Raw genomic sequence first — 115,343 nt, 5'->3', positions numbered from 1 at the left:
GAATGGCAGGATTTTATATTTTGTAAAAGGTTTTAAATATGTCGAAGAAAAATGGTCAGGTTAAGTGGTTCAATGAAAGCAAAGGTTTTGGTTTTATTGAGCAGGCTGATGGCGGTAAGGATGTATTCGTACATTTCTCTGCAATCGCAACCGATGGTTTCAAAACTCTGGCCGAAGGCCAGCGTGTAGAATACACCATTCAGGATAGCCCGCGCGGTCCTGCTGCTGCTAACGTTATTGCACTCTGATAAGAGACAAACGTGATGATATGAAACAACGTTAATCGCTAATCATATCAGCAGAGTAAAACCCGCCGGATGGCGGGTTTTACATACCTGAAAAGGTAAATACGGCGTTTATAAGACGTCATGAAAGTTGTAAAAGTAGTCGTTAAAACTAATTCGCTCATTAGAGGTTTTTTATAAAAAAATAACTTAGCAATGGGCAAACGCATCCGAACAATAATAAAAAAGTGTGTTCATGGATGCCCAAAAGAAAGGATAGAAATTATGATGTTAAAAATGGGTTTAGTTAAATGGTATAATCAGGCTAAAGGCTACGGTTTTATTTGTCCGCTTGATGGTTCTTCTGAAATTTATGTTCAGCGTACTTCCATCGCCAATACAGGGAATAAATCTCTGAGTGCCGGTCAGAAGGTGGAGTTCACCACTTACCGCAGCGTAACACATGGCCCTTCCGCGGCTGATGTTATTGCTTTCTGAGTCCGGTTTTGTTGTTCACCGTTGAGTTGAATTTTACGCTCCGGTAAAAATATGCTATCGGTATCCACAGTTAAATTGCTGCCACGGATACCGATATGTCTCACCCGGTTATATCTCTTGCTTCAGCCCGCACCCTGCACCTATCTGCGCAAAATCTTCTTAAACCAGTGACCCGAAAGCCTGTTGCTGCGGATGTCGTTCAGGCGATCCGTGATATGGGATTGCTGCAAATTGACACGATAAGCGTGGTTGCGCGCAGTCCTTATCTGGTGTTGTTCAGCCGCTTAGGTAATTACGACCCTCAATGGCTGGAACAAGCCCTCCCGGCAGGAAAAATATTCGAGTATTGGGCACATGAGGCCTGTTTTATTCCCAGTGAAGATTACGGACTCCTGCGCCACCGGATGCTCAATCCTCAGGGGATGGGGTGGAAATTTTCTCAGACCTGGTTTGATGAACATCAGACGGATATTGAGGCACTGCTGGGACACATTGCTGAAAATGGCCCTGTGCGTTCGGCCGATTTCAGTACAGATAAAAAGTCTGCCAGCGGCTGGTGGGACTGGAAGCCTCATAAAAAGCACCTGGAAACATTGTTTACTTCCGGGAAACTGATGGTGTCTGAACGGCGTAATTTCCACCGGGTTTACGACCTTGCTGAACGGGTGATGCCTGGCTGGGACGATGCGAGCCAGACTCTTGAACAGTCTGCAGCGGAATATCAGATGCTGCGGCGCTCGGCGCAATATCTTGGCATCTTTAGACCGGAATGGCTGGCGGACTATTATCGCCTCAGGCGGGTTAATACCAAGGCTGTGATTGCACAATTACTGATGGATGAGGAAATTACACCGGTCGAAGTGGCCGGGCTTGAAGATATTTACTATGTCCACCGGAAACAGTTTCCCCTTCTGCAACAAGCCACTGAATCACGGATCGGTTCAACGGTCACCACGCTGCTTTCACCTTTTGATCCCGTGGTATGGGATCGTAAACGCGCCTCAATGTTGTTTAATTTTGGATACCGGATCGAATGCTATACGCCGGAAGCAAAACGCCAGTACGGCTATTTCACGCTACCCATACTGCAGCGGGGTGAACTGATTGGTCGGGTGGATGCAAAAATGCATCGCAAAGAAAAACTACTGGAAGTGAAAAGCCTCCATCTCGAGCCCGATGTGACGATGTCTTCACGACGTGCAAAAGATATACACGGAGCAATCAGCCGGTTTGCACAGTGGCAGGGAGCTGAAAAAGTCAAAACCGTGAAAGTACCTGAAACGTTAACGGTGTTTTGGGAAAGAGACTGGCAGATTTAATGTCACAAAATGAAACGGCTGCATCAGGCAGCCGTTATTTCACGATGATTGCAGGTGGCATCCAGCTTAGTGGCTGAAGTTAGCGAACATTGCGATGATTTTGTTAATGGTTTTCATTTTTAGTGCTCATATTGAAGGTGTTTAGTGTGACATGCATCACAAAAAAAATTGTACTCCCACGAAATCGGCAGCGCAATGCTCCTCAGGAGATATTTTTTATTTACAGAAATGTAACTTCTTTGAAGTCGTATCGGAGGATGAGTGAGGATTAACGCGGGGTGCGGCGTTATGTTATTCTCCTGAACCGCTATGTTGTGTTTCCAATGCTTTTTTACGTTACACCTTGCTGAAAATGCGGTGTATTCGCCTCCGGGAGGAATTTATGGACCACCGTTTGCTTGAAATCGTTGCGTGCCCTGTATGTAACGGGAAGCTTTACTTTAATAAAGAGTCGCAGGAATTAGTGTGTAAGGCAGACAGCCTGGCTTATCCCGTGCGTGAGGGTATCCCTGTTTTATTAGAAAACGAGGCCCGCCCGCTTTCTGTTGATGAGACACACCCATGAGTTTTGTTGCTATTATCCCAGCCCGCTTCGGGTCAAGCCGTTTGCCGGGGAAGCCGTTGGCCGATATCAACGGTAAACCTATGGTTGTGCATGTGATGGAACGTGCACGGGAGTCGGGTGCTAAACGTGTAATTGTTGCGACAGACCATCCTGACGTTGTGGCGGCGGTTGAAGCTGCGGGTGGTGAAGTTTGTCTTACCCGACCTGATCATCAGTCAGGCACTGAGCGTCTGGCAGAAGTCATCGATTTATGTCAGTTTTCCGATGATGAAATTATCGTTAATGTTCAGGGCGACGAGCCGCTGATCCCGCCTGTTATCATCCGTCAGGTGGCTGATAATCTGGCAAACAGTGAAGCAGGAATGGCAACACTGGCAGTGCCAATTGAAACAGCGGAAGAAGCGTTTAACCCGAATGCGGTCAAAGTGGTTCGGGATGCCAAAGGTTACGCCATGTATTTTTCCCGCGCTACAATTCCGTGGGAACGTGAACGTTTTGCCGTGTCGAAAGAAACGGTTGGTGATGTCTTCCTTCGTCACATCGGTATTTATGCATACCGTGCTGGTTTCATTCGCCAGTATGTGAAGTGGGAACCGACTAAACTTGAGCACATCGAATTACTCGAACAACTCCGGGTGCTGTGGTACGGTGAAAAAATCCACGTTGATGTAGCGAAGGCCATTCCTTCTGTGGGTGTCGATACCGCTGAGGATCTGGAACGTGTGCGCGTGATTTTGGGGCATAAAAATTCCTGACCACACAGAGTATAAAAAGTCATAAAAGCGGAATGTTCCGGCATTCCGTTTTGTCATCACTGTTCTCTTTTCGTTTTGCGCACTGCCTTCCTGTTTCTGCCCCGACTATCCGGTTTTTGTTTGATCTGAAACGGGGTAATCCTTTCCTGAAACTTTCATCATAAACGTTAATTTATTCGTCACTGCGAACACGTTATGGAACAGCTAAAAGCCGAATTGAGTATTGTGCTGGGCGAGCGTTTATCCCGCCTCGAATGTGTCAGTGAGCAGCCTTATGCCCATCTTTTTTCCCTTTATGATGAGCAGGGTTACGCGATGCCATTGATGGCGAAGAGTTTTACTTGTCAGGGAATTGCCGGGCAGGAGGCTTATAAATTATCAATGCTGGCGCGGGAGGGCGTGGTGAGGGTGCCGACGGTTTATGGCATGGTCACCACGCATCAGAAACCATATCAGGAAATATTGCTGATTGAACGTCTGCGCGGCGTATCGGCGGAAGCGCCAACACGCACCCCTGATCGCTGGCAAATCTTGCAGGAGCAAATTGTCGAGGTGATGCTGGCGTGGCACCGGATTGACAGCCACGGTTGCGTCGGTTCTGTTGACAGCACGCAGGAAAATCGCTGGGAAAACTGGTACCCGCAGCGGGTGGAGGTGTTGTGGGCAACGTTATCGAATTTACAGGCATCCGAACTCACACCTGAAGATCGCACGCTGCTTTTCCGTTCCCGTGCCTGCATTCCTAAGCTATTTGAAGAGTTCGACGATACACCGGTACTGGTACACGGCAATCTCTCGTTGCGCAGCATGCTCAAAGATCCTCGCAGCGATCAACTGCTGGCAATGATTAATCCCGGCACCGTGTTATGGGCGCCGAGGGAGTTTGATCTTTTCAGGTTGTGGGAAAAAGGCATGAGCGAGCAATTGCTGTTCAGTTATCTGCAAAAAGCACCTGTTTCAGAAACATTCCTCGCACGGCGCTGGTTGTATCTGGTGTGGGAATCAGTCGCGCATCTGATTCATACCGGTAAGCTTGATCGCCGGCAATTCGATTATGCACGGCAACAATTGTTGCCGTGGCTTAACTGAGTTACTTCGCTGCGGGTGCCGGCAGCGTCATCCATTGCCATGCGCGCCCCAGCGTTTCATACCATGCCCGCTCGCTGTGAGACAAGAACAGTGCCTGAGGCAACGCTTTTTCCCACGGATTGAGCGGGGAATCTATCGCAAGCTGATTCGCCGGTGCCGGAATAGGGTTCAGTCCCAGTTGCCGGAAGAAAATGATTGCCCGCGGCAGATGGTTTGCCGACGTCACCAGCACAAACGGCTGCTCTCCCAGCATTTCTTTAACCTGCAAAGCTTCCTGATGTGTATCCCGTGGCCTGTCGAGCAGAATAATATCGCTCTCCGGCACCCCTAAACTCTCCGCAACTTTCCCGGCGACCGCAGCACTGCTCATCGGGTTGGTCATGGCCCGAGCACCGGTGAAGATCATTTTTGAACCGGGATTTGCCCGGTAAATGCGGATCCCTTCGGCCACGCGAGGAAGGCTGTTATTGATGAGATTAGAACTCGGTGCCCACGCCGGGTTATAGGTATAACCGCCGCCCAGTACGACAACATATTTTACCGGCACATTGCCACTGGCCTGGTAAGTGGGGTAAACCGATTCAATAGGACGCAGCAGGTTATCCGCAACAGGTTGCAAGCTGAGCAGCAACAGAAGCAGCCAACTCAGTGAAAAAAACACTTTTCCGGTTTTTTGCCAGCGGGTCATCCACAGCAACACCAGTGCAATCGCCATGAAGAGCAGAATAAATGGCAGAGGTAATAACAGGCCCCCCAGCGTCTTTTTTAGGATAAATAACATCAGAAACCGATCCTTTTGGGTGAAAAAACGACATCCGGGCGTGAATCCGCGTCAGGATGATTTATTCTATGCCAGCCTGTGCCAAAATAGCACTTCACCCGGTATCACCGCTCAGCCATCATTAACAAATTGTTTTTAGAAACAGGGTTCATTTCATGCAGGATCGTAATTTCGACGATATGGCCGAGAAGTTTTCGCGCAATATCTACGGCACAACAAAGGGACGTATCCGTCAGGCTGTGCTGGGTCAGGATCTGCATGATTTACTACAGACTTTGCCTCAGAGGCCACTGCGCATCCTTGATGCGGGCGGCGGTGAAGGACAAATGGCCTGTGAACTGGCAGCTTTAGGACATAAGGTCTTGTTGTGTGATCTCTCCGGTGAGATGATCCGCCGCGCCGAGGCGGCTGCGCTGGAAAAAGGTGTGAGCGACAACATGCAATTTGTACAATGTCCGGCTCAGCATATCGCCGAACATTTGGAACAGCCGGTTGATCTGATATTGTTCCATGCGGTCATCGAATGGCTGGCCGAACCTCAACAGGCTCTGGCCGCACTGGTCAATTGTCTGACCCCCGGTGGCGCAATATCACTGATGTTTTACAATATCCACGGTCTGGTCATGCGGCACATGATCCTTGGCAATTTTGCTCATGTTGAAGCGGGTGTGCCAAAAATCAAAAAAAGCTCCCTGTTACCCGATCACCCGCTGGAACCCGCACAGGTTTACCAGTGGCTGGAAGAACTTGGGATGCAGATCAGCGGCAAGACCGGTGTTAGAGTGTTCCACGATTATTTGCGAAACAGACAACAACATAAACAGGATTTTGATGAGCTTCTGGCGCTGGAACAGCGTTATTGTCGTCAGGAACCTTTTGTTAGTTTGGGACGTTACATCCACGTGATGGCGCACAAACCCATTCTGAAGGACGAATTATGAGTGAATTTTCCCAGACTGTACCCGAACTGGTCGCCTGGGCACGCAAAAATGATTTCTCAATTTCGCTGCCAACGGAGCGGCTGGCTTTTCTTCTGGCAATCGCCACATTAAACAGCGAGCGCCTTGATGGAGAAATGAGTGAGGGTGAACTGGTCGACGCGTTTCGTCATGTCAGCAAGGGATTTGAGCAGACAAATGAAACCATCACCGTACGTGCCAATAACGCCATCAATGACATAGTGCGTCAGCGTTTGCTCAACCGTTTTGTCAGTGAACTGGCCGACGGTAATGCCATTTATCGCCTGACGCCTTTGGCGATCGGCATTTCAGATTATTACATCCGCCAGCGAGAGTTCTCAACGTTGCGGTTGTCTATGCAGTTGTCGATCGTTGCTCAGGAACTCAAGCGTGCAGCCGATGCAGCCGAAGAGGGCGGTGATGATTTTCACTGGCATCGCAATGTTTACGCGCCACTTAAATACTCAGTAGCTGAAATTTTTGACAGCATCGACATGACCCAGCGGATCATGGACGAGCAGCAGCAGGGCGTGAAAGACGACATTGCCGCGTTGCTCAATAAAGACTGGCGTGCGGCAATTTCCAGTTGTGAAATCCTCCTGTCAGAAACTTCCGGCACGCTGCGTGAATTGCAGGATACGCTCGAGGCGGCCGGTAACCTGTTGCAGGCGCATCTTATGCGTATTCAGGATGCCACGATGGTCGAACTCGATTTGAGCTTTGTCGACAAACTGGTTTTCGACCTGCAGAACAAACTCGACCGCATTACCAGTTGGGGCCAGCAGGCTATTGACCTGTGGATTGGCTATGACCGGCATGTGCATAAATTTATCCGTACTGCCATCGACATGGATAAAAACCGGGTGTTCGCCCAGCGTCTGCGCCAGTCGGTTCAGAACTATTTTGATCAGCCATGGACGCTGACCTTCGCCAATGCTGACCGTCTGCTGGATATGCGCGATGAAGAACTGGCCTTGCGCAGCGAGGAAGTGACCGGCGAACTTCCGCCAGATCTTGAGTTTGAAGAATTTAACGAAATCCGCGAACAACTTGCGGCATTGATTGAACAGGCATTACAGGTTTATCAGCAACAAAAAACGCCGCTCAATCTGGGCATGGTAATGCGCGAATATCTTAAACAGTATCCGCGTGCCCGACATTTTGATGTCGCGCGAATTGTGGTCGACCAGGCTGTGCGCCTTGGTGTGGCTGAAGCAGATTTTTCAGGATTGCATGCCGAATGGCAGGCAATCAATGATTACGGAGCCAAGGTGCAGGCCCATGTCATCGACAAATATTGAACACATAATGCCAGCTAAGCTGGCGCAGGCACTGGCGAACTCAGTGTTTCCTGCTCTCGACAGCCAACTGCGTTCTGGCCGTCATATCGGTATTGATGAGCTGGATAACCACGCTTTCCTGATGGACTATCAGGAAGAAATGGAACTCTTTTACAGCCGCTACAACGTGGAGTTAATCCGGGCACCAGAAGGTTTCTTCTACCTGCGCCCGCGCTCCACCACGCTTATCCCGCGCTCCGTACTTTCTGAGCTGGATATGATGGTGGGTAAAATCCTTTGCTATCTGTATCTCAGCCCGGAACGTCTGGCGCATGAGGGGATTTTTACCCAGCAGGAACTGTATGACGAATTACTGAGCCTGGCGGATGAAAGCAAATTACTTAAATACGTCAACCAACGTTCAACCGGCTCAGATTTGGATCGCCAGAAATTGCAGGACAAAGTCCGCACGTCCCTGAACCGACTACGCCGGCTGGGCATGGTGTATTTCATGGGGGTTGATAGCAGCAAATTCCGTATCACTGAAGCGGTATTCCGGTTTGGTGCGGATGTCCGCAGCGGCGATGACGCGCGCGAAGCACAACTGCGGATGATCCGCGACGGTGAAGCAATGCCGGTCGACAGCGCGCTGTCACTGAATGACGAAAGTGAGGACGGCGAATCGCTGGCAGTGCAGCAAGGGCATGAGAGCGCAGAGGATGAACAGGAATGATTGAACGCGGTAAATTTCGCTCACTGACGCTGGTTAACTGGAACGGGTTCTTTGCCCGTACTTTTGACCTCGACTCACTGGTCACCACGCTTTCCGGCGGTAACGGGGCCGGTAAATCCACCACGATGGCGGCTTTCGTCACGGCGCTGATCCCCGATCTGACGTTGCTGCATTTCCGTAACACCACCGAAGCGGGCGCAACTTCCGGTTCGCGTGATAAAGGCCTGCACGGTAAATTGCGTGCGGGTGTCTGTTACTCGGTTCTGGATGTGGTGAACTCCCGTCACCAGCGTATTGTCGTGGGGGTTCGTCTGCAGCAGGTCGCCGGTCGTGACCGTAAAGTCGACATCAAACCTTTCACGATTCAGGGCTTGCCGGTTGCGGTCAATCCGACGGAAATGCTGACTGAAACGGTCGGCGAGCGTCAGGCTCGTGTGCTGTCTTTGCAGGAACTGAAAGATCGCGTGGAAGCGATGGAAGGCGTGCAGTTCAAGCAGTTCAACTCGATTACCGATTACCATGCCCTGATGTTTGATCTGGGTGTTATTCCACGTCGTTTGCGATCGGCATCCGACCGTAGCAAGTTCTATCGTCTGATTGAAGCCTCGCTTTATGGCGGTATTTCCAGTGCCATCACCCGTTCCCTGCGCGACTATTTGTTGCCGGAAAACAGTGGCGTGCGGAAAGCCTTCCAGGATATGGAAGCGGCGCTGCGTGAAAACCGTATGACGCTGGAAGCTATCCGCGTTACTCAGTCTGACCGCGACCTGTTTAAACACCTGATTTCTGAAGCGACGTCTTACGTGGCTGCAGATTATATGCGTCACGCCAATGAACGCCGTATTCATCTCGATGGTGCGCTGGTACTGCGTAATGATTTGTTCACCAGCCGCAAACAGTTGTCCGGCGAGCAATACCGTCATGTCGAAATGGCACGTGAACTGGCTGAGCAAAGTGGTGCGCAAAGCGATTTAGAAACCGATTATCAGGCTGCCAGCGATCATCTGAGTCTGGTTCAGACGGCGATGCGTCAACAGGAAAAAATCGAGCGTTATGAAAGTGATCTCGAAGAGCTGACGTACCGTCTGGAAGAACAGAACGAAGTGGTGGCCGAAGCCAGCGAGCTGCACGCCGAACATGAAGCGCGCGCTGAAGCCGCTGAACTGGAAGTGGATGAGCTGAAAAGCCAGCTGGCCGATTACCAGCAGGCGCTGGATGTTCAGCAGACCCGTGCGATTCAGTATCAGCAGGCGTTGCAGGCCATTGAGCGTGCGCGCGACTTGTGCCAGATCCCCGATCTGAGCATTCAGAACAGTGAAGAATGGCTGGAAACTTTCCAGAGTAAAGAGCAGGAAGCGACTGAAATCCTGCTGATGCTGGAACAGAAGATGAGCGTCGCTTCTGCCGCCCATAATCAGTTTGAAACGGCTTACCAGCTGGTGGTAAAAATCGCCGGTGAAGTGAGCCGCAGTGAGGCCTGGCAAACGGCGCGTGAATTACTGCGCGACTGGTCTTCACAACAGCATCAGGCCGAACGTGTCGAACCGCTGCGCATGCGCTTGTCAGAACTTGAAGGCCGCCTGCGTGAACAGCAGGATGCCGAACGTCAGTTGCAGGAATTCTGCAAGCGTACGGGTCAGGATGTGCATCCCGAAGATCTGGACGAAATGCAGCGTGAGCTGGAAGTACAGATCGAAGAATTACAGGGTGTTGTGTCGCAGGCAGGTGAGCGTCGCATGGAAATGCGTCAGGAACTTGAACGTGTTCAGTCGCGCATTCGCGAACTGACCGCCCGTGCACCCGTCTGGCTGGCCGCGCAGGAAGCACTTAGCCAGTTAAGCGAGCAAAGTAAGGAACCGCTGGAAAGCAGCCAGCAGGTGACCGAATACATGCAGCAGTTGCTGGAAACGGAACGCGAAACGACGGTTGAGCGTGATGAAGTGGCAGCCCGCAAACGTCGTATTGAAGGGCAGATAACCCGCCTCAGCCAGCCAAGTGGTGCGGAAGATTCCCGCATGATCGCGCTTGCAGAACGCTTCGGTGGCGTGTTGTTGTCGGAAATTTATGATGACGTCACCATCGACGATGCGCCTTACTTCTCTGCATTGTATGGTCCGTCCCGCCACGCGATTGTGGTGCCTGATTTATCCCTGATCCGCGATCAGCTGGATGGGTTGGATGATTGCCCCGAAGACCTCTATCTTATCGAAGGGGATCCACAATCATTTGATGACAATGTCTTTGAAGTAGAAGAAATGCAGGGCGCGGTACTGGTCAAAACGGGTGATCGCCAGTGGCGTTATTCTCACTTCCCACAGGTGCCATTGTTTGGCCGTGCGGCGCGTGAGAACCGTCTGGAAACCTTGCATAAAGAACGCGAAAACCTGTCAGAGCGTTACGCGACATTGTCGTTTGACGTGCAGAAAATTCAGCGTGCACATCAGGCATTTAGTCGTTTCATCGGCAGTCATTTAGCTGTGGCGTTTGACGCCGACCCGGAAGCTGAAATCCGCACTCTGAGCGGGCGTCGTGGCGAACTGGAACGCGCTATCAATGCGCATGAAGGCCAGAATCAGCAACAGCGTCAGCAATACGAGCAGGCGAAAGACGCTATCGGCATGCTTAATAAATTGCAGCCACGTGTCGGCTTGCTGTGTGACGAAACGCTGATTGATCGCGTTGAAGAAATCCGCGAAGAAATGGAAGAGGCACTGGATTCCGCCCGTTTCATTCAGCAACACGGTGTTTCACTGAGCAAGCTGGAACCGCTGGTATCGGTGCTGCAAAGCGACCCGGAACAGCATGAGCAACTGAAAGAAGATTACGCACAGGCGCAGCATGCACAGCGTCTGGCGAAGCAACAGGCATTCGCTCTGACGGAAGTGGTTCAGCGCCGTGCTCACTTCAGCTATACCGACTCCGCCGGCATGCTGAATGAAAACAGTGATCTGAATGACAAACTGCGTCAGCGTCTGGAACATGCGGAAGCGGAACGTACGCGTGCCCGTGAACAAATGCGTCAGCATCAGACACAACTGACGCAGTACAGTCAGGTTCTGGCCTCGCTGAAAAGTTCGTTCGATGCCAAACGCGATATGCTCAAAGAACTTAGCCAGGAATTGCAGGATATCGGTGTTCAGGCTGATGCAAATGCTGAAGCACGTGCTAAAACCCGCCGTGACGAACTGCACACCGCGCTCAGCACCAACCGGGCACGCTGTAATCAGCTCGAAAAACAAATCACCTTCTGCGAAGCAGAAATGGATAACCTGCAGAAGAAATTGCGCAAACTTGAGCGTGATTATCATCAGAGCCGCGAACAGGTAGTGACCTCGAAAGCGGGCTGGTGTGCGGTGATGCGTCTGGTGAAAGACAATGGCGTTGAACGCCGTTTGCACCGCCGTGAGCTGGCGTATATGGATGGCGACGAACTGCGTTCCATGTCGGATAAATCCCTTGGCGCGCTGCGTCTGGCAGTCTCTGATAACGAACATCTGCGTGATGTACTGCGTCTGTCCGAAGATCCAAAACGTCCTGAACGTAAAATCCAGTTCTACATTGCTGTATACCAGCATCTGCGCGAACGTATCCGTCAGGATATTATTCGTACCGATGACCCGGTTGAAGCGATTGAACAGATGGAAATTGAACTGGGCCGTCTGACCGAAGAACTGACTGCCCGCGAGCAGCAACTGGCCATCAGTTCGAAAAGTGTGGCGAATATCATCCGTAAAACCATTCAGCGCGAACAGAACCGTATCCGCCAGCTGAACCAGGGCCTGCAGGCTGTGGCCTTTGGTCAGGTGAAAAGTGTGCGTTTGAACGTGAATGTACGCGAAGCGCACGCGGGACTGCTGGATGTGCTGTCTGAACAGCAGGAACAGCATCAGGATCTCTTCAGCAGTAACCGTCTGACCTTCTCGGAAGCGCTGGCGAAACTCTATCAGCGTCTGAACCCGCAAATTGATATGGGTCAGCGCACACCGCAAACTATTGGTGAAGAACTGCTGGATTACCGCAACTATCTCGAAATGGAAGTGGAAGTGAACCGTGGTTCTGACGGCTGGTTACGCGCAGAAAGCGGGGCGCTGTCAACGGGTGAAGCGATCGGTACCGGTATGTCGATTCTGGTGATGGTGGTTCAGAGCTGGGAAGACGAATCGAGCCGTATGCGCGGGAAGGATATTTCGCCTTGTCGTCTGCTGTTCCTTGATGAAGCCGCACGTCTGGATGCTAAATCTATCGCCACGCTGTTCGAGCTTTGCGACCGTCTGGAAATGCAGCTGATTATTGCGGCACCGGAAAACATCAGCCCTGAAAAAGGCACGACCTATAAACTGGTACGTAAAGTGTTCGGCAATAATGAACATGTACACGTGGTCGGTTTGCGTGGATTCGCACCTGAACTTCCGGCACTGGTCAATACGGAAGCTGACGTTTCCTGAGTGTTTTCAGATAAATAAGATGTCTGATTTTTAAAAGCCCCGGCCTGAGCGCCGGGGCTTTTTATTGAAATTGCATCCATTTCACTTATATTTCTTTAAAAAGTTGTGGTGAACTAAATAGTTTGTAAGCCAACGCTAAGGTGCTGCGCAATTTATAGACGAATGCCTGAAAACAGCACATAAACACGTAAGGGAAGACTTTATTTAAACTGACAGCTGGCTTAGAGTCTTTACGTTACACGCGGGCTCTATTTCATTGAGTTCCTACGCAAAAAAAGAATTCTCTTTATATACTTATTCCAAGAGCTGTTGGCTCAATTTTGGGGATGAGATTGAGCACCTTATCGGGAGGCAAGGGAAGATGTTAATGAATCAAAGGTCTCTCAGGTTTTTAGTCGCCAGCTGTCTGCTGGCGAGCGGTCTCTCGCCGTGGTTTGCTGCATGGGCTACCGTGCCCGCGCTGCCATTAGGAAAAACCACGCTATCAAGCGTACAGAGCATGAGCCATTTGCAGGCAGAGTTATTGCCAAGGGGCATCAGGCCGTTGTATCTGTCATCTCTGTCATCGCTTTATGCTGCAAATCATATGCAGCCCATGTGGAATGATCGCGAAACAGTTCAGTTATTCCAGCAGCAACTCGCCGAGCTGGCCATATCGGGGATCCAGCCTCAGTTCACGCAATGGGTGAAATGGCTGACGGATCCGCAAGTTACCGGCATGGCCCGTGATGTGGTGTTGTCAGATGCAATGCTGGGCTATTTGCAGTTTACGAGCAGCGTGGAAGCCAATGGAAATAAGTGGTTATACAGCGCCACACCGTACAAAATGACGACGCCGTCGCTGACTGTGATTAATCAGTGGCAACTGGCTGTGCGTCAGGGCAATACGTCACACTATTTGTCGACTCTCGCACCACAGCACCCTTATTACACCAAAATGCATGATGCATTGAAAATCATGCTGACGGACAATCGACCATGGCCCGTGATGACAGGATCAGCCAGTTTGCGTCCGGACCAGATCAGTGACGATGTCCCGGCCTTGCGGGAGATCCTGACCCGAACCGGTATGATGGTCGCCTCGCCTGAAGAGAATAAGGTGGCTAAACCGACAGATGAAACTATCGCCCCGAACACGCCGGGAAGCGCGGCAAATGACGATCTGTCTGTTGATGAAACCGCTGATAAGGCCCAGCAATCGACCCCGGCTGTCAGCCCTTCCGCAACATCAGTACAAGATGTCCTGCCAACGGTTCAGTCGACAGAAGTGCCAGCGACACCCGCGCCAGTAGCTGTCGCTGATAATCAGTACACACCGGATTTAGTGGAAGCTGTTAAGCGTTTTCAAAAATGGCAGGGGCTGGAAGCGGACGGTATTATTGGCGGACGTACCCGTCAGTGGCTGAATGCCTCTCCGCAATTGCGTGCTACCTTGCTGGCGCTGAATATTCAGCGTCTGCGCATTCTTCCAGGCAATGTGAACACCGGAATCATGGTGAACATTCCAAACTATCAGCTCACCTATTATCTCAATGGCAATGAAGTGTTGTCGTCACGGGTAATTGTCGGTCGTCCAAGCCGTAAAACGCCGTTAATGAGCAGTGCATTGAATAATGTGGTGGTCAATCCACCGTGGAATGTGCCCACAACGTTAGTGCGTGAAGATATCGTGCCTAAAGCCATGAACAATCCCGGTTACTTCCAGCAACATGGCTATCAGGTATTGTCTGGCTGGAGTAACGATGCTGAAATCATCGATCCTTCAATGATCGACTGGGCAATGATATCACCCAACCATTTCCCCTATCGCATCCGTCAGGCGCCGGGCGTAAGTAATTCCCTGGGACGGTATAAATTTAATATGCCGAGTTCTGATGCCATTTATCTGCATGACACGCCAAACCATAACTTGTTCAGCAAAGACATTCGTGCGCTGAGTTCTGGCTGTGTGAGGGTGAATAAGGCTTCTGAATTAGCCAATATGCTGTTACAGGATGCAGGCTGGAATGACACGCGAATATCTTCTGCATTGCAGGGCGGCAATACTACGTATGTGGCAATACGCCATCATATACCGGTAAAACTGTTTTATCTGACGGCGTGGGTCGCGGATGACGGTAAGCCGCAATTCAGAACAGATATTTACAATTATGATTCAACGGTGAGATCCGGTGCACAAATTCTGCCTCAGGCGGAAATTTTGCTTCAATAAATGCAGTAAAACTAATCTGATAAGGGTCAGAGTATTTGGCCATCGAACGAGCGTGAGCCACTGGCACGCTCGTTTTGCTTATATGGGTTCCCTTGACTCGCAGAAAATTGGCAGTTAAGGTTCAAAACGGCTCAGATCAGAGCTTATTTTTGACTCTCTTACCGGATAGTAAACTGTTCATGAATGAAATCGACAAACATCGCCGTAAATGGCTGGCATTAGGCAGTGCCGCTATGGGGATTGCATTACTTCCAGGTCGTGCATTCGCCACTCTTTCCACACCTCGCCCGCGTATTTTAGTCGTTAACAATATCAATACCGGCGAAACCCTCAAAACCGAGTTTTTTGATGGAAAGCGTTACAACAAGGATGAGTTGGCCCGGTTGAATCATCTGTTCAGGGACTATCGTGCGGAAAAAGTAAAATCTATCGATCCCGCGTTGTTCGATCACCTCTATCGTTTGCAGGTGATGCTTGGCGGAACGAATAAACCAGTCCAGCTGATTTCGGGTTACCGCTCACTGGCGACAAACAACAGCATGCGTGAACCCGGAAGCGGGGTAGCGAAGCACAGCTATCACACGCTTGGGCAGGCAATGGATTTCCACATTCAGGGCATTGAACTGAGCAATATCCGTAAAGCAGCATTAAAAATGCGGATGGGTGGTGTAGGATATTATCCACGAAGTAACTTTGTGCACATCGATACCGGTCCCGCACGGACCTGGTGATGTGTGTAATTAATGGCCTGCCGGAATGTGCAGGCCATTTTGTGGAGCTCTATGAAAACCCATCTTATTACCGTCACGGCGTTCAGCCAAAACTGCTCACTGATTTGGTGTGCTAAAACCAATCAGGCCGCCATTGTTGATCCGGGCGGTGAAGCCGCCAGGATCATCCAGGAAGTTTCTGCCAAAGGTGTATTGGTTACGCAAATTTTGCTGACTCACGGACATCTTGATCACGTGGGTGCCGCAGCAGAACTGGCTGCGCACTATCAGGTACCGGTTATCGGGCCACAAAAAGAAGATGAATTCCTGCTGGATGCGTTACCGACCCAAAGCCAGATGTTTGGCCTCGACCATTGTGACCCGCTGACGCCGGATACCTGGCTGGAAGAAGGGGATTCAGTGAGTGTTGGTGAAGAAATCTTATCCGTGTTGCATTGTCCAGGCCATACGCCGGGGCATATTGTCTTCATCAATGATAAAGCGCGAATTGCCGTTTCTGGTGATGTGATTTTCAAGGGTGGCGTAGGCCGCAGTGATTTCCCGCGTGGTGACCATCAGGCGCTGATTCATTCCATCAAAACGAAATTATTACCGCTCGGCGATGACATGGTCTTTATTCCCGGTCATGGCCCGATGTCAGACTTTGGTTATGAGCGTAAAACGAACCCGTTCCTGCAGGATGAAATGCCGGTCTGGTAATTACGTTTGCTGTTTATCAGCAAAAAACAAAAAGCCCGTCAGGATACCTGACGGGCTTTTTTAATTGAGCAACACTGCTTATCTTTTACAGTACGGCGACGATGGCTTCACACAGCGGTGCCATATTTTCGAGCGTGATGCCGGCAACGTTGATACGGCCGGAGTTCACCGCGTACACGCCGAATTCATCACGTAAACGCAATACCTGATCTTTGGTCAGGCCGCTGAAAGAGAACATCCCGTTCTGGTTAATAATAAAGCTGAAATCCTGTTGAGCGCCTTTTTCCTGCAAGGTGCTGACGAATAGCTGGCGCATACGATGGATACGCAGGCGCATATCGCTTAGTTCCTGCTCCCACAGCGTGCGCAAAGCTTCGTTACCCAGTATGGTGGCTACAACCGCAGCACCGTGTGACGGCGGGTTGGAGTAGTTTGCACGGATAACCGATTTCATTTGGCTGAAAGCGCGACCGGCAGTTTCTTCATCGGCTGCGACTAACGTACAAGCACCTACGCGTTCATTGTATAAGCCGAAGTTCTTCGAGTAAGAACTGGCGACCAGCAATTCCTTATGTTTTGCCACGAACAGGCGCAGACCCGCCGCATCTTCTTCCAGACCTTTTGCAAAGCCCTGATAGGCGAAGTCGAACAACGGTAACCAGCCGTTGCTCACCGACAATTCTGCCAGCTGTGCCCATTGTTCTTCCGTAGGATCGATACCGGTTGGATTGTGACAGCAGCCATGGAACAGCACCACGTCGCCTGCTTTCGCTTCGCTCAGGCTTTTCAGCATGCCATCGAAATCAAGGCTGTGATTTGCGGCGTCATAGTAATTGTATTCCACAACTTCCAGACCGGAAGCAGAGAACACACCTTTATGGTTCGGCCAGCTCGGATTACTGACCCACACGCGTCTGGCGCTGGTTTGCGTAGCGATGAAATCTGCTGCGATACGCAGAGCGCCAGTGCCGCCCGGAGTCTGTGCGGTGCGTGCCCGTTTATCAGCAATAACCGTGCTGTCTTTGCCAAACAGCAGTTCCTGTGTACAACGGGCAAAATCAGGCAACCCGTCGATACTCAGATAGGTTTTAGTGGTTTCATTTTCCAACAGGAACTGTTCGGCTTTTTTCACGCTGGCCAGAACCGGCGTTTTACCTGTTTCGTCTTTATAAACACCAATCCCCAGATTGATTTTATTAGAGCGGTCGTCAGCGCGGAAAAGATCGGTAAGACCCAGGATAGGGTCAGCAGGTGCTGCAGTGATTTTTTCAAACATGTCGGAAAATTCCATAGCCTGATATTACGAAAGAGGCCATCAGGGTAACGCCAGCGCCCCCTTTTGCCAACCGTTTGCGGCAAAAAGAAAACAGAGTTGTGAGAAGGCGTGGGAGATTAAAATATTTTATAGGCGAGGGTGGAAAAGCGGTCTTTTCAAGACTCAGAAATGCATAAGGCAGAGCCGAAGCTCTGCCTTGATATCCACTTTGATGCGCCCGTAAGCGCATCGTTAAGTGATATTAGAACTGGTATTGCAGACCAACACCCACGATGTCGTCAGTGCTGCGACCCGCTGCTTTGGTGTAGCTGTTGTCGTCCAGCAGGTTGATTTTGTAGTCAACATAGGTAGACATGTTTTTGTTGAAGTAGTAGTAAGTACCAACTTCTACATATTTAACCAAGTCAGCATCGCCGCCAGCGTAGGTAGAACCGTTGTTGGTGAAACCGTTCAGGCTCTTACCTTTAGACTGCAGGTATGCGATAGATGGGCGCAGACCGAAATCGAACTGGTACTGAGCAACAACTTCGAAGTTCTGAGTTTTGTTAGCAATTGCATCCGGGTTACCGTAATCGGTGGTGTTACGTGATTCACCGTAGAAGGTTGCCAGGTACAGGTTGTTAGCGTCGTATTTAGCGCCGAATGCGTATGCGTCAGCTTTGTCGCCAGTGCCGTCTTGTTTCTGAGTAACAGTACGGTTAGAAGAGAAGTAAGCACCAGTGATGCTAACACCTGAGTTGCCGATAGCGTAAGCGGCAGAAGTACCCCAGCCGTCGCCATTGGAATCAACTGCGCCACGGCTGTCACGACCTTCGTCGTTTTTGCCCTGGTACTGTACAGCGAAGCTCAGGCCATCAACCAGACCGAAGAAGTTGCTGTTACGGTAAGTTGCCATGCCATTACCACGACCAATCATGAAGTTGTCGTTGTTCTGGTACATGGTGTCATCGCCATAGATTGGCAATTGGTCGGTGTAGGACATTACGTCGTAGATTACGCCGTAGTTACGACCGTAGTCGAAAGAACCTGCATCACCGAATTTCAGACCTGCGAAGCCCAGACGAGTTTTGTTGCCTTCGTCGCCAGCGCTTTCTGCATGGTTAGCCTGAACGTTGTATTCCCACTGGCCGTAACCGGTCAGTTGGTCATTAATTTGAGTTTCGCCTTTGAAGCCGAAACGGACATAGGTCTGGTCGCCATCGTCGCCAGCATTGTCAGAGAAGGTGTGACGTGCGTCAACTTTACCGTACAGATCCAGTTTGTTGCCATCTTTGTTATAGATCTCAGCTGCATTAGCTGCACCAGCAACTAACAGAGCAGGGATTACCACTGCAAGAATATTGCGCTTCATCATTATTATTACCCTCATTGGTTTTATTTGGACACCTGCCACTGCCTAAATAATTCTTTACGGAACTATTTACGAAAGTTTGGTGTCTCCTGTGTCTGAACGCACTATTCCATCCGTGGTGAGCTTAATCCACAGCGAAAATGCTACTAAATTACTAAATATGTTTCAGCGGGAAAGAATGTATTTCAAAATGTGTATTTTACGGAACTTTGTGACAGGGATCTATCTTTGAAAATGACTAAGGCCAGCAAAGCTGGCCTTAGTTTTGTAACTATTATGTTAATTAAAAATAGTTTAATTAATTAGAAGGTTGCACTACGTGGTGTACGTGGGAACGGGATCACGTCACGAACGTTTTGAACACCGGTTACATAGGCGACTAAACGTTCAAAGCCAAGGCCGAAGCCTGAATGCGGGACTGTGCCGTAACGACGAAGATCGCGATACCACCAATAATCTTCTTTATTTAGCCCCATTTCAGCCATACGGGCGTCCAGTACGTCCAGACGTTCCTCACGCTGAGAGCCACCGATAATCTCACCAATGCCCGGTGCCAGAACATCCATTGCCGCGACGGTTTTACCATCGTCATTCATACGCATGTAGAAGGCTTTGATATCTTTCGGATAGTTTTTAACCACCACCGGCGCTTTGAAATGCTGTTCCGCGAGATAACGTTCATGCTCAGAAGAAAGGTCGACACCCCATGAAACCGGGTTTTCGAATTTCTGATCACAATTCATTAATATTTCTACTGCATCGGTGTAGTCTACCTGGGCGAAATCGGATGTTACAAATCGCTCAAGGCGTGCAACAGCATCTTTGTCTACACGGTCAGCAAAAAAGGCCATATCGTCTGCGCGTTCGTCTAAAACGGCTTTGAAAACATATTTAAGCATGTTTTCAGCCAGCGCTGCGATGTCATCCAGTGTCGCAAATGCGACTTCCGGTTCTACCATCCAGAATTCCGCAAGGTGACGGCTGGTGTTGGAATTCTCTGCACGGAAAGTCGGACCGAAGGTGTAAACCTTGGACAGCGCACAGGCATACGTTTCGCCGTTCAGCTGGCCGGAAACCGTCAGGAACGCTTCTTTGCCGAAGAAATCTTCGCTGAAGTCGATTTCGCCTTTGTCTGTACGCGGCAGATTTTGCAGATCCAGTGTCGATACGCGGAACATCTCACCGGCGCCTTCTGTATCGGAGGCAGTGATCAGCGGTGTGGACACCCAGAAATACCCGTTTTCATGATAGAAACGGTGAATGGCCTGAGAGAGGGTGTTGCGCACACGGGCGACAGCACCAATCAGGTTGGTGCGCGGGCGAAGGTGAGCCACTTCACGCAGGTATTCGATGCTATGGCGTTTTGCCGCCATCGGATAAGTATCAGGGTCATCCACCCAGCCAACAACGTTGACGGTCGTTGCCTGCAGCTCAAAACTCTGGCCTTCGCCAGGTGAGGCGACAACAATACCGGTCACTTCTACTGAACAACCCGTCGTCAGACGCAATACGTCTTCCTGATAATTGGGCAGAGAATTATTGATGACGGCCTGTAAAGGATTAAAGCAGGAGCCGTCATAAACGGCGACGAATGAGATACCAGCTTTAGAATCTCTCCGGGTACGTACCCAACCGCGTACGGTGACTTCACTGTCAACCGCAGCACGGCCTTGCAGTACGTCGACTACAGGCACAACGCTCATAGATTTCTCTCTTTCTTTATATATGTTGACTAAGAAATATTGGACACCCTGTAAATAGGGATTTTGCTATGTTACTTAGGCTTTCTCAGGACACAAGCAGAAATCGTCGTCAGCGGCCAAGAATTGTGGCGCGAATGAAGAGAGTTGTGGGGAAATATTGAGAGAGTGAATAAAAGCCGAGCAGAATTAGATCGCAAGTATATAAAGGAAAGAAAATCTGAATGAAGCGCCGGATTGATTTCCGGCACTTTAGGGAGAGTCAGGACGCTTTTTTCACCAGCGGCAGATCGAAAGCTTTGCGCAGGGCTTTAACAAAAGCTTTGTCCTGGCAAATCGTTTTGCCTGGGCTGTCAGAGAGTTTCGCGACAGGTTTGCCATTGCACTGTACCAATTTAATGACAATATTCAGCGGCTTCACGCCCGGAATATTACATGTCAGACGCGTACCAATCCCGAATATCAGATTCACCCGTTGATGGAAATGGCGATACAGGTGTAACGCTTTGTCCAGATCCAGATTGTCGGAAAAGACCAGCGTTTTGGTCATCGGGTCGATATCCAGCGCATGATAATGCGTTATCGCTTTCTCACCCCATTCAAACGGATCCCCGGAATCATGACGCAGTCCCTGATAGGCATTGGCGAATTTGCTGCCGAAATCACGCAGGAAAGCATCCATCGTAATGCAGTCAGTGAGAGCGATCCCCAGTTGATCCGGGTATTCGTCCAGCCAGGCCTGCAACGCCGCGCGCTGGCTGTTAGCCAGAACCGGGCTGATTTGCTGATGTGCCTGGAACCATTCGTGGGCTTGCGTGCCGACCGGTGCCAGCTGCAATTTATGCGCTAAATCGTAGTTACTGGTGCCGACCAGATAAGGGAATTCATTTTTCAGTGTGCTGACGATGGCTTCCTGAACTTCACCGGAGAAGCGGCGACGGGTACCGAAATCCATCAGACGGAAGGCGCCGAGATCGATATCTGCGGCCTGTTCTTTAAAACTGGCGAGATTTTTACGCAGGTGCTCCACGGCCATTTGCGCCGTCACTTGTGGAGAACGCTGGCGATGGACAACTTCACTGATGACCGCGAGCAGCGGCACTTCCCACATAATCACTTCACGCCACGGGCCCTCGATGCGCACATGCAAATGTCCGTTGCGATCGGAAACCATTACATGTTCAGGATTGTAGCGGAAGGTTTTTAGCCAGTTCAGGTAATCCTGCGTGAAGAACGGCAGCCCGGAAAGGTAGGTGAACTCGTCGTCCGTCAGCGCCAGTTGACTCATCATCTGGATTTGCTGGCGGACCTCGCTGGCGTATTCGCCCAGCAGTTCATCACCACGGCAACGGAACTCTGCCACGACGCTGATGTTGTGGTAGCGATGGTAGACTGCTTGCTGCATATGAAGCTTGTAGGCATCGGTATCTAACAGCGAAGTCAAAATCGGGGAGGCGTATGGAGTCATAGCGCGTTTACAGCATCCTCGTCAGAAACTGAGTGTTTGAACACAAACAACCGTTCCGTAAAAAAAACGTTCTGGATAAAACAGCAAAGTCTGTGAAGTATACCGTATTATCCCGTCAAAGAACCCTCATCACATCATAATTGTCGGGGAATGGTCGAGGTCTAAATGTGCTTAAATGTAGGAAATATGGGCAAGCTGGCGATTTTCCGGCGTAAAAAAAGCACGAATTGATTACATAAATTTAATCAATCTGACATTAAGAAAGAAAAAACCGGGGCGATTAAACCCCGGTTTTCTTATGTTCATTTCGCTACGTTTGTTCACGATAGTAAACGAAATGATGTTTTTGAGAGTGATTCAGGTTTTTTTTGCCCCAAATACCGATCACCCGTATCACGACCAGTATGCTGAATACCATGAAGCCATACGACAAGCTGTCCGTGACGGTTGTGTTTTTGCCGGATGCGCCAAAACCGCTGTTTTACAGAAATTTCTGTGTTTTGGTTGAAAGGTGCGCATACGCACTCACAAACTGGCAACAATCTGGGATTTCCTGATGCCTGTGGTAGAGTTTAAAGATAAAAAGTATGAAGGTCGTCCGGTGTGCTGTGCAGCGATTCGCTGACTTGCAAAACCTGCTTCATCAATCAATATCGCCATCACTACTAACAACCAACACGTCAAAAGGTTTTTTATGACTCAACTGCCACAAGCCAAGTTCCGCCACGATTATCGTGCGCCGGACTATACCATCACGGACATTGACCTTAATTTCGAGCTTGATGCACAGAAGACCCTTGTGACTGCGGTCAGTCAGATTAAACGACAGGGCGCAGAGGGCGCGCCGCTGGTGCTCAACGGCGAAGATCTGACCCTTATTAGCCTGAAGGTTAACGGCCAGGACTGGCCAAAATATCAGTTAAAAGAAGGCGCACTGGAAATTACCGGTGTGCCGGAAGCCTTTGAACTGGCGATTGTTAATGAAATTCATCCGGCAAAAAACACTGCGCTCGAAGGATTGTATCTTTCCGGTGAAGCGCTTTGTACGCAGTGTGAAGCCGAGGGTTTCCGCCACATTACGTATTATCTGGATCGTCCGGATGTGCTGGCGCGTTTCACGACCCGCATTGTGGCGGATAAAGCCCGCTATCCTTATTTGCTGTCAAACGGTAACCGTATTGATCAGGGTGAGCTGGAAGGCGGCAAACACTGGATCAAATGGCAGGACCCGTTCCCGAAACCTTGCTACCTGTTTGCGCTGGTCGCGGGTGATTTTGATGTGTTGCGCGATTCCTTCAAAACCCGTTCCGGCCGGGATGTAGCGCTCGAACTGTTTGTCGATCGTGGCAATCTGGATCGTGCAGGCTGGGCGATGGAATCCCTGAAACAGTCCATGAAATGGGACGAAACCCGTTTTAATCTGGAATACGACCTCGACATCTTTATGATTGTCGCCGTTGATTTCTTCAACATGGGCGCGATGGAGAACAAAGGCCTGAATGTCTTTAACTCCAAATACGTGCTGGCAAAAGCAGAAACCGCAACCGATAAAGATTACCTCGGTATCGAAGCGGTGATCGGCCATGAATACTTCCATAACTGGACCGGCAACCGCGTGACCTGCCGCGACTGGTTCCAGCTGAGCCTGAAAGAAGGCCTGACCGTATTCCGCGATCAGGAATTCAGCTCTGATCTGGGCTCGCGTTCAGTTAACCGCATCGATAACGTACGTGTCATGCGTGGTGCGCAGTTCTCTGAAGATGCCAGCCCGATGGCGCACCCGATCCGTCCGGAAAAAGTCATTGAAATGAACAACTTCTACACCCTGACGGTGTACGAGAAAGGTTCAGAAGTTATTCGCATGCTGCACACTTTGCTGGGGGAAGAGAAATTCCAGGCTGGCATGCAGCTGTATTTCGAGCGTCATGATGGCAGCGCGGCAACCTGTGACGATTTTGTACAGGCGATGGAAGATGCCTCAAACGTCGATCTTTCTCTGTTCCGCCGCTGGTATAGCCAGTCTGGTACACCAGTGCTGACCGTGCGCGACGACTATGACGTGGAAAAACAGCAATACACCCTGACTGTCAGCCAGAAAACCCCGCCGACGCCTGATCAGACTGAAAAGCTGCCACTGCATATCCCGCTGGATATTGAACTGTATGACCCGCAGGGCAATGTGATTGCGCTGAAACAACAGGGTCAGACGGTCAGTAACGTGCTGAACGTGACTGAAACTGAGCAGACGTTTGTGTTTGACGACGTGGAATATCCGCCGGTGCCTTCGTTACTACGTGAATTCTCCGCACCGGTGAAACTCGATTACAAATGGGGCGATCATCAGCTGACTTTCCTGATGAAGTACGCGCGTAATGATTTTGCCCGCTGGGATGCGGCACAAAGCCTGCTGGCAATTTACATCAAACTGAACGTAGCGCGTCATCAGCAGAAACAGCCATTGTCCCTGCCGTTGCATGTGGCAGATGCGTTCCGCGCGGTATTGCTGGATGAGAACATTGATCCGGCGCTGGCGTCGCAGATTCTGACTCTGCCGTCTGAAAATGAAATTGCTGAACTGTTCGATATTATCGGTCCTGAAGCGATCAGCGCTGTTCACGATGCGATCACCCGTTGTCTGGCAACCGAAATGGCGGATGAATTCCTGGCGGTTTACAACGCTAACCGTCTGCCTGCATACCGTGTCGTGCATGAAGATATCGGTAAACGTTCGCTGCGTAACACCTGCCTGCATTATCTGGCCTTTGCCGATGTGACGCTGGCCGATCAACTTGTCAGAGCGCAGTTTGAGCAGGCTGATAACATGACGGATTCTCTGGCGGCGATGTCTGCGGCGGTTTCTGCGCAACTGCCTTGCCGTGAATCCCTGATGGCGGCTTACGATGAGCGCTGGCATCACGACGGTCTGGTGATGGATAAATGGTTTATCCAGCAGGCGACCAGCCCGGCGGCCGATGTATTGCAGAAAGTCCGCTCACTGCTGAACCACCGTTCATTCAGCATGGGCAACCCGAACCGGGTCCGTTCATTAATCGGTGCTTTTGCGTCTGCAAATCCTTCTGCATTCCATGCCGCAGATGGCAGCGGTTATCAGTTCCTGACTGAAATGCTCACCGATCTTAACACCCGTAACCCGCAGGTAGCGGCGCGTATGATCGAGCCACTGATCCGCCTTAAACGCTATGACCAGAACCGTCAGGCGCTGATGCGTCAGGCGCTGCAACAGCTGAAAGGGCTGGAAAATCTGTCCGGTGATTTGTTCGAGAAAATTACCAAAGCGTTAGATGCGTAATCGCAATTAACCGCAAAGCAAAAGGGCGATGGAAACATCGCCCTTTTTTCGTTTTGTATTCGCTCAACATAGAGATCAGTTTTGCGCGCGTTTTGCTTCCTGCGCCACCGTGTGTGGAGGCTGTGGCGTCAGCACGCGTTCCAGCACTTCGGCTTCCAGCTCCGCCAGTCGCGCAGAACCTTTACGACGCGGACGTGGCAAATCAACCGTTAAATCCATGCCAATCTGCCCCTGATCGATAAGGATCACACGGTCAGCGACGGTCACCGCTTCACTGACATCGTGCGTCACCAGCAGCACGGTGAAATCATGCTGATGCCACAAACGCTCGATCAGGCTTTGCATCTCGATGCGCGTCAGGGCATCGAGTGCGCCCAGCGGTTCATCCAGTAACAGCAGGCGAGGGCGGTGGATTAATGCACGCGCCAGTGCCACGCGCTGTTTCTGTCCGCCGGATAATGCTGACGGCCAGTCGTCGGCACGATCTGCCAGCCCGACTTCTTCCAGTGCAGCTTGTGCGGCTTCACGCCACTGGCCTTTCAGGCCCAATCCCACGTTATCAATCACCTTTTTCCACGGCAGCAGGCGGTCATCCTGAAACATGAGGCGCGTATCTTCGCGCACCTGACTCAGCGGTGCGCTGGCGCTGAGCAGTTCGCCCTGAGTGGTTTTTTCCAGCCCGGCCAGCAAACGCAGCAGGGTACTTTTGCCACAACCGCTGCGCCCGACGACGGCTACAAACTGGCCGGGCGGAATGCGCAGATTGATATCGTTCAGCACGGCGCGGTTACCGTATTTTTTGGTGATGCCGGACAGTGTCACCGGCGTGCCTTGCGGAATACGTGCGGGGGCGTTCATGCGGCATCTCCTTGTTTTTTCTGATATGCAGGGTGCCAGCGCAGCCAGACACTTTCCAGCAGGCGGGCAAGGACATCGGCCAGTTTGCCAAGAATGGCGTAAAGCATGATGGCGACAACCACGACGTCAGTTTGTAAAAACTCGCGGGCATTCATCGCCAGATAACCAATCCCGGAGTTGGCGGAAATGGTTTCGGCCACAATCAACGTCAGCCACATGAACCCCAGCGCAAATCGTACGCCGACCATAATTGATGGCAACGCGCCCGGTAATACCACCTGAATAAACAGCGGGAAACCGGAAAGCCCGTAACTGCGCGACATTTCAAGCAGACCGCGGTCGATATTGCGGATGCCGTGGTAAGTGTTGAGATAAATCGGGAACAACGTTCCCAGCGCCACCAGGAAGATCTTGGCGGATTCATCAATGCCGAACCACAGGATCACCAGTGGGATCAGCGCCAGATGCGGAATGTTTCGTAGCATTTGCAGAGAACTGTCGAGCAGACGTTCGCCCCAGCGGGAAAGCCCGGTAATAAAGCCGAGAAGCAAGCCGAGACTGCCGCCGATAGCGAAACCAATCAGAGCGCGGAAGGTACTGATTTTCAGGTTCTGCCACAGCTCGCCACTCTTCGCCAGTGTCCAGAAGGCTTCCACCACTGCGCTGGGAGCGGGCAGAATGCGGTTGGATAACCAGCCCGCTTCGACAGCCAGCTGCCAGCCACCGATCAGAACCACCGGCACTACCCAGGGAGCAGCGCGGTTCAGCCAGCGTTGTGTCGTTGTCATCGGTATTCTCCTCAGTGCTGACTGGCGGTGCGTTTGGTCGCAAAGTCATGAGCGACCAGCTCGCCACGCGGCAAAATGGCTTTCTTCACAGTATTGTCATCTTCCGGTTTTGCCAGTTCCAGATGCGGGAACAGCAGTTCGCTGACGCGGTACGCTTCTTCCAGATGCGGATAACCGGAGAAAATAAAGGTATCGATGCCCAGATCAGCATATTCCTGCATACGTGCGGCGACGGTCGGGCCATCGCCCACCAGCGCCGTCCCGGCTCCGGTACGTACCAGACCAATGCCGGCCCAGAGATTCGGGCTGATTTCCAGCTTGTTGCGGTCGCCGCCGTGCAATGCCGCCATACGATGCTGGCCGACAGAGTCGGTTTTAGCGAAAGCTGCCTGCGCGCGTTGAATAGTTTCATCATCCACGTTGGCGATAAGTTTGTCGGCAGCACGCCAGGCTTCCTCGTTGGTTTCACGCACAATCACGTGCAGACGAATGCCGAAACGCACGGTGCGGCCTTGTGCGGCAGCTTTGGCACGCACCTGTTCAATTTTCTCTTTCACTAACGCCGGAGGTTCGCCCCAGGTCAGATAAAGTTCCACCTGCTCGGCGGCGAGATCCTGCGCTTCGTCGGAAGAACCACCGAAATACAGCGGCGGGCGGGGGTATTGAACCGGTGGATGCATCAGGCTCGCGCCTTTGACCTGAATGTGTTTGCCTTCGTAATCGACGGTTTCACCTTCCAGAACACGACGCCAGATACGCGTAAATTCCGCCGACGCTTCATAACGTTCTTTATGATTGAGGTGTAAACCTTCAGCCGCCAGTTCAGCCGGATCGCCACCGGTCACCAGATTAAACAGTGCACGACCGCCGGAAAGCCGGTCGAGTGTTGCCGCCTGACGGGCTGCCAGTGTCGGAGAAATAATGCCGGGACGCAGCGCCACCAGGAATTTGAGACGTTGCGTGACAGAAATCAGGGAAGCCGCTACCAGCCATGAGTCCTCGCATGAACGACCCGTTGGCAGTAGCACGCCGCCAAAACCTAAACGGTCAGCCGCTTGCGCGATCTGCTGAAGATAGCCGTGATCGACCACGCGGGCACCTTCTTCTGTGCCTAAATAGCGGCCGTCGCCGTGGGTAGGTAAAAACCAGAATACGTTCAGACTCATCGTTGTGTTCCTCTCAAAGTGTGCGATTCGTTACCGCTCAGCGGCGGCTAAATGGATGTTCAGTTAGCTTGTACGGCTGGTTTCCAGATGCGGTCTTTAATTTCAACCGGCTTTGGCAAAATATGGTTCTGATAGAACAAATCGGCGGTTTGCTGCTGGCGCTTTTCTGTTTCTGCACTGACCGGCGTGATAGGCATATCCGGCAGATGATCCAGATAAGAGGCGACCACTTTTTCCGGTAACCCCATCGACTGAGAAAGCAGTTTGATACTTTGCTCACGGTCAGTTTTGGTCAGCGCATTCGCCTGCGTTAACACTTCCAGAACCTGACTGATGAACTGAGGATTGGCCTCGGTGTATTTTTTCGGTGCCAGATAGAAGGAGCCCGTCTGGTGGAGCGTCGAGCCGTCGGTCAGAACCCGCACATCCCCCTGAACTTGCGCGGCCGAATAATACGGATCCCAGATAGCCCAGGCATCCACATCATGTTGCTGGAATGCGGCCCGTGCATCGGCAGGGGTCAGATAGACCGGCTGGATATCGCTGAATTTCAGGCCCGCCTGTTGCAGGGCACGCAACAGCAGGTTGTGCGAACTGGAGCCTTTCTGGAAAGCGACTTTATGGCCTTTGAGATCTGCGACGGTTTTGATCGGACTGTTGCTGTCGACCAGAATCACTTCTGCTTTCGGTTTCGGGGGTTCAGAGCCGATATACAACAAATCTGCCCCCGCTGCCTGCGCGAACAACGGCGGCAAATCACCGGTACCGCCCAGATCAATACTTCCGACGTTCAGCGCTTCAAGAATTTGCGGCCCGGCAGGGAATTCTACCCAGCTTATTTTTGTATCCGGGAAACGTTTTTCCAGTAACTGGTGTGATTTCGCCAGCACCAGTCCGACAGATCCTTTCTGATAGGCAATACGTAATTGCGCCGGATCCTTTTCCTGAGCCGTTGCGGTGCCGCTCAGAAAAAGGCTGGTCAGCAGGCTGGCCACAACCGGGATACGGCGTAATAAAGAGAAAGAAGCAGGCATGATTAATTCCTTTTAAAGTCAGACACGCAGTGCTTGCGCAGAAAGGGATGCAACAGACGGAAGCTGCGGACGGCGGCGGCTCAGCGCCAGGTAGAAGTTTTCCAGAGATTCGATCAGACGCTCTTCCAGTGCGGGGGCCAGCTTCGCAGGGAACGTCTGATAATCGGTGATCTGGCTGTCATCTGCGAAAACGCCCTGCAAAACTTCCTGTGCTTTCAGCGAGGCGAGTACCGGTTTTAGGGCGTAATCGACGGCCAGCATATGCCCGATAGATCCGGCTGTAGCCAGTGGCAACACCACTTTATGGTCGAGCGCGCGTTCTGGCAGTAAATCGAGCAGGGTTTTCAGTGCGCCGGAAAAAGACGCTTTATACACTGGTGTGGCGACGATCAGGCCATCAGCACTCGCCAGTTCAGCATTCAGTTGCTTGAGTTGCGGGCTGCCAAAATTAGCGAAAAGCAGATCGTCTGCTGAAAAATCCTGAATATTGTAGGTAAAGACTTCAACGCCACGGCTCGCCAGCCACTGGTGGCTGAGTGCCAGCAGGGAAGAGGAGCGGGAGGGTTGTCGCGGACTGCCTGCCAGAGTCACTACACGCATTTGCTTATTCCTTATAACAATTTGTTATAGAACTATCATTTTTCTTAACGAAGTGAGGTAAACCTAGCAGGCAGAGGCGGCGCAGCGGAAATCTCAATTTTGGCTATGGAAAGTTTCAAAACAGATAAAGCACGTGTCGGGTGTGCTGCGGGGCGATGGGGGGAAAGGAAATAAAAGTGAATTAAAGGTAACAAAAAGGTAATCGTTTGCGCAGCGAAGCAATTATTTGGCCAATATGCCGGTTATCATTTCCAATTGTCCGGCGCTTAGTCAATAATACCGCCCCGTCTAGCCACCGGGAATCCAGGAGTCTCCATGTATTATCCTCTTGTCAGGAAAGCACTGTTTCAGCTCGATCCAGAGCGCGCCCACGAGTTAACCTTTCGTCAGTTGAGCCGCATTTCCGGCACCCCGTTTGAATTCCTGATCCGCCAGTCAGTGCCGACCAAACCGGTAAACTGCATGGGATTATCCTTTAAGAACCCTTTGGGACTGGCCGCAGGCCTGGATAAAGACGGCGAATGTATTGATGCGCTGGGGGCAATGGGCTTTGGATTTATTGAAGTCGGTACTGTGACCCCGCGTGCGCAGGCCGGTAATGATAAGCCGCGTTTATTCCGTATTGTGGAAGCTGAAGGCCTGATTAACCGCATGGGTTTCAATAACCATGGCGTGGATAATCTGGTGAATAATGTCAAAAAATCACATTTTGGCGGCATTCTGGGGATTAATATTGGCAAGAATAAAGATACGCCTGTTGAGCACGGCGCAGACGATTATCTGACCTGTATGGAAAAGGTATATCCGTACGCCGGTTATATCGCGGTGAATATTTCATCACCTAACACGCCGGGATTACGTTCACTGCAATACGGTGAAGCGCTGGATGATTTGCTGGCAGCGATTAAGAATAAGCAGCTTGAGTTACAGCAACGCCATCAGAAATATGTGCCTGTTGTGGTGAAGATCGCACCGGATCTTTCTGAGGAAGAATTGATCCAAATAGCCGACAGTTTAGTGCGCCATAATATGGATGGCGTGATTGCGACGAATACCACACTCGATCGTAAACTGGTTCAGGGGCTGAATTATTGCGAACAGGTTGGTGGTCTGAGCGGGCGCCCGTTGCAGCTGCGCAGCACAGAAATTATCCGTATGCTCTCTCATGAATTACAAGGGCGTCTGCCGGTTATTGGTGTTGGCGGTATTGATTCATTAACGGCGGCCCGTGAGAAAATGGCCGCAGGCGCTTCCTTAATTCAAATCTATTCCGGCTTTATCTTTAAAGGTCCGGGTCTGATCAAAGATATTGTTACCCATATCTAATATTTTTCATCCTGAAGACGAGTCAGGGGTTTATTTATTAACCCGGCTCGTCTATATTTTGTCCACTGACCGTAATTCAGGCTCAGGATTTGTCTGATATCGTTTCGTTACTGAAAAATCTATTCTTACAGATTAGCCGGTAATGAAGTCAGGCAGAGGGCATGAGGGTAAACAGGATGACGAAATGAAAATTAAACCAGATGATAATTGGCGTTGGTATTTTGATACAGAACATGACCGGCTTATGCTGGACCTCGCCAATGGCATGATTTTCCGTTCCCGTTTTCCCGCCAAAATGTTAACTCCTGATGCTTTCGGAAATATGTCATTTTGTGTCGATGATGCGGCGCTGTATTTTGATTTTGAAGAACAGTGCAAACATATTCGTCTCGCAGCTGAACAACGCGCTGAATTAGTTCTGAACGCCTTAGTCGCTTATCGTTTTTTAAAACCGCTGATGCCGAAGAGCTGGCATTTCAGTCAGCAGATGCGTCCTTTCCAGCCTGCTAATGGTCAGCTTGCTCAGGTGCAGGTGATGGAAAGCGGTGAACAGGCGACATTACTGGTGGTGGAATCCGGTGATAATGCCAGTCTGTGCCTGCTGGCGCAGGAACGGCTGACGGTCGCAGGGCGCGGCATGGTGCTGGGGGATGCTATTAAAGTGATGCATGACCGGCTAATGCCAGCAGCATTCCGCGTTGACAGGGATGATGTTTACGATCAGGCAGTTTAGTTTCCTGCCTGATCCTCATTAAATACACCTCTAGCCGAGCACGATATCCGTAGCCGGAATACAACTACACGCTAATATCGTTCCATCTTTTCCCACTGCACTCTCTTTCAGCGGTGCCACTTTTCCTTCTTTCAATGTCATCCTGCACGCGCCACAAATTCCTGCACGACAGGAATAGGGGATACGTAATCCCTGCAATTCCAGCTGCTCGAGCAAAATCTGCTGATTGTTGCCGGTAAACTGCGTTCCCTGGTAATTAATGCTGACGTCCTGCGCGGTGCTTTTTGGCGCTTCCACATTTTCAATGATATCGCCCGCGCAGTAAGGCCGTGGTGGCCTGGTTGCCAGCACCTGAACGCTGTCGCCTGCGCGGATCACGCCGCTGTTGCGGGCAATCATGTTCTGACCGAAATCGACATCGCCGTCGCTGGCGGTACGATAGCCCTGTAATGTTTTCAACGGTTCGCCACGCGGATGTTTGCGACCTTTTTCGATACTGACTGTGGTAAAAATACAGCGGCTGCAAGGTTTCACCAGATCGAAAATCACTTCTCCGATGCGGATCGTCTGCCAGCTGTCTTCGGCATAGGCTTGTGCGCCGCTGACCACGATGTTCGGCCTGAATTGCTCAATCCTGACACCGCCCGGACAGCGGCGCTGTAAATCCTGCATTGAGGCTTCATTGATCAGCAGATACGGGAATCCGTCAGCAAACGACAGCGGCACTTCCGGATGTTTTTTTACCCGGCGCGTCGGCTCATCGCCAACCCAGCGCAGTTGAACGTCACGCTTTAAATAGCCACTTAACCAGCGATTTACGGGTTCCGGCGCGATGAGTGAGGTAAACTGATTGCCCCAGACTTCCGTCGGCGAGTGAACGCCTGCGAAATCACGAAATTTGACTGTGATGCTTTCGCCTTCGGGCGCGGAGATCATCAGACCATCGGGCAGCAAAACCGGCGTGAACAGAACGAGGTTCGGATACTGGCGGGCTGTAATGAACATGCCTTGCGGATCGGTAATCATGAACTGGCGATCGAACGCCAGGCCGGTTGCTGTCACCAGCGAGTATGAAACCTGCAGGCCGCGCATGGATTTGACCGGGTGAACAAATAAACGTGAAAGAATGGGCACTGAAGACTGCCTCTCAGAGTGTAAAGTCTTAAGAAGAACCAGAGACTTTATGACAAGAGGCGGGGATTAGCTATAATGCGCAACAATTTTATTTTTGGTGATATGTCGATATGAACTCTTTGTTTGCCAGCACGGCGCGTGGACTGGAAGAACTGTTAAAAAGCGAACTGGAAACGCTGGGTGCGCAAGCCTGTAAAGTTGTGCAGGGAGGGGTGCATTTTGAAGGTGACGATCGCCTGCTGTACCGCAGCTTATTGTGGAGCCGTCTGGCTTCGCGCATCCTGTTGCCGCTGAACGAATTCAAAGTTCACAGCGATCTGGATCTTTATCTTGGCGTGATGGCGATCGACTGGCCGGCCGTTTTTGGCGTGGAAAAAACCTTCGCTGTGCATTTCAGCGGCCTGAATGACGAAATCCGTAACAGCCAGTACGGTGCACTGAAAGTGAAAGACGCCATCGTCGACAGCTTTACCCGCAAAATGGACGAACGCCCGAATGTGGCGAAACAGCAGCCCGACATCCGCGTAAACGTCTTCCTGCAACGTGATACCGCCAGCGTCGCGCTGGATCTCAGCGGCGAAGGCCTGCATCAGCGCGGCTACCGCGATCTGACCGGTCAGGCGCCGCTGAAAGAAAACCTGGCAGCAGCGATTGTAATGCGCTCCGGCTGGCAGGCGGGCACACCGATGGTCGATCCGATGTGTGGTTCCGGGACATTGCTGATTGAAGCGGCAATGATCGCTGCCGATCGCGCGCCGGGCTTACATCGTCAGCACTGGGGCTTTACCGGCTGGAATAAATTTGACGCTGAACTGTGGCGCGAACTGACCGCAGAAGCGCAGGTTCGTACCCGCCGTGCGGTGCAGGAAACCACTTCCCGTTTCTTCGGTTCTGATATCGACCGTCGCGTGATTGAGATGGCGCGTGCGAACGCCCGTCGCGCTGGTGTTGCGGAACTGATCAGCTTTGAAGCCTCAGAAGTTGGGAAACTGGTGAATCCGCTGCCGGAAGGCCCGGTGGGTACGGTCATCAGCAACCCGCCATACGGCGAGCGTCTGGAAAGCGAACCGGCATTGATTGCGCTGCATAACATGCTCGGCCGCATTATGAAGACCAAATTTGGTGGCTGGCAGTTGTCGCTGTTCAGTGCGTCACCGGAATTGCTGAGCTGCCTGCAACTGCGTGCTGAGCGCCAGTTCAAAGCTAAAAACGGCCCGCTGGAATGTGTGCAGAAAAACTATCAGCTGGCAGAAAACCCGACGGGTGCGGCCGGTACGCAAATGGCGGAAGATTACGCTAACCGCCTGCGTAAAAACGTCAAAAAACTGGAAAAATGGGCCAAACAGCAGGGCATTGAATGCTATCGCCTGTATGATGCCGATTTGCCGGATTATAACGTTGCGGTTGACCGCTATGGCAGCAAAGTGGTGGTGCAGGAATATGCGCCGCCAAAAACGGTTGATGCACAAAAAGCCCGTCAGCGCTTGTTTGACGTGATAAACGCCACCCTGTCTGTACTGGATATTTCATCCAGCCAGTTGATCCTGAAAACCCGTGAGCGCCAGAAAGGCACCAGTCAGTACGAGAAACTGGCGCAGAAAGGTGAGTTCCTGCTGGTTGAGGAATTCAACGCTAAACTGTGGGTTAACCTGACGGATTATCTCGATACCGGCTTGTTCCTTGATCACCGCATCGCCCGCAAAATGCTGGGTGAAATGAGCAAAGGTAAAGACTTCCTTAACCTGTTTGCTTACACCGGTACCGCCAGTGTTCATGCTGGCCTGGGCGGCGCGCGCAGCACGACCACGGTAGATATGTCCCGCACATATCTGGAATGGGCGGAAAAGAACCTGCGTGCCAACGATCTGACCGGCCGCCAGCATCGACTTATCCAGGCGGATTGCCTGTCTTATCTGGGCATGTGTGACGAACAGTTTGATGTGATCTTTATCGATCCACCGACGTTCTCCAACTCGAAACGTATGGCCGAAAGTTTTGACGTACAGCGTGATCATCTGGCTCTGATGAAAGATCTGAAACGCATTTTACGTCGCAACGGCACCATTATGTTCTCCAACAACAAGCGCGGTTTCCAGATGGATCTCGACGGACTGAGTAAACTGGGGCTGAGCGCGAAAGAAATCACCAGCCAAACCCTGTCACAGGATTTCGCCCGTAATCGTCAGATTCATAACTGCTGGCTGCTGTCCCATGCCGGCGAGGAAAAATAAAGTTTATGTCGTTAATTAGTATGTCAGGTGCCTGGCTGTCATTCAGTGACTCGCCGCTGTTGGATAACACCGAATTACACATCGAGCCGAATGAGCGTGTCTGTCTGGTTGGCCGTAACGGTGCCGGTAAATCGACGCTGATGAAGATCCTGAACCGCGAAGTGCCGCTCGATGACGGGCGTATCGTGTATGAGCAGGATTTGATTGTTGCGCGTCTGCAACAGGATCCGCCGCGCAATGTCGAAGGTACGGTGTTTGATTTCGTATCAGAAGGCGTGTTCGAGCAGGCTGAACATCTGAAGGCGTATCACGCCATTTCGCATCTGGTTGAAACCGACCCGAGCGAAAAGAACATGAACAAACTGGCTCAGGTGATGGAGATCCTCGATCATCAGGGCCTGTGGCAGCTCGACAGCCGTATCAACGAAGTATTGCTGAAACTGGGTCTGGATGCAGATACAGAGCTGAAATCCCTGTCCGGCGGCTGGCTGCGTAAAGCGGCGCTGGGCCGTGCTCTGGTCAGCGCGCCGCATATTCTGCTGCTCGATGAACCGACGAACCATCTGGATATCGAAAGTATCGCGTGGCTGGAAGACTTCCTGAAGGAATTCCAGGGCAGCATTATCTTCATTTCCCATGACCGTTCTTTCATCCGCAATATGGCGACGCGCATTGTCGATCTTGATCGCGGCAAACTGGTGTCTTATCCAGGTAATTACGAAGCCTATCTGCTGGCAAAAGAAGAAGCCTTACGCGTTGAAGAACTGCAGAACGCCGAGTTTGATAAAAAACTGGCGCAGGAAGAAGTGTGGATCCGTCAGGGTATCAAAGCCCGCCGTACCCGCAACGAAGGCCGCGTACGCGCTCTGAAAGCCCTGCGTAAAGAGCGTTCCGATCGCCGGGAAGTGATGGGCACCGCCAAAATGCAGGTGGTCGAAGCCGCGAGTTCAGGCAAGATTGTCTTTGAAATGGAAGACGTTTATTACAGCATTGCCGGAAAACAACTGGTGAGCAACTTCTCTGCGCAAGTCATGCGTGGTGATAAAATTGCGCTGATTGGCCCGAACGGTTGTGGTAAAACGACGTTGCTGAAACTGATGTTAAGTAAGATTCAGGCAGACAGCGGCCGTGTTCACTGTGGTACTAAACTGGAAGTGGCGTACTTCGACCAGCACCGTGCTGAGCTGGATCCTGAACGTACGGTGATGGATAACCTGGCCGAAGGTAAGCAGGAAGTGATGGTCAATGGCCGTGCACGCCATGTACTGGGCTACCTGCAGGACTTCCTGTTCCATCCGAAGCGCGCCATGACACCGGTAAAAGCGCTGTCAGGTGGCGAGCGTAACCGTCTTCTGCTGGCAAAATTATTCCTGCGCCCAAGCAACCTGTTGATCCTCGATGAACCGACCAACGACCTGGATGTGGAAACTCTTGAACTCCTGGAAGAGATGATCGACAGCTATCAGGGCACGGTACTGCTGGTGAGCCATGATCGTGAATTCGTTGATAACTCGGCAACCGAATGCTGGATTTATGAAGGCGATGGCGTGATCAACAGCTATGTCGGTGGTTACCATGATGCACAGCATCAGCGCCGCAACCAGAAGCCAATCCGTCAGGCGGTGACCACGGAAAATAAACCCGCTGCACAACCTAAAGCAGAACCGGCCAAACGCACCGCGAATAAGCTCAGCTATAATCAGCAACGTGAGCTGGAACAATTGCCTTCGCAAATCAGCACTCTGGAAGAAAAAATCAGTGCCTTGCAACAGCAAATGAGCGATGCGAATTTCTTCACCCTTCCTCATGAAGAAACTCAGCAAGTGCTCACCGCTTTCGCTGCCGCAGAGCTTGAGTTAGAGCAGGCGTTTGAACGTTGGGAAGCGCTGGAAGCGCAGAAGAACGCTTAACACTGCCTCATGATTGGCAACCGGATAAAGGGAAGGCCGGTTGCCGATATTCGTAGTCTTTCCGCTGTTGAGGAGTCGATAGTGTGTTCTGACGCCCATGATCATGACCCGCACATATTATGTCCCCAATGCGATATGCTGGTGGCAATACCCGGCCTGCACATCGGGCAAAAAGCGGTGTGTCCCCGTTGCCACACTACGCTAACCTCCCGCTGGAATGAGCCTCGAAGACGTCCTGTCGGTTATGCCATCAGCGCGTTGTTCATGCTGTTGCTGGCCAATCTCTTTCCTTTCGTCAATATGAATGTTGCCGGGCTGAGCAGCGAAGTCACGCTGGTGCAAATCCCTCAGGTTCTGGTTTCAGAAGACTATGCCAGCATGGCGTCGTTATTCATGATCGTGGTGCAACTGCTCCCGGCCATTTGCATGCTGTCCATTATCATCCTCTGCCAGAGTTTCAATATTCCCGTTCGCTGGAAAGTTGTCATTGCCCGGACCTTATTCCAACTGAAAGCCTGGTGTATGGTCGAGATTTTCCTTGCCGGGGTACTGGTCAGTTTCGTGAAACTCATGGCTTATGGCGACGTGGGCGTGGGCAGCAGTTTTTATCCCTATGTCCTGTTTTGCCTTCTGCAATTGCGTGCCTTTCAGTGCACGGACCGTCTTTGGATATGGCAGCACATCGAACCTGCTCCGGCGGTAGATCAGCCACTGCGCATGGGAGAAAGCGGTCTGCGTCAGGGTCTGCGATCCTGTCATTGCTGCATGGCAATTTTACCGGTTGATCAGAAAGAATGTGGCCGTTGCAAAACCCATGGTCATGCACGGCGTAAAAATAGTCTGCAATGGACAATGGCTCTGCTGGTGACCTCCGTTCTGCTGTATATCCCGGCAAATCTGTTGCCTATCATGATCACTCAGGTACTGGGTAATCCGATACCGTCTACGATTATGGCCGGGGTGGCGCTGTTATGGAGCGAAGGTTCCTATCCCGTGGCTCTGGTTATTTTGATCGCCAGTATTATGGTGCCGACGCTCAAAATGATCGCTATTGGCTGGCTATGCTGGGATGCGAACTCTAATAAAGAGATCGACAGGGAACGATTACATGTCATTTACGAGGTGGTTGAGTTCGTTGGCCGCTGGTCAATGATCGACGTGTTTGTTATTGCGGTACTGGCGGCGCTGGTGAGAATGGGGCAACTGATGAGTATTTATCCGGATATTGGCGCGCTGCTGTTCGCCGGCGTAGTTATCCTCACCATGTTTGCCGCAACGACATTTGACCCAAGGCTCATTTGGGATCGTGCTGGAATGAAGTCTACAAAGGAGCCACAAGATGGCGGGAAATAACATGGCAGAGCATGACGGAACTGCCAAAGTAGAGAAAATTAAACGCTGGTCGCCAGTGTGGATCGTACCGATCGTCACTGCGCTGATTGGCGCGTGGATCCTGTTTTATCACTACAGCCATCAGGGCCCGGAAGTCACGCTGATCACTACCACCGCTGAGGGCATCGAAGGTGGCAAAACCACCATCAAAAGCCGTAACGTCGATGTCGGTAAAGTAGAGTCCGTTACGCTTAGCGATGATTTACAACAAGTTATCATCAAAGCACGACTGAACACCGGCATGGAAAAAATGCTGCGCGGGGACTCTGTTTTTTGGGTAGTGAAACCGCAAATCGGACGTGAAGGCATCTCCGGTCTGGGCACATTATTGTCTGGCGCTTATATTCAGCTGCAGCCGGGTAACAAGGGGGGAGAAAAATCAGAATATAAACTGGATGACTCCCCCCCGCTGGCGTCACCTGATGCGAAAGGGATCCGCGTGAGTCTGGAAAGTGAGCGTTCCGGTCAGCTGAGTCCAGGCGACCCTGTGTTGTTCCGGGGTTTCCAGGTCGGTACGGTGGAAACCAGTCACTTTGATCCGAAAGCACGTAACATCAAATACCAGCTTTTCATCCGTGCGCCTTACGACACACTGGTGACTGACAACGTGCGTTTCTGGAAAGACAGCGGCGTGAACTTCGATATGTCTGCCGCCGGTATGCGTGTCGAAATGGGGTCACTGACCACGTTATTTAGTGGTGGTGTCAGCTTTGATATTCCGAATGGCTGGACGCAGGGCAACGAAGCCAAAAATGGTGACAGTTATAGGCTCTTTGATGATCAGAAAAGCATTCAGGAATCGCTGTATACCCGTCACACGGATTACGTGATGTTCTTCTCGGATTCTATTCGCGGTCTGCAACCTGGCGCACCTGTTGAATTCCGTGGTATTCGTCTGGGTACTGTGGCCGAAGTGCCTTATCCGATGAATGTGGTGAAACAGCAGATGTCGGACGATTATCGCATTCCTGTGCTGATCCGCATTGAACCCGATCGCTTCGTTCAACTGTTGGGCAGTAATTTCAATATTGAAGATCATATCCGTGACGGTATTGCTCAGGGTCTGCGTGCTTCGATGAAATCCGCCAACCTGTTAACAGGGGCGATGTATATCGATCTGGATTTCTATCCGAATGAGAAACCGTGGAAAGGGCCGCTGGAAATCGGCGGGCATAAATTGTTGCCGACGGTGAGTGGAGGCTTTGCACAGATTCAGCAAAAACTGATGACAACCCTCGATAAGATCAACAATCTGCCAATCGAACCGATGATGCGCGAAGCGACAAGTACGCTGGCTGAAAGTCAGAGGACGATGAAGTCAACGCAGAAAACGATTGAGTCTCTGAACGCGATTGTCAGCAGTAAAGAGATGAAAAATCTGCCTCAGGATATGCAGCAGACGCTGATTCAGTTGAACCGCAGCCTGAAAGGCTTCCAGCCTGGTTCGCCGGCGTACGGCAATCTGGTCGGCGATATGCAGAGTCTGGATAAAACCCTGCGTGAGCTGCAACCGGTATTGAAAACGCTGAATCAGAAAAGTAACGCACTGATTTTCGCTGCCCCAGGGCAAGATGATCCTCAGCCGAAGAAGGCCAAATAATGATGAAATGGATACCTGTCGTCTTAGCATTATTCCTGACTGCCTGTAGCAGCAGTGATCAGAAAACCTACTACCAGTTGCCTGTGCTGAGCAGCACCGTAACAACAGGTAGCGTGATGTCTGCAGGTGCCGTACAGCGGCATCTGTGGGTTGAGCGGGTGAGTGTTGCTGATTATCTGGCAGGGTCAGGGCTGGTATATCAGACCAATGATGTGCAGTACACGCTGACCCAGAATAATCTCTGGGCCAGTCCGTTGGATCAGCAACTACAGCAAGCACTGGTCACCTATTTACGCCGGGACTTGCCGGGCTCGCTGGTTTCCACTCAGGCGGCGAATACCGACGATCAGGATGTGCTGAACGTTAATGTCACCGGTTTCCATGGCCGCTATGACGGTATTGTGATCGTCAGTGGCAGCTGGAGCCTGACACGCAACGGGCAGATGATTCAGCGTGATTTCACCCTGAATCTCAAGCAAAACGAAGATGGCTATGACGCGCTGGTCAGAACGTTGGCTACCGGCTGGCAGCAAGAAGTGGGCCAGATTGCTGCGCAGATAAGATGACGTTTTTTTAAGCTTAATATTTTTTAAGTTAAAGATAAAAAATCCCGGTTTCTGACCTGACAGACACCGGGATTTTTTTATGGGGATCAGCCAGATGAGGGATTAACTGGCGCGATTATTTTGTGCACAATCCAATAATATAGCTCACGAATGTGACATTGGCGTGAATTTTGCGCATTGACCTCTCCTCATATTGCAGCTATTTGTTAGATGTGGACGCAGAAGCGGGCCACTGTTTTCTTTCCACCTGACCTGAATAATGAGGGATACAAGGCATGAAGAGACAAAAACGCGATCGCCTGGAACGGGCACAATCACGTGGATATCAAGCAGGTATTGGCGGACGCTCAAAAGAGATTTGTCCGTACCAATCATTAGATGCCCGATCACACTGGCTCGGGGGTTGGCGACAAGCCATGGAGGACAGGGCTGTTACCGCTTAAGCGGCTACCCTGTCAGAATAAGGAACAACCTCCGCTATGCGCGGAGGTTTTTGTTTGCAGGGCAGAGTGCCCGTACAGCAGACATAAAAAAGGTGAACCCGGAGGCTCACCCTTTTTCAGACGTCGTGCAGGGCTTTATCAGAAAGCCGCAGCGTCTTTGAACAGACCCACTTTCAGATCAGTGGCGGTGTAAATTACCACACCATCAACCAGCACTTCACCATCAGCAACGCCCATGATCAGTTTACGGTTGATCACGCGTTTGAAGTTCAGACGGTAGGTGACCAGCTTCGCGGTTGGCAGAACCTGACCAGTGAATTTCACTTCACCTACACCCAGTGCGCGGCCTTTGCCTTCGCCACCGAGCCAGCCCAGATAGAAGCCCACTAACTGCCACATGGCATCCAGACCCAGACAACCAGGCATTACCGGATCGCCAATAAAGTGACAACCAAAGAACCACAGATCAGGGTTGATATCTAATTCAGCTTCAACATAGCCTTTGCCATGGGTGCCGCCGTCTTCTTGCATCTTTACGATACGATCCATCATCAGCATATTGCCTGATGGTAACGGAGGGCCACCAGCGCCGAACAGTTCACTGCGGCCAGAAGCTACGAGGTCTTCTTTCGTATAGGAATCGCGTTTATCTACCATGTTCTATGTAAGCCTTATTTTAATGAAGGGCGAAGTTTAGCGAACAGCTGTAAGCTGAACAACTCCGATCAGCTGCGATTGAACCAGTTCAACCAGCGAAGAGGCCACGGATAACGCGGGCTGCCTTGCGATGTCGCCAGCGCAATACGCTGCTGAATTAATCCCAGCAGACTCGGACGCTCTTCTTCAGCTTCTTCTTCGTTTGTGTAAATCAATCCGGTCAGGATAGGCAGCGCTTCGGCTGCGTTATCAACTGCCCATAAATGAAACTGGCCTTCGCGAACGGCGTCCAGAACCTGCGGATGCAGGCACAGGTTGCGCACGTTGCTGGTTGGCAGAATGACCCCTTGTTTACCGGTCAAACCGCGACGTTGACAAACTTCGAAGAAACCTTCGATTTTCTCGTTTACGCCACCAATAGGTTGCACATTCCCAAACTGATCGACAGAGCCGGTGACCGCAATTTGCTGGTTGATCGGCTGCATCGACAACGCACTGATCAGTGCGCAGAGTTCAGCAAGTGAAGCGCTGTCGCCGTCCACTTCTCCGTAAGACTGCTCAAATACAATCGAGGCGGAAAAGGGCAGAGGCTGGTCGAGTTCTAACTCGGAAATCAGAAAGGCCTGCATAATCATCATGCCTTTGGCATGCAGATTACCACCTAACTCGGCTTTACGTTCGACGTCGGTAAATTCGCCGTCGCCGGCATGTACGACACAACTAATTCGGGAAGGTTCACCCAACGCTCGCGGATGCCCCGGATATTCCAGTACAGACAGGCCATTAATCTGCCCGACAACTTCGCCTTCTGTTTCAATGCGAATTTGTCCAAGTTCGATTTCATCCTGCATACGCTCCTGGAGATAACTCTCACGCCATGCACGTGCACCGGATGCCGCTTCAAGAGACTTAACGCTCAGCAACTCGTCTTCATTATAGAGTGCAGCTTCGCTAAGTTGGGTGTTAAGCCATACCGGATCGAGTGTCAGACTGCCCTGATCGGTGCTGTGACGAATGGCCATTTTTAGAAACTCGGGCCATGCATCAGCGGCCAGGCGTGGGATCTCAAGCTCATCAGCCAGCGTATTGACATAACCACACCAGGTTTCCATATCGCTTTCTTCCGTCAGCGGCAGGTCGGCTTCAAATTCACCATAAATGGAAGAATCCACCAACTCTGGCTCCATATCACTGAGGTCACCAAGCGATAAGCGGTCACCGACCAGAATCAGGCGAATATCCAAAGGCATCGGAGGGACTGTCACAGGTAAAGGTGTCGTCTCATCTGGTGAGACCCAATGATATTGACCTTCGGTGATCATCTGTTTCAGACGCAACCACATCAGAGGCTGCGCGATGAGGGTACGGATGGAAAGTACCAGCACACCGCCATTCACCTGGTGTACCAATCCCGGTTCCAGCTGGATCTGGTCTTTGTAAATGCGCACACACCCGAACAGCTGTTCAGGTTCAACCCATTCACGATACTGGCAGGTCGATTTCGCCGCGAATGCATCTTCCGCTGTCTTCGCCGCCAGCAGCGTTACCTTATTGCCTTCAATATGGTAACGGTTACCCGTGACTTCCGCCGGTTCAGGTAGTAAGTCGCTGACCACCTGCTTAATGCGTGACAAGTATTCGCGATTTTCCTGCGCCTTGAGCGTCATAAAACGCACACGTGAGCGGGGATGACAAAACAGCGTTAAACCATTTTCCAGCCGGGGCTGAATTCCTGCAAAATCGACAGGGGCTAACTGGGCAGCCGTTGCAAAGATTGCCTCGTAAGGCGCGGAGTCGGGCAGTAAAAGCTGCCAGTCAAGTCGGTTATTGGTCAATGTGTTAGCTGTTTTCTATAAAGAGGGAAAGTGCGATTATACAAGAATAAATCCGGCTGCATACAATGAGAGTCGTAGCGGAATTGGTCTTAGTGCACATTGCTGTACAGGTGGGCAAAAAACAACCAAAATAAGCGGTTTTATTTGGGGTGAAAATTGAATTAAAGCTGTTATGCTTAGTAAAGTTACGTGGTCACCGAAGAGTTCACGATGAAATATCAGCAACTGGAAAATCTCGAAAGTGGTTGGAAATGGAAGTATCTGGTGAAAAAACACCGGGAAGGTGAGCGGATCACCCGCCATTTGGAAAACAGCGCTGCCCAGGAATCCGTGAATCAACTTCTCAACCTGGAAAACGAGCCGGTCAAAGTGTCAGACTGGATTGTTAATAATATGAATCCGGCGCTGGAAAATCGTCTTAAGCAAACGATTCGTGCACGCCGTAAGCGTCACTTCAATGCAGAGCATCAGCACACTCGCAAAAAATCTATCGATTTAGAATTTCTGGTCTGGCAGCGTTTAGCGGGATTGGCACAAAGGCGTGGTGTCACGCTTTCTGACACAATCATTCAGCTGCTTGAAGATGCCGAGCGTAAAGAGAAATACGCGAATCAGATGTCTTCATTGAAAGAAGATTTAGAACAAATACTCGGCAAGAAAGATATTGGATAGATTTGCTTTCGCGTCTCAGGGAGTCAGCTATTTGCTCTGACCGAAGGCATAAAAAAAACCCCGCCATGGCGGGGTTTTTAGTATCTGTAGCAAAAGCTAAAGCGTGTTATTAAGCCTGTGGCTGAGTAACAGTATCTTTGTAGCCTTTAACTTCGATTTCTACACGACGGTCTGGTGCCAGGCAGTCGATCAGAGCAGCACGGCCTTTAACGGAGTCACAGGTAGAACCGGTAACTGGGTTAGATTTACCCTGGCCTTGTGCAGAGATCTTGTTAGCAGGGATACCTTTAGATACCAGGTAATCTACTACGCTCTGAGCACGTTGCTCAGACAGTTTCTGGTTGTATTGTTCTGAACCGATACGGTCGGTGTAACCCAGAACGATAACAGAACCGTCTTTAGGATCGATAGAGCTCAACTGGCTGTACAGCTGATCCAGAGCCTGTTGGCCTTCTGGTTTCAGAGTCGCTTTGTTGAAGTTGAAGAGAACGTCAGATTTCAGAGTGAATTTCTTAGTCTCTACAACTGGAGCTGGAGCTGGTGCTGGAGCAACAACTGGAGCAGCTGCTTCATCTTGACCGAAACGGTAAGAAACACCTACAGACAGCATTGCGTTATCAGGACGTGCACCAACGGTAGCCGCGTCACCAATGTTGTTAACCCACTGGTAATCCAGACGGGTAGCCCAGTTTTTGGTTACTGCGTATTCAACACCAACTGCTGCCAGTGGAGAAACACCAGTGTCATGATCACTTACGCGACCATTAGCACCGTTGTTGAAGTTACCTTTAGCATCTGCACGCCAAACCATACCACCCAGACGGGTGTACAGGTCCAGATCGTCAGTCAGCGGGTAGCTCAGTTTAGCAGCCAGCTGAACGCCTTGTGCTTTGAACGCGCCGTTATTTACGCTGCCTTTGTAAGGCATACGGCCAAGCCAGTCATATCCCATTTCAAAGCCCAGGTATTGGTTCGCTTGGTAACCCAAGAACGCACCTGCACCCAGTTGGCTTTCGTGGGTAGGGCCGTTGCCGATACCGTTGTAAGCGTTTGCGAAACCAGTGTCATGGTATTGGGACCAGCCCAATTTACCACCGGTATACCAGGTGTTATCTTTAGGGGCGGCTTGCGCTACGGTAGCGAAACCTGCCAGTGCCACTGCTAATGCGATAGCTGTCTTTTTCATTTTGCGCCTCGTTATCATCCAAATAGGCAATTGAGCTTTAAGCTTTTTAAGCCCTTGGTTAAAATCCTTACGCCAAGATTATTGCTTCATTTCAGAACTTGCCACTTTACGTTGGCATTATCGAGCAACCTTGGCGTTGTAAAGTCTACAACGTGGCGCGAAACTTACAAGCTTGATGTGTTAACACCGTGGAAAAAAAGGGAAAAACGGACACATTTCTTAACGGCTTTGGCAATTTGCTGACAAAATCTGGCACTAATCTGCATTCAGGAAGCCCGTTTTTACTGGCTTGCAGGCATTATTCAGCACAAATCACTAAGTTCCGCATTATTTTCATAGGAAGATTCCTATTTTGAACTAATGGTATACGGAAGAGTGAATTTTTACTGTGGAATGATGTCCACAAGCTGAATTCTGTTCATTTGTCGGTCTCATTATGAAGCCGTAAGCACCACCCTGGCGTGCTGCAATTTGCAATCTTTCCCTCTCAGTATCACTCAAATCCGGAAGCCATCCCAACACGACACTGTAGTTACCCGTCTGCAAGGCTTTCTCCATCGCATCTACCGTCGACATCGCCGTAATTTGATTAACTTGCACCATCTTATCCACCGGCAGACCTGACTGAGATAACCAATGACGGCTCAGTTTTTGTTGAGGTGTGAGCCACAACAACCACCGAGACTGCATACCCAGGTGTTGCAGTAAGGGCAGTAATAACTGCGCAAAATCAGGTTGGCTCGCACTATAGACGAACTCAGTGATCAGACCATTATTCAAGGATGCAGACGTATTTACCTGTGACGGAGTGACGGGCAAAGCAAGCTGACTAAAATGATGATTTGTATGGTATTGAGTTCGCATAATGATGTACTCCAGTGAGTTACTGTATGTATGTACAGTACTCTGGCGGTGAGCAAAGATCAACCCAATTTTTCCAAGATATCTCGCAAATTTTGAAGGCAACAGGCTGTAACGGCATTTTATGTTTGTTGGAGTTCATAAGATTGCGTATTTTGCTTTTAGCTGTTTTGGTAACTCAAAGTGGAAGCAAGGGATTAACGTGAAAAGGATAACGCAATGATAAACAAATCAAAAAAACGAGTGCTTGAGTGTCTGGAGATTTTTGCCCCGTTGGGCAATATTCGTTCCCGCACCCAATTTGGGGGGATGAGCTTGTCCGCTGACCGCGTCATGTTCGCCCTGGTTTCTGATGGTGAACTCTATTTGCGAGCGACCGGAGAAACCGAAACTCATTTTCGCCGCAAAAAGATGGAGAGGCTGACCTATCGCAAGCGAGGCATGGATGTGCAGTTGCGTTATTTCAAAGTGAGTGCCCGGCAATGGAGTGATCACCAGGCACTGTGCGAGCTGGGCAGATTATCGTTGCAAGGGATGTTGCGGGATATAGAGCTGAAAAAAAACAACGAAGCGGTCCGATTGAAAGATTTACCCAATCTCTCGCTGGCGCTCGAAAGGATGCTCTGGCAAGTCGGCATTGAGAACTCGGGGGACTTGCGGTTACAGGGTGCCTGCCATACCTACCTCAAACTGTGTGCCATTAAAAAAAAGAATTTAGGGATTAATTTACTGATGGCACTCGAAGGGGCAATTTTGGGCTTCCATGAAGCCGCTTTGCCGATGGAATCCAGAGAGTCATTAACTCACTGGTTTAACCATCACCAAGAGCAGCTATCAACGGTTGTGCACTAAGTTTGCGTAAGTTATCTGCAATTAGAGCCGATTTTGTGCCGGCAGGATCTTAGTATTAAGACTGGTGAGCTCAGGCAAATGAGCCACCAGTAATCCAATTTGCTGAAGCACGAGCTGCTCTTTACTGTCGATATCCGTTGTACGCATCTGAATACGTGCAGTGAGTTCACCGAGCGCGTGTTGGATGCGTTCTGCTTCAGAAGGCAGATGATGCAAAGCGCCGTCAACGCAGCATGCTGCATCATCCAGCAACCTCAGGGTTTCGGCATCATTGAGTTTTTCGCGATGGGCACCCAGCGCTGAAATGTAGCTCAGCATTGTATGATTGAGGCATAACAGGCGAAACGCCGCTTCGAGTGTCGACGGTTCGTTATTTCTCTCAGAGCTCATGTTCGACACCACGGACGCCAGTTCGGCATCGCAATTATGCGCATCGCGGCGGGCCAGACGGTACTCGAGACTGTTGTCTTTCCCCTGATGGTACTGCACCAGAATAGCATCAAGATAACGGCAATTAGCATCGAACGTTTTTCTGACCACCTTATCAAGTTGCCTGAATTTCCAGTCGGGCCATATAAAGGTCACTGCCGCCCAGGCGATACCACAACCAATCAGCGTATCGATTACTCTCGGGATAGCGACTTCAAATCCTTCGCCTAACAAATTGAAGCATAACAACACCAGAAGGGTGATGAACATTGTGGCCTGCGCGTATTGCACTGTGCGGAACGCAAAGAACAATAACCCGCTGATGACGATCAGAATCATTTGTCCGTCAACGGACGGAACGAAATACAAGATAGGGATCCCGAGAGCAATACCGGCGAGTGTTCCGATTATCCTCAGAGCTAACCTCCGGCGGGTCGCACTGTAGTTTGGTTGACAGACAAAAAGACTGGTGAGCAAGATCCAATAGCCGTGATTTAAGCCGCTGACCTGAATGAAAACGTAGCCTACAAAGAGCACGACAGACATACGAATTGCATGACGGAACAACACCGATTGCGGCGTAAAATGGCGGGAAATGCGCAGCCAGATATCATCAAGGCCAGTCAGACGGTCTTCCGCAAACGGGCTTTTGCCGGTCTGATTTTCCGGCAGAGACTGCTCCGACTCGATATTTGCCAGTTGCGCGTCAATCGCATGCAGATTGCGTAAAAGATGGCGTAACGCCTGTAATGTCTCACGGTGTTCATGATGAGATTCCAGACGTTTGAGGGCTTCTTCCAGCCGGGAAAACGCCCGTTCGAACTGGCTGTTGTGGGTATATTGCTGGCGATAAAGAATGCATTGTGACAGCTGTAAACAGGCCCGCGCCTGCATGCTCATCAGGCGCTGAAAGCGGAACAGAATATCACTGTGATGAAATTGTTCACTGAGTTTGAGGTACTGCACGTGGGACGAGCTGGCGCGCTCATGAATATCCTGCACCACAAAATAATAATGTAATGTCCGGCGGGTCCCTTTCTGGCCACGATCTCCTTTCAGCCGGGTCTGTAGCGTATTTTTTGTTTGGTTCAGTGTGGAGACCAGTTGACCATTGGCCATGGCCAGCTCGACCAGTTGCTGGTTGTTATCTTCCTGATCGGGATCAAACAACGTTGCTTTGGCTTCAAGATAAGCCGCCAGTTGCGTGAAACAGCGGGAGATCTGATCCTGTAACGGACGGATGGGGAAAATAATATGGCCAGCCAGCGTCAGCAGGTTATACCAGATAGCACCCGCAAGCAGGATCAGCGGTTGCTGATACCAGATGTGATACATGCTGGTGCCAAGCATCGTATATATGGCGATCAGCAACGCGCCGAAGGCAATCGTGGCATAACGCTGCCCCAGGGCCCCCAGCAGGATGAATCCGCAGGTTGAAATCATCAGCCCGGGCGCAAAAAGCCACGGATAGGGGAAGAGTAATTCTATGGATGCTGAAGCAATAAAAAAACAGACCAGGGTAATCAGCAAATTGCGCAGACGGCCAGCGAGACGATCATCAAGGTCGGCAAGAGCCGCAGCAACCACACCGAGTGTCAGGGGGATTGTCAGCGTGAACTGACCCAACCACCATGGCAATGCCGCAGCCCCTGTCAGCGCAATGAAAATCCTGATGTGATAAAGAATATTGCTGTTATAGGCATAGCGCCGTAAACCGGGTGCAATAGAAAGCACGAAAAACCCACCTTAAAATTCAAAAATGTTGAAACATCGCAATCAGCGAATGCGTCCGTTTTCTCTCTGACGGCTTGCATTAGCTTCACGAACTTGCTTTGCCAGCTCGACGGAAACGACCCTGCGTCCTACCGGCCAGAGTGCAATGGCAGCAATTTTAAAGTTCGCAATGCCCACCGGAATACCGATTATGCTGATACATTGCGCGATACCGGCAACGATATGCGACAAGCATAACCACCAGCCGAAAAAAATAAACCAGAAGATATTCAACAGAGTACCTCCGCCGGACAGCAACGCGCTGCGTTTTTCCGGATACAGGTCATCGACATGTACGGCTTCATTGCCAAATGGCAGCAGTGAAAGACGGGTGATTTCCCAGCAAGAGCGGGTGAGGGGCAGAGTAAAGATCAGCACGATACTGACCAGCGTAGCAAGCAGCCAGGCAAGCGTGGTGAAAAAACCACCTAAAACAAAGTTAAGAATATTGAGTACGGTACGCATGGCAGCTCTTCCCGAAGAGGTTAAAAAGTTGATAAATTTCGTGTTCACATAATGCAAACATACCTCCTATTCTACTCTGTTTTGGAGCGTGGATCGCCTGCGCTTATCAAAGGTAAACTCTTAAATGCTCTTGCATGTAAAATGTCAGGAATTAAAGAAAAACACGGTGTGATGATATGGAACTGAAATCGACCTCATTCGGGAAACATCTGGCGCAGCACCCTTATAACCGGGTGCGTCTGCTTAATGCCGGCGTGGAAGTCAGCGGCGATAAACATCACTATCTGATCCCTTTTAATCAGCTTATTCAGATTCGCTGCAAACGTGGCATCGTCTGGGGGGAGCTTGAATTTGAATTGCCGGAGCAAAAAGTGGTCCGGCTGCACGGCACCGAATGGCAGGAAACACAGCGTTTTTATCAATACCTGCTCAATATCTGGCAGACCTGGAGTCTCGAGATGAGCGAGGTCAGCGCCGGAGTATTGCGCGGGCAGGTTGAAAAAATTACCCAGATTGAACAGCAAGACAAATGGTTCAAACGCATTGATCTGGCTGATGTGCAGAAAGACATTACTGAGGCATTTTCTGCGATCCCGGTGCCTGTTGAACGTCTTACTGAATTTGATAATTGTCGGGAAGATTATCAGACCTGTCTGCGCTGGCTTGAGCAGGGTAAACGCAGTGTCGACCGGCGCAATCTGGCTTGGACTGACAGGGTGATTGCTGATAACCGTGACTTTTTTGATACCGTTGAAGTGTCACCGCTCAATGACAGCCAATGCCGCGCTGTCGTGAACGGTGAAGACGCGGTGCTGGTGCTGGCTGGCGCGGGCAGTGGTAAAACGTCGGTGCTGGTGGCGCGCGCGGGCTGGCTGTTGCGCCGTCAGGAAGCGCATCCTGAACAAATTCTGTTGCTGGCCTTTGGTCGTCAGGCAGCGGATGAAATGAACGGGCGTATCAAAGAGCGTTTGCATACTGAAGGCATCAAGGCCAAGACATTTCATGCGCTCGCTTTGCAGATTATCCAGGAAGGCAGCAAAAAAGCCCCCAAAATCAGCAAACTTGAAACCGATTCGAAAGCCCGGCGCAGCTTACTGATTAAGACATGGCAGCAGCAGTGTGCAGAGAAAAAAGTGCAGGCCAGCGGCTGGCGGCAATGGATGACAGACGAACTGGAATGGACCGTTCCTGAGGGTGATTACTGGAAAAATAAATCGCTGGCGGAGCGCCTCGGAAGCCGCCTTGAACGCTGGCTCAGCCTGATGCGTATGCACGGTGGCAGTCAGGCGGAGATGATCGAAAGCGCGCCGGAAGACGTCAAAGATCTGTTTACAAAGCGTATTCGTCTGATGGCACCGCTGATGAAAGCCTGGAAAACGGCACTGAAAGAAGAGGGCGCAGTGGACTTTTCCGGGCTTATCCATCAGGCAGTCAATATCCTGGAAAAAGGGCGTTTTGTCAGCCCGTGGAAGCATATTCTGGTGGATGAATTCCAGGACATTTCCCCCCAGCGCGCACTGCTGCTTTCTGCCTTGCGTAAACTTAACAAACATACCAGTTTGTTTGCTGTGGGGGACGACTGGCAGGCGATTTACCGTTTCAGCGGTGCGGAGTTGTCCCTGACCACGGCGTTTGCTGACAATTTTGGCGAAGGAGCGCAATGCGCACTGGATACGACTTACCGGTTCAATGACCGCATCGGTGAAATTGCCAATAAGTTTGTGCAGCAAAACCCTTATCAGTTGAAGAAGCCGCTGAACAGTCTGACCAAAGGCAACAAGAAAAATGTGGTGATACTGCCTGAGGACCAGATGGAAAAATTGCTGGATAAACTTAGCGGCTATGTCACCGCTGATGAACATATTCTGGTGCTGGCACGTTATCACCATCTTCGACCGCAAATTCTGGAGAAAGCCGCGACCCGCTGGCCAAAGCTTAATCTTGATTTCATGACGATTCATGCCAGTAAAGGACAACAGGCTGAATACGTGATTATCGTCGGATTGCATGGTGGCAATGACGGTTTCCCTGCGCCCGCGCGGGAATCTTTGCTGGAGGAAGTGTTATTGCCTGAACCGGAAAACTTTCTGGATGCCGAAGAGCGGCGTTTATTGTATGTGGCGATGACACGTGCGAAGCATCAGGTCTGGTTGCTGCAGGATAAAGAACGTCCTTCCGTCTTCGTAGAACAGCTTGAAGATATCGGCGTACCGGTCCAGCGAAAACCATAGATAAGATCAATGAAAATCCCGGCAATCGCCGGGATTTTTACTTTTAAAAATCAGCCTATTGAATCATTATTCTTTCAGGCGTGACCACAGATAGCGCTGGTAGTCAGGAATAGTGATTTCGACTTCAGACTGGAACAACGGAGACTGGATCAGGAAGTCAGCAGTAGACAGATTGGTTGCCACCGGGATGTTCCATACGGTCGCCAGGCGCAGCAGGGCTTTCACATCCGGATCATGCGGAACGGCATTGAGCGGATCCCAGAGGAAAATCAGCATATCGATTTTGCCTTCGGCAATCAGCGCGCCCACTTGCTGGTCGCCGCCCATCGGCCCGCTTAGCATGCTTTTGACATTAATCCCGGTATTACGCTGAACCAGGTTACCCGTCGTGCCGGTGGCATACAGGATATGCTGCGAAAGCTCAGCAACGTTTTTATCAACCCATTTCAGCAGGGTACTTTTGCAGTGGTCATGCGCGACCAGGGCTATATGTTTTTGTTTTGCGATCGTGCGGGTCGTGTATTCCATCTAATTCCCTTCAACGCGAAAGTAAAAGTGGATCACAGAATACTGAAACTCCGTTTTACTGCATAGCTCAGGGGGAATAATTCGCCGTTAAGAAGGAGGAATGCGTGATGCAGATTAAGTTATGACGCGCGTTCCTGATTATCCGGCAGTTTTAACCAGAGTAACAACCGCTCAAAGCCAGCATTCGCGGCCAGACGTGTCCACAACGGGTGAAGATAAACGATAGAAATTTGAGATGTTGCGTCGGTGGCTAACGCAGATTTTTTATCCGTGCTGCCTTTGGCGAATGAAGGAACCGCCGCACGTGCGCCCGACAAATTGTAAGTCATCATTAATTTCTCAGCGTCTGCAGTATGTCCGGGATTAAACATATTCAGGACGTCACGTTGCGTCGGTATCTGACGGCCTTGTTCATCAATGAGCTGATAATTCATCTGCTGGCTAAATTGTGTCGTTTCATTGTCGTTGCTCAGTTTTGGCAGAACGAAAGAAACGGAACGATTACTTTTAGCATTGAAGGTCACGATAAGGGCAGGCGAATGGTAGATTATCGGTGCCTGTTGAGTGACGGAACGGACATTTTTGCTGACCTGAAACAGAATCTGGTGCTGACCGCCATCGAGTTCAAGGCTGTCTGCACCTTTAAGGATTGCGCCAGACATCTGTTTGCCATCGATTACCAGAACATCGACATCGGGGGACAATTTAAGTGAGGTCGCTGAAGCTGACACCATCAGGCTGAGACTCGCTAATGCGACCAGCGCATGACAGATTTTCATTCCTCTCTCCTCAGATACAACGTTGCTCATCCTCTATTATTCAGGAATGACGATTGTGTGTCAAAGTTTTACAAAATGTTTTAATTTCCCACCGGCGTGATCCTGCAGCGGCTCTTTTTCACGTACAGACTGTCGAAATGGTCAGGCTGCGTTACACTTAATGCATACAGGCCAAAGGAGATAAACCCGTGCAAGACAATGATATCCGCAAGATTCTTGAAGAAGTGAAAACCATCGCGCTGGTGGGGGCCAGTGATAATCCCGGCCGACCAAGTTACGGCGTCATGGCGTATTTACTTTCTCAGGGCTTTGAGGTGATCCCGGTCAGTCCGAAGCTGGCGGGGCAGGAACTGCTCGGCCAGAAAGCTTATGGTTCTCTGGCAGAAATCCCCCATCCGGTAGATATGGTGGACGTGTTCCGTAATGCGGATGCCGCTTATGGCGTGGCGCAGGAAGCGATTGCGATTAAGGCGAACGTGTTGTGGTTGCAACTGGGCGCCATTAATGAACAGGCTGCTGTGCTGGCAAAAGAGGCCGGGCTGAAGGTGGTGATGGATCGCTGCCCGAAAATTGAAATTCCGCGACTGGGCATGGAAAAGTAAACGTCTGCGGATCCTGCCCGTAAAAAAACCGGCTACCGCGCCGGTTTTTATCTTTCATCTTGTCAGGAAAAAGCCATCATGCTCAGTTACGCAGTCGCGGTGCCTGTAACTGGTTACGGATTGAGGCTGCCAGGTCATCCAGCGAGGCTTGTTCAGGATGCGAACGTGCCGCTTCATGATCGATCTGAATTTCAGCCAGGTAAGTGTGAACCGGCTGACCTTCTTCATCTTCCATCACGACATGGTACCAGGGAGCGGTACGCATTGAATCATCAGCAACGACATCATTGACGTCAGGCTTATCGAGCGAATATTGTGCATCAACATCAATAACCACACCCAGATAACCTAACATTCTGTGGCGGACCTGCTGTCCGATACCGTATTTACTGGCAATCATAGTCACCTCCCAAAAATAATTCATTAATCTCTATATGGAGATAAAACGGGCTATTTCAAGTTTTGACCACGTAATCTGCTTAAAATTCGCGGGCGTGCCGCCGCAACAGCACACCGTGCTTATTTTGTCAGTTCATTACCAGGCAGGCGAACCCTTTCAGATATAGACCTTCAGGGTAAGCGCCGGTCACCGGATGGTCGGCTGCCTGACGGAACTGCTCGACGAACTGGATCTCACGACCGGCATCCAGCGCCGCATCAGCCAGAATTTTCTGGAATAAATCCGTTGGCAACAATCCGGAGCAGGAGAAACTCAGCAGAATCCCCCCCGGACGTAACAGTTGCAACGCCAGCATATTAATGTCTTTGTAACCACGGCAGGCGCTTGCCAGCTGGTTTTTGTTCTCAACGAATTTCGGCGGATCCATCACGATCATATCGAACTGCTGGCCTTCGGTGCGGTATTTGCGCAGCAACTGGAACACGTCTTCACGCACGAATTCTGCTTTCGAGAGATCCAGTTTATTCAGTTCAACGTTCTGACGGGCCACGTCGAGCGCTGCCTGGGAGGTATCCACGTTGGTGACTTTTGTACAGCCGCCCATCAGCGCAGACACCGCGAAAGCGCCGGTATAAGAGAAACAGTTCAGAACGTTGCGGCCTGCGGCATAATTACGTGCGGCAAGGCGGCTGTCACGCTGGTCAAGATAGAAACCGGTTTTGTGACCTTCTTTAATATCCACCAGCAGGCTCATTCCGTGTTCCTGAATCGGCAACAAGGCAGGAGGCTCGTCGCCAAATACGTGTCCCTGAGCCAGTTCCAGCCCTTCTTTTTTACGCACGGCCACGTCGGAACGATCCCAGATTGCACATTCCGGATAGCAATGTTGCAGTGCAGCAATCAGCGGGGCACGCTGATATTCCGCACCGGCTGACAGCAATTGCAGCACCAGGAAATTCTGGAAGCGGTCGATAGTGATACCTGGCAGGCAGTCGGATTCCCCAGCAATCAGGCGGTAACCGTCCAGTCCGTCGCGCTTAGCGATATAATCGCGCCAGCTCTGCGCCTGTTGTAAACGGCGGATGAAGAACGCGATATCAATGTCTTCATCTTGTTTGAATGTCCAGACGCGCGCACGGATCTGCGAGGACGGCGAATAGGCGCCGCGCGCCAGCCATTTTCCCTGACTGTCTACAATATCTATAGTCTCGCCGGAATTGGCTTTACCTTCGATGCGTGAAACCGCGCCGGAAAACACCCACGGGTGGCGACGAAGAAGTGATTTTTCACGGCCTTTGGCCAGAATTAAACGTGCAGTCATAAAATTAGGTTCTGTCGGTTCGGAGACAAAAAAGAGCGACATTGTCCGGTCATGCAGGTCAAATTGCAACGAACCATACCGCTAACGGAGAGAATATTATGGCAACAGTCAGTATAGCCGCCTATGTGTACGGCATGGTGCAGGGCGTCGGTTTTCGTTTTGCGACCCAGCATCAGGCTACCGGTCTCGGTCTGACCGGTTACGCGAAAAATCTTGAGGATGGCAGCGTCGAAGTGGTGGCGTGCGGAGAGCAGGAGAAAGTAGATCAGTTGCTAGCCTGGCTGAAGCAGGGCGGGCCGAAACATGCACGCGTTGATCGCGTACTGAGTGAGCCGACCGCGCCTGGCAATTACAGCGATTTTAAAATCAAATACTGAAATCTTTCACAAGCACTTCACCGGTTTCGGCAGGCCCGCAATTTTGGTTGCCTGTTTGGCCGGACCTTTCGGGAACAGCCGGAACAGATAGCGGCTGTTGCCTTTCTCTTCGCCATATTTCTGCGCCATTGCTTTCACCAGCATGCGTACGGCGGGAGAAGTATTGAATTCGAGGTAAAACTCGCGCACAAACCGCACGACTTCCCAGTGGGCGTCAGTCAGAACGATCCCTTCTTCTTCCGCCAGCAGCGGCGCCATGCCTTCCTGCCACTCCTGACTGTTTTTCAGGTAACCCTGAGCGTCGGTTTCAATAACCTGACCTTCAAACTCCAGCATACAACCTCAAACCTGTAAAAATGCGGCAGTTAGTTTAGCAAAAACGCCGGTCAGACAAAATAAAAAGCCCCGCACGCAGGCGGGGCTTCGATCCACTTCAGGCTTTATCAGTTACGTGATGACAGGCCCAGAATGCTCAGCAGGCTGACAAAAATGTTGTACAGCGAGACATACAGGCTGACGGTCGCCCGAATATAGTTGGTTTCGCCGCCATGAATAATATTGCTGGTTTCCCACAGGATTGCGCCTGCGGAGAACAAAATAAACAGGCAACTGATCGCCAGTGACAGCGCAGGAATTTGCAGGAACAGGTTAGCGATAACCGCCACCAGCAGCACCACAAAACCTGCCATCATCATGCCGGACAGGAACGACATATCTTTGCGCGTGGTCAGCACATAGGCTGAACAGCAGAAGAACACCAGCGCAGTGCCGCCCAGTGCCAGCATAATAATGTCACCGGCACCGACGGAAAGCAGCGAACTCAGCAGTGGCCCCAGCGTATACCCCATAAAACCGGTCAGCGCGAAGGCAGATAAAATACCCGCCGGGCTGTTGGCTGTGCGGTAGGTCAGGAACATCAGGCCATAGAAGCCAACGATGGTCAGCAGAAAACCGGGGGACGGCAATCTCAGAACCGTACTTGCTGTCGCAGTAATCGCGGATACGCCCAAAGTCAGTGCTAACAGGAAATAAGTATTACGCAGCACCCGGTGCGTGCTTAGCAACGAGCCAGCGCGTGATGATGACGAAGATGCAACGATACGATCCATGCGGTTCATAATAAAATTCTCACTTAAGCCCTTCATACTTTGTGTCGCAGATGCGTTGGCTTCGCCCGGTCACCCGAATCACTTACCTGTGTAAGCTCATCGGGACTCCCTCTCTTGCCGCCTTCCTGCGACCCAAATTATTTTGGGTATCTAATTGGAGTCGGTGAAAATACAAACAGGTTGCAGTGTAAGTAGTTGCGGTGCGTCATTAAAGACGTTTTACCCTTCTTTACCTGCCCGGAGCGGGGCACGGCGCGGTATCCTGACGTCAAAATCACCGAAATGATGCTTAAATCGCCGCTTGCGAACCGAATGCCTGTTTTTCAGGCAATCAGAACAGAATCAGGCTTTACAAGCGGATCGGCACTGTTTATAGTTCGCTTCGTTGCGGAGGGGTGGCCGAGCGGCTGAAGGCACCGGTCTTGAAAACCGGCGATGGGAAACCATTCGAGAGTTCGAATCTCTCCTCCTCCGCCATAAACAACACAAGAAAGCTGCTAAGCAATTAGCGGCTTTTTTTGTCTCTGTTATTTATGCCCGACTTTGTGTACGCGGTTTAAATGCTCATAAAATCAACAAACTAGACTGAAAATAATATTTGCATCTTTTTTCCGGTCTTGTATACTACGCCCCGTACTGAACGACTGAGGTCGTAAGGTACTTGTTGTTTACGGAGGGGTGGCCGAGCGGCTGAAGGCACCGGTCTTGAAAACCGGCGATGGGAAACCATTCGAGAGTTCGAATCTCTCCTCCTCCGCCATAAACAACACAATAAAGCTGCTAAGTGATTAGCGGCTTTTTTTGTATCTGAAATTCCCCCTTTGCCCCTCCACGTATTCTTCAGACGGCTTCTTTCTGCCCGTATTGCCTTGGCGAACATCCCAGTGTGCGTTTGAACGCCGTACTGAAAGCACTTTCTGATTCGTACCCAAGCGAAAGCGCCACGGCTGATACCGGTTCTCTAGTATTCGCCAGCCGGTCGCCAGCCAGCAACATCCGCCAGCGCGTCAGGTATTCCAGCGGCGCACTGCCCACAGCCTGTTTGAATTTTTGAGAAAATACAGAACGCGACATACCCGCCCGTTCTGCCAGCGTTTGCACCGTCCAGCGCTGCGCCGGGTTTTCATGCATTGCATTCAGCGCTTTGGATAACTGCTTATCGGCCAGTGCGGCAAACCAGCCGCTGGTTTCACCTTCCGGCGCGTTATCGACGTGCATCCGCAGCGCCTGTACCAGCATCATGTGCGCCATATGCTGCGCAATAAGCAACCCGCCGGGACGCTGGTCACGCAGTTCCTGCATCATCCGTTCAACCGCCCAGCGCAGGCTGGCTCTGTCGGATTCTTTTGAGATATGCACCACCGGCGGCAGCATCGCCAGCAGGGTAGAAGCGTTTGCGCCGCTGACCGCAAACCGGCTGCCGGTGAGGAAGAAATCCTGGCCGCCGTTACAGGAAACCGTTCCGCCATCCTGCGCCTGCTGGAAAATGGGCCCGGCATCGACGGACGGAAGGCTAAGATCGCTGGCCAGCCGGAACGGGCGTCCGCTGGGTAACACAAAGCAGTCTCCGGCTTTCAGATGCACTGCGCCTGGCACGGAATCGACTGCCAGCCAGCATTCACCGCGAATAATCGCGTTACATTTAATCGACTGATAATGGTCGGGAAATTGCACCGACCAGGCGCCTCCGGCTTCAAAACCTTTGGACATATAACTGCGCGGTTTCAGCAGTGATAACACATCAGAAAGAGGGTCCATCAGCGACTCCGGACGATTGCAAAGATAATGCGGACATTAGCGCATAGATCGTCTTTCCTCCAGCCCCTATATTTTATGACGTAAGTCCTGGGCTTTTGTAGCCACGACAGGTTTAGCCAACAACGGGGAAATTCGCAATGCGTGTATTTGTGACAGGTGCAACAGGTTTTGTCGGTTCTGCGGTGGTTCAGGAATTGCTGCGGGCCGGTCATCAGGTGCTGGGGCTGGCCCGTTCGGATGCCTCGGCGCAGGCGCTGACCGACGCGGGTGCCGGGGTTCATCGCGGCAGTATTGAAGATCTTGAGAGCCTCACATCCGGCGCCGCGCAGGCCGACGGGGTGATCCACACCGCGTTTATCCATGACTTTTCGAAGTTTCTGGAAAATTGTGAAAAAGACCGGCTGGCGATTGGCGCATTAGGCGCTGCGCTGAAGGGCACCCATAAACCGCTGATCGTCACCTCCGGCACGGCGCTGGTGAACAATGGCCGTCTGGCAACGGAAAATGATTTACCCGATCCGTACGGGCAAAATCCTCGCGTGGCGTCCGATCTTGCCGTCGCTAAACTGGCAGAGCAGGGCGTGCGGGTGTCACTGGTGCGTCTCCCGCCATCGGTGCATGGCGCGGGCGATCATGGATTTGTGCCGCTGCTCATTGCGCTGGCGCGGGAAAAGGGGGAATCAGCGTATCCGGGGGATGGCGAAAACCGCTGGCCGGCAGTGAACCGTTTTGATGCCGCGCAAGTGTTTGTGCTGGCACTGGAGAAGGGCGCGCAGAACGCGATTTATCACGCGAATGCACAAGAAGGTGTGCCATTCCGTGAGATTGCCACCCTCATCGGTAAGCACCTGAACCTGCCGGTGGTGAGTAAAAACGGGCCAGATCTGGCGGCACATTTTGGCTGGTTTACCCATTTTGCCTCGTTAAATAATCCGACCTCAAGTCAGATCACCCGCGATATTTTGGGCTGGAAACCCGTACATCAGGATTTACTGACCGATATTGATACCGCCGGATATTTTAAATAATCCCCGTTTTCTGTCCTTAAAAACAGGCCATTCAGAGGGCCTGTTTTGCGTTTTCTACCGTGGTTTTTATGGTGTTAATTGCTTAAAAAACGCCACGAATCACAAATCGGGAAGATAAAAACGTTACCCTATTGCCTGTCCGATGTTATGCGTTATGTTGATTTTTAGTTTCCCAAATGTAACTAGAGGTTAACAATAATGTCGAATAAATTACGTATCTCTCTGATTGCTCTGGCTGTAATGATGTCTTCCTCTGCAATGTCTGCATTACCTCAAGGCTACCCGGCTGACTATCAAAAAATCGTCGATGCGGCGACTAAAGAAGGCAAAGTCGTGGTCTATTCCACGACTGACACCAAAGCCGCTGGCCCGCTGATCCAGGGCTTCGAGGCGACGTATCCGGGCATTAAAGTCGAATATAACGACATGAACAGCACCGAGCTGTACAACCGTTATATCAGCGAACAGGCGGCGGGCGGCACCAGCGGCGACGTGGTCTGGAGTTCCTCGATGGATACCGCGCTGAAACTGGCGACCGACTACGCGCAGGAATATAAATCCCCTGAACAGGGACAACTGCCAAAATGGGCAGTGTGGAAAGACAAAGCCTACGGCACGACGTATGAACCGGTAGTGTTTATCTATAACAAACGCCTGATCCCGGCCGGTGATGTGCCTGATTCCCATGCGGCACTGGCAAAACTGATCGCCAGCCAGACCGAAAAGTTCAACAAAAAAGTCACGACTTACGATATTGAGAAATCCGGTCTCGGCTTCATGCTGTCCGTACAGGATTTCAAAGCCGATCCGAATTATTTCAAGACGCTGGCTGATGTGGCCAAAGGCGGCTTAGCAGTGCAATCCTCTACCGGCACCATGATGGAACGTGTCTCTTCCGGCGAAAACCTGATCGGCTTTAACATCCTGGGTTCCTACGCCGAAGCCCGCGCTAAAACTGACCCGTCACTGGGGATTTCCTATCCGAAGGATTACACCCTGGTGCTTTCCCGCGTTTCCTTCATCAGTCAGGAATCGAAAAACAGCAACGCGGCCAAACTGTGGCTGGACTATGTCTTGTCCGAGAAGGGGCAGAGCATTCTGGCCAATCAGGCTGACATTCCCTCCATCCGTAACGATATCGAAGGCAAAAATGATATCGATGGTATGACCAAAATGCTGGGCAACGCGCTCAAACCCATCCCGGTGGATGAAACCCTGCTGGAATACCTGCAACAGAAAAAACGCCTGGATTACATCAAACAGTGGCGTACCGCTGCTGCCAAGTAGTGACATATTGAAGCGCGTCATTTTCCGCCGCGCTTCCTTTTTCCTGCCTGATTTCGCTCTCCTTGTTTCTAACCGAAGGGAAGTAACATGAATGCATTGCGCAGAAAGTGGCAGAGCCTGCCGCGCGGCATTGTGGTGTTGATAACGGCGCTGGTTATCTACATTCCGTTGTCGTTCATCGTGATACAGAGTTTCCTCTCCGCGCCGTTCTTTTCGCCGTCGAAAGAATGGAGCCTCGAATCCTTTGGATTCATCTTTACTGATCCGGATTTCTACAAAGCGCTGAAAAGCGGCTTTATTCTGGCCTTCGGGCTGGTGGTCATCGCCATCCCGCTTGGCGGTATTCTGGCGTTCCTGATGGTGCGTACGGATTTGCCGGGCAGACGCGTGATTGAGCCGCTGATCCTGGTGCCGATTTTTGTGTCGCCGATGGTATTAGGTTTCGGTTACGTGGTGGCCGCCGGACCGGTCGGGTTCTTTTCACTGTGGGCACAGGCGATCCTCGGTTTCGTGCCGTGGAACATCTACGACATGTCGAGCATCGTGGTGATTGCCGGTCTGACGCATGTTCCTCACGCCTATCTGTATATTTCCTCGGCGTTGCGCAGCGTCGGGTCGGATGTTGAGGAAGCCGCGCGAACCGCAGGCGCCTCGCCGTTACAGGTGATGACGGCGGTCAGTCTGCCGATGGTGCGTCCGTCGATTCTTTACGCCACCGTTCTGTTGTTCTTCCTCGGGCTGGAAGTGTTCGGCCTAATGCTGGTGCTGGGTGACCCGGAAGGCAACATGGTGCTGGCGACCTATCTTTATCAGCTGACCAACAAACTTGGTACGCCGTCTTATCATCTGATGGCTGCGGTTGCCGTGGTGCTGATTTGTATCACTATTCCGCTGGTGATGTTGCAGCGCCGCCTGATGCGTACCGCCAACCGTTTCGTGACGGTGAAAGGTAAAGCGTCGCAGGCGCGTGCTTTACCGCTTGGAAAATGGCGCTGGGTGGCCGGGGCTGTGGTGGCGTTCTGGCTGACGGTGACCATCGGCGTTCCGCTGATTGGTGTGATGCTGCGTGCATTTATCTCTAACTGGGGCGTCGGCGTGTCCATCTGGGATGAACTCTCGCTCAACACGTTCCGCACGATCTGGGAACAGCCCAACCTGCTGCGCGCTATCGTCAACTCGATGGCCATTGGCGTCATTGGTGGCGCGCTGGCGGTGGCCTGTTATCTGTTTATCGGTATTGCGATGCACCGTAAACCCGACGGCGTCACCCGTTTCCTTGATTACAGCGTACTGGTGCCGCGTGCGGTGCCGGGGCTGCTGGCCGGTCTGGCTTTCCTGTGGGTGTTCCTGTTCCTGCCGATGTGGCTCGATAACGCGCTAAAATCCGGCTGGCTTTCCGGCATGCCGTGGTCACAGTGGTTGCGCGATAACCTGGTGGTCTGGTTGCGATCCTTGCGCAGTACGATTTTCAGCGTCTGGCTGGCGTATACCGTGGTGTGGATGGCGTATGGTCTGCGGCTGATTTCCTCGACACTGTTGCAGGTCGGGCCGGAGCTGGAAGAGGCGGCGCGCAGTACCGGGGCGACCCGCGGGCAGATCACCCGTCACGTTACCATTCCGCTGTCGCGTTACGGCCTGATTGGCTCGTGGCTGCTGATGTTCCTGATTTTCGAGCGTGAATATTCCACCGGTGTCTATCTGCTGTCGCCGGGCACGGAAACCATCGGCTCGATGCTGGTTTCCCTGTGGGCGGCGGGCGCCATTGATATTGTTGCCGCGCTCTCCTTTATTAACATCCTGCTGGTGGTGTTAGGTCTGGGTATTGCCCTTCGTTTCGGAGTGAAATTACATGATTGAATTATCTGTCGACAATCTGCACCTGACTTATGGTGATAATCCGGTGCTGAAGGGCGTTTCCATGGATCTGAAACGCGGCGAAGTGGTGTCATTGCTCGGGCCTTCCGGCAGCGGAAAAACCACCTTGCTGCGTGCCGTCGCCGGGCTGGAAAAGCCGGTGAAAGGCACCATCGTCATTGGCAAAAACAAAGTTTATGACGGCACACCGCGCAGCGAAATCCCGGCCGAAGAGCGCAATCTCGGGCTGGTGTTCCAGTCTTACGCCCTGTGGCCGCATAAAACCGTGTTTGAGAACGTGGCGTATCCGCTGAAATTACGTAAGGTTTCGGCGGGTGAAATCACCCGGCGCGTACAGGATGTGCTGAATCAGCTGGGCCTCGGGCATCTGGGCAAGCGCCACCCGCATCAGCTTTCCGGCGGCCAGCAGCAGCGCGTGGCGATTGGCCGTGCGCTGGTCTACAACCCGCCGGTGATTTTGCTCGATGAGCCGCTGTCGAACCTGGATGCCAAACTGCGTGAAGAGGCGCGGGTGTTCCTGCGCGAACTGATCATTAAACTCGGACTGTCGGCGCTGATGGTGACGCATGACCAGAATGAAGCGATGGCGATTTCTGACCGTATTCTTTTGCTCAACAACGGCAAAATTGAACAGCAGGGTACGCCGCAGGAAATGTACGGTTCGCCGAAAACCCTGTTTACCGCAGAATTTATGGGCAGCAACAATCGTCTGCACGGCAAGGTCACCGAAGTGCGTGAGGGTAAAGCGCGTATCGAAGGCAGCGACTGGGTGCTGTGGGGGCTGGCGGGTGAGGGGGTGCAGGCCGGGCAGGAAGGGACGGCGGTGATCCGCGTCGAACGCGTGGTGCTGGCCGACGGGCCGGGCGAGAATCAGCTGGAATTGCCGCTCCTGACCAGCATGTATCTCGGTGACCGCTGGGAATATCTGTTCCGCACAACCGGTGATGATTTTGTGATCCGTGCTTACGGCACCGATGTGCGCGACCCGCAGCATTGCCGTCTGGCACTTCCCGAAAACCATGTGTGGATCTTCCCGAAACAATAAGTAATCGCAGGGAGCGGTTCAGCGCCGCTCCCTGAAATACTTCTGTCATTTCCCGCGAGTAAAATTCTGTTTCTTCTCTAAATAATGCAGAATAATCATGAATTTAACTTCTCGTTCACTTATTGGTAAAATGCCATTCAACAGATTGTTTCGATCGGGTTTCATCAAACGTCCGCGGGGGATCCTTTTCGGGGTAATTTGCGTTATCGCCCTGTTTTCTGCTTTGCAAATTTTCTCCACCGTGGTGCTCACCAAAATCCTGCAGGATGCACATAACAACGTTATTGCCACCGAAAGTCTGCGTCAGCAGCAAGCCGTCATGGATAAAGCCCGTATGGAACTGCTGATGGCCAGCGACAAACTGAACCGTGCCGGTATTTATTACATGCAGGATAAAGAAACCGGCTCGGTCGGGAGCTGGAACAGCCTGATGGAAGAATCGCTGGGTTCGCTTGCCGCGTCGCAAAAAGCGTTTGCACAATTCGAAGGTATGACGAAAAACGCCGATACGGCTGCCACCGAGCTGAAATCCAGCTATCAGATGTTCTACGACGGCTTGCGGGAACAGGCGAACGGTCTGCAAAAGAACAACAATATTGATTCCTTCTTTGAAGTGCCGATCCAGGCGTTTCAGGATGACTTCAGCCAGAAATATTATGCTTATCTGGCGGTTAATGAGCACACAGCGGTGTCCCTGAGCGACCGCTTACTCAACGCGCTGACGCAGGCGAAAACGCTGTTTATGGCCGCGCTGGTCATTCTGGCGGTGATTGCGGTGCTGGTCTGGCGCGGTGTGTCTGCGTGGATTATCCGTCCGTTGCAACGCATGATCGGGCACATCAGCGTGCTGGCTGCCGGGGATTTATCGCGCGATGTCGAAGATGACCACGCGCGGGTGATTGAAGTCCGCGAGCTGGGTGTCAGCCTGCGCAACATGCAGCACGGCCTGCAAAAGCTGGTCAGTGAAGTGCGCGATGCCTCCTCGCATATCATGATCAATATCAATCAGATGGCAAAGGGTAACGAGGAATTATCGGCACAGGCCGCCATTCAGAGCGAAGAACTCAGCGCTGCCACTGAACACATCACCCATCTTAATGAACGCGTGAAAGAAAACGCCGCCTATGCGTTGCAGGCCAGTCAACGCGCCGAGCAGGCGAAAGGCGTGGCGACGCGCGGCGGGGAAGTGATGGGGCAGGTGGATACCGCGATGAAAGAGATTGTCAGCCAGTCTTCAGAAATGAGCAGTATTGTCTCAATGATCGACAGCGTGGCGTTTCAGACCAATATTCTGGCGCTGAATGCGGCGATTGAAGCGGCGCATGCCGGACAGCACGGACGCGGGTTTGCGGTGGTGGCGAAAGAAATCGGTCTGCTGGCGCAAAAGAGCAGCCATTCGACGCGTGGCATTCACCAGCTGATTGATGATTCCGTGCAGCAAATTGATCGCGGTTCTGCATCCGTTACGGTGCTGGGGCAAAGTCTGGAAGAGATAATTCATATCTTCAACGGCCTGAGCACGTTAGTCAGTGAGATTTCGGCAGCGACGTTGTATCAGGGGCAAAGTGTTCACGATGTCTCCGAACGCATTACCGCGCTTAATCATGTGACGCTGCAAAACGGCAAACTGGCGGATCATGCGGCGGCATCCTCCCAGCAGTTGCTGGACCAGTCGCAGCGTCTGGAAAAAGCCGTGGCGCGGTTTGCCCTGACCGCCGCGTGATACCCGGTTATTTCTGATGCCACACCAGCATGCTGCCTTCGCTGTGTCCGGTCACCGGATCCGTCGCGGGCAGCGGGACGGCGTTCACCGCTTTGGTGCGAGCCGCCAGTTGCGGCAATTCGTCATGGCATAAATCGGCTTTGATGCCCGGCGGATACGCGCCGACCAGCATAAAATCGTCATCGGCAGAAATCTGTTTATGGCCGATTCCGGCCGGAAGCAGTAACACATCGCCGACTTTCACCTCGATAATATTGCCGTGCTCGCCGCCCAGTTGCAGCTTCGCCGTACCGGCAAAAACACCCAGCACTTCAGCTGTATTGGAATGAAAATGCGTAAAGGTATAGACGGGATAACGCCACTGCGGCGGCCAGCCGTTGGCGCGGAAAAGGTGTTCGAGATAGTCGGCATTATCGGCGGTATCAGGCGGAATGACGCGGTGATAAATCAGCACCGGTAACGTATTATTCGGCACACCGCCGTCGGGTTTATCAATCCGCAGAGTATCCATGGCAACCTCCCGGGGAGTCGCGAAGCCCGTTTGGGGTATCGGCATCAGGGCTATAACACCCAGCAAAGTCACGAACCGGCGTCGATCCAAATGCATCAGTAATAGCTCCTTGTCGAGCAATCAATGGCTTACCTCTTTCATGTATAGATCAAAAAGCCCTGAATATCTTCTTTTTGCACACATAAAAATGCATGTCAGGCCGCGCTAAAAACCTCCATTCCGGTTATCAGAAAAAACTTAAAATATGGTGCAATTAATAAATAGAAGTCATATCGGCTGGCTAAATCCCTTATGTCTTCTATGCTTAACAATACAAAAATACTCAGGAGGAGAAGTTATGAACAAGAAAATGTTACTTGTGGTTGCTACAGCAGTTTCGGTACTGGCAGGGTGTCAGACTTATGACCGTGCGGCGAGTTACGTTAAAGAACCGGTAGTCAGCGATGTCAAAGTCGGGATGACGAAATCGCAGGTTCGTGCCATTGCAGGGCCACCGTCAACGGAAGCGACGCTGATCCACGCCAAAGGGACTTGTCAGACTTATGCGGTCGCCCCGCGTGATGGTAAAGCACAGACCTACTTCGTCAGCTTTAACGACACCGGTCATGTCATGAACAAAGGTTATCAGTCCTGTTCAGACTACGATAAAGACCCGCAGGCTGCTCAGTAATACGTTTTCCTTCCCCTCGAGAGAGGGGAAGGAGCCGGAATTTAAGCCTTATGCGTCACAATCCTCACGCCGACTTTACTCACCCGATTTCCTTCCATTTCCGCAATCGTCCACGTCAGTCCGTCCCATTCGATATGGTCACCGATCACCGGTTCGCCTCCGAGCAGCTTAATGACGAAATGTCCCAGGGTTTGCGACTGATCCACGGTGTCTTCCAGATTCAGACCATATAACTGAGAAATCGCATCCAGCGGGGCATCGGCCTGCAGAATGAAATCACCAAAGAAACGATCATCAAGCACCACTTTATTGCTGTCACTGAACAGCTTGCCCAGCTCCGGTAAATCTTTTTCCTGTCCGATGACACACAGAATATCGCCTTCCTTCAGCCGTGTACTGCCGGTCGGATGCAGCATCTCTTTGCCACGGAACAGCGCTGCAATCCGTGTCGCCTGCGGCATTTGCAGATCACGCAGTGCCGCGCCGACGCACCATTTATCGGAGCCGAGCTGATACACGAACTGTTCCCAGTCGTTATACACATCGATATCCAGACCGACGCGGGAAATCGGCGTCGGTTGCGGCGGCACCAGCACTTTGGCTTTTTTGGCCGCAAAGCCTAATGACGTCCCCTGAAGCAGCAAGGAGACCAGCACGATAAAGAAGGCGACATTAAAATACAGCGTGGCATTAGGCAGTCCGGCCATCATCGGGAATACCGCCAGAATGATCGGTACCGCACCGCGCAGGCCAACCCACGAGATAAAGAAGCGTTCGCGCAGGGTAAAGTTTTTGAACGGGATCAGGCTGACAAACACCGACAGCGGACGTGCCAGCAGGATCATCCACAATGACAGCGCCAGCGCCGCGATGGCAATCGGCAACAGATCGCTGGGCGTCAGCAGCAAACCGAGCACCAGGAACATACCAATCTGGCTGAGCCATGCCAGCCCGTCGAAGGTTTGCAAAATACCGTGACGGTTTCGGATCGGCATATTGCCGAGCATCAGGCCGCACAGATACACCGCCAGAATGCCGCTGCCTTCCAGTGACATGGTTGCCGCGTACACCAGCAAACCACCGCTGAACGCCAGCAGCGGATACAGCCCGGCCGCCAGCGTAATCTTATTAATCAGCTTGTGCAGCAGCCAGCCGCCGCCCACACCAAACACAATGCCGAGGCCAAACTGGCGCACCACATCCACCACAAACATCAGGCTCAGGCCGTGTTCACCTTTGGAAATCATGTCAATCAGGGTGATGGTCAGGAATACCGCCATCGGGTCGTTGCTGCCGGATTCAATTTCCAGCGTGGCGCTGACACGTTCGTTCAGACCTTTACCGCCAATCAGCGAGAAGACGGCTGCCGCATCGGTTGAACCGATAATCGCGCCAATCAGTAAACCCTGCATCAGGTTGATATTGAATAACCACGCGGCGGCCAGCCCGGTCAGACCGGCGGTAATCAGAACGCCGACCGTCGCCAGCGACAGCGCGGGCCACAGGGCAACACGAAAGGAAGAGGCGCGGGTACGCATGCCGCCGTCGAGCAAAATCACCGCCAGCGCCAGGTTGCTGACCAGATAGGCGGCGGGGTAATTATCAAACGCAATACCACCAATTCCGTCGATGCCTGCCAGCATGCCGATTGCCAGAAAAATGACTAAAATAGGGATGCCAAGCTTAGAAGAGAACGAACTGAGCAAAATGCTCGCTGCGACTAACAGGGCGCCAATAAAGAAAAGAGTATTAATCGTGCTGGCGTCCAAGAGCGTTCTCCTTGTAAGGCATGAGTGGTGCGGGGGCGTGCGGTGTCGTCATCAGTGACAATACCTCTAATTTATCAGGAAAATGAGCGCGTTGCTGAGGTCATTTAGGATTTTTATTAGTTGCACTTAAGAATAAAAAACTATGCTTAAAGATGAGCGATGTCTACGTGCAGTTCATCAAAAAGGAAACCACAATGAGTGAATTTACCGGTGTACACCGTGAGGTGATGAAAGATGGCGCGATCAAACATGTGCTTATCCGCGACGCACAAGGCAATGAACAGTCGATTGCGGCAAAAGATTACATTTCGCAAGGGATCGAGCCAGATCTGAATGAGTTGCCCGAAGTCGGCACTGACAGCGAATTTCCGGTGGCGGGCAAAGGCTGACACAGGGATTTCCCCGCAGTTTAAACTGCGGGGCTTTGCAGGATGAAAGGATTACACGCCCAGGCGGTCGCGCAGGGAATAATACGCTGCGCCCAGCATGGTAAATGGCACCTGGAAATTGCGGCCACCGAAGAACGGCATATGCGGTAAACGGGCGAACGCATCAAAACGTTCGGCGTCTCCGCGCAGCATTTCGGTGATGAGCTTCCCGGCCAGATGCGTCAGCGTCACGCCATGCCCGCTGTCACCCTGCATGTAATAGATGTTATTTTCCAGCCGGCCAAATTGCGGCAGGCGCGATAACGTCAGCAGGAAATTGCCGCCCCAGCGGTAATCAATCTTGACGCCTTTAAGCTGCGGAAAGGTGCGGTTAAGTTTGGGCAGGATCACCGAATCGATATTCGGCGGATTTTTACCGCCGTAGGTCACACCGCCGCCGTACAGCATCCGGTTGTCAGCGGTGAGACGGAAATAATCGAGCAGATAATTGCAGTCTTCGACGCAGTAATTGTTGGGCAACAGTGAGAGTGCCATGTCATCCGACAGCGGTTCTGTGGCGACAATCTGTGAGCCACACGGCATGCTGAGACGCGTGAGGCGCGGCGCAAGCTGCTGACTCAGATAGGCGTTGCCCGCCAGAATCACATATTTGGCGCTGACCTGACCTTTGGCCGTGTGCACTAACGCCGGTTCGCCGTGGTCAATGCGCGTGACTGCCGATCCTTCAAATATACGCCCGCCATGACGCCGCACCGCTTCGGCTTCGCCCAGCACCAGATTCAGCGGATGAAGGTGGCCGCCATTTTTATCCAGCAGCCCGCCGACATAACGGTCGGTGGCGATTTCGCGCCGCACGGCGGTTTCATCCAGCAGGGTCAGTTCAGTATGGCCGTAACGGTTCCACAGTTTTTGCTGGTCGCGCAGTTTCGAAAGCTGGCGTGCACTCAGCGCGGCAAAAATACAGCCGGGGCGATAGTCACAGTCGATGGCATACTGATCGATGCGCTGACGGATGATGTTCGCCCCTTCAAACATCATGCTGCCGAGCATATCAGCGGTCTGCCGTCCGTAGCGGTCTTCAATCACATCAATATCGCGGCTGTAAGAATTGACCACCTGCCCGCCGTTACGCCCGCTGGCGCCCCAGCCGACCCGTGCGGCCTCAAGCACCACCACATCGTAACCGGCCTCACACAGATATAAAGCAGAAGAAATGCCGGTAAAACCGGCACCGACAATGCAGACATCGCACTCAATATTGTCTGTCAGTTCCGGCCACGGGGCGTGGTCGTTGACAGAACCGGCGTAATAGCTGTCGGTGTGCGGCACACCGGCAGCGCGGGGACTTCCTGTTTGAGCAGTCATGATGACATCCTTCTTCGGGTTCCCGTTGCCACGCCCGGAGCCGATGACAACTAGAAGGTATTAGGGGTATGCGCGCTGACAATCCTGCAAATCCGCGTCGAAATATTACTGAAGCTATGAGGGTTCGCGGTGTTAATGGCATAACTTTGCCCCGCACGCAGCGGGTAACTCTGACCGTTGACGGTTAAGATGATTTCTCCTTCTAACAGGGTGCCGACTTCCTCACCCTGATGTTTGATTTTGTCACCTGTGGTGCTGCCGGGCTGATAGGTTTCCAGCAACATGGCAACGGTATGGTTTGGCGTGCCGTTGTGGACCATGCGCATGGACACGCCGCGGCTGCCGATTTCAATTAAATCCGCCGCATTAATCACGATACGCGGCGCGTTACTTTTATGTTCTTCGGCGAAAAACTCCGAAAGTGACAGCCCGTAAACCCGCAATAACTTTTGCAACGTACTGACGGCGGGGCTGACTTTATCCTGTTCGATGGTGCTGATGGCGCTGTGTGTCAGGCCAGACAACTCGGCGGCTTTGCGCTGTGACATTCCGAGTTGCTGGCGAATTTCAGAAAGCCGGCGACCAGGCGCCAGACTGACTTCGCTCATCCGTTTATTCCTCTCGTGCGCTCCGGGCCTGATGGCCCTTGCGACAGGCAGCGATAAAAGCGTTAAACAGCTGACGCGACACCGGGTCGGTCAGACTGTGCCATTCCGGATGCCACTGCACACCAAGGGCAAACGGATGATTGCGGACACTCACGGCTTCCACCAGATTGTCCGGTGCGCGTGCTTCCACGGTCAGTATGTCACCCAGACGGTTGGCTCCCTGACCGTGAAGGGAGTTCACCTGAAACTGCTGATAATCGGGTAATAATTCCGAAAGTAAGCCGCCCGGTTCGATATGTACCGGATGCACGAGATCATACTGATTGTCGTGCGGCAAGGTGGTGTCTTCGCGGTGATCCATATAGCCCGGCACGTCCTGCACTTTACGGTGCAAACTGCCGCCGGTGGCAACCACCAGTTCCTGCAATCCGCGACAGGCGGCGAACAACGGGATTTTTTTATCCAGCGTCGCGCGGATCAACTGCAAACTCAAGCGGTCACGGCCGGGATCGGCCTGCTCCTCGACACCTTCTTCACCGTACTGATGAGGCTCAATATTGCTGGGGCTGCCGGTGAGGAAGATGCCGTCGAGACCGCGCAGAATCTGGTCTATCGCGCCTTCGCGCGCTGCCAGTTCATGTGGCAGACAAACGGGAAGGGCATCGGCGTTGAAAATGGCGTCCAGATACTTTTCGTGGACAGTCAGGGCTGGATTTTCATCAACGATGTTTTTACACATGACTACCCCAATGACCGGTCTGTAGCGCGTCTCTTTTCCCGCAGATGCCGTGGAAAATATATTGCCCATAATACCGCCTCGTTGAGTAGATGAATTGGCTGACAGTACGTGCCTCCCCGCACGTTACTGCTCAGAATATTGACCTTATATTGACCAATTTAGCAGCGCTCAGGTCGCTTTTCAAACTGATATGTTGCGGTAATGTACATGTTGCAAATAATTAATGTTAAGGCTAGGGTTAATGATATGGCCGTTATTTTGAGCAATAAACGGTTTGAGCATAAAAGAGCTTTGAGTAAAAAACTGAGAGGATCCCCACTCCATGAGAGCACAGCGTTGAACAAAGTGATGACCCGGTAAAGATAACCGGCTGGCACCCTGTTGGAGCCTGATATGCCGGAAACCAGCAAATGGCGGAAAACCTATGCAAGCGACTGAACTGATGAATGAAATTAAGAAAGAGATTAGCGGGACCGAGCCCCTCGCTAAGCACGTTGAAGAGCGAAGTAGCGCGTTCCAGGATGAAGTATCCCAATACCTGGAGCGTCACCCGCAAACCCTTCACGTCGACGTCCTGCTCACCGATCTCAATGGCTCCTTCCGCGGCAAACGCATTCCCGTCTCAGCACTCCGTAAACTCGAAAAAGGTTGTTATTTCCCGGCATCGGTCTTCGCCATGGACATTCTCGGTAATGTTGTGGAAGAAGCCGGACTAGGCCAGGAACTGGGCGAACCCGACCGCACCTGTGTGCCGGTTCCCGGAACCTTAACGCCATCGGCTTCCGACCCTGAACATACCGGCCAGTTGCTTCTGACCATGCTTGACGAAGATGGCACTCCCTTTAACGTTGAACCACGCAATGTGCTTAATCATATCTGGCAAACATTGCGCCAGCGGGGCCTGTTCCCGGTGGTAGCGGTAGAGCTGGAGTTCTATCTGCTCGACAGGCAGCGTGATGCGGAAGGCTATATTCAGCCACCCTGCACCCCGGGGACGCAGGAACGCAGCATGCATACTCAGGTTTACTCCGTCGATAATCTCGATCACTTTGCGGATGTGCTCAGTGACATTGATCGTCTGGCGCACATTCAGGGGTTACCTGCGGATGGCGCGGTGGCGGAATCCTCACCGGGCCAGTTCGAAATCAATCTGCACCACAGCGAAAATATTCTGCGCGCCTGTGATTACGCCCTGATGCTCAAACGTCTGGTGCGTCTGGTGGCGGAAAATCACGATATGGACGCCACCTTTATGGCGAAACCTTACGATGAATATGCGGGCAGCGGGATGCACATCCATCTCAGCGTGCTCGACGACAACGGTAAAAACCTGTTTGCCAATGCCAGTGGCGAAGATTCTGAACTGATGAAACGCGCGCTCGCTGGCATGATTGCACTGATGCCGGCCTCTATGGCGGTGCTGGCGCCAAACGTCAATTCCTTCCGCCGCTTCCAGCCGGGCATGTATGTGCCGACGCAGGCGTCGTGGGGGCACAATAACCGTACTGTTGCCCTGCGTGTTCCTTGCAGCGGAACCGCCGATCACCGCGTGGAATATCGCGTGGCCGGTGCCGATGCTAACCCGTATTTAGTGGTCGCCACCGTACTGGCGGGCATGCTGTATGGTCTGGACAACGATTTGCCATTACCCGAACCGGTCACCGGTAACGGTCTGGAACAGGAAGGTATTCCGCTGCCTATCCGCCAGAGCGATGCGCTGTATGATTTTGACGATCAGCCTGCGCTGAAGAAAATCCTCGGCGAACGTTTCTCACACGTCTATCACACCTGTAAATCCGATGAACTGTTGCAGTTCGAGAGAAGGGTGACGGAAACGGAGATAGACTGGATGCTCCGCAACGCGTAGCACGGTTAACGAATACGCGCATTATGTTCAATACTGGAAAAGAATTTGTAACGCAACGCCTGTGAATGTTGTCATTCATGCGTGATTTGTGCAAAATACGCCGCACTGCAGATAACCGACGCTTAAAGGCGCCGGTTATTTTTTTTGTATATGCAGTACCCAAACTAATTCAACAGAGGCCGGACCCAGATCCGGATAGATAACAAGGTTCGTGTGCGATCCCAAATTAAAAACGGTCGCCACTATGAGGAAATGTAATATGGGGCAATACTTCAAACCTGTACCGGTGCCTGCCGGTGCTTCTGTCAGCTGCGGTCACATTCGCACAGCCTTCACCTCCGCGTTCAGCGACGTGAAGATCTACCCCCCGTTTACTGGTAATAACTCCCGAAGTTTTCCCTGTACGTTGCTTTCAGAGGCGTTTAAGCGCCCGGTGTCTGCAATCCAGGGAGGGCTGAACCATGTCTGCTAATGCATCTGCCGCTCCGGCCACTCAGCGTGTACAACTGCGTAAAACCCTGACACTGGTTCAGGTTGTCATGATGGGGCTTGCCTATCTGCAACCGATGACCATTTTCGATACGTTCGGCATTGTTTCCGGCCTGACCGATGGTCACGTCGCGACAGCGTACATCTTCGCGCTGATCGCCGTTCTGTTTACTGCCGTGAGCTACGGCAAACTGGTGCAGCGTTTCCCGTCTGCCGGTTCTGCTTACACTTACGCGCAAAAAGCTATCAGCCCGCACGTCGGCTTTATGGTCGGCTGGTCATCACTGCTGGACTACCTGTTCATGCCGATGATCAACATCCTGCTGGCGAAAATCTATCTGGAAGCCATCTTCCCGGGCGTGCCGTCATGGATATTTGTGGTGGCGCTGGTCGGCATGATGACTGCGTTCAACCTGCGTGGTATCAAGATTGTGGCGAACCTGAACAGCATTATCGTTGTGGTGCAGGTGGCGATCATGGTGGTGTTCCTGGGTCTGTTAGTCCGTGGCGTTTATATGGGCGAGGGGATGGGTACGCTGGCAACCACTAAACCGTTCTTCAGTGAGAATGCGCACGTGGTGCCGATGATTACCGGTGCGACCATTCTGTGCTTCTCATTCCTGGGCTTTGACGGTATCAGTTCACTGTCTGAAGAAACGCCAAACGCGGGCAAAGTCATTCCGAAAGCGATTTTCCTGACCGCGCTGATTGGCGGCATCATCTTCGTGGTGGTGTCTTACTTCCTGCAACTGTATTTCCCGGACATCTCGCGCTTTAAAGATCCGGACGCGTCTCAGCCTGAAATCATGCTGTACGTGGCAGGTAAGTTCTTCCAGTCCGTCATTCTGTGTTTCAGTTGTGTAACCGTTCTGGCATCAGGCATGGCCGCACATGCGGGTGTTTCCCGTCTGCTGTACGTGATGGGCCGCGATGGCGTGTTCCCGGAAAAACTGTTCGGTTACGTGCATCCGAAATGGCGTACCCCGACGTTCAACGTATTGCTGGTCGGCGTTGTGGCGATGTCTGCGATAACCTTTGATCTGGTGACAGCGACCGCGCTGATTAACTTCGGTGCGCTGGTGGCGTTCACCTTCGTGAACCTGTCGGTAATTTCACAGTTCTACATCCGTGAAAAACGTAACCGTACGCTGAAAGATCACATCAGTTACCTGATCCTGCCAGTAATTGGTGCGCTGACCGTCGGTGCACTGTGGCTGAACCTGGAATCGAGTTCGATGACATTGGGCTTAGTCTGGGGGGCGATTGGCCTCGGGTATCTGGCGTTCATCACCAATGCGTTTCGTAAGCAGCCTCCGCAGATGAGCGGGGAGATAGCGCCGGAAGCGTGATTTGTTCCGCGCCCTTCCCTGCGAAGGGGAGGGCCGGGGTGGGGTATTGAAGCGAAATCAATGAGTTGAAGTTTGCTTTGACGTGGTGTTAGCCCTTTATACCCCGCTCGCAGCCTTTCCCCTTCGCATGGGGAGGCGCAAACCGATTAACCCACCAGTTTCTTCCCATATTCAAACAGCGCCTTGAGAAGCGCCATCTTCTCAGCATCCCCCTCATGCAAGTTATAGAGCGATTCAAGCTCTAAAATGTACGCCTGCACACGCTCGTCCGTCAGTTTCTCCTGGCGATGCAACATCCAGCGTTTCTGTTCGGCATCGGTCAGCGTGGCAGGGTAGTTGCGGGCGCGGAAACGAAACAACAGCGGTTCGATGCGGGAATCATTAAAGGTCAGATCCAGCGCGGGAAGGTTCTCCGGACGGGTTTCCACAATGATGCGCATGGCCGCGCGATCGGCATCGCTGAAAAAACCGTCGTAAAGACGGGCGTCTACGTCATCGGAAGGCGTAAACGGCTCTGCTTCAGCAAACATCGTGACCACTTTCTCGCGCACCTGCGGGTTCTGACGCAGTAACTGCAAATTCTCAAGACAACGCTGACGATCAATCCCCAGCCGTTCGGCATTTTCCGGCAACAGTGTTTTCGCCGGTGCCAGCACCGGACATTTGTTGATGTGCACCAGCTTGACCGGCAGCGGAGATTGACCCGCCTGCAACGCCTCGCGGCGACTGTACAAACGTTCGCGCATCTCATCAGGATTGAGATCTAACAGCGTCGACATATCACCGGCCAGATCGCACATGATCACGGCGTTCTTGTTTTCAGGATGCCACGCCAGTGGTGCGACCCACGCGGTATTCCCGCGCGCCGCGCCGAACATACCGGAAACATGCACCAGCGGGGCCATGGCAGGAATGTCGATCAGGGTATTGAGTTTATGTTTGCTGCGATGCTCAAGCAGGAAGCTGAACAAACGCGGTTGCGCCTGTTTCACCAGCTTTGCCATGGCAATAGTGGCGTAGACATCGGCCATCGCGTCATGGGCATTTTCGTGTTCAATGCCGTTGGCTTTGGTCAGATGTTCCAGACGGAAGCTCGGAAAACCGTCATCATTTTCCGGCCAGTTGATGCCTTCCGGACGCAGCGCATAACAGGCGCGCATCACATCCAGCAAATCCCAGCGGGAATTGCCGTTCTGCCAGCTGTAGGCATACGGATCGTAAAAGTTGCGATAAAGGATATTACGGCTGACTTCATCGTCGAAACGGATATTGTTATATCCGACAATGCATGTGCCCGGCACGCTGAAAGCTTTATGGATTTGCGCGGTAAACTCGGCTTCGATCAGGCCGCGTTCCAGCGCCACTTGTGGCGTAATACCGGTGATCATCACCGCTTCAGGTTCAGGCAGATAATCGTCAGAAGGGCGGCAATAAATCACCAGCGGTTCTTCGATAATATTGAAATCTTCGTCAGTTCTCACTCCGGCAAATTGTGCCGGGCGATCCAGCGCCGGGTTTTTACCGAATGTCTCGTAATCGTGGAAATAAAAAGTTTTTTGCGGCTTGTCTGACATGACGGAAATAACCTTAATCAGTGCGGAATGAATGAACTCGACGGCGACTAGGATACCATCCGCCACAATGAAGTCATGACAAAATGCGCAGGCATGGAACACATCATCAGAATCGGCCCGTTATTCCGCAATACCGCACCGCCCCCCCAAATCCCTGACAAAAACCAGGGTGATCCCCTCTGGTAACTCGGCTAAACTACCGCCTTCTTTGAATTTACGCCTTACGGCAGGCTCAACGTGCGTCTCGACAAGAAAATTTCTGCGCTGGATAACGTCATTTACCGTAATTACAGAATGACTCACGCCCTGCGGATCGCGGTGGCATTTATTCTGACATTCCTGATTGTCCGTCTGACGAAAATCCCCGAAGGTACCTGGCCGCTGATCACCCTGGTCGTGGTGATGGGACCGATGTCGTTTTGGGGAAACGTGCTTCAGCGGGTGCTGGAGCGCATTACCGGCACGGTATTGGGTTCCGTTTCCGGGCTGATTGCCTTATGGCTCGAGCTGTACTCCTTTCCGCTGATGCTGGTGTGGTGCGGAATTGTGATGTTTGTCAGCGGCTATCTGACCCTTGGCAAGCGTCCGTATATGGCGCTGCTGATCGGCATTACGCTGGCGGTGGTGTGTGGCGCAGGGCCGGGCGATATGAATACCGCGCTGTGGCGTTCCGGCGATGTGATTTTCGGATCCCTGCTGGCGCTGCTTTTCGCCAGTATTTATCCGCAGCGCGCGTTTATTCACTGGCGCATGCAGATGGCCGATTACCTGATGTCGCTGAACAAACTCTACAGCGCGTGGTTATCGCCGAATATGCTCGAACGCCCGCATCTGCACGGTAAAATGAAAACGACGATGGGGCAGATGGTCAAAATGCGCGCTCTGTTCGCTCCCGCCAGTAAGGAATCGCATATTCCGCGTGAAGTGTTTGATGCGATCCAGACCCTGAGCCGTAATCTGTTGTGTACGCTGGAACTGCTGGCCGATGCCTACTGGAGTTCGCGCGAAAGCCATTTCCTGATGCTCAATGCCCGCACGCTGCGCAGTGCGCAACTGCTGATGCTCAATACGCTGGAAAAGCTCAGTCTGATGCTGATGAACGGCACGCGAGGCGACGAACTGACGATCAATCATCAGCTCAACGAATCTGCGGAAGAGCTGAAAGCGCTGATGGCGGAAATGAATGCAGCAAATCATCTGGAAGCGCAGGTGTATGGCTATGTGTGGCTGAGTTCACAGGTAGCGGAACAACTGCGGGCTATGGGCGATCTGATCACCATGACGATGCAAAAAGAAGACGCTCAAATAAGCAGCGGTAAAACGCCGAAAGCATGAAGGGATTTTTGTCTGTGGCCTAAAACGGGTAAGATGGCGTTATTGGACGATTATCTGAGCGCGCAGCCCGATCTTTGCTACTCTTCTGCTAGCTGACAGTTAAGGCAGCACACGCGGTTGCGACAAGTCAGTCACTGAATCTGTGTAACTTAATCGAAGGTGTTAAAATGGACAATATCAATAAGCCGAGTTTCCAGGACGTTCTGGAGTTTGTGCGCATTTTCCGTCGTAAAAACAAATTACAACGCGAAATTGCTGACAACGAAAAGAAAATCCGTGACAACCAGAAACGTGTTCTGCTGCTCGACAACCTGAGTGATTACATCAAACCAGGTATGAGCATCGACGAAATTCAGGCGATCATTGCCAGCATGCGCGGCGACTATGAAGATCGCGTTGATGATTACATCATCCGCAATGCGGACCTGTCGAAAGAACGTCGTGAAATGTCCAAAAAGCTGAAAGCAATGGGCGAAATCAAAGCCAACGAAACCAAGTAGTTTCGTCGCGACCGAATACAAAAACCGGGTTGATGCCCGGTTTTTTTACGCCTGTTGTTTATCTTATTCCAAAACGCGTACCGGTTTTCCGGCCAGAAACGCCTGAATGTCTTCGACGGCTTCGGTGAAATACACCTGATAATTGCCGTCTGAAACGTAGCCCAGATGCGGCGTCGCCAGTAGGTTGGGTTGCGTTCTGAAAGGATGATCTGCCGGCAGCGGCTCGACATCAAACACATCCAGTCCGGCACCGGCAATCACACCCTTTTGCAACGCACTGAGCAGGGCGGGCTGATCGACAATCGCGGCGCGCGAGGTATTAATCAGCAGGGCGGAGGGCTTCATCTGCGCCAGTTCCTGCGCACCCAGCAAGCCGCGCGTGCGTTCGCCGAGCACCAGATGAATGGACACCACATCGCTGGTTTGCAGTAATTCTTCTTTCGATGCGCAAAGTGTCACACCCTGTTCCGCCGCGCGTTCTGCGGTCAGGTTCTGGCTCCACGCACACACATCCATACCGAACGCCTGCGCGATATGTGCCATCTTCTGACCGATCTTTCCCAGTCCCAGCAGACCAAGACGTTTGCCGCTCAGGCCAAAACCCAGCGTGCTTTGCCACGAGCCGTTGTGGCGAAACGCATTATTTTCAGTCATCAGATGCCGCGCCAGCCCGAGGATCAGTGCCCATGTCAGCTCAACCGGCGCAGACTGTCCGCTGCCGGTGCCACAGACCGTCACGCCATGCTTTTTCGCCGCCGCGAGATCTATTGAGGCATTGCGCATACCGGAGGTGATCAGCAGTTTCAGTTTGGGTAAACGGGTAAACAGCGCGGCGGTGAACGGTGTGCGCTCACGCATAATCACGACGATATCGGCGTCTTTCAGGGTTTCAGCGAGGGTGTTTTCATCAGCAATATGTTCCGTCAGCGCCTGGCATTCCACCTGCGGTGCCAGTGAGCGCCAGTCAGCCAGCGAAAGGGAAACGTTCTGGTAATCATCAAGAATGCGGCATTGCAGTGGCATGGGGATCCCTTATCTGAAAATCATGATAAAGAGATATAGCACTGAAACAGCCGGGAGGTGAAGTGTCCCGGTAAGCCCCTTTCCTTTATGCGGCGCCAAAGCCCTGCATCATAAAGGAAAGGGTGTGAATGAATCTGATGGGGGAAAGCCCTTTAGCGGGGAAAGTGCGGGAGGAGACCGCCGCAGCGGGCGGTCTGACAACATTAATGCAGATGTGAAAGGCTCGGCGCGCTGATGCGCAGACCGTCTTCGCTGAATACCATGCAACGTTTAGCATCGAACCAGGTGGTCAGGCTCTGATAAGGGTTGAACGCCATATCGCCCGGCAGCAGCATTTTGAAACCGTCGGTGCCATAACACTGACCAAACAGATAGGTGCTGTTGCCCAGCCGTTCAACCACTTCGCAGTTAAATTCCAGCACGTTTTCAGTTTCCTGCGACAGCAGATGCTCAGGTCGGATGCCGAGCGTCACTTTATCGCCTGCTGCCAGTTCGCTGGTGTTCAGCGCCAGCGTCAGCGTCTTCTCCGGCGTCAGGCGCACTTCGAGCCGCTCCGGCTGCCAGCTCAGCACCTCTGCAGGCAGAAAATTCATCTTCGGCGAGCCGATAAATCCGGCCACAAACTGATTCACCGGGTTGTAGTACAGATCCATCGGCGCGCCTGTCTGCTCGACTTTGCCGTAATTCATCACCACTATTTTATCGGCCAGCGTCATGGCTTCGGTCTGATCGTGCGTCACGTACACCATGGTGGTTTTCAGTTCCTGATGCAGCTTGGAAATGTGTAAACGCATATCCACCCGCAGCTCGGCATCCAGGTTAGACAGCGGCTCATCAAACATAAACACCTGCGGATTTCGCACAATCGCACGACCAATCGCGGTGCGCTGGCGCTGACCGCCGGAAAGCTGTTTCGGTTTTCTGTCCAGCAAATGAGAAAGTTGCAAGGTTTTGGCGACCATCTCCACCTGATGACGAATTTCCTCTTTCGGTACGCCGTTGACTTTTAGCCCGTAACCCATGTTTTCCGCAATGGTCATGTGCGGATACAGCGCGTAAGACTGAAACACCATCGCCACGCCACGGCGTGACGGGTCGACGTCATTCACCCGCTGCTCGCCAATGTAAACGTCTCCTTCCGTAATATCTTCCAGCCCGGCAATCATGCGCAGCAAGGTGGATTTTCCGCACCCGGACGGCCCGACGAAAACGGTGAACTCGCCGTCTTCAATATCAATATTGATGCCATGCAACGTCACTGTTTTATCGAAACGCTTGACCACATTTTTAAGTCTGATGCTGGACATGTTTGACCTCATGAAGAATTCATACCGCTGATGTTTCGGACTATAACCACCTTGTGTAAGCGTTTGCACAGGCGGGTTTGAATTTTGGAGAGAAGATCACACAATGCGCATCTTTTTGTAGTGATTTATGGTGTGTAAGTTTAACGTATAACATAGTTTTTAAGGCGACATTCATCATTGCTAAATCAGATTTTAAAGGGTTGTTTGTATAAAGTGTTGATTGACTGTCGTTACGTACCCTACAAAAATGTTATACCTTCACATTCAGGAGCGACAATGAAAATTACCCACCTTACTGCCCTGGTACTGATGTCATTAAGTCTCAGCAGCCAGGCCGTCCGGGCAGCAGAGGGACAGTTACTTGTCTGGGAAGATATTAAGAAATCTTCCGGTATTTCCGACGCGGTGAAAGATTTTGAAAAAGAGAACAACGTCAAAGTCGTTGTGCAGGAAACGCCTTACGCACAACAAACGGAGAAATTACGTCTGGATGGTCCGGCAGGCATTGGCCCCGATGTCGTCGTGATCCCCAATGATCAGCTGGGCACGGCAGTGGTACAGGGTTTACTGGCGCCACTGAATCTCGACAAAGCATTTCTGGCGAGCTTTACGCCGCCAGCATTGAACGCCTTCCAGCTTAAAGGCCAGACCTATGGGGTGCCGAAAGCGGTGGAAACGCTGGTGCTGATTTACAACAAAGATTTGCTGCCACAGGCACCGGCGACCCTCGACGAGTATTACACCTTCTCCAAAGCCGAAAGGGCGAAAGGTAAATATGGTCTGTTAGCCAAGTTTGATGAAGTGTATTACGCCTACGGCGCGATGGCCTCGATGGGCGGCTATATATTCGGTAAGGATGCTAAAGGCGAAATCAACGTCGAAGATATCGGCCTGAATAAACCGGGCAGCATTGAAGCCATTACTTACCTGAAAAAATTCTATGCCGACGGATTATTCCCGGCAGGAATTGTCGGCGATAACGGCCTGAACGCCATCGACTCGCTGTTTACTGAAAAGAAAGCGGCTGCGGTGATCACCGGTCCCTGGGCCTTCCAGCCGTATGAAGCTGCTGGCATTAACTATGGCGTGAAAGCGCTGCCGCTGTTGCCAAACGGCAAACCGATGAGTTCGTTCCTCGGCGTAAAAGGTTATGCGGTTTCAACCTACAGCAAGCAAAAACCGCTGGCCGAGAAATTCATCACCTTCATCAACCAGCCGAAGTACGCCAAGGTGCGTTACGAAGTGACCAAGGAAATCCCGGCACTGACGGCGCTGGTTAATGATCCGATGATCAAAAATGATGAGAAAGCCAACGCGGTGGCCGAACAATCCACCCGCGCCACGGCGATGCCGGGTGTACCTGAAATGCAGGAAGTCTGGGGGCCTGCGAACAACGGCATCCAGTTGGGTGTGACTGGCAAACAGCCGGTTGATGCCGCGCTGAACGACGCGGTGAAAAATATCCAGATGCAAATCGAAGCGGCGAAAGCCAGCAACGAATAACCGGCAACGCCTGCTGAAACCCACGTATGTCTGACCGGAGGGAGTGATTTCACTCCCTCACCAGTGAAAGGAACATCTTTGTGTCTATGCGTCTTCATGAGGAAAACCAGGCGCCACTCTCTGCCAGCCACCATGCACCGGTGGCGCTGGCTGTGGCGCTGATCCCCGGTTTTGGGCAGTTTTATAACCGGCAATGGGCCAAGGGAATACTGTTTTTTATCATTCTTATTTGTTTCGCCGGCGTCTTCTATGATTTCCTGCGTCAGGGATTATGGGGTTTATATACACTGGGCGAAGAAGTGCCGCGTGATAATTCGATATTTCTGCTCGCCAAAGGCATTATCAGCCTGCTGATTGGCGCGTTCGGCGTGGCCTTTTATTACTGGAGTCTGCGCGATGCGTGGGCAAATGGTAAACGCCGCGACCAGGGGATGGAATTACCCAGCGTGCGCAAGCAATATCATTTGCTGCTGCGTGAAGGTTTCCCTTATCTGATGATTACACCGGGCTTTATTTTGCTGGTGTTTGTGGTGGTCTTCCCGATTATATTCGGCTTCTCCATTGCGTTTACCAATTATAATTTATACCACACGCCGCCGGCTAAATTAGTCGACTGGGTGGGGTTCAAAAACTTTATTAATATCTTCACGCTCAATATCTGGCGCTCGACCTTGCTGGATGTATTGCAATGGACGGTGGTCTGGACCGTGCTGGCGACCACGCTGCAATGTACGGTTGGCGTGATGCTGGCAATTCTGGTCAATCAGAAAGATTTGCGCTTCAAGGCGCTGATTCGCACCGTGCTTATTTTGCCGTGGGCGGTGCCGGGTTTTGTCACCATTCTGGTGTTTGCGGGCATGTTCAATGATTCATTCGGTGTCATCAATAACGGCATTCTGGCTGCCTTAGGCATTGAGCCTAAAGCCTGGCTGACCGATCCGTTCTGGACCAAAACGGCGCTGATCCTGATGCAGACCTGGCTGGGCTTCCCGTTTGTGTTTGCCATGACTACCGGCGTATTGCAGGCCATTCCGAACGATTTATATGAAGCCGCGACAATGGATGGTGCCAGTACCTGGAAGAAACTCAAAACCATTACATTGCCGCTGGTCTTATATTCCATTGCGCCGATTATTATCACGCAATACACCTTCAACTTTAATAACTTCAATATTATCTATCTGTTTAATAACGGCGGCCCGGCAGTCGCCGGTTCGAATGCAGGCGGGACGGATATTCTGGTGTCGTGGATATATAAACTCACCATGTCATCTTCACAATATGCCATTGCCGCGACCATTACGATTTTGCTGTCGATATTTGTGGTCGGTATTGCTCTGTGGCAATTCCGCTCAACCAATTCATTTAAACAAGATGATATGGCGTAACCGGGGGAAGGGCATGAGTAAGAACAGCAGTATTAAAAGAAACCGGTTTATCCGCCTCGGGCTGAGTTATTTCCTGTTGCTGATTGTGGCGGTGATCATTATTTATCCGCTGATCTGGACCGTCGGCGCATCACTGAATGCCGGTAACAGCCTGCTCAGCACGTCGATTATTCCGGAGAACGTCTCGTTCCAGCATTACAAAGACCTGTTTAACGGCGAAGTGAATTATGTCGGCTGGTACTGGAACTCGATGAAAATCAGTTTCCTGACCATGATCCTGACCCTGATTTGTGTCAGTTTCACCGCCTATTCCTTCTCGCGTTTTCGCTTTAAAGGCCGCAAAGACGGGCTGATGCTGTTTCTGTTATTGCAGATGATCCCCCAGTTTTCCGCGCTGATCGCCATCTTTGTGCTGGCGCAGTTACTCGGGCTTATCAACAGTCATCTGGCAATGGTGCTGATTTACGTCGGCGGCATGATCCCGATGAACACCTATCTGATGAAAGGCTATCTCGACGCCATTCCGAAAGATCTGGATGAATCAGCGCGGATGGACGGCGCGGGCAATTTCCGCATTTTCATCGAAATCATCATGCCTTTGTCCAAACCGATTCTGGCCGTGATCGCGCTGTTTTCCTTCACCGGACCGCTGGGTGATTTCATTCTTTCCAGCACCATTTTACGCACACCGGATAAGTACACCTTACCGATTGGCCTGTACAACCTGGTCGCGCAAAAAATGGGTGCCAACTACACCATGTACGCCGCAGGCGCGGTACTGATCGCTGTGCCTGTCGCCATTTTCTATCTGGCTTTACAAAAATACTTCGTTTCCGGCCTGACGGCTGGCAGTACAAAAGGATAATCCGATGACTTTCTTTTCTAAGAAGATTTTCAACAAAAGCGCAATGGCCTGCGTGCTGCTGGCGGTGTCATTTTCAACGGTGGCGCAGGAGGTGGTAATTAAAAAAGTCGCCAACGTCCCGGCGGATTTCATCAAAGGTGCGGATATCTCGACGCTGATTGACGTCGAAAAACACGGCGGCAAGTTCTTTGATCAAAACCACAAGCAGACCGACGCGATGGTGATCCTCAGACAAAACGGTTTTAACTACGTGCGTCTGCGCTTGTGGGTGGATCCGAAAGATGCGCAGGGGCATCCGTACGGTGGCGGTAATAACGATCTGGCCACCACGCTGGAGCTGGCGAAACGCGCCAAAGCGCAGGGTTTTAAAATCCTGCTCGATTTCCATTACAGCGATTTCTGGACTGATCCGGGTAAACAGTTCAAGCCAAAAAGCTGGGAGAAAATGGATTATCCGCAACTGAAAACTGCCATTCATGATTACAGCCGCGAGGTGATCGCCAGATTCCGGGCACAAGGCACCGTGCCGGATATGGTGCAGGTCGGCAACGAAATGAACGGCGGCATTTTATGGCCTGAAGGCAAAAGCTGGGGCGCGGGCGGCGGGGAGTTTGACCGTCTGGCCGGGTTGCTGAACGCCGCAATTGCCGGTGTGCGTGCGGATGAAAAAAATCCTTCTGATATCAAAATCATGCTGCATCTGGCCGAAGGCACTAAGAACGACACCTTCCGCTGGTGGTTCGATGAAATTAATCAGCGCAAGGTGCCTTACGACGTGATTGGCCTGTCATTTTATACCTACTGGAACGGTCCGGTTTCCGCGTTGCAGACCAACATGGACGACATCAGCAAGCGCTACAACAAAGACGTGATCGTGGTGGAAGTGGCTTACGGCTATACCACCAAAAACTGTGATGCGGCTGAAAACAGCTTTACCGAAAAAGAAGCCAAAGACGGCGGCTATCCGGGCACGGTGCAGGGGCAGGCTGATTTCCTCAGCGACATGATCAAAAGCCTGGTCGCGGTGCCGGATCATCGCGGCAAGGGTCTGTTCTATTGGGAACCTACCTGGATCGCCGTTGACGGCGCAGGCTGGGCGACACCGGCCGGGATGACCTACATCAACGACCACTGGAAAGAGGGCAATGCCCGCGAAAATCAGGCGTTGTTCAGCTGTGACGGTCAGGTTCTTCCTTCCATCAAAGTCTTCAATTAATCCCTTTTTCCCCGGCTTGATTGGCCGGGGAGTTGATATTTCTTAAAGTTCCTAAGGACCCAAGCATGACGAAATTTCCTCTTCTGAGCAGTAAGATTTCCGGGCTATTACATGGTGCGGATTACAACCCGGAACAGTGGCTGGAAAGCCCCGATGTGCTGATTCGCGATGTCGAAATGATGAAAGAGGCGCGCTGTAATGTCATGTCAGTCGGGATTTTCAGCTGGTCAGCGCTGGAACCTGAAGAAGGTCATTTTACCTTTGGCTGGCTGGATCAGGTGCTGGACAAGTTGCATGAAAATGGCATCTCGGTATTTCTCGCCACACCAAGCGGCGCACGTCCGGCGTGGATGTCGCAAAAGTATCCTGAAGTTCTGCGCGTCGGGCGTGACCGCGTAAAAGCACTGCACGGCGGGCGTCACAATCACTGTATGAGTTCGCCGGTGTATGCCGAAAAAGTGCAACTGATGAACAGTGCGCTGGCGAAGCGTTACGCGCATCATCCGGCGGTGATTGGCTGGCATATTTCCAACGAATACGGCGGCGAGTGCCATTGCCATTACTGCCAGACCCGTTTCCGCGACTGGCTGAAAGCCCGTTACGTCACGCTCGATGCGCTGAATCAAGCCTGGTGGAGCACTTTCTGGAGCCACACCTATACCGACTGGGCGCAGATCGAATCGCCGTCGCCGCAGGGCGAAAGCGGTATTCACGGCCTGAATCTCGACTGGCGTCGTTTTAACACCGATCAGGTCACCCGTTTTTGCAGTGAGGAAATCCGCCCGCTCAAAGCGGAGAATCCGGCGTTACCGGCGACCACCAATTTCATGGAATATTTCTACGATTACGATTACTGGAAACTCGCCAGCGTGCTGGATTTCATCTCGTGGGACAGCTATCCGATGTGGCATACCCGCAAAGATGATATTGGTCTGGCGGCGTATACCGCGATGTATCACGATTTAATGCGTACGCTGAAACAGGGCCAGCCGTTTGTGCTGATGGAATCGACGCCAAGTTTCACCAACTGGCAGCCGGTCAGCAAACTGAAAAAGCCGGGCATGCATATTCTGTCTTCTTTACAGGCGGTCGCTCATGGTTCGGATTCTGTGCAGTATTTCCAGTGGCGTAAAAGCCGCGGTTCTTCAGAGAAATTCCACGGCGCGGTCGTCGATCACGTCGGGCATATCGATACCCGTGTCGGGCGCGAAGTGGCCGAACTGGGCGGGATTCTCTCGGCGCTGGCTCCGGTGGCGGGCAGCCGCGTAGAAGCCAGAGTGGCAATTATCTTCGACTGGGAAAGCCGCTGGGCGATGGACGATTCCCTCGGGCCGCGCAATCAGGGACTGGAATATGAAAACACGGTTGCCGGACATTACCGTGCGCTGTGGGCGCAGGGCATTGCGGTCGATGTGATCAATGCCGATTGCGATTTAACCGGTTACGACCTGGTGATTGCGCCGATGCTGTATATGGTGAGGGCAGGCGTCGGCGAGCGGATCACCGCGTTCGTGCAGGCCGGTGGGCGGTTCGTCGCGACTTACTGGAGCGGTATCGTTAACGAAAGCGATTTGTGTTTCCTCAACGGATTCCCGGGACCGTTGCGTCCGGTACTGGGTATCTGGGCGGAAGAAATCGACAGCCTGACCGACGATCAGCACAACAGCGTCAGCGGCACTGAAGGCAATGCGCTGGGGTTAAACGGCCCGTATCGCGCCAGCGAATTGTGTGAAGTGATCCACCTGGAAGGTGCGGCCGCACTGGCGACGTACGGTGACGATTTCTACGCCGGCACGCCAGCCGTGAGCGTGAATCTGTTTGGCAAAGGGCAGGCGTATTATCTGGCTTCCCGAAACGATCAGCAATTCCACGCCGATTTTTATACCGCGCTGGCGAAAGAAATGAAGCTGCCACGGGCGATAGCCACCGATCTGCCTGAAGGTGTCACTGCCGCACGACGCACCGACGGTGAAAGTGAATTTATCTTCCTGCAAAACTATGCCGCCGACAGCCAGACGGTGACATTGCCGGATGATTACCGTGACATGGTTCACGGCGGTATATTACCGCGCACACTGACGCTTCCGGCATTCGGTTGTCAGATCCTGTCGCGGCGTTTATCTGTTATTTCTTAACCCATTATTTTTAACAGCGACGTGCAATCAGGATTTCCCGGTTGCACGTTTTTTTTCATTCCTGAAAGAGAGTGTTCATCATGGTAAATATTAAAGACTTTATGCATGTATTCTCTGCGAAGAATAAAACGCCTGACAATGAAGTGCCGCCATCGACTGACGTGGCGTTATTAATTGATGCACTCGGCGGGCGCGATAATATTGTGAATGTCGATGCCTGTATTACCCGCCTGCGCGTGACGGTAAAAGAACTTAAGCGCGTGAACTCCGGTGCTATCCAGCAGACCGGTGCGATTGGCGTGGTGATTATCGGCCAGGAAGTGCATGCGATATTCGGTAAACAATCCGACAGCCTGAAGAAATTAATGACTGAGAAGTTTGGACTGAAAAGTAATTAAACGCTGTTGCTGAAACAATCCCAAAAATAAAGGCAGCCCGACACAAGGCTGCCTTTATTGTTTCTGCTTTTTATAAATAATAATAATGATGCTGCTGTGCGGAGAAAAAACGTAACGATCCCCTACAAGAGAAATTAAGTTTTTATCTGTCGCTGTATAACAATGAGGATATTTCTTTAATAACTAACACTTATTTTTTCAAAGTCATTGGAGTTGCAGCCAGGCGGCAAGTGAACGAATCCCGATGAGCTGACTGAAGTCAGTGATTCGGGTGAGTAAACGCAGCCAACGCAGCAACAGCTTCAAGAATGAAGGAAATTTACCACCAGGCTTCTACCTGTACCCCAAAGTTCCACGTATCCGCTTTGGTATGGTCGTCAAACGTATCGCCATGCTCAGAATCATTCAGATAAGACGCGAACACACGCAATTCAGGGCGTGACATAAACTCCGGACCGGCTGCCAGACCCATCGCCAGTGTATATTTCTGACCGCCTTGCTTGTAGTTCGAGCCGTTCTTGTAATCATCTTTCTGATAGAAGGTACCGACTTCACCGATGGTACGCACATACTCTGTCCACTGGTATTGCGCGCGGCCTACCAGAGAAACCAGCTCAGTCGTGTCGGTGTAATCCGTGATGTTTTCTGCATGGCCGTAGGTCAGCACATGGTTGAGGCTGAACTTACTGGTGATCGGAATCAGACCGGTGATGATGCCACGATAACCGGTAGCGTCATTGGTGTAGTTCCACATATCGTACCAGCCACCGCCCTGCGAAATCATGTTCTGCGCCAGGCCTTTATCCGCGTACTGCAACACCAGTTTGTTATAGCCGCCCCACATATCCTGACTGATTTCACCGGTCAGCATCACGCCGTTATCCGCATCGTACAGGCCGCCGTACTCTTTCTGGTCATGCGACAGGTTTGGCATGGCGTAGTCGGCACCGATTTCCATCCAGGCACCGCTCCACGGTTTGATCCCGGCATAACGCACGTCGATGTAGTTAATGTTCACATCGTTATTGCCATCCACGCGGTAATCCACGTCATTGGCATCGCCACGGATCCACGCCAGAGAAAGCGCACCTTCACCCATTTTCAGGTTCTCAATACCGGCACCGGCACCGGAAATGTTCCAGTATTTGGTATCGATGATGTGTAAGTCGTGGCGCTGGTAATAACGTTTACCGCCCCAGATCACTGCATCTTTATCCCACGGCACCAGTCCTTTGATTTGCAGATTCAGCTGACGCAGGCCGAACTGTGCATCATCATTCAGGGTATTTTCATCATCATTGGAGCCGTCAGACACCATACTGACCATCGAGTCGACGTAAAAACTCACGTCGTCTTTCTTGTAAACTTCGCTGCCCAGTTCGACTTCGCCGTAGGTGTCATCTTCGTTACCCAGACGCCCGACTTTGTTTTTCTGGAATTGTTCCAGACCGCCACCGCCAGAAACCCCCAGCCCCGAACGCAGATATCCATGGAAATCAATATCATTTGCCACAGCAGGGCCCGCTGTGATGGCGAGGGAAACCGCCACAGCCAGAGTGCGTAAGTTGTGTTTCATTTTTTTTCCTTATGATTGTATGACGTTCACATTTACGAAATCTATAAGATACCCAGAAACAATAATGATCAATTTTACATATTGTGAAATGTGAGATATGTCTACAACTTATGAATTAATGATAAATCAGGAGTGATGTAAATCACGATTATATGCAATGTTAACGTATAACTTATGCAGCAACGAACGCCCGGATTGAACTTTTAAATGAGATCCCGTACGTTGGCTCGATTATCATAAGATTGAGCAAAATCACGGGCTGCTGTGTGGGGAAAGAATGAAATCAAAAAGTTCGACATTAGAAGATGTTGCCCGCTATGCCGGTGTTTCGTACCAGACGGTTTCGCGGGTGTTAAACAAATCGGCCAATGTTTCAGATGCCACGCGTCTGAAGGTCGAACAGGCCATTGAAGTTCTGCGCTATGTGCCGAACCGGCTGGCGCAGCAACTGGTTGGAAAGCAGAGTTTTACCATCGGACTGGTCACCACATCACTGGCGTTACACGCGCCGTCGCAAATTGCGGCGTCAGTGAAGAAATATGCCCATCAGGCCGGGTATCAGGTGTTGATTTCAATGATTGATGAGGACGTCAATCAGAGCATTCAGGACTCCATTAACGAGCTGAAATCACAACGCGTTGACCGCATGATCATTAACATCCCGCTGGAAAGTGCCGAGGCTGAACGGATTTATGAAAACAACCGCGACATTCTGTGTCTGTTTCTCGATGTCGACCCGACCAGTCCGGTGTTTAACGTCTGCTTTAATCCGGCTGACGGGTCGCGTGCCAGCGTGGAATATCTGCATGATTTAGGGCATCGGGAATTTGCCTTGCTGGCGGGGCCGGAAGATTCTGTGTCTTCCCGTTTGCGTCTGAAAAGCTGGCAGGAAACGCTGGCAGAGAAGGGCATTCAGCCGGTGACTGTCATCCACGGCGACTGGAGTGCGAAAAGCGGTTATTACAGCGCGTTGCAGATTTTGCGTGAAACTCCGCAATTCACCGCCATGCTGGTGGGCAATGACCAGATGGCGCTGGGCGTCATCAGTGCGCTGCATCAGCACAATGTGGCCATTCCGCAGCAGGCGTCGATCATTGGCTACGATGACACGTACGACAGCGCATTCTTCCATCCGTCACTGACCACCGTGTCACTGGATCTCGATTTGCAGAGCAAAGAGGCGGTTGAACATTTACTGGCCGAAAGCGCGGAGGTGATGTCATCCAAAATTCTGCCCGCGAAACTGGTGGTGCGTAATTCGACCCGTGCGCCCGGGCAGCAGGATAAAGATCTCAATCAGATAGCCGATCAGCTTGATCTTCTGGCGCGGCAGTTGCGGGGCCAGTAAGAAAACGCTTTAATTCCCGGCTTATTGAAAAGCAGAATGAAATTTCCATTGAAACATCAGATGAACAGGCAAAAGGACGTGATGAAATGACGCTATGGCAGTGTTATGTGCAGGGCTGGAAAAAGTATGTGGATTTCCGTGGTCGGGCGAGCCGCAAGGCGTTCTGGACCTTTGCTCTGGGCAATTTGCTGATTATTATTTTGCTGACGATGGGCGTGTCATTCCTGTTCGCGCTGGCGGGTAATCCTTACAGCATTTTCTACGCGGGTGTCGCTTACACCCTGTTTGCGCTGGCGACGGCATTACCGTTGCTGGCGGTCGGTGTCCGGCGTATGCACGACATCAACCGTTCCGGCTGGTGGTTTGGTGGCGTTTATCTGGCTGGTATTGTCTCGCGCCTGCTGAATACGATCCTGATGCAATACGCTTCAGCGGAAACCTATGTCTGGATGAAAATCACGCTGGGCATCGTGCTGGGCTGGATCCCGCTGCTGGTGATGGTTTTCCTGTGCTGCCAGAAATCACAGCCTGCGCCGACCACACAAACCCGCATTGTTGAGTAACGTCACGCTGAAAGCATTATTGCGCATTTAATCCGACAAGTTTGCCGCCAGTTGCGCGGCAAACACCTCCAGTTTTGCCAGCCCCCACGACCAGTCGCCGAATCCTGATTCCACATTGATATGTCCGGCTTCGCCGATATCTGCCAGCTCGCAGCGCCACGCCTGTGCCCAAAATTCCGCGCGGGTAAAGGTCAGCAGCGGATCGGTATGGCTGGCGACCAGCAGTCCCGGCACGGCCAGCGGTGCAGGGAGAATGTCATCACCCAGTCCGAACCGCACAGGCTCGGCGGGGGCGACCAGCATGACACCCGCCACGCGTTGCGGATGACGGTTCGCCCACACCAGACTGGCAAGCGCGCCAAAACTGTGGCCGATCAGCAGCAGCGGAGATGTCGCCTGTTTTTGCTCGCGATCGATGGCGGTGATCCAGCCCTCGAGATCAACCTGCGCCCAGTTGCGCTGTTTTATACGCAGCCAGTGCGGATGCTGCGCATGCCAGCGGCTTTGCCAGTGTCCGGCCTCGCTGTCACGTAATCCGGGCACCAGCATGCGGGTGAATTCAGGGGACGAATTCATTGCGGGAAAGCCATCAGCACGGTGGCAATCGCCAGCAAATCAGCACTGCCGCCAGGGCTGAGATTGCGGGCGATCAGGGCGCGGTCCATCTGCTGCAAATCCTCTGTCTTCCAGCCTGTTATCAGCAACCGGCGGGCGTAGTCCTGCACGAAATGTAATCCGTCCAGCCCGCCGCGTGCTACCAGATTGGTATCGGGGTTATAGGCCATCAGGCGCAGCAAAGCATTAAGACTGCGGCGCCCGGAATGGCTTTCCTGATACCAGTACGGAAAAACGTGACGTCGCAAAGTGAGGAACCCGCTCTGCACTTCGCCACGGGCACCGGTCATGCCGTGCGCCATAAACAGCCGTTCACCGGCAGTCACCGGCTGGCGGCAGCTTTGCAATTCACGTTCAACCAGCCCTTGCGTCATGGCGGCCACTTCAGCGCATAAGCGGTGGCGGGTCAGTGGCTGGCTCTGGCCAGTCAGCCTGCCTGCGGCGGTGCACAATAATCCCAGTGAAAAGATGCCGCCTTTATGCGTATTAACGCCTTGTGTGGCACCGAACATCGCCTGTTCGCAGGCTATTCCGGTCGGGCGGATGCGCGTCAGCATCGCCTGCGCCGGTTGCAGGAAATCCTGCTGACCAAGGGCGAAAAACTGATGCAGCCAGGGCGTGATGGCGTCAATGCTGCGCAGAAACAGGGGTAAATCCATGTCGCTGTGCGAGCCGTTATTGGCGCTGTCGACCAGTCCCGGTTTGGGCGTCAGCCACACTTCACGGCGCAACGCCTCTGCCGCCAGCGTGGCGATGTCCGTGCAGGCAGGGTGTTCAGCGCGTGCGGTGCCAGCCATCAATCAGTGCCTCCACTTTAGCGATAACGTCCGTGAGCGGGTGCTGACGTGAACGGGCGCAGGCATGCGCAGGACCGTCGCAAATCAGGCAGCGGCGGCTGGCATTGTCCAGCGAACGGCGGCCAACAACACCCGCCTGCGGGCAGATCACATCGAAATCCCATAAACGCCCGAGGGCATGCGATTGTTCCAGTTCAACCGTGGCCGCTTTCACTTCCGGCGCAGGATGTGCCACGCACCAGAACGCTTCGGCGCCGGTCGGCAGCCAGAAAACCTGATGTTTCAGCACCGGCCAGCCGTGTTGCAGCAGCATAACTTCGGCACGTTGCAACGCCTCGCGCATCACCTGACGCCAGGCCACGGAGTCTTTCACCGGCCCCGGTGTCACCAGCGTGAGTGAAATCAGCGGTTGTGAGAATTGAGTCAGCCAGTCGGTTTGCCGTTTGGCACGCAGTTCCTTTGCTGCCAGCAAATCCTCCAGGCTGACGCCTGCATCCGCAGGCGTCATGATGGTCATTATGCGTCCTCTTTTACCTGATGAACCACGTCGATCACGCTGCCGTCGCGATAGCGGATAACGCCCACCACACGGTCAGTGAATTCAATCGGTTTCGGTTCGCCGGTCAGGGAAATCGCCCGCTGATACAACGCTTCGATGTCCATGATTTTCATGCCAGCCTCTTCCAGCCGCTGACGAATTTCAGGACGTGCCGGATTGACGGCGATGCCGTGGTCAGTCACTAGCACATCGATGCTTTCCCCCGGTGTGACGCGGGTGGTGACGCGACGTACGACTGTCGGAATTCGGCTGCGCAGTAAAGGCGCGACGACAATGGTCAGATTGGCCGCACTGGCGACATCGCAATGACCGCCGGACGCGCCACGCATAACGCCGTCGGAACCCGTGATCACGTTAACGTTAAAGCCGGTGTCAATTTCCAGCGCACTCAGAATGACAATATCCAGTTGATCGCAGCTCGCGGCTTTGGCACCCGGATTGGCATAAACGTTGGTGGAAATCTCGATATGCTGCGGGTTACGGCTAAGTGATGCGGCAGCCTGACCGTCGAAACATTGCGTATCCAGCAGCGTTTCAATCAGGCCTTTTTCATGCAAATCCACCAGACTGCCGGTGATGCCCCCGAGGGCAAAACGGGCGGTGATCTGGTTGCGTTCCATTTTCTCTTCCATGAAACGGGTGCAGGCCGTAGCCGCTGCGCCGGAACCGGTTTGCATTGAAAAGCCCGGTTTGAAATAGCCGGAGTATTCGATGACTTCAGCCGCCGTGCGGGCGATCATCAGTTCACGCGGATTACTGGTCACCCGTGCAGCGCCGACGCTGATTTTTGCCGGATCGCCGACCTGATCGACTTTAACGATGTAATCCACCTGATCCTGCACCAGGCTGGCGGGCATATTAGGGAAGGGCACCAGTTCTTCGGTCAGCAGCACCACGGTTCTGGCGAACTGCGCATCCACCATCGCGTAGCCCAGCGAACCGCAGCAGGATTTACCGTGCGTGCCGTTGGCATTGCCGAATTCATCGCTGCATGGCACGCCGAGAAACGCGACATCAATCTTCAGCTCGCCGTCCTGCAATAATTTAACCCGCCCGCCGTGCGAATGGATTTGTACCGGTTCTTCCATCAGTCCGTGAGAAATGGCATCGGCCAGTTTGCCACGCATCCCGGAGGTATAAATACGGGTGATGACGCCGTTGCGGATAGGTTCGATCAGCGCATCGTTGCAGGTCATCAGCGAACTGGACGCCAGCGTGAGATTTTTAAAACCGAGTTTCGCCAGTGTGGCGACGACGTTATTAATGACCTGATCACCTTCACGGAAAGCATGGTGGAAGGAAATGGTCATGCCGTCTTTCAGGCCGCTGCGGGCGATCGCCTGTTCCAGTGAATCACAAAGTTTACGGTGCAGGCGGGCATCGGGATCGGAAAGATACGGCGTATTGCGGTGCGCGCCGTCAAAGGCAGTCAGATGCCTGAGCTGCGGATAAAGGCTGTGCAAAGTTTCAGTTAAATGACTCATTATCTTGATATTCCTGTGCAAAATTGAGGGCTAGCGACGGATGCCGGATGCACTGGCGCGTTCCAGTACCACCTGCGCATGGTTAATGATCGGGCCATCGATCATCTTGCCGTTGAGCGAAATTACGCCCAGACCGTTGCGCTCGCCTTCCTCTGCGGCGGCAATCACGCGGTGCGCATAGTCGACATCTTCCTGCGTCGGTGCGTAAGCGTTATGCAGCAGCTCAATCTGTCGCGGGTTGATCAGGGATTTGCCGTTAAAGCCCATCTTGCGGATCAGTTCCACTTCACGCAGGAAACCGGCCTCATCGTTGATGTCGGAATACACCACATCGAAGGCGTCAATTCCGGCCGCGCGTGCCGCGTGCAGCACGGCGCAACGGGCATAAAACAGTTCGGTACCGTCGCCGCGCTCGGTTTGCATGTCCATCACATAATCGAAAGCCGCCAGCGCGATGCCGATCAGACGCGGCGAGCAGCGGGCGATCGCCACGGCGTTAATCACACCAATGGCCGATTCGATGGCCGCCATAATTTTGGTGGAGCCAACTTCGCGACCGCAGTCTTTCTCGATGCGTTCGATATGCGCTTCCAGCTCAAAAATATCTTCCGGCGTATCGGTTTTGGGTAAGCGCACCACATCCACGCCCGCCCGCACCACGGCCTCGAGATCTTTAAGGCCAAAGGGGGTGCTGAGCTGATTGATGCGCACCACGGTTTCAATATCGCGATACATCGGGTGTTGCAGGGCATGAAATACCAGAATGCGCGCGGTGTCTTTTTCGCGCAGCGAAACGGCATCTTCCAGATCAAACATGATGGAGTCAGGGCGATAGATAAATGCCGTGGATAACATGGCGGCGCTGGACCCCGGCAGGAACAGCATACTGCGGCGGAGTTTTTTCATCGTAATGTCTCCCAGTTAATCTCTTCAGCCTGTGCCGCACGCAGTACTGCACTTTGTACCCGGGCGCGGATCACACAATCCAGCGCACCTTTGTCTTCGATAATCACCAAACCCGCGATGACGCCGAGTGTACTCAGCGTGTCATTCACCACACTGCGGATCTGGTCGCCAAATTGTTTGGCGACCTCGCTGCTGATCACCACATTCAGCTCACTGGCCGGGGCGATTTTTACCAGTAAATCGCTGGATTCAACCGTGCCTGCCAGCGCCTCCTTCACAATTTTCATCAATATTTCCTGCTGTTAACAAAGTGAGGGTGAAATAATAAGAACATCGTCATGCGCCGGTTCTGCGGGCGCAGTGGCGGAATAGTGTTGTTCAAGGTGTACATAAGTGCTGAGCGGAACAATGTCCCGGATGCGCGGTAACTGATGCGCCCGGAGCAGCGCACGCACTTCTGAGGCTGAAATGGCCCGGCCGCTGGCGTGACGTTTGCGCGGCAACTCAATCACCTTCAGCGGTGGCGACGCCAGGCGTGCGGGCGCCTCCAGCCAGTCATGCATGTCGCAGTTGTACTGATGGGTCACCGGACAGAAAGGTTCGCTGCCGACAAAACGGTGGGTAATGCCTAACGCCGGTGCGATGTACTGACGAAAAATCAGCAAATCCATCACGCTCCACGCCTGATTCACCAGCCCGGCGTCCTTGAGAAAATAGCCGGGAAAAGTTGCGCGGGAGATCAGGTATTCAGAACCGGCATGCACCGTCACGTTGGGCAGGTCCGCGACACCCAAACGGACCATTTCAAGACGTTCTTTAAACGGGAAATACGACACATCTTCGCTCACCACAAACACATGCAACCAGTCACAGGTTGCCGCTGCCTGTTCTGCCAGAAAGCGATGCCCGAGGGTGAACGGGTTGGCATTCATCACCACGGCACCGATGCGCTGGCCGTGGTGGTGATGGCGCTGCAACCCGCGGCAATAATGGCTGATGCCCACCGGCGTGTTTTCCATCAGCACGGCAACGTCGTCCCATTGCACCAGCGGGTAAAATCCGCAGCCGCGAAAGCGCTGCAGATTCGATGGCCGCGTATAGAGAAATAAATGGAATTTGCCGCCGGACACCGCCAGATTTTCCACTTCACCCAGCAATCTGGCGCTGAGATTTTCCCCGCGCCAGTCGGCGGCCACGGCGACGCATTTGATAGTGTTGCTGACCAGACCGGCGCAGCCGACCAGACGGCGGCCGGAGCAGGCCACCACGAACTGCTCAATGTCGTCATCCATGCCTAACTGGCTTTGCTGCAACAGGGTGCGGATATCCTCCAGCATGCCTTCCGGCGGCTGGCTGACACTGATGACATGAAAGTCCGGTTGGTCACGGCTGAACATAATGCGTTCCTGATGTCGGCTGTAAGTCAAAGCGATGTTTAAAACGCCGGGCTGAATGCCCGGCCAGTTCGGTCAGTGTTAACCGGTTAGTGGGCTGCCTGGGCATGACTCACCTGACGGCTGGCGGCAACCTTCGTGTCTGCTGCGACAATCATATTGCTGAGATGACCAATCTTTTCGATTTCTACTTCGATACGGTCGCCGGGTTTCATAAACAGCGGCGGTACGCGCTTTTTACCCACGCCGCCCGGTGAGCCGGTAATGATCACGTCACCGGCACTCAGCGAGGTAAAGGTGCTGATGTACTCAATCAGTTCGGCGACTTTGTGGATCATGCTGCGGGTGTTGTCGTCCTGCACCATGTGGCCGTTCAGCCAGGTGCGGATCGCCAGGGTGTGCGGGTCGGGGATCTCATCGGCGGTGGTCATCCACGGTCCGAACGCACCGGTTTGCGGCCAGTTTTTACCGGCGGTAAACCAGGTGTGCTGCCAGTCACGGGCGGAGCCGTCCATATAACAGCTATATCCTGCGACATGAGTAAGTGCATCTTCGCGGGAAATATTTTCCCCCGCAGAACCGATAATCACCGCCAGTTCACCTTCGTAATCAAACTCGACAGAAAGGCTCGGTTTGATAACGGGAGAGGCATGGCCGGTTTGGGAATCGGCGAAGCGGACGAACAGCGTCGGGGCCGGATTATGCTGATCAAACTCTTTACGCTTTTCGGCGTAATTCATGCCGACACAGAGAATTTTTTCCGGATTCTGGATCACCGGCAGAAAAGTCAGGTCGTCGAAATCCACATCAGCGGGCAGGGCAGCCAGCGCCTGGGCCTGTGCCAGTGCATTGCCCGCCAGCAGGGCTTTGAGGTCGGGATAACGTTGCCCGAGATGGCGGCCGAGGTCGATCATGCCGCGCTCTGTCGCGATGCCGTAGGACTTGCGTCCCTGATAGAGATAACTTGCCAGTTTCATAAAAATGTCCTGAATTAAAAAGGGTTAGCCCGGCGTCAGACAAGGAAGTTGCCAAGCACCAGCAGGGAGACTGAAACATTGATGGCGCCGCCAATGCGCGTGGCAATCTGGGCAAACGGCATCAGTTGCATGCGGTTACCCGCTGTCAGAATGGCGACGTCACCGGTACCGCCCTGACCGCTCTGGCAGCACGAAACAATGGCCACATCAATCGGGTGCATGCCAATTTTCTTGCCGACGAAGAAGCCGGTGGCGACCAGCGCCGCAACGGTGCTGACAATGACCAGGAGATTAGAAATGGTGAATGCGGCGACCAGTTCATTCCACGGGGTGATGGCCACGCCGACGGCGAACAAAATCGGGTAGGTGACGGAAGTCTGGAAGAATTTGTACACCACCTGAGAACCTTCGAGGAGGCGGGGTGAAACGCCGTGCGCCAGTTTCAGGCCAACGGCCGCAAACAGCATGCCGACCGGTGCAGGCAGACCAATCAGTTTGTGTAACAACATGCCCACCATATACAGCAGAACGGCCAGCAGGGCGCCTGCCGCGATGGTGGTAACATCCGTTTTACCACCGGTGCCGCTCAGCTTGCTGCTGTCAGCGGTGGCATTTTTGGAAGACGGCATCAGCTGGCCTTCGCCGGTCAGATGCGGATAGCGTTTACCTAACTGATTGAGTGAGCCGGAAATGACAATAGCGGTCAGGCTGCCCAGCATCACGATAGGCAGAATGCGACCCAGCGCCACGCCCTGATCCATATGCAGGATGGCTGCATAACCGATGGAAAGCGGGATCGCTCCTTCACCGACGCCACCGGCCATAATCGGCAGGATCAGGAAGAAGAAAATCTGGAAAGGTTCCATGCCCAGCGACAGACCAACGCCCATCCCGACCAGCATGCCGACCACTTCGCCACACAGCATCGGGAAGAAAATACGCATGAAACCCTGGATCAGCACTTTGCGATCCATGCTCATGATGCTGCCCACGATGATGCAACAAATGTAGAGATACAGAATGTTGGTGCTTTTATAGAACTTGGTGGTGGATTCCACCACGACATCCGGCAGCAGGCCGTAATAGACCAGTGCGGAAGGAATGAACGTGGCGCAAATCGCTGCCGCGCCCATCTTGCCGATGAAAGGAAGACGTTTGCCGAATTCGCCGCAGGCGAATCCAAAGAATGCCAGCGTGGCGACCATGACCACGATGTCGCTCGGCAGTTTGCCGTCGAGACAATCTATTGCGATAAGCAACCCCGCCATGGCAAACAGCGGCAACGGAATAATGCCGATTTTCCAGGTGTCGAGAATGTGCCACCATTTTTCTTTTAATGAGAGCTGTTTTGCGGAAGAAACTCCCGCGGGAACAGAATAAGTGTCGTCGGTTGTACTCATGATGAATCCCCTGTGTCAATTTGTGCAGGGAGTGTAAGAGAAATAATAACCGGTAATATGTGAAGTGCCGCAAATTAGGCAGAGTGTTTTAAAGGAGCGAAAGGTTTTTATGGTTTTAATTAATTTAAAAACGCGTGATGCGTTTATTTTCTCGTGGTTTTTATGGTGTTATTTGTAATTATAATATTACTGTTAATTTATCGTGAAATAGCTGTTGTGAATTATGTGTTGTGCCGTCAGAGGCTTGCGGTGCCTGAAGGTGTTCTGCGGCATGCCTCGCAACTTTGATCCTTCATTCTGACGGAAATACCGGGGAATGATAATCTTCACATACTGTTTGTTAATATCACGGTCTGGCGATAGGTTCTCCGATGCGGTTCCGTCCTTCTTTTCAGATAAAGCTTTTTGTTTATCTTGTTATGTTATTTATGGCACTTTTTTCGCTGACAGGTGTTTATTACTATCACGATATAGAACGTCAGTTATATGAAGATATGGGTATTCGTGCAAAAGTTCAGGCAGAGGAAATTGCACTTATTCCCTCATTAATTACCGCAGTTGAAAATAAGGATATTTCAGCAATTAACAGTTTAATGAGGAATATTTCTGCTCACAGCGATGCCAGTTATATGGTGATCGGCGATGGTAAAGCGATACATCTGTTTCATTCGATTTATGCTGACCGCGTCGGAAAAACGCTGGTCGGAGGGGACAACGAAGAAGTGCTGGCGGGTAAAAGCACCACCACCATCCGGCTGGGTGGGATCGGGCTGTCGCTGCGCAGTAAAGCACCGATCGTGAACGCGCAAGGCAAGGTGATGGGTATCGTTTCTGTCGGCTATCTCACCAGCCACATCAACAGTCTGACCGTTGAAAAAGCCATCCGCATTTTACTGGCGGCCGCCACCTTGCTGCTGGCGTTGTTTACCTTTTCATGGTTTTTTTCACGTTCGATTAAACGACAGATGTTTGCGCTGGAGCCCCGGGAAATCGGCTTGCTGGTGCGTCAGCAAAAGGCGCTGATGGAGTCGATTTACGAAGGGGTGATCGCCATTGATGCGCACTCCCGCGTGGCGGTCATCAACCAGGCGGCCAAAAAGCTGCTCAACCTTGACGTGCCGTCCCGTGAACTGCGTGGTCAGCCGCTCAGGCAGGTGATTGCGCCGGTCAGTTTCTTTGACCCGCAGGTCATGCTGAAAAAAGACATTCACGATGAAATCTGCCTGTTCAATAACCTGACCGTGATTGCCAGTCGGGTGCGGATCATGCTGGAAGACCAGCTTCAGGGCTGGGTGATCACTTTTCGCGATTGCAGCGATATCGACCGGCTCAGCATCCAGCTAAGTCAGGTGCAGCGTTATGCCGATAACCTGCGGGTGATGCGGCATGAACAGCTCAACTGGACGGCAACGCTCGCTGGCCTGCTGCATATGGGACGCTACGACGAGGCGATTCGTTATATCGAGGCCCAGTCTGAAAGTGCGCAGGAATTGCTGGATTTCGTTTCAGAGCGGTTCTGCTCGCCAAGGTTGTGCGGTTTATTACTCGGAAAATATGCCCGTGCAAGGGAAAAAGGCGTTGAGCTCACATTCGATCCTGCCTGTGAATTAACGTATCTGCCTGCTGCGCTCAGTGAAACTGAACTGATGTCGATCATCGGCAACCTGCTGGATAACGCCATCGAAGCCACGTTACTGCGCGGCAGTGATGCCGGGCCGGTTGAAGTGTATGTCGTTTCCGGCACGGATGAGCTGGTGATTGAAGTCGCTGACCACGGCATCGGGATTGCGCAGGAGCGGCGCGAACAGATTTTTTCGCTGGGGGTGACATCCAAAACGCAAGGCGATCACGGGCTGGGACTGCATCTGGTTGCCAGCTATGTCAGCCATGCGGGCGGAACCATTGAAGTGTCCGATAATCCGCCGAGCGGCGCTGTTTTCTCGGTCTTTATTCCGGTGTGCTGCCCTGAAGAAAAGGGTGGCTTTATGCCGGTAATCCCCGACCAGAAGAACTGGAAGAGAGCAAATGATGCAAGCTGAAATGATTGACGTAATGATTGTTGAAGATGAAAACCAGCTGGCACAACTGTATGCCGAACTGATTGATAATCACCGCTGGTTGCGACTGGTGGGTGTCGCATCCACGCTGCATGAAGCGAAAGTGCTTATCGAAGAAAAGCGGCCGCAACTGCTGTTGCTGGATAACTATTTGCCTGACGGTCAGGGGATTTCACTGATTGAGGATGACCTGCTGAAGAGAACACCCTGTTCGGTGATTTTTATCACCGCCGCCAGCGACATGAATACCTGCAGTCAGGCGATCCGCTGTGGTGCTTTTGATTACATCCTCAAACCGGTGTCGTGGAACAGGCTGCAACAATCGCTGGATCGCTTTATCCAGTTCAGCCAGACACAGCGGACCTGGAAAGTGGTGGATCAGCAAAACGTAGACAGCCTTTATCAGCTCCAGGCGAAGGATTTTACGCCGAAAGCGGGTAATAAAGGCATCGAGGAAAACACGCTGAATCTGGTGGAAGGCATCTTTATGCAGGATGCCGGACGCTGCTATTCAGTGGATGAAGTCGTCAGCGAAACGGGGTTGAGTAAAACCACTGCCCGCCGCTATCTCGAACACTGTGTGCAGAAAGGCGATTTGAAAGTCGACATGCTCTACGGGAAAATCGGCCATCCCCGCCGGATGTACCGGCGGGCATAACCGCAGTAAGTCATGCTGTCCTTTTGGCCTTCGGGTATTTCCACAACCAGCGGCCGCTGGCCATACGCCAGTAGAAAAACAGGCCGCGCACGATCCAGTCGAGGAACATTCCCAGCCAGATGCCGACTACGCCGAAGCCCAGGACGATCCCGAGGAAATAGCCCACCACAATACGGCAGCCCCACATCCCGAGCATAGAAACGTACATGGTAAAGCGGGCATCACGCGCTCCTTTCAGGCCCGCAGGCAATACCCACGAGGCAGCCCAGAAAGGCATAAAGGCGGCGTTCAGCCAGATAAGGATTTTTACGACGTCGATAACATCCTGTTCGTTGGTGTAAAACCGTGCCAGCAAACCGGCAAATGGCACTGAAAGGAAGGCCAGAACACACAGCCCGAAGGTGGAAAGCCAGAAAATATGGCGCAACTGGCGCTCAGATTGGGCAATTTGCCCTTTGCCCAGACGTGTTCCCACGATAATGGTCGAGGCAGAACCCAGCGCGTTGCCCGGCAGGTTGATCAGCGCCGCAATCGAGAAGGCGATAAAGTTACCGGCAATCACATTGGTGCCCATGCCTGCGACAAAAACCTGCGTCAGTAATTTACCGCCGTTAAACAATACCGATTCGATACTGGCCGGAATACCGATGCCTAAGACTTCGCGCAGAATGTTGGTATTGAGCGGCAGAAAATAGCTTTTCAGCGAGATTTTCAGGGACGGATTGAAACCAATCATCAGCACGAAAATAACGGCTACCGCGCCGATATAACGTGAAATGGTCAGCCCCAGTCCGGCACCGATAAAGCCCAGACCGTGCCAGCCGAAACAACCATAGATCAGCACACTGCTGATCACCAGATTGAGGATGTTCATCCCGCCGTTAAGTAACATCGGGATTTTGGTGTTACCCGCACCACGCAAAGCACCGGAACCGATCAGGGCAATGGCTGCCGCCGGATAGCTCCAGCTGCTCATTTGCAGGTAAGACAGCGCGAGTTCTTTTACCTCCGGCTCGGCATTGCCGGCGATCATGTCGACAATTACATGTCCGGAAAATTGCAGAAGTATCGCCAGCAGTACGGCAAAAACGGTCATGATCGCCAGTGACTGACGTGCTGCCGCACGGGCGCGCTCGTGGTCGAGTTTACCGAGGCTGAACGCCACGACGACGGTGGTACCAAGATCGACAGCGGCGAAGAATGAAATCACCACCATATTGAAACTGTCAGCCAGGCCCACGCCCGCCATTGCTTCCTTGCCCAGCCAGCTGACCAGAAAAGTACTCAGTACGCCCATCAGCAGTACGCAGGCATTTTCGAAGAAAATAGGGACAGCGAGGGGCGTTATTTCGCGCCAGAACAACGTACGGTAAGAACGCCGTTTCGGATACCAGGGCGTGCGCTCGATGGCTTTGCGCAAAGAGACGATGACGTTTTGCAAGAGAATTCCAGTGTGGAAGAAAGTAGAACAGCGTTTTAATTTATGATGGTAAAAGACTCTGCATTATGCAAAGTCTTTTTTAGGAAATCCTTAATTCCCCGCCATATTTCGTGCCGCAGATGGGGGGCTGCGGTTAATAACCCGAATCACTGACTTAATGTCAGCTCACCGGGATTATCAAACTTGCCGCCTGCCTGCAACACGAACTCTTGAAGGGGAATCAGAGTGGTTATCAGCGGAAAGGGGGTTCGTTAAAGGTACGCAATTTGCGTGAATGCAGATGATCGCCCTCAGCGCGCAACAGATCGATGGCACAGATACCAATTTGCAGATGTTCTGAGATGGCGCCTTCGTAGAATTTGTTCGCCTGACCCGGCAATTTGATTTCACCGTGCAACGGCTTATCCGATACGCACAGCAGCGTGCCGTAAGGCACCCGGAAGCGGTATCCCTGCGCGGCGATGGTCGCACTTTCCATATCGACGGCGACGGCGCGGCTGAGATTAAAACGCAGCGCCGAGGCGGAATAACGCAATTCCCAGTTACGGTCATCGGTGGTCACCACCGTGCCGGTACGCAGGCGTTGCTTGACCAGCTCACCCGGCATGCCGCTCATCATTTTGGTCGCGTCATACAAGGCACGTTGCACTTCAGCAATGCTTGGGATCGGGATATCCGGCGGCAGTACGGCATCCAGTACATGGTCGTCACGTAAATAAGCGTGCGCCAGAACGTAATCACCGATCGACTGTGTTTCACGTAATCCGCCGCAGTGACCAATCATCAGCCAGACATGGGGACGCAGCACCGCCAGATGGTCACAAATGGTTTTGGCATTGGCAGGGCCGACGCCGATGTTCACCAGTGTAATCCCCGCACCGTCGCGGGCAATCAGATGATAGGCGGGCATCTGGTGTTTTTTCCAGGCCAGATCAGACACCGCCTGCTCAGGGTTTTGTGTTTCTGCCGTGATAAATACACTGCCCGCGCAGGCCAGTGCTTCATACGGGCTTTCCGGATCGGCAATTTGCGCACACGCCCAGCTGACAAACTCATCGACGTATCGGGTGTAGTTGGTGAATAGCACATACGGCTGAAAATGTTCGGTGAGCGTGCCGGTGTAATGGCGCAGACGTGCCAGCGAGAAATCAGCGCGCAGCGCATTGAAATGCGACAGCGGGAAAGTGTCACCGGGATAATGCAGGCCGTCTGCGGTTTCATCGCCTATCTGCGACAGTTCTGTGGTCGGGAAATGCTTTGCCAGCCCGGCGCTCATCGACCGGTCAAGCGTCAGATCCGAGCCGTCAATCACATACGAATAAGGGATTTCCTGCTGTGACGGCACCACTTCAATCACCGCATCATATTCCTCTTCCAGCAGGGAAAGCTGTTCCAGCAGATAATCACGGAACAGCTCAGGATGCGTGATGGTGTTGGCATAACGGCCCGGATGCGAAAAACGGCCATACGCGCGGGTCGGGTTTTTGGCTGGCGTCACGCCATCCCAGCTGACCCGCAGTTCCGGATAAACAAACAGCCCGGCAGCACGCGCTGTGATATCAGGCAACGTACCCTGAACGATGAAATCTTTAATCGCATCCCGCAGGGCGGCCACAGAGTCGTTGTACATCTTTTCGAGCTTCTCAATCGCCTGTGATGGGGTGAGGGACTTGTTATCCATACGCTTTTCCTTTGGGCTTCGTTTATCGTCATTCATTCTAAATATGGCTTGTCTGCACGGTGTCGCCAATGTTTTATTAGGGTACAAGAGCCGGATGGTGCTTTTATGAACGAACAGGGGGAAGTGAATGATTCGGGTATGGGGCAGAAAAACGTCGTCAAATGTGCAGGCGCTGATGTGGTGTATCGGGGAATTAGGGCTGGAGTATGAGCGGTTTGACATCGGCCATAAATACGGGGGGAATGACACCCCGGAATTTCTGGCGATGAACCCCAATGGCACGGTTCCCGTGATCCGCGATGGTAAAGGCCAGCCGCTGTGGGAAACCGGCGCCATCCTGCGTTATCTGGCAGGAAAATACGGTGCTGATGAATTCTGGCCACAGGATCCTGAACGGCGAGCCGAAACCGATAAATGGACGGAATGGGCAAAAATCAGCGTAGCGATGAATTTCACTGCGCCGGTGTTCTGGATGGTGGTGAGAACGGCGGCTAAAGATCAGGATCATCAGGCATTAGAAAAATCATTGCAGAATCTGAACAAGAAGCTGGCGATTGCGGAAGCGCAGATTGCCCGGCATGGCTACCTTGCCGGAAGCGCATTCACACTGGCCGATATTCAGTTTGGGCACAGTTTGTATCGCTATTTCGATATTGCCATTGAACGGCCATCCTTCCCGGCTATTGAACAATATTATGAAAAACTCACACAGCGTCCGGCATTTGCGGAACATGTGATGATCTCTTACGAGGAGCTGCGGGTGGTATAAATCTGTTTCAGGTGCAAAAAAGCCCGCTTAATATTTTTAAGCGGGCTTTTCTACATGGCCGGCGGTTCAGCGCGGCGCAGGTGTCTTCATAAACATCGCCGTCAGGGCAGAAAGCAAACAGCCAGCCATCAGATAAATGGCGACGGAATGCCATTCACCGCCGGAGAAATTCAGCAATGCGGCGGCAATAAACGGTGTAAATCCGCCGCCCACGACGCTGGCGACCTGATAACCGACACCCGCACCGCTGTAGCGGTAACCTGCACCAAACATTTCCGTGAACATCGGTTGCTGGACGCAGACCACCATATCGTGAGCGATATTTGCCAGCAGCAGCGAGAAGATCACCACCCCGGCAATGGAGCGGGCTTCCAGCGCCATAAAGAACGGGAAGGCGCTCATCGCGCCGACGAGTGCGCCGGTAATGTAAATGCGGCGACGGCCAAAACGGTCTGCCAGCCAGGCGAATAACGGGATCGTCAGGCAACTGATACCGCCGACCAGCAGCCCGATATTCAGAAACAGCTCACGCGACATCCCCAGATTATGCGTCGAGTAGTTAAGGGCGAACGCCGTGACAATGTACATCGTCAGCAGTTCGCACAGGCGCAGGAGGATGATTTTCAAAAATGCGCCGGGATGGCGCAACAGCGCTTCAAATACCGGTAGCCGCTTTTTTGCTGCTTTGGGTAGCTTTTCCTGAGCACGTTCGAACTCGACCGACTCTTCCATGCCATTGCGCACCCACAGCGCGCCCAGCACCAGCACCACACTGAACAAAAATGGCAAACGCCAGCCCCAGCTGAGGAACTGCGCATCGGTGGTCAGGCTGCTGATCAGTGACACCAGTCCGGTCGCCAGCAACAGGCCGACGCCGTATCCCATCTGTATCCCGCTGCTGTAGAACGCCTTTTTACCGGAAGGCGCACTTTCCACCGCCAGCAGTGCCGCGCCACCCCATTCGCCGCCCACGGCAAATCCCTGAATGGCGCGCAGGGTGACCAGCAGAGCCGGGGCCCACCAGCCAATCGTCGCGAAAGAGGGAAGAATACCGATACACGCGGTGGCAATGCCCATGATCCAGACGGTCATCATCAGCATCCGCTTGCGACCCAGACGATCGCCGAAATGTCCGAAGACAATGCCGCCGAGCGGGCGGAAGAGAAAGCCGACGCCGAAAGTAGCAAATGCGGCGAGTGTGCCCATTGCCGGGTCGATTTGCGGAAAAAATTCGCTGTTAAACACTAATGCTGCGGTGATGCCGTAGAGCAAAAAATCAAACCAGTCTACGACTGCGCCGACGAAACTGCCCCAGGCAGCCCGGCGGGCACGGTGATATGAAGGTATCTCCTCATCGGGGTGGGGGGCGGTGAGCATGGAGTCCATAATTGTCCTGTCTGTTCGTCAGATTTCTAAAATTTTTCGTTATTAAAATCGGTTAAAGGCCGTTTACCTGGCTGGAACGCAGCAAAATAAAAACCGCTACTGAGACTACAGCGTCAAACGTCAGGTTAAAAACGCTTTTGCAAAGCGGGAGGGCAATTTAATGCAGGGAATGTGCCGGGCGGGGTGTTAAAAAGGATTTCGCTTTCAGAACGGGCTGGCATGGCGGGCTTCGATCCGTTCTCCGCTGACGGGATGAACAAAATGCAGTTCACTGGCGTGCAGCATCAGTCGCGGAGTCTGTTCCGTGCCCGGCAGCAGGCGTCCGCCATACAAATCACAGCCCAAAATCGGGTGGCCCAGATACTGACAGTGAATGCGAAGCTGATGAGTGCGCCCGGTTTGCGGAGTCAGCAGTACCCGCGTCAGTGGCAGTAATTCGCCGTTTTCCTGCTCACGATAAAAGCGCTCAACCACCCGGTAGCCGGAGCGGGCGGGCTTGCCGTGGACGGCGCAAATTGACATCAGGGGAAACAGTGCAGGGTCTTTGGCGATCGGCGCGTCTGTCACTCCCTCGTTATGTTGCAGATGCCCGCAAAGCAATGCGCTGTACACTTTGGTCACCGTGCGCTGGCTGAATTGATGGCAGAGGGCGGCATTGATAGCCTTATTACGCGCAATCACCATCAGCCCGGACGTGCCGAAATCCAGACGGTGAACCAGCGTACAGCCGGGAAATATCTTTACCAGCCGGTGATGTACGGAATCCAGATTTTGCGGGTTTTTCCCCGAGAGGCTGAGCAGTCCGGTGGGTTTATTGATAAGCGCCAGATGCTCGTCCTGATACAGCGTCTCGATCTGGCCATGGCACGGCGGGGCAATAAAAGTATCGATAATCGCAGACATCAGGATACCCGGATGAAGAGTGGGAGCGGATGATAACGAATTTTAAACCGGCTGGCGAATCGGTAAGGTTCGCCTGGGTGAGACAGGTCGCTGATGTTGTCGGTGCGGCTAATTTTAGTCTGCAATTCTCTGGTCAATAAACGAGATAATTCAATTATCCAGATGGGGTTGCATCAGTTTCTCAAACCATGCATGAAAAACAGCCAGTCTCCGGGATCGCTGGCGGCGATGCGGATAGATCAGTGATACCGGCATAGACGCTGCCCGGTAATCTGGCATGACCTCAATCAGTTCCCCTGAATCCAGAAGATGCTGAACATCGAAGCGGGGGATTTGGATCAGCCCAAGGCCTGCAAGGCAGCAGGCGATATAACTTTCTGCATTGTTAACCCCAACCTGGTTAGGGACGCTGACACTGTGTATATGTCCGTCCTTTGACTGATACTGCCAGGGTAACTCTTTACCCGTTCTTGATGAAATATAACCGATGGCCAGATGCTCCCCGACGAGATCGTCCGGCTGGGAGGGCAGGCCATGTTCGCTCAGATAAGCAGGGCTGGCGCAGTTGATCAGGGTTATGTGACCCAGGGAGCGTACGACTAAACTGCTGTCATGCAATACGCCCACACGGATAGCGCAATCCACGCCGTCCTGTACCAAATCGATAGCCCTGTCCGATGACCCCAGAACCAGCTGTAAATGGGGGTGGCACCGCAATAACTCTGGCAGGGCCGGGGCAATCAGGCGACGGGCAATGCGGCTGGGGACATCGATGGTCAGCTTCCCTGAAGCCTGGCGCTGGCTGAGCTGAAATGACTGGTCGATATCCTCTACTTCTGCCAGTAAAGGGCGCACCCGTTCGAGCAATTGCTCGCCGTCGGTAGTCAGCCGCACTGTGCGGGTGGTGCGGTGCAACAGCCTCACGCCCAGCTGCGATTCTAATTGCTGGATGGCGGCAGAAACGGAGGCTCGCGGTACAGAGAGTGCGCTGGCGGCCCGAACAAAGCTTCCCATTTCTGCGACCTGCGCGAATACGCGATATTGGTTGAACCTGTCCATCTTTAATATCTCGTTGTTATACCTGACAAAGGAAATTCGCTATTGCTCTTTGTCTGCGGCAGGGACGGGGATATTCCAGGGCCTTCAGCATATCACCCATCCTTTTTACAGTCCGATATTCAGATGTCATCGGTTATTTGGTGGTATAGCCGCCGTTGATCAGAATAGTCTGGCCGGTGATCCACCAGCCATCGCTCACCAGATGGCGAATGAAAGGCACCACGTCTTCAATATCGGTCAGGCCTGTTTTGCTGAAAGGAGAGAGTGCTGCTGCAGTTTTATGATATGCCACCGCATCAGCGCCTTCAGCAGGATAAAAGAAAGGGGTATCCATCGGACCCGGCCCTACCGCCGTGACCGAAATACCGCGCGCGCCAAACTCTTTGGACGCTGCCCGTGTGTAATGCTCCACCGGGGCTTTCGTGCCTGCATACGCGGCGTAAAACGGGGTAAAGGCACCCAGGAGTGAGGTGACTACCGTGCAGATTTTACCGTTGTCGTTGAGATTTTTACCGGCTTCTTTGAGGAAAAAGAAAGCCGTTTTCGAGTTAACGGATGTCATCTCGTCGTATTCAGTTTCGCTTATTTCCGCCATGGGTTTTTTGAGGACTTTGCCCACGGTGTTGATAGCGATATCCGGCTTGCCAACGGCGGCGATGGTGTCAGCAAAGAGTTTTTCGACGGCTGCAGCGGTCGTCAAATCTGCCTGCAATGCCACCGCCCTGGCTCCGGCGGCTTCGATGGCGGCCAGCGTTTCATCAGCATCTGCTTTTGAGGAGGCGCTGTTGTAATGAATGGCGATGGCTTTCGCCCCCTGAGCGGCTAAATCGCGGGCGATCAAACCGCCGAGATTTTTGGCACCGCCTGCGATGATCACAACTTTGCCTTTAACAGAATGGTCTGCCATGGTGTGCTCCTTAGGTATTTGTCAGAAAGTTGAGTCTAGACATTAATCCCGTGAAAATAAGCACTCCAACGCTGAATAGACAATCCAGAAAATCAGTCTAATTCACTACCCGATAAGGCTCCTGAACGCTTTCTGCGGACAATTCTCAGGCCTGTTATATTTTTCCATTCTTTTAAAAGCGGCTGATCATATTCATCTGCTTTTACTGTGGTTTTTTCACTGATTCACGAAGGAGTAACGGACTTTCAACGGCCACAGTATTCTTATGGCACTCACCGTTAATAATATGAAGCGCACTAAGGCGTCCTATCTCGTAATGGGGTAATTGCACGGTCGAGAGGGGGGGTAAGAATAGATCGCCAATACCCACCATATTATCGTAGCCAAGCACCGCAACATCATCAGGGATCCTTAAGCCCTGTGACAGCAGCGTCTGATAGACCATAAATGCGATACGATCGTTTCCACACACCACTGAATCGAATTGAGGTTTGCCCTGGTTGATATGGGCCAAAAGCATGTCGGGAATATCGTGATAATGCTCATCGCCATATTCCATGTAATGGTGGTCGAGCGTATCAGGATCTATACCGGCTTGCGTGCATGCCTGCTCCAGCCCTTTGCGGCGTCTGACAGTCGCAAGATGGTTGGCAGGCAAATGTAAGCAGAGCGGGCGACGATAGCCTGCAGATAAAAGTGCCCGCACCGCAACATACTGTCCATGTTCATCATCGGGGATATAACTCGCTACCTGCTGATGCAGGCTTTCACAGTTGGCCAGCACACAGGGAAGGTTTAACAACTTTCCGGGCAGCGGTACCTGCCGCAATCCCATGGTGGTATAGATAATGCCATCCGGGCGATGTGAGAGAAGCAGATCAACGATTTTTTCCGGGCTGTCATCGGAAAACATGTTAACCACAAAGCTGTTCCAGCCATGCGCACGTGCGGTTTCTTCGATGGAGAGTGTGATTTCCACTGAAAAGGGGGTGGTCACAGTATCAAGTGCCAGCACACCGATGGTTTTTGCAATCGCGTGAGCGCCACGTATTTTTTTTGCCGATAAATCGGGCACGTAATTAGTGGCGTCGATAGCGGACTGTACGCGAGCCAGGGTCTCCGGCTTCAGGCGTTCCGGGGAGTTTAATGCCCTGGAAACCGTCATCAGCGATACGTTTGCCAGTTTTGCCACATCTTTCAGGGATGCCATTCTTCTCGCTCCAAACTTGTCACTACGCGACAGGCTATAAAACTAACTTGCTGATGTAAAAGGATCATACGTGATTTTGGACTGCGTGTGTCGTTCGCTGTAAACCCGAAAAGTTGATCATGATCTCACACTGGTAATGTTAACGTTAACTTTTGTGATTAACATCTAGAATCGCCGTAAAACGGCATGCGTTTTATTTTATGTTAACGTTATCATTTGCGCTCCACCTCAGCATGAGATTGCCATGATGAAAACCCGTCATTCTCACAGTTATCTGATACTCAGCGCTTTATTGTTCTTTTTCTTTGTGACCTGGTCCTCTACAGGGTCGTTGCTCTCGATCTGGCTACATCAGGAAGTGGGTCTGAAAGCAGGGGACACCGGGATCATTTTTTCCGTGATGTCGCTTTCCACGCTGTTTGTGCAAATTTGTTATGGTTTTATTCAGGATAAACTCGGTCTGCGTAAGAACCTGCTCTGGTTTATCACGGCATTGTTGATCTTTTCCGGTCCGGCCTATCTGCTGTTTGGACATCTTCTGAAAATTAATGTCTTTCTGGGCAGTTTTTTTGGCGGGATCTATATCGGCCTGACCTTCAATGGCGGTATCGGTGTACTTGAATCCTACACCGAGCGTGTTGCCCGCCAGAGCCAGTTTGAATTCGGAAAAGCAAGAATGTGGGGATCGCTGGGTTGGGCTGTCGCCACGTTTTTCGCCGGGTTACTGTTTAATATCAACCCGAAACTGAACTTCGCGGTCGCCAGTTGTTCTGGTCTGATCTTCTTTATGCTTTTGATGCGGTTACGCGTCTCCTCGGCACCGCACGCGATGCAGGAAGCCGTGTCAGGCGGCAAAGTCACCCTTGAGGACGCATTACGCCTGCTGACCCTGCCGCGTTTCTGGGCTCTGGTATTCTTTGTGGTCGGCACCTGTATTTATGGCGTCTACGATCAGCAGTTCCCGGTCTATTTTTCCTCACAGTTCCCGACGCAACATGAAGGGAATGCCATGTACGGTTATCTTAATTCGTTTCAGGTGTTCCTGGAGGCCGCAGGCATGTTCTGTGCGCCGTGGCTGGTCAATCGTATCGGTGCCAAAAATGGTCTGATTTTCGCCGGAATGGTGATGGCGATGCGCATGGTCGCTTCCGGTTTAGTGGAAGGCCCGCTGCTTATCTCCATTACTAAGCTGCTGCATGCCGTTGAACTCCCGGTACTGTTAATCGCTATCTTCAAATACAACAGTCTTAACTTCGATAAACGACTCTCATCCACGCTCTATCTGGTGGGCTTTGCCTGTACGAGCTCAGTGATAGCCACCGTGTTGTCCCCTCTCGCCGGCTACAGCTACGAAAAATATGGATTTGCCCAGTCCTACCTGGTTATGGGGCTGATGGTGTTCTGTATCACCTTTATTTCTATTTTCTTGTTGCGCTCCGGTAAGCCTTCGAGGGATCCGCAGATACCGCAACTTTCTACTATCTGATTGAAAAGAGAGAAAACGATGACGTATACAATTGCTCATGCTGAACAGGAACTTCAGGCTAAGCACGGGAGGGTAAATCTGCGCTGGTACCCGCGCTATCACCTGGCCGCGAGGGCTGGCTGGATTAACGATCCGAATGGCCTGATCTGGTTTGAGGGTTGGTATCACGCCTTTTATCAGCATCATCCGTATTCCACCCAGTGGGGACCGATGCACTGGGGACATGCGCGGAGCAAAGATTTGCTTCACTGGGAACACTTGCCCGTTGCACTGGCCCCGGAAGGACCTGAAGACAAAGACGGCTGTTTTTCGGGTTCGGCGGTGGTGGATGGCGATACCCTGGCGCTGATTTACACCGGACATAAATTTCACGGCGACGCCGGTAATGACGAAAACCTTTATCAGGTGCAGTGCCTGGCAACCAGTGGCGATGGTATTCACTTTAAACGTGAGGGGATCATTATCGATACCCCGCCGGACTTGCATCATTTCCGCGACCCTAAGGTCTGGCGCGAAGGGGATAGCTGGTACATGGTCGTCGGTGCGCGCGTTGGCGATACCGGGCAAATACGGTTGTATCGTTCAGCCGACCTGCGTCAGTGGCAGGATGAAGGGATCCTGGATGAGGCAGAGGCCGGTATGGGCTTTATGTGGGAGTGCCCTGATTTCTTTACCCTTAATGGTAAACGCGTCCTGATGTTTTCTCCGCAGGGGATAGCCGCGCAGGGTTTTGAGAACCGTAATCTGTTCCAGAGCGGTTATCTGGTGGGGGACTGGCAGCCCGGCGAGCCGTTTGTCCGTGCTGGAGAATTTGTTGAAATGGATCACGGGCATGACTTCTATGCCCCGCAGAGTTTCCTGACGCCGGATGGCCGCCGCATCGTGATTGGCTGGCTGGCTATGTGGGAGTCGCCGATGCCGGAGCAACAGGACGGCTGGGCCGGGATGCTGTCTCTGCCGCGTGAGCTGAGTCTTGATGAGAACAATCGTCTGCAGATGCGTCCCGCGAAAGAGGTGGAAGCACTGCGTCAGGCCTGGTTCCCGTGGCCTGTCAGTACCTTGAAAAATCAGCAGATCCTGATGGCGGAAAAAGGGGAGTCGATGGAAGTTGCGCTTCACTGGGATGGCGCACGCAGTGATGCGGAGCAGTATGGACTTAGCCTGGGGGACGGTTTGCGTGTCTATGTTGATACCCAGA

The 115,343-nt window shown here is 52.3% G+C and carries 100 protein-coding genes and 2 tRNA genes (1 of these 102 only partly in view); 53 read left to right on the top strand and 49 right to left on the bottom strand.

Going from position 1 to position 115,343, the window contains the following annotated elements; all coding sequences use genetic code 11:
- The first annotated feature begins 38 nt into the window (after positions 1 to 38).
- The 6 genes from cspE (at position 39) to AACU55_RS21395 (ending at position 4,450) form a co-directional block, all read left to right on the top strand.
- Positions 39 to 248, top strand: coding sequence for a transcription antiterminator/RNA stability regulator CspE (cspE, locus tag AACU55_RS21420; RefSeq protein WP_013574839.1), 210 nt, complete (start codon positions 39 to 41; stop codon positions 246 to 248).
- Positions 249 to 509: 261 nt separating this feature from the next.
- On the top strand, positions 510 to 722 hold the full coding sequence (locus AACU55_RS21415) for a cold-shock protein (RefSeq protein WP_013574840.1): 213 nt from the start codon (positions 510 to 512) through the stop codon (positions 720 to 722).
- Positions 723 to 817: 95 nt separating this feature from the next.
- The gene (locus AACU55_RS21410) at positions 818 to 2,041 is read left to right on the top strand and encodes a winged helix-turn-helix domain-containing protein (RefSeq protein WP_134706082.1); all 1,224 of its coding nucleotides are present in this window, start codon (positions 818 to 820) and stop codon (positions 2,039 to 2,041) included.
- Positions 2,042 to 2,423: 382 nt separating this feature from the next.
- Positions 2,424 to 2,606, top strand: coding sequence for a Trm112 family protein (locus AACU55_RS21405; RefSeq protein ID WP_013574842.1), 183 nt, complete (start codon positions 2,424 to 2,426; stop codon positions 2,604 to 2,606).
- Positions 2,603 to 3,361, top strand: a complete 759-nt coding sequence (gene kdsB, locus AACU55_RS21400; protein WP_013574843.1) for a 3-deoxy-manno-octulosonate cytidylyltransferase — start codon at positions 2,603 to 2,605, stop codon at positions 3,359 to 3,361. Before AACU55_RS21405 ends, kdsB begins: the two co-directional genes overlap by 4 nt.
- Positions 3,362 to 3,556: 195 nt before the next feature.
- Positions 3,557 to 4,450: a YcbJ family phosphotransferase gene (locus tag AACU55_RS21395; RefSeq protein WP_134706081.1), complete on the top strand. Its 894-nt coding sequence runs from the start codon at positions 3,557 to 3,559 to the stop codon at positions 4,448 to 4,450.
- A 1-nt stretch (position 4,451) separates the two neighbouring features.
- On the opposite strand, the gene elyC is transcribed toward AACU55_RS21395, so the two are convergent.
- The gene (gene elyC, locus AACU55_RS21390; RefSeq protein WP_013574845.1) at positions 4,452 to 5,231 is read right to left on the bottom strand and encodes an envelope biogenesis factor ElyC; all 780 of its coding nucleotides are present in this window, start codon (positions 5,229 to 5,231) and stop codon (positions 4,452 to 4,454) included.
- A 155-nt stretch (positions 5,232 to 5,386) separates the two neighbouring features.
- Here elyC and cmoM point away from each other — a divergent pair, with 155 nt between their 5' ends.
- From cmoM to AACU55_RS21355, 7 genes are all read left to right on the top strand, one after another.
- The gene (gene cmoM, locus AACU55_RS21385) at positions 5,387 to 6,172 is read left to right on the top strand and encodes a tRNA uridine 5-oxyacetic acid(34) methyltransferase CmoM (protein WP_134706080.1); all 786 of its coding nucleotides are present in this window, start codon (positions 5,387 to 5,389) and stop codon (positions 6,170 to 6,172) included.
- Positions 6,169 to 7,491: a chromosome partition protein MukF gene (gene mukF / locus AACU55_RS21380; RefSeq protein WP_134706079.1), complete on the top strand. Its 1,323-nt coding sequence runs from the start codon at positions 6,169 to 6,171 to the stop codon at positions 7,489 to 7,491. The genes cmoM and mukF overlap by 4 nt, the downstream gene beginning before the upstream one ends.
- Positions 7,472 to 8,203: a chromosome partition protein MukE gene (gene mukE, locus AACU55_RS21375; RefSeq protein ID WP_013574848.1), complete on the top strand. Its 732-nt coding sequence runs from the start codon at positions 7,472 to 7,474 to the stop codon at positions 8,201 to 8,203. The genes mukF and mukE overlap by 20 nt, the downstream gene beginning before the upstream one ends.
- On the top strand, positions 8,200 to 12,648 hold the full coding sequence (mukB, locus tag AACU55_RS21370) for a chromosome partition protein MukB (protein ID WP_134706078.1): 4,449 nt from the start codon (positions 8,200 to 8,202) through the stop codon (positions 12,646 to 12,648). Before mukE ends, mukB begins: the two co-directional genes overlap by 4 nt.
- A 361-nt stretch (positions 12,649 to 13,009) precedes the next feature.
- Entirely contained in the window at positions 13,010 to 14,860 is a 1,851-nt protein-coding gene (gene ldtD / locus AACU55_RS21365) for a L,D-transpeptidase (protein WP_134706077.1), read from the top strand.
- A gap of 179 nt (positions 14,861 to 15,039) precedes the next feature.
- The gene (locus tag AACU55_RS21360; RefSeq protein ID WP_013574851.1) at positions 15,040 to 15,591 is read left to right on the top strand and encodes a YcbK family protein; all 552 of its coding nucleotides are present in this window, start codon (positions 15,040 to 15,042) and stop codon (positions 15,589 to 15,591) included.
- A 51-nt stretch (positions 15,592 to 15,642) separates the two neighbouring features.
- On the top strand, positions 15,643 to 16,290 hold the full coding sequence (locus tag AACU55_RS21355) for an MBL fold metallo-hydrolase (protein ID WP_013574852.1): 648 nt from the start codon (positions 15,643 to 15,645) through the stop codon (positions 16,288 to 16,290).
- Between the two features lie 85 nt (positions 16,291 to 16,375).
- Here the strand turns inward: AACU55_RS21355 and AACU55_RS21350 are convergent, their stop codons facing one another.
- The 4 genes from AACU55_RS21350 to pncB form a co-directional block, all read right to left on the bottom strand.
- Complete coding sequence (locus tag AACU55_RS21350; RefSeq protein WP_013574853.1) at positions 16,376 to 17,566, bottom strand: amino acid aminotransferase; 1,191 nt, start codon at positions 17,564 to 17,566, stop codon at positions 16,376 to 16,378.
- Positions 17,567 to 17,807: 241 nt separating this feature from the next.
- Positions 17,808 to 18,920 carry a porin OmpC gene (gene ompC, locus AACU55_RS21345; RefSeq protein WP_037036012.1) on the bottom strand — a complete coding sequence of 371 codons (1,113 nt, stop codon included), beginning with the start codon at positions 18,918 to 18,920 and terminating at the stop codon, positions 17,808 to 17,810.
- Between the two features lie 299 nt (positions 18,921 to 19,219).
- Positions 19,220 to 20,620, bottom strand: coding sequence for an asparagine--tRNA ligase (gene asnS, locus AACU55_RS21340; RefSeq protein ID WP_013574855.1), 1,401 nt, complete (start codon positions 20,618 to 20,620; stop codon positions 19,220 to 19,222).
- 259 nt (positions 20,621 to 20,879) lie between these two features.
- The gene (pncB, locus tag AACU55_RS21335) at positions 20,880 to 22,085 is read right to left on the bottom strand and encodes a nicotinate phosphoribosyltransferase (protein WP_013574856.1); all 1,206 of its coding nucleotides are present in this window, start codon (positions 22,083 to 22,085) and stop codon (positions 20,880 to 20,882) included.
- 694 nt (positions 22,086 to 22,779) lie between these two features.
- Between pncB and pepN the strand changes: the two genes are divergently transcribed.
- Positions 22,780 to 25,395, top strand: a complete 2,616-nt coding sequence (gene pepN, locus AACU55_RS21330; protein WP_134706076.1) for an aminopeptidase N — start codon at positions 22,780 to 22,782, stop codon at positions 25,393 to 25,395.
- A gap of 75 nt (positions 25,396 to 25,470) precedes the next feature.
- Here the strand turns inward: pepN and ssuB are convergent, their stop codons facing one another.
- Genes ssuB through ssuE form a run of 5 tightly spaced genes read right to left on the bottom strand, consistent with a single transcriptional unit; the run spans position 25,471 to position 29,841 of the window.
- On the bottom strand, positions 25,471 to 26,253 hold the full coding sequence (gene ssuB, locus AACU55_RS21325; RefSeq protein WP_134706075.1) for an aliphatic sulfonates ABC transporter ATP-binding protein: 783 nt from the start codon (positions 26,251 to 26,253) through the stop codon (positions 25,471 to 25,473).
- The gene (ssuC, locus tag AACU55_RS21320) at positions 26,250 to 27,041 is read right to left on the bottom strand and encodes an aliphatic sulfonate ABC transporter permease SsuC (protein WP_134706074.1); all 792 of its coding nucleotides are present in this window, start codon (positions 27,039 to 27,041) and stop codon (positions 26,250 to 26,252) included. The genes ssuB and ssuC overlap by 4 nt, the downstream gene beginning before the upstream one ends.
- 11 nt (positions 27,042 to 27,052) lie before the next feature.
- The gene (ssuD, locus tag AACU55_RS21315; RefSeq protein ID WP_037036006.1) at positions 27,053 to 28,207 is read right to left on the bottom strand and encodes an FMNH2-dependent alkanesulfonate monooxygenase; all 1,155 of its coding nucleotides are present in this window, start codon (positions 28,205 to 28,207) and stop codon (positions 27,053 to 27,055) included.
- Positions 28,208 to 28,266: 59 nt separating this feature from the next.
- Positions 28,267 to 29,241, bottom strand: a complete 975-nt coding sequence (locus tag AACU55_RS21310; RefSeq protein WP_112151109.1) for a sulfonate ABC transporter substrate-binding protein — start codon at positions 29,239 to 29,241, stop codon at positions 28,267 to 28,269.
- Between the two features lie 18 nt (positions 29,242 to 29,259).
- A complete protein-coding gene (ssuE, locus tag AACU55_RS21305) occupies positions 29,260 to 29,841 on the bottom strand; it encodes an NADPH-dependent FMN reductase (protein ID WP_134706073.1) in 582 nt (193 codons plus the stop codon).
- A gap of 315 nt (positions 29,842 to 30,156) precedes the next feature.
- Between ssuE and pyrD the strand changes: the two genes are divergently transcribed.
- Both pyrD and AACU55_RS21295 read left to right on the top strand, forming a co-directional pair.
- Positions 30,157 to 31,167 (top strand): quinone-dependent dihydroorotate dehydrogenase, encoded by a 1,011-nt coding sequence (gene pyrD / locus AACU55_RS21300; RefSeq protein ID WP_134706072.1) that lies wholly within the window; start codon positions 30,157 to 30,159, stop codon positions 31,165 to 31,167.
- Between the two features lie 184 nt (positions 31,168 to 31,351).
- The gene (locus AACU55_RS21295) at positions 31,352 to 31,900 is read left to right on the top strand and encodes a cell division protein ZapC (RefSeq protein WP_013574864.1); all 549 of its coding nucleotides are present in this window, start codon (positions 31,352 to 31,354) and stop codon (positions 31,898 to 31,900) included.
- Positions 31,901 to 31,930: 30 nt separating this feature from the next.
- On the opposite strand, the gene AACU55_RS21290 is transcribed toward AACU55_RS21295, so the two are convergent.
- Complete coding sequence (locus AACU55_RS21290) at positions 31,931 to 33,034, bottom strand: YcbX family protein (RefSeq protein ID WP_134706071.1); 1,104 nt, start codon at positions 33,032 to 33,034, stop codon at positions 31,931 to 31,933.
- A 110-nt stretch (positions 33,035 to 33,144) separates the two neighbouring features.
- On the opposite strand from AACU55_RS21290, the gene rlmKL reads away from it, so the two are divergent.
- The 6 genes from rlmKL (at position 33,145) to rmf (ending at position 41,176) form a co-directional block, all read left to right on the top strand.
- On the top strand, positions 33,145 to 35,265 hold the full coding sequence (rlmKL, locus tag AACU55_RS21285; protein ID WP_013574866.1) for a bifunctional 23S rRNA (guanine(2069)-N(7))-methyltransferase RlmK/23S rRNA (guanine(2445)-N(2))-methyltransferase RlmL: 2,121 nt from the start codon (positions 33,145 to 33,147) through the stop codon (positions 35,263 to 35,265).
- 5 nt (positions 35,266 to 35,270) lie between these two features.
- Positions 35,271 to 37,175, top strand: a complete 1,905-nt coding sequence (locus AACU55_RS21280) for an ABC transporter ATP-binding protein (RefSeq protein WP_013574867.1) — start codon at positions 35,271 to 35,273, stop codon at positions 37,173 to 37,175.
- A 78-nt stretch (positions 37,176 to 37,253) separates the two neighbouring features.
- Positions 37,254 to 38,528, top strand: coding sequence for a membrane integrity-associated transporter subunit PqiA (pqiA, locus tag AACU55_RS21275; RefSeq protein WP_369794817.1), 1,275 nt, complete (start codon positions 37,254 to 37,256; stop codon positions 38,526 to 38,528).
- Positions 38,515 to 40,167 carry an intermembrane transport protein PqiB gene (pqiB, locus tag AACU55_RS21270; RefSeq protein WP_081925220.1) on the top strand — a complete coding sequence of 551 codons (1,653 nt, stop codon included), beginning with the start codon at positions 38,515 to 38,517 and terminating at the stop codon, positions 40,165 to 40,167. The genes pqiA and pqiB overlap by 14 nt, the downstream gene beginning before the upstream one ends.
- Positions 40,167 to 40,733, top strand: a complete 567-nt coding sequence (gene pqiC, locus AACU55_RS21265) for a membrane integrity-associated transporter subunit PqiC (RefSeq protein ID WP_134706070.1) — start codon at positions 40,167 to 40,169, stop codon at positions 40,731 to 40,733. Before pqiB ends, pqiC begins: the two co-directional genes overlap by 1 nt.
- Positions 40,734 to 41,008: 275 nt before the next feature.
- Positions 41,009 to 41,176, top strand: coding sequence for a ribosome modulation factor (rmf, locus tag AACU55_RS21260; protein WP_013574871.1), 168 nt, complete (start codon positions 41,009 to 41,011; stop codon positions 41,174 to 41,176).
- A gap of 138 nt (positions 41,177 to 41,314) precedes the next feature.
- Here the strand turns inward: rmf and fabA are convergent, their stop codons facing one another.
- Positions 41,315 to 41,833 (bottom strand): bifunctional 3-hydroxydecanoyl-ACP dehydratase/trans-2-decenoyl-ACP isomerase, encoded by a 519-nt coding sequence (gene fabA, locus AACU55_RS21255; protein ID WP_013574872.1) that lies wholly within the window; start codon positions 41,831 to 41,833, stop codon positions 41,315 to 41,317.
- Positions 41,834 to 41,901: 68 nt separating this feature from the next.
- Entirely contained in the window at positions 41,902 to 43,668 is a 1,767-nt protein-coding gene (locus AACU55_RS21250) for an AAA family ATPase (RefSeq protein ID WP_134706069.1), read from the bottom strand.
- A gap of 210 nt (positions 43,669 to 43,878) precedes the next feature.
- On the opposite strand from AACU55_RS21250, the gene matP reads away from it, so the two are divergent.
- Complete coding sequence (gene matP / locus AACU55_RS21245; protein ID WP_037035996.1) at positions 43,879 to 44,340, top strand: macrodomain Ter protein MatP; 462 nt, start codon at positions 43,879 to 43,881, stop codon at positions 44,338 to 44,340.
- Positions 44,341 to 44,449: 109 nt separating this feature from the next.
- Here the strand turns inward: matP and ompA are convergent, their stop codons facing one another.
- Together ompA and sulA are read right to left on the bottom strand one after the other, a co-directional pair.
- The gene (gene ompA, locus AACU55_RS21240; protein WP_013574875.1) at positions 44,450 to 45,526 is read right to left on the bottom strand and encodes a porin OmpA; all 1,077 of its coding nucleotides are present in this window, start codon (positions 45,524 to 45,526) and stop codon (positions 44,450 to 44,452) included.
- Between the two features lie 357 nt (positions 45,527 to 45,883).
- Positions 45,884 to 46,390, bottom strand: a complete 507-nt coding sequence (gene sulA / locus AACU55_RS21235; RefSeq protein ID WP_134706068.1) for an SOS-induced cell division inhibitor SulA — start codon at positions 46,388 to 46,390, stop codon at positions 45,884 to 45,886.
- A 216-nt stretch (positions 46,391 to 46,606) separates the two neighbouring features.
- Here sulA and AACU55_RS21230 point away from each other — a divergent pair, with 216 nt between their 5' ends.
- A complete protein-coding gene (locus AACU55_RS21230) occupies positions 46,607 to 47,239 on the top strand; it encodes a TfoX/Sxy family DNA transformation protein (RefSeq protein ID WP_013574877.1) in 633 nt (210 codons plus the stop codon).
- A gap of 21 nt (positions 47,240 to 47,260) precedes the next feature.
- Here the strand turns inward: AACU55_RS21230 and yccS are convergent, their stop codons facing one another.
- Both yccS and AACU55_RS21220 read right to left on the bottom strand, forming a co-directional pair.
- Entirely contained in the window at positions 47,261 to 49,402 is a 2,142-nt protein-coding gene (gene yccS, locus AACU55_RS21225; RefSeq protein ID WP_134706067.1) for a YccS family putative transporter, read from the bottom strand.
- Positions 49,403 to 49,444: 42 nt separating this feature from the next.
- Positions 49,445 to 49,906, bottom strand: a complete 462-nt coding sequence (locus tag AACU55_RS21220; protein WP_013574879.1) for a YccF domain-containing protein — start codon at positions 49,904 to 49,906, stop codon at positions 49,445 to 49,447.
- A 176-nt stretch (positions 49,907 to 50,082) separates the two neighbouring features.
- On the opposite strand from AACU55_RS21220, the gene helD reads away from it, so the two are divergent.
- Positions 50,083 to 52,137, top strand: coding sequence for a DNA helicase IV (gene helD, locus AACU55_RS21215; RefSeq protein WP_037035987.1), 2,055 nt, complete (start codon positions 50,083 to 50,085; stop codon positions 52,135 to 52,137).
- Between the two features lie 66 nt (positions 52,138 to 52,203).
- Here the strand turns inward: helD and mgsA are convergent, their stop codons facing one another.
- Positions 52,204 to 52,665, bottom strand: a complete 462-nt coding sequence (gene mgsA / locus AACU55_RS21210) for a methylglyoxal synthase (protein ID WP_013574881.1) — start codon at positions 52,663 to 52,665, stop codon at positions 52,204 to 52,206.
- 119 nt (positions 52,666 to 52,784) lie between these two features.
- Positions 52,785 to 53,444: a DUF2057 family protein gene (locus tag AACU55_RS21205; protein WP_037035985.1), complete on the bottom strand. Its 660-nt coding sequence runs from the start codon at positions 53,442 to 53,444 to the stop codon at positions 52,785 to 52,787.
- 188 nt (positions 53,445 to 53,632) lie between these two features.
- Between AACU55_RS21205 and AACU55_RS21200 the strand changes: the two genes are divergently transcribed.
- Complete coding sequence (locus tag AACU55_RS21200; protein WP_134706066.1) at positions 53,633 to 54,046, top strand: CoA-binding protein; 414 nt, start codon at positions 53,633 to 53,635, stop codon at positions 54,044 to 54,046.
- A gap of 82 nt (positions 54,047 to 54,128) precedes the next feature.
- Here AACU55_RS21200 and hspQ read toward each other — a convergent pair whose 3' ends face one another.
- Entirely contained in the window at positions 54,129 to 54,446 is a 318-nt protein-coding gene (gene hspQ / locus AACU55_RS21195; RefSeq protein ID WP_013574884.1) for a heat shock protein HspQ, read from the bottom strand.
- A gap of 127 nt (positions 54,447 to 54,573) precedes the next feature.
- The gene (gene rlmI / locus AACU55_RS21190; protein WP_015689626.1) at positions 54,574 to 55,767 is read right to left on the bottom strand and encodes a 23S rRNA (cytosine(1962)-C(5))-methyltransferase RlmI; all 1,194 of its coding nucleotides are present in this window, start codon (positions 55,765 to 55,767) and stop codon (positions 54,574 to 54,576) included.
- 98 nt (positions 55,768 to 55,865) lie between these two features.
- Between rlmI and yccX the strand changes: the two genes are divergently transcribed.
- Positions 55,866 to 56,144 carry an acylphosphatase gene (gene yccX / locus AACU55_RS21185; protein ID WP_013574886.1) on the top strand — a complete coding sequence of 93 codons (279 nt, stop codon included), beginning with the start codon at positions 55,866 to 55,868 and terminating at the stop codon, positions 56,142 to 56,144.
- 6 nt (positions 56,145 to 56,150) lie between these two features.
- Here yccX and tusE read toward each other — a convergent pair whose 3' ends face one another.
- Both tusE and yccA read right to left on the bottom strand, forming a co-directional pair.
- Positions 56,151 to 56,480, bottom strand: coding sequence for a sulfurtransferase TusE (tusE, locus tag AACU55_RS21180; protein ID WP_013574887.1), 330 nt, complete (start codon positions 56,478 to 56,480; stop codon positions 56,151 to 56,153).
- A gap of 107 nt (positions 56,481 to 56,587) precedes the next feature.
- Entirely contained in the window at positions 56,588 to 57,253 is a 666-nt protein-coding gene (gene yccA, locus AACU55_RS21175) for an FtsH protease modulator YccA (RefSeq protein ID WP_015689627.1), read from the bottom strand.
- A 389-nt stretch (positions 57,254 to 57,642) separates the two neighbouring features.
- On the opposite strand from yccA, the gene AACU55_RS21170 reads away from it, so the two are divergent.
- Both AACU55_RS21170 and AACU55_RS21165 read left to right on the top strand, forming a co-directional pair.
- A tRNA-Ser gene (locus AACU55_RS21170) sits at positions 57,643 to 57,730 on the top strand.
- Between the two features lie 195 nt (positions 57,731 to 57,925).
- Positions 57,926 to 58,013 (top strand) — tRNA-Ser (locus AACU55_RS21165).
- Between the two features lie 80 nt (positions 58,014 to 58,093).
- On the opposite strand, the gene AACU55_RS21160 is transcribed toward AACU55_RS21165, so the two are convergent.
- On the bottom strand, positions 58,094 to 59,011 hold the full coding sequence (locus AACU55_RS21160; protein WP_134706065.1) for an AraC family transcriptional regulator: 918 nt from the start codon (positions 59,009 to 59,011) through the stop codon (positions 58,094 to 58,096).
- A 137-nt stretch (positions 59,012 to 59,148) separates the two neighbouring features.
- Here AACU55_RS21160 and AACU55_RS21155 point away from each other — a divergent pair, with 137 nt between their 5' ends.
- The 5 genes from AACU55_RS21155 to AACU55_RS21135 all read left to right on the top strand — a co-directional run bounded on the left by AACU55_RS21155 (position 59,149) and on the right by AACU55_RS21135 (position 65,969).
- Positions 59,149 to 60,039 carry an SDR family oxidoreductase gene (locus tag AACU55_RS21155; RefSeq protein ID WP_134706064.1) on the top strand — a complete coding sequence of 297 codons (891 nt, stop codon included), beginning with the start codon at positions 59,149 to 59,151 and terminating at the stop codon, positions 60,037 to 60,039.
- A 198-nt stretch (positions 60,040 to 60,237) separates the two neighbouring features.
- Positions 60,238 to 61,326, top strand: a complete 1,089-nt coding sequence (locus tag AACU55_RS21150; protein WP_013574891.1) for an ABC transporter substrate-binding protein — start codon at positions 60,238 to 60,240, stop codon at positions 61,324 to 61,326.
- 87 nt (positions 61,327 to 61,413) lie between these two features.
- The gene (locus AACU55_RS21145; protein WP_013574892.1) at positions 61,414 to 63,183 is read left to right on the top strand and encodes an ABC transporter permease; all 1,770 of its coding nucleotides are present in this window, start codon (positions 61,414 to 61,416) and stop codon (positions 63,181 to 63,183) included.
- A complete protein-coding gene (locus AACU55_RS21140; RefSeq protein WP_013574893.1) occupies positions 63,176 to 64,246 on the top strand; it encodes an ABC transporter ATP-binding protein in 1,071 nt (356 codons plus the stop codon). Before AACU55_RS21145 ends, AACU55_RS21140 begins: the two co-directional genes overlap by 8 nt.
- A 97-nt stretch (positions 64,247 to 64,343) precedes the next feature.
- Positions 64,344 to 65,969, top strand: coding sequence for a methyl-accepting chemotaxis protein (locus tag AACU55_RS21135; protein ID WP_134706063.1), 1,626 nt, complete (start codon positions 64,344 to 64,346; stop codon positions 65,967 to 65,969).
- A gap of 7 nt (positions 65,970 to 65,976) precedes the next feature.
- On the opposite strand, the gene AACU55_RS21130 is transcribed toward AACU55_RS21135, so the two are convergent.
- On the bottom strand, positions 65,977 to 66,576 hold the full coding sequence (locus AACU55_RS21130; RefSeq protein WP_134706062.1) for a cupin: 600 nt from the start codon (positions 66,574 to 66,576) through the stop codon (positions 65,977 to 65,979).
- A 241-nt stretch (positions 66,577 to 66,817) separates the two neighbouring features.
- Between AACU55_RS21130 and osmE the strand changes: the two genes are divergently transcribed.
- Positions 66,818 to 67,150 (top strand): osmotically-inducible lipoprotein OsmE, encoded by a 333-nt coding sequence (osmE, locus tag AACU55_RS21125; protein WP_013574896.1) that lies wholly within the window; start codon positions 66,818 to 66,820, stop codon positions 67,148 to 67,150.
- Between the two features lie 41 nt (positions 67,151 to 67,191).
- Here the strand turns inward: osmE and AACU55_RS21120 are convergent, their stop codons facing one another.
- Positions 67,192 to 68,919 carry a potassium/proton antiporter gene (locus AACU55_RS21120; RefSeq protein WP_134706061.1) on the bottom strand — a complete coding sequence of 576 codons (1,728 nt, stop codon included), beginning with the start codon at positions 68,917 to 68,919 and terminating at the stop codon, positions 67,192 to 67,194.
- Between the two features lie 194 nt (positions 68,920 to 69,113).
- Between AACU55_RS21120 and AACU55_RS21115 the strand changes: the two genes are divergently transcribed.
- The gene (locus tag AACU55_RS21115; protein WP_037036572.1) at positions 69,114 to 69,308 is read left to right on the top strand and encodes a hypothetical protein; all 195 of its coding nucleotides are present in this window, start codon (positions 69,114 to 69,116) and stop codon (positions 69,306 to 69,308) included.
- A 51-nt stretch (positions 69,309 to 69,359) separates the two neighbouring features.
- Here AACU55_RS21115 and AACU55_RS21110 read toward each other — a convergent pair whose 3' ends face one another.
- Genes AACU55_RS21110 through puuD form a run of 3 tightly spaced genes read right to left on the bottom strand, consistent with a single transcriptional unit; the run spans position 69,360 to position 72,089 of the window.
- Positions 69,360 to 70,673, bottom strand: a complete 1,314-nt coding sequence (locus AACU55_RS21110; RefSeq protein ID WP_051931096.1) for an NAD(P)/FAD-dependent oxidoreductase — start codon at positions 70,671 to 70,673, stop codon at positions 69,360 to 69,362.
- A 50-nt stretch (positions 70,674 to 70,723) separates the two neighbouring features.
- Positions 70,724 to 71,281 carry an HTH-type transcriptional regulator PuuR gene (gene puuR / locus AACU55_RS21105; protein WP_013574900.1) on the bottom strand — a complete coding sequence of 186 codons (558 nt, stop codon included), beginning with the start codon at positions 71,279 to 71,281 and terminating at the stop codon, positions 70,724 to 70,726.
- A gap of 4 nt (positions 71,282 to 71,285) precedes the next feature.
- Positions 71,286 to 72,089 (bottom strand): gamma-glutamyl-gamma-aminobutyrate hydrolase, encoded by an 804-nt coding sequence (puuD, locus tag AACU55_RS21100; RefSeq protein ID WP_015689631.1) that lies wholly within the window; start codon positions 72,087 to 72,089, stop codon positions 71,286 to 71,288.
- A gap of 373 nt (positions 72,090 to 72,462) precedes the next feature.
- On the opposite strand from puuD, the gene AACU55_RS21095 reads away from it, so the two are divergent.
- Positions 72,463 to 73,887 carry a glutamine synthetase family protein gene (locus AACU55_RS21095; RefSeq protein WP_051931116.1) on the top strand — a complete coding sequence of 475 codons (1,425 nt, stop codon included), beginning with the start codon at positions 72,463 to 72,465 and terminating at the stop codon, positions 73,885 to 73,887.
- A 461-nt stretch (positions 73,888 to 74,348) separates the two neighbouring features.
- Positions 74,349 to 75,725, top strand: a complete 1,377-nt coding sequence (locus AACU55_RS21090) for an APC family permease (protein ID WP_013574904.1) — start codon at positions 74,349 to 74,351, stop codon at positions 75,723 to 75,725.
- Positions 75,726 to 75,871: 146 nt separating this feature from the next.
- Here the strand turns inward: AACU55_RS21090 and sbcB are convergent, their stop codons facing one another.
- Positions 75,872 to 77,299: an exodeoxyribonuclease I gene (sbcB, locus tag AACU55_RS21085; protein WP_037036569.1), complete on the bottom strand. Its 1,428-nt coding sequence runs from the start codon at positions 77,297 to 77,299 to the stop codon at positions 75,872 to 75,874.
- 237 nt (positions 77,300 to 77,536) lie between these two features.
- On the opposite strand from sbcB, the gene AACU55_RS21080 reads away from it, so the two are divergent.
- Together AACU55_RS21080 and AACU55_RS21075 are read left to right on the top strand one after the other, a co-directional pair.
- Complete coding sequence (locus AACU55_RS21080; protein ID WP_037035971.1) at positions 77,537 to 78,634, top strand: FUSC family protein; 1,098 nt, start codon at positions 77,537 to 77,539, stop codon at positions 78,632 to 78,634.
- Between the two features lie 167 nt (positions 78,635 to 78,801).
- Positions 78,802 to 79,134 (top strand): DUF496 family protein, encoded by a 333-nt coding sequence (locus AACU55_RS21075; RefSeq protein ID WP_013574907.1) that lies wholly within the window; start codon positions 78,802 to 78,804, stop codon positions 79,132 to 79,134.
- A 63-nt stretch (positions 79,135 to 79,197) separates the two neighbouring features.
- Here the strand turns inward: AACU55_RS21075 and AACU55_RS21070 are convergent, their stop codons facing one another.
- The gene (locus AACU55_RS21070) at positions 79,198 to 80,157 is read right to left on the bottom strand and encodes a D-2-hydroxyacid dehydrogenase family protein (RefSeq protein ID WP_134706060.1); all 960 of its coding nucleotides are present in this window, start codon (positions 80,155 to 80,157) and stop codon (positions 79,198 to 79,200) included.
- A gap of 203 nt (positions 80,158 to 80,360) precedes the next feature.
- The gene (locus tag AACU55_RS21065) at positions 80,361 to 81,464 is read right to left on the bottom strand and encodes an ABC transporter ATP-binding protein (protein ID WP_037035967.1); all 1,104 of its coding nucleotides are present in this window, start codon (positions 81,462 to 81,464) and stop codon (positions 80,361 to 80,363) included.
- 276 nt (positions 81,465 to 81,740) lie between these two features.
- Between AACU55_RS21065 and AACU55_RS21060 the strand changes: the two genes are divergently transcribed.
- The 6 genes from AACU55_RS21060 (at position 81,741) to AACU55_RS21035 (ending at position 88,969) form a co-directional block, all read left to right on the top strand.
- Positions 81,741 to 82,967, top strand: coding sequence for an extracellular solute-binding protein (locus AACU55_RS21060; protein WP_013574910.1), 1,227 nt, complete (start codon positions 81,741 to 81,743; stop codon positions 82,965 to 82,967).
- Between the two features lie 86 nt (positions 82,968 to 83,053).
- Complete coding sequence (locus tag AACU55_RS21055; RefSeq protein ID WP_015689635.1) at positions 83,054 to 84,355, top strand: carbohydrate ABC transporter permease; 1,302 nt, start codon at positions 83,054 to 83,056, stop codon at positions 84,353 to 84,355.
- Positions 84,356 to 84,368: 13 nt separating this feature from the next.
- A complete protein-coding gene (locus AACU55_RS21050; RefSeq protein ID WP_134706059.1) occupies positions 84,369 to 85,220 on the top strand; it encodes a sugar ABC transporter permease in 852 nt (283 codons plus the stop codon).
- Between the two features lie 4 nt (positions 85,221 to 85,224).
- Positions 85,225 to 86,436 (top strand): glycoside hydrolase family 53 protein, encoded by a 1,212-nt coding sequence (locus AACU55_RS21045; protein WP_037035964.1) that lies wholly within the window; start codon positions 85,225 to 85,227, stop codon positions 86,434 to 86,436.
- 65 nt (positions 86,437 to 86,501) lie between these two features.
- Positions 86,502 to 88,571, top strand: coding sequence for a beta-galactosidase (locus AACU55_RS21040; protein WP_134706058.1), 2,070 nt, complete (start codon positions 86,502 to 86,504; stop codon positions 88,569 to 88,571).
- Positions 88,572 to 88,651: 80 nt separating this feature from the next.
- Positions 88,652 to 88,969: a glucose PTS transporter subunit EIIB gene (locus AACU55_RS21035; protein WP_013574915.1), complete on the top strand. Its 318-nt coding sequence runs from the start codon at positions 88,652 to 88,654 to the stop codon at positions 88,967 to 88,969.
- 319 nt (positions 88,970 to 89,288) lie between these two features.
- Here the strand turns inward: AACU55_RS21035 and AACU55_RS21030 are convergent, their stop codons facing one another.
- Positions 89,289 to 90,545: a maltoporin gene (locus tag AACU55_RS21030; protein ID WP_013574916.1), complete on the bottom strand. Its 1,257-nt coding sequence runs from the start codon at positions 90,543 to 90,545 to the stop codon at positions 89,289 to 89,291.
- 277 nt (positions 90,546 to 90,822) lie between these two features.
- On the opposite strand from AACU55_RS21030, the gene AACU55_RS21025 reads away from it, so the two are divergent.
- Positions 90,823 to 91,893: a LacI family DNA-binding transcriptional regulator gene (locus AACU55_RS21025; protein ID WP_037035960.1), complete on the top strand. Its 1,071-nt coding sequence runs from the start codon at positions 90,823 to 90,825 to the stop codon at positions 91,891 to 91,893.
- An 86-nt stretch (positions 91,894 to 91,979) separates the two neighbouring features.
- Complete coding sequence (locus AACU55_RS21020) at positions 91,980 to 92,456, top strand: DUF805 domain-containing protein (protein WP_134706057.1); 477 nt, start codon at positions 91,980 to 91,982, stop codon at positions 92,454 to 92,456.
- A gap of 27 nt (positions 92,457 to 92,483) precedes the next feature.
- Here the strand turns inward: AACU55_RS21020 and AACU55_RS21015 are convergent, their stop codons facing one another.
- The 9 genes from AACU55_RS21015 to AACU55_RS20975 all read right to left on the bottom strand — a co-directional run bounded on the left by AACU55_RS21015 (position 92,484) and on the right by AACU55_RS20975 (position 100,588).
- Positions 92,484 to 93,032 (bottom strand): RBBP9/YdeN family alpha/beta hydrolase, encoded by a 549-nt coding sequence (locus AACU55_RS21015; RefSeq protein ID WP_134706056.1) that lies wholly within the window; start codon positions 93,030 to 93,032, stop codon positions 92,484 to 92,486.
- Positions 93,029 to 93,868, bottom strand: a complete 840-nt coding sequence (citG, locus tag AACU55_RS21010; protein ID WP_134706055.1) for a triphosphoribosyl-dephospho-CoA synthase CitG — start codon at positions 93,866 to 93,868, stop codon at positions 93,029 to 93,031. Before citG ends, AACU55_RS21015 begins: the two co-directional genes overlap by 4 nt.
- Entirely contained in the window at positions 93,846 to 94,385 is a 540-nt protein-coding gene (citX, locus tag AACU55_RS21005; RefSeq protein WP_134706054.1) for a citrate lyase holo-[acyl-carrier protein] synthase, read from the bottom strand. The genes citG and citX overlap by 23 nt, the downstream gene beginning before the upstream one ends.
- Entirely contained in the window at positions 94,385 to 95,911 is a 1,527-nt protein-coding gene (citF, locus tag AACU55_RS21000) for a citrate lyase subunit alpha (protein WP_013574922.1), read from the bottom strand. The genes citX and citF overlap by 1 nt, the downstream gene beginning before the upstream one ends.
- Before the next feature lie 30 nt (positions 95,912 to 95,941).
- Positions 95,942 to 96,817, bottom strand: coding sequence for a citrate (pro-3S)-lyase subunit beta (gene citE / locus AACU55_RS20995; protein WP_134706053.1), 876 nt, complete (start codon positions 96,815 to 96,817; stop codon positions 95,942 to 95,944).
- Positions 96,814 to 97,104 carry a citrate lyase acyl carrier protein gene (citD, locus tag AACU55_RS20990; RefSeq protein WP_134706052.1) on the bottom strand — a complete coding sequence of 97 codons (291 nt, stop codon included), beginning with the start codon at positions 97,102 to 97,104 and terminating at the stop codon, positions 96,814 to 96,816. Before citD ends, citE begins: the two co-directional genes overlap by 4 nt.
- Positions 97,105 to 97,119: 15 nt before the next feature.
- The gene (gene citC / locus AACU55_RS20985) at positions 97,120 to 98,214 is read right to left on the bottom strand and encodes a [citrate (pro-3S)-lyase] ligase (RefSeq protein WP_121019472.1); all 1,095 of its coding nucleotides are present in this window, start codon (positions 98,212 to 98,214) and stop codon (positions 97,120 to 97,122) included.
- 86 nt (positions 98,215 to 98,300) lie between these two features.
- The gene (locus AACU55_RS20980) at positions 98,301 to 99,188 is read right to left on the bottom strand and encodes a fumarylacetoacetate hydrolase family protein (RefSeq protein WP_013574926.1); all 888 of its coding nucleotides are present in this window, start codon (positions 99,186 to 99,188) and stop codon (positions 98,301 to 98,303) included.
- Positions 99,189 to 99,223: 35 nt separating this feature from the next.
- Positions 99,224 to 100,588 (bottom strand): 2-hydroxycarboxylate transporter family protein, encoded by a 1,365-nt coding sequence (locus AACU55_RS20975; RefSeq protein WP_134706051.1) that lies wholly within the window; start codon positions 100,586 to 100,588, stop codon positions 99,224 to 99,226.
- Between the two features lie 371 nt (positions 100,589 to 100,959).
- On the opposite strand from AACU55_RS20975, the gene AACU55_RS20970 reads away from it, so the two are divergent.
- Both AACU55_RS20970 and AACU55_RS20965 read left to right on the top strand, forming a co-directional pair.
- Positions 100,960 to 102,627, top strand: coding sequence for an ATP-binding protein (locus AACU55_RS20970; RefSeq protein WP_134706050.1), 1,668 nt, complete (start codon positions 100,960 to 100,962; stop codon positions 102,625 to 102,627).
- Complete coding sequence (locus AACU55_RS20965; protein ID WP_015689638.1) at positions 102,617 to 103,303, top strand: response regulator; 687 nt, start codon at positions 102,617 to 102,619, stop codon at positions 103,301 to 103,303. Before AACU55_RS20970 ends, AACU55_RS20965 begins: the two co-directional genes overlap by 11 nt.
- A 10-nt stretch (positions 103,304 to 103,313) precedes the next feature.
- Here AACU55_RS20965 and AACU55_RS20960 read toward each other — a convergent pair whose 3' ends face one another.
- Positions 103,314 to 104,744 (bottom strand): EmmdR/YeeO family multidrug/toxin efflux MATE transporter, encoded by a 1,431-nt coding sequence (locus AACU55_RS20960; RefSeq protein ID WP_037035940.1) that lies wholly within the window; start codon positions 104,742 to 104,744, stop codon positions 103,314 to 103,316.
- Positions 104,745 to 104,976: 232 nt separating this feature from the next.
- Entirely contained in the window at positions 104,977 to 106,425 is a 1,449-nt protein-coding gene (locus AACU55_RS20955; protein WP_037035937.1) for an AMP nucleosidase, read from the bottom strand.
- Between the two features lie 127 nt (positions 106,426 to 106,552).
- Between AACU55_RS20955 and AACU55_RS20950 the strand changes: the two genes are divergently transcribed.
- Complete coding sequence (locus tag AACU55_RS20950; RefSeq protein WP_134706049.1) at positions 106,553 to 107,194, top strand: glutathione S-transferase family protein; 642 nt, start codon at positions 106,553 to 106,555, stop codon at positions 107,192 to 107,194.
- A 66-nt stretch (positions 107,195 to 107,260) separates the two neighbouring features.
- Here the strand turns inward: AACU55_RS20950 and shiA are convergent, their stop codons facing one another.
- The 5 genes from shiA to AACU55_RS20925 all read right to left on the bottom strand — a co-directional run bounded on the left by shiA (position 107,261) and on the right by AACU55_RS20925 (position 112,659).
- A complete protein-coding gene (shiA, locus tag AACU55_RS20945) occupies positions 107,261 to 108,580 on the bottom strand; it encodes a shikimate transporter (RefSeq protein WP_013574933.1) in 1,320 nt (439 codons plus the stop codon).
- A gap of 204 nt (positions 108,581 to 108,784) precedes the next feature.
- Positions 108,785 to 109,483 (bottom strand): RluA family pseudouridine synthase, encoded by a 699-nt coding sequence (locus AACU55_RS20940; protein ID WP_037035933.1) that lies wholly within the window; start codon positions 109,481 to 109,483, stop codon positions 108,785 to 108,787.
- Positions 109,484 to 109,633: 150 nt separating this feature from the next.
- A complete protein-coding gene (locus AACU55_RS20935; protein ID WP_134706048.1) occupies positions 109,634 to 110,542 on the bottom strand; it encodes a LysR family transcriptional regulator in 909 nt (302 codons plus the stop codon).
- Between the two features lie 133 nt (positions 110,543 to 110,675).
- Complete coding sequence (locus AACU55_RS20930; RefSeq protein WP_013574936.1) at positions 110,676 to 111,449, bottom strand: SDR family oxidoreductase; 774 nt, start codon at positions 111,447 to 111,449, stop codon at positions 110,676 to 110,678.
- A 202-nt stretch (positions 111,450 to 111,651) separates the two neighbouring features.
- The gene (locus AACU55_RS20925; protein ID WP_037035931.1) at positions 111,652 to 112,659 is read right to left on the bottom strand and encodes a LacI family DNA-binding transcriptional regulator; all 1,008 of its coding nucleotides are present in this window, start codon (positions 112,657 to 112,659) and stop codon (positions 111,652 to 111,654) included.
- 244 nt (positions 112,660 to 112,903) lie between these two features.
- Here AACU55_RS20925 and AACU55_RS20920 point away from each other — a divergent pair, with 244 nt between their 5' ends.
- Positions 112,904 to 114,145, top strand: a complete 1,242-nt coding sequence (locus tag AACU55_RS20920) for an MFS transporter (RefSeq protein WP_015689639.1) — start codon at positions 112,904 to 112,906, stop codon at positions 114,143 to 114,145.
- A gap of 18 nt (positions 114,146 to 114,163) precedes the next feature.
- Positions 114,164 to 115,343, top strand: partial view of a glycoside hydrolase family 32 protein gene (locus AACU55_RS20915; protein WP_134706047.1) — the 5' portion only. The gene runs 254 nt beyond the window's last position; the window shows 1,180 of its 1,434 coding nt (coding positions 1–1,180); its start codon is at positions 114,164 to 114,166; its stop codon lies off the right edge, out of view.

The sequence above is a fragment of the Rahnella sp. CJA17(1/100) genome (assembly GCF_963881615.1).
GTDB classification, from domain to species: Bacteria; Pseudomonadota; Gammaproteobacteria; order Enterobacterales; family Enterobacteriaceae; genus Rahnella; species Rahnella aceris.
This window is presented reverse-complemented; position numbering and strand designations above follow the sequence as displayed.

Bases quoted from the DNA above. Each gene is read 5' to 3' on its own strand.
- cspE (WP_013574839.1), top strand. From the start codon at position 39: ATGTCGAAGAAAAATGGTCAGGTTAAGTGGTTCAATGAAAGCAAAGGT.
- AACU55_RS21415 (WP_013574840.1), top strand. From the start codon at position 510: ATGATGTTAAAAATGGGTTTAGTTAAATGGTATAATCAGGCTAAAGGC.
- AACU55_RS21410 (WP_134706082.1), top strand. From the start codon at position 818: ATGTCTCACCCGGTTATATCTCTTGCTTCAGCCCGCACCCTGCACCTA.
- AACU55_RS21405 (WP_013574842.1), top strand. From the start codon at position 2,424: ATGGACCACCGTTTGCTTGAAATCGTTGCGTGCCCTGTATGTAACGGG.
- kdsB (WP_013574843.1), top strand. From the start codon at position 2,603: ATGAGTTTTGTTGCTATTATCCCAGCCCGCTTCGGGTCAAGCCGTTTG.
- AACU55_RS21395 (WP_134706081.1), top strand. From the start codon at position 3,557: ATGGAACAGCTAAAAGCCGAATTGAGTATTGTGCTGGGCGAGCGTTTA.
- elyC (WP_013574845.1), bottom strand. From the start codon at position 5,231: ATGTTATTTATCCTAAAAAAGACGCTGGGGGGCCTGTTATTACCTCTG.
- cmoM (WP_134706080.1), top strand. From the start codon at position 5,387: ATGCAGGATCGTAATTTCGACGATATGGCCGAGAAGTTTTCGCGCAAT.
- mukF (WP_134706079.1), top strand. From the start codon at position 6,169: ATGAGTGAATTTTCCCAGACTGTACCCGAACTGGTCGCCTGGGCACGC.
- mukE (WP_013574848.1), top strand. From the start codon at position 7,472: ATGTCATCGACAAATATTGAACACATAATGCCAGCTAAGCTGGCGCAG.
- mukB (WP_134706078.1), top strand. From the start codon at position 8,200: ATGATTGAACGCGGTAAATTTCGCTCACTGACGCTGGTTAACTGGAAC.
- ldtD (WP_134706077.1), top strand. From the start codon at position 13,010: ATGTTAATGAATCAAAGGTCTCTCAGGTTTTTAGTCGCCAGCTGTCTG.
- AACU55_RS21360 (WP_013574851.1), top strand. From the start codon at position 15,040: ATGAATGAAATCGACAAACATCGCCGTAAATGGCTGGCATTAGGCAGT.
- AACU55_RS21355 (WP_013574852.1), top strand. From the start codon at position 15,643: ATGAAAACCCATCTTATTACCGTCACGGCGTTCAGCCAAAACTGCTCA.
- AACU55_RS21350 (WP_013574853.1), bottom strand. From the start codon at position 17,566: ATGTTTGAAAAAATCACTGCAGCACCTGCTGACCCTATCCTGGGTCTT.
- ompC (WP_037036012.1), bottom strand. From the start codon at position 18,920: ATGATGAAGCGCAATATTCTTGCAGTGGTAATCCCTGCTCTGTTAGTT.
- asnS (WP_013574855.1), bottom strand. From the start codon at position 20,620: ATGAGCGTTGTGCCTGTAGTCGACGTACTGCAAGGCCGTGCTGCGGTT.
- pncB (WP_013574856.1), bottom strand. From the start codon at position 22,085: ATGACTCCATACGCCTCCCCGATTTTGACTTCGCTGTTAGATACCGAT.
- pepN (WP_134706076.1), top strand. From the start codon at position 22,780: ATGACTCAACTGCCACAAGCCAAGTTCCGCCACGATTATCGTGCGCCG.
- ssuB (WP_134706075.1), bottom strand. From the start codon at position 26,253: ATGAACGCCCCCGCACGTATTCCGCAAGGCACGCCGGTGACACTGTCC.
- ssuC (WP_134706074.1), bottom strand. From the start codon at position 27,041: ATGACAACGACACAACGCTGGCTGAACCGCGCTGCTCCCTGGGTAGTG.
- ssuD (WP_037036006.1), bottom strand. From the start codon at position 28,207: ATGAGTCTGAACGTATTCTGGTTTTTACCTACCCACGGCGACGGCCGC.
- AACU55_RS21310 (WP_112151109.1), bottom strand. From the start codon at position 29,241: ATGCCTGCTTCTTTCTCTTTATTACGCCGTATCCCGGTTGTGGCCAGC.
- ssuE (WP_134706073.1), bottom strand. From the start codon at position 29,841: ATGCGTGTAGTGACTCTGGCAGGCAGTCCGCGACAACCCTCCCGCTCC.
- pyrD (WP_134706072.1), top strand. From the start codon at position 30,157: ATGTATTATCCTCTTGTCAGGAAAGCACTGTTTCAGCTCGATCCAGAG.
- AACU55_RS21295 (WP_013574864.1), top strand. From the start codon at position 31,352: ATGAAAATTAAACCAGATGATAATTGGCGTTGGTATTTTGATACAGAA.
- rlmKL (WP_013574866.1), top strand. From the start codon at position 33,145: ATGAACTCTTTGTTTGCCAGCACGGCGCGTGGACTGGAAGAACTGTTA.
- AACU55_RS21280 (WP_013574867.1), top strand. From the start codon at position 35,271: ATGTCGTTAATTAGTATGTCAGGTGCCTGGCTGTCATTCAGTGACTCG.
- pqiB (WP_081925220.1), top strand. From the start codon at position 38,515: ATGGCGGGAAATAACATGGCAGAGCATGACGGAACTGCCAAAGTAGAG.
- pqiC (WP_134706070.1), top strand. From the start codon at position 40,167: ATGATGAAATGGATACCTGTCGTCTTAGCATTATTCCTGACTGCCTGT.
- rmf (WP_013574871.1), top strand. From the start codon at position 41,009: ATGAAGAGACAAAAACGCGATCGCCTGGAACGGGCACAATCACGTGGA.
- fabA (WP_013574872.1), bottom strand. From the start codon at position 41,833: ATGGTAGATAAACGCGATTCCTATACGAAAGAAGACCTCGTAGCTTCT.
- matP (WP_037035996.1), top strand. From the start codon at position 43,879: ATGAAATATCAGCAACTGGAAAATCTCGAAAGTGGTTGGAAATGGAAG.
- ompA (WP_013574875.1), bottom strand. From the start codon at position 45,526: ATGAAAAAGACAGCTATCGCATTAGCAGTGGCACTGGCAGGTTTCGCT.
- sulA (WP_134706068.1), bottom strand. From the start codon at position 46,390: ATGCGAACTCAATACCATACAAATCATCATTTTAGTCAGCTTGCTTTG.
- AACU55_RS21230 (WP_013574877.1), top strand. From the start codon at position 46,607: ATGATAAACAAATCAAAAAAACGAGTGCTTGAGTGTCTGGAGATTTTT.
- AACU55_RS21220 (WP_013574879.1), bottom strand. From the start codon at position 49,906: ATGCGTACCGTACTCAATATTCTTAACTTTGTTTTAGGTGGTTTTTTC.
- helD (WP_037035987.1), top strand. From the start codon at position 50,083: ATGGAACTGAAATCGACCTCATTCGGGAAACATCTGGCGCAGCACCCT.
- mgsA (WP_013574881.1), bottom strand. From the start codon at position 52,665: ATGGAATACACGACCCGCACGATCGCAAAACAAAAACATATAGCCCTG.
- AACU55_RS21205 (WP_037035985.1), bottom strand. From the start codon at position 53,444: ATGAAAATCTGTCATGCGCTGGTCGCATTAGCGAGTCTCAGCCTGATG.
- hspQ (WP_013574884.1), bottom strand. From the start codon at position 54,446: ATGATTGCCAGTAAATACGGTATCGGACAGCAGGTCCGCCACAGAATG.
- rlmI (WP_015689626.1), bottom strand. From the start codon at position 55,767: ATGACTGCACGTTTAATTCTGGCCAAAGGCCGTGAAAAATCACTTCTT.
- yccX (WP_013574886.1), top strand. From the start codon at position 55,866: ATGGCAACAGTCAGTATAGCCGCCTATGTGTACGGCATGGTGCAGGGC.
- tusE (WP_013574887.1), bottom strand. From the start codon at position 56,480: ATGCTGGAGTTTGAAGGTCAGGTTATTGAAACCGACGCTCAGGGTTAC.
- yccA (WP_015689627.1), bottom strand. From the start codon at position 57,253: ATGGATCGTATCGTTGCATCTTCGTCATCATCACGCGCTGGCTCGTTG.
- AACU55_RS21160 (WP_134706065.1), bottom strand. From the start codon at position 59,011: ATGGACCCTCTTTCTGATGTGTTATCACTGCTGAAACCGCGCAGTTAT.
- AACU55_RS21155 (WP_134706064.1), top strand. From the start codon at position 59,149: ATGCGTGTATTTGTGACAGGTGCAACAGGTTTTGTCGGTTCTGCGGTG.
- AACU55_RS21150 (WP_013574891.1), top strand. From the start codon at position 60,238: ATGTCGAATAAATTACGTATCTCTCTGATTGCTCTGGCTGTAATGATG.
- AACU55_RS21145 (WP_013574892.1), top strand. From the start codon at position 61,414: ATGAATGCATTGCGCAGAAAGTGGCAGAGCCTGCCGCGCGGCATTGTG.
- AACU55_RS21140 (WP_013574893.1), top strand. From the start codon at position 63,176: ATGATTGAATTATCTGTCGACAATCTGCACCTGACTTATGGTGATAAT.
- AACU55_RS21135 (WP_134706063.1), top strand. From the start codon at position 64,344: ATGAATTTAACTTCTCGTTCACTTATTGGTAAAATGCCATTCAACAGA.
- AACU55_RS21130 (WP_134706062.1), bottom strand. From the start codon at position 66,576: ATGCATTTGGATCGACGCCGGTTCGTGACTTTGCTGGGTGTTATAGCC.
- osmE (WP_013574896.1), top strand. From the start codon at position 66,818: ATGAACAAGAAAATGTTACTTGTGGTTGCTACAGCAGTTTCGGTACTG.
- AACU55_RS21115 (WP_037036572.1), top strand. From the start codon at position 69,114: ATGAGTGAATTTACCGGTGTACACCGTGAGGTGATGAAAGATGGCGCG.
- AACU55_RS21110 (WP_051931096.1), bottom strand. From the start codon at position 70,673: ATGACTGCTCAAACAGGAAGTCCCCGCGCTGCCGGTGTGCCGCACACC.
- puuR (WP_013574900.1), bottom strand. From the start codon at position 71,281: ATGAGCGAAGTCAGTCTGGCGCCTGGTCGCCGGCTTTCTGAAATTCGC.
- puuD (WP_015689631.1), bottom strand. From the start codon at position 72,089: ATGGGCAATATATTTTCCACGGCATCTGCGGGAAAAGAGACGCGCTAC.
- AACU55_RS21095 (WP_051931116.1), top strand. From the start codon at position 72,463: ATGAATGAAATTAAGAAAGAGATTAGCGGGACCGAGCCCCTCGCTAAG.
- AACU55_RS21090 (WP_013574904.1), top strand. From the start codon at position 74,349: ATGTCTGCTAATGCATCTGCCGCTCCGGCCACTCAGCGTGTACAACTG.
- sbcB (WP_037036569.1), bottom strand. From the start codon at position 77,299: ATGTCAGACAAGCCGCAAAAAACTTTTTATTTCCACGATTACGAGACA.
- AACU55_RS21075 (WP_013574907.1), top strand. From the start codon at position 78,802: ATGGACAATATCAATAAGCCGAGTTTCCAGGACGTTCTGGAGTTTGTG.
- AACU55_RS21070 (WP_134706060.1), bottom strand. From the start codon at position 80,157: ATGCCACTGCAATGCCGCATTCTTGATGATTACCAGAACGTTTCCCTT.
- AACU55_RS21065 (WP_037035967.1), bottom strand. From the start codon at position 81,464: ATGTCCAGCATCAGACTTAAAAATGTGGTCAAGCGTTTCGATAAAACA.
- AACU55_RS21060 (WP_013574910.1), top strand. From the start codon at position 81,741: ATGAAAATTACCCACCTTACTGCCCTGGTACTGATGTCATTAAGTCTC.
- AACU55_RS21055 (WP_015689635.1), top strand. From the start codon at position 83,054: ATGCGTCTTCATGAGGAAAACCAGGCGCCACTCTCTGCCAGCCACCAT.
- AACU55_RS21050 (WP_134706059.1), top strand. From the start codon at position 84,369: ATGAGTAAGAACAGCAGTATTAAAAGAAACCGGTTTATCCGCCTCGGG.
- AACU55_RS21045 (WP_037035964.1), top strand. From the start codon at position 85,225: ATGACTTTCTTTTCTAAGAAGATTTTCAACAAAAGCGCAATGGCCTGC.
- AACU55_RS21040 (WP_134706058.1), top strand. From the start codon at position 86,502: ATGACGAAATTTCCTCTTCTGAGCAGTAAGATTTCCGGGCTATTACAT.
- AACU55_RS21035 (WP_013574915.1), top strand. From the start codon at position 88,652: ATGGTAAATATTAAAGACTTTATGCATGTATTCTCTGCGAAGAATAAA.
- AACU55_RS21030 (WP_013574916.1), bottom strand. From the start codon at position 90,545: ATGAAACACAACTTACGCACTCTGGCTGTGGCGGTTTCCCTCGCCATC.
- AACU55_RS21025 (WP_037035960.1), top strand. From the start codon at position 90,823: ATGAAATCAAAAAGTTCGACATTAGAAGATGTTGCCCGCTATGCCGGT.
- AACU55_RS21020 (WP_134706057.1), top strand. From the start codon at position 91,980: ATGACGCTATGGCAGTGTTATGTGCAGGGCTGGAAAAAGTATGTGGAT.
- AACU55_RS21015 (WP_134706056.1), bottom strand. From the start codon at position 93,032: ATGAATTCGTCCCCTGAATTCACCCGCATGCTGGTGCCCGGATTACGT.
- citG (WP_134706055.1), bottom strand. From the start codon at position 93,868: ATGGCTGGCACCGCACGCGCTGAACACCCTGCCTGCACGGACATCGCC.
- citX (WP_134706054.1), bottom strand. From the start codon at position 94,385: ATGACCATCATGACGCCTGCGGATGCAGGCGTCAGCCTGGAGGATTTG.
- citF (WP_013574922.1), bottom strand. From the start codon at position 95,911: ATGAGTCATTTAACTGAAACTTTGCACAGCCTTTATCCGCAGCTCAGG.
- citE (WP_134706053.1), bottom strand. From the start codon at position 96,817: ATGAAAAAACTCCGCCGCAGTATGCTGTTCCTGCCGGGGTCCAGCGCC.
- citD (WP_134706052.1), bottom strand. From the start codon at position 97,104: ATGAAAATTGTGAAGGAGGCGCTGGCAGGCACGGTTGAATCCAGCGAT.
- citC (WP_121019472.1), bottom strand. From the start codon at position 98,214: ATGTTCAGCCGTGACCAACCGGACTTTCATGTCATCAGTGTCAGCCAG.
- AACU55_RS20980 (WP_013574926.1), bottom strand. From the start codon at position 99,188: ATGAAACTGGCAAGTTATCTCTATCAGGGACGCAAGTCCTACGGCATC.
- AACU55_RS20975 (WP_134706051.1), bottom strand. From the start codon at position 100,588: ATGAGTACAACCGACGACACTTATTCTGTTCCCGCGGGAGTTTCTTCC.
- AACU55_RS20970 (WP_134706050.1), top strand. From the start codon at position 100,960: ATGCGGTTCCGTCCTTCTTTTCAGATAAAGCTTTTTGTTTATCTTGTT.
- AACU55_RS20965 (WP_015689638.1), top strand. From the start codon at position 102,617: ATGCAAGCTGAAATGATTGACGTAATGATTGTTGAAGATGAAAACCAG.
- AACU55_RS20955 (WP_037035937.1), bottom strand. From the start codon at position 106,425: ATGGATAACAAGTCCCTCACCCCATCACAGGCGATTGAGAAGCTCGAA.
- AACU55_RS20950 (WP_134706049.1), top strand. From the start codon at position 106,553: ATGATTCGGGTATGGGGCAGAAAAACGTCGTCAAATGTGCAGGCGCTG.
- shiA (WP_013574933.1), bottom strand. From the start codon at position 108,580: ATGGACTCCATGCTCACCGCCCCCCACCCCGATGAGGAGATACCTTCA.
- AACU55_RS20940 (WP_037035933.1), bottom strand. From the start codon at position 109,483: ATGTCTGCGATTATCGATACTTTTATTGCCCCGCCGTGCCATGGCCAG.
- AACU55_RS20935 (WP_134706048.1), bottom strand. From the start codon at position 110,542: ATGGACAGGTTCAACCAATATCGCGTATTCGCGCAGGTCGCAGAAATG.
- AACU55_RS20930 (WP_013574936.1), bottom strand. From the start codon at position 111,449: ATGGCAGACCATTCTGTTAAAGGCAAAGTTGTGATCATCGCAGGCGGT.
- AACU55_RS20925 (WP_037035931.1), bottom strand. From the start codon at position 112,659: ATGGCATCCCTGAAAGATGTGGCAAAACTGGCAAACGTATCGCTGATG.
- AACU55_RS20920 (WP_015689639.1), top strand. From the start codon at position 112,904: ATGATGAAAACCCGTCATTCTCACAGTTATCTGATACTCAGCGCTTTA.